Origin of the sequence: Actinorhabdospora filicis (assembly GCF_030269765.1) — a bacterium.
GTDB lineage: Bacteria > Actinomycetota > Actinomycetes > Mycobacteriales > Micromonosporaceae > Actinorhabdospora > Actinorhabdospora filicis.
In genome coordinates this window covers 1-114,020 of record NZ_BSTX01000007.1, presented here as the reverse complement: position 1 = coordinate 114,020, position 114,020 = coordinate 1, and the positions used below count along the sequence as shown (strand labels likewise).

Below are 114,020 nucleotides of genomic sequence, written 5' to 3'. Positions count from 1 at the left end.
TCTCGGCGACGGGCTCGATGCGCTCCCACGGCTCGCGGGCGAGCGGGTAGAGGCGCTTGGCCTCGTCCAGGTCGCCCTTCTTGACGGCGGTGGTGAACTGCTCGGTGAGCTTGACCAGCTCGTCGGCCTGGGTGGCGACGTAGGTCTTGTAGGTGGCCACGGCGGCCGAGAGCTCGGCGTCGTCGGCGGCCACGGCGTCGTCACCGGTGACGGTGATGGGGGTGCGGATGCCGTCGCCGACCATGCCGGGCTTGCAGGTGCCCTGGAAGGTGCCGGACTTCAGGGGAACCGACAGCTTGCGGGTCAGGCCGGGGGCGACGTTCTCGACCTCGCCGACGATGACGTCGTTCTCGCCGTAGATGTAGAACTCGGTGACCTGCGCGCCCTTGTTCTCCACCACGAAGGTGTAGTTCCCGGTCGACAGCTGGGTCTTGTCGAGCTTGCACTCGCTGTCGGTGGCGGTGACCGCGATCTCGTTGGACGCGCCGCCCTTGTCGTCGGCCTTGTCGCCGCAGGCGGCCAGGCCGAGCACGGCGGTGGCCGCGAAGGCTCCGGCGGCGATCATCCGGGTCCGGGGGGTGTTCACACGGTCTCCTTTGCGGGCGTCGCGTCCGATGCGACGGGTTTGGGCGCGGTCTTCTCGGCCGGCCAGAGGAAGAACAGCAGTACGGGCACGATGTAGGCGGCCCACGCGATCGTCTCCAGGACGGTGGGCTGGGGGGTGAAGTTCAGCAGCCCGCGCACCAGCTCGGCGTACCACTCGGTGGGCTTGAACCACGAGGTGATGTCGAAGGCGTGGGTGTGCAGGCCGGGGAGGACACCGGCCTCCTGGAAGTCGTGGACGCCGTACTTGAAGATCCCGCCGGCCACGAAGACCAGGATCGCGCCGGTCCAGGTGAAGAACTTGCCGAGGTTGACCCGGACGGCGCCCAGGTAGAGCAGGACCCCGATGACGATCGAGGTGACCAGGCCGCCGGTGAGCGCCCACAGCGGCCCGAGGCCGCTCTCGTTGGCGGCGGCGGCGTAGAAGATGAGGCTGGTCTCGATGCCCTCGCGGACCACCGACAGGAAGGCCATGAGCAGGACGGCGAAGCCGCCGACGGTGATGGCCTCGGCGAGCTTGGCGGTCAGTTCGCCCTTGAGCTTGCGGGAGACCTTCCGCATCCAGAAGATCATCCAGGTCACGAAGACGACCGCCAGGACCGACGTGATCGCCTCGAACAGCTCCCGGTCGGCGGGGTCCTTCAGGAGGGTGGTCTCGGTGTAGGTGAGCAGCCCGCCGAACAGGACCGACAGGGCCACCGCGGCGCCGACACCGGCCCAGATCAGCGGGAGCCGGTCCCGCCGTCCGGCCTTGACCACGAACGCCACGAGAATGGATACGACGAGGGTCGCCTCCAGGCCCTCGCGCAGGCCGATGAGATAGATGCCGAGGTTCGGCATGGCCGTCTCCGATGAACGTCACGGATGGGTGAGGCGAGGCTACCCATGGGAAGGTAAGCCTTGCCTGGCCACATTAGTGACGGGCGGTGGCCGGTTGTCAAGCCGGGGGGTGACAGCGTCCCGCATCGTTACCGGATGGTGATGCACGGATCGCGCTGCGGTGACGATGGACACCCCGGACCCCGGTTGATCACCGGGAACGGTGAGGAAACCGTCCGGTGCCTCACCCGCCGATGAGGGTCACGCCCGCCCAGAAACGCGGATCCCGCGCCCGGTGTTCGAGCTCCATGAGCGACTCCCGGACGATCGTCAGCGGCACCGGCCCCCGGTCGGCGGCCAGCCGCCGGTGGAACGCCCCGGTGAAGATCTCCCCGGCGGCGGCGTCCATGTCCCACAGGGACGCCGCGACCAGCGGGACGCCCCGCTCGAACAGCGCGTGGGCGACGCTGTGCCCGTCGGCGCTGTAGGCGTCCGGGGTCCGCCCGACACGGCAGGCGGTCAGCAGCGCGACCCGGGGACGCGTGAAGCGCTCCATCGCCAGGTCCTCCCAGCCGATCGCGGAGTCCCGCAGCAGCAGCGAGGGCACGGCGTGCCCGTCCAGGACGTCGCCGTGGCAGTGCAGCTCGATCACATCGTGCCCGTGGCAGCGCCCGATCAGGTCGGCGGCGGCGACGTCCCCGCCGAGCAGGGTGAACTCGCTCCCGGCCACCCGCAGGACCCGCCGCCCGTCGGCCAGCTCGGCGCGCATGTCGCCGAGATCGTCCAGCCCCGGCCGCAGCCGCGTGTTCGGGGCGACCACCGCCAGCACCGCCGGGCGCTCCACCAGCCGCTCGCCCGCCACCCGCGACAACGCCCACGGGTCGGGGATCACGGTGGACACCGAGGACCGCAGCAGCGAACCCGAACCGTCGGCGGCGACCGCGCCGGTCACCGGCAACCGCCGCCACGGCCCGGTGAGGCACCACGCCACGCGCGGGCAGTCCCCCGGCACGAGCGCCAGGACCTTCGCGGCCAGCTCGTGCCACAGGGTGTCCAGCAGCCCGGCCAGATCGCCCGACTCCAGCCGGCCGGCGGCCCGCCGCAGCCACTCCGGGGTGAAGGAGGGCACGGTGATCTCACCGACGCCGTCTCGCGCGACGACCACGGCCAGGCCGCCGGTGGAACCCGAGGACAGCACGACCACCGCGTCCACGCCCGGCGTGAGGCAGTCGGCGAGATCGCGTTCGGCGGCCGCGACCGGGTCACCGCCCAGGGCCGCGCCCGAGCGGGTCACCAGCACCGGCGGTTCGAGATCGCGCCGCCCGAAGTAGGCGATCGCCTCGAAGAAGTGGTCGGCGGAGAGGTCCTGCGGCGGCGCGGCGCGGAAATCGGCCGCCGAGGCGCGGATCTGGCCGCCCATGGCGTCCATGAACCGGCCCAGGTGGTACTCGGGATCGGGCACGTCGGCGACGAAGGAGTCGATGACCCGCAGGTGGTGCCAGGTGACCCCGGACGCGGCCAGCGCGGCGGAGTAGAGCCCGGGGACGCCCGCCGCTCTCGCCCGCGCCATCGTCTCGCCCTGCGCGGCGTCCAGGCGGCGCATCACCCACTCCTTGGTCGCCGCGGCCGTCTCCAGCCACGCCGGGCTCCACAACGCCGACAGCAGCAGGTTCCACGCGTCGTACAGCTGGAGCAGGCCGTGCCCGGCCAGCGCCGTCTCCACCTTGGTCATGGTGTGCTCCAGCGTGAGCCGGAAGTCCTCACGGCGTCTCACGGGCTCCCCCGAGGCTCTCGCGGACCATCTTCAGTGAGTACAAGTAGGAGCGCTCCCACTGCTCCACGCCCTCGATGAGGACGGCCTCCTCCATCCGCCCGGCCAGGGCCAGGCCGAGGGCGTCGGCGAAGGGACAGGTCACCGAGCCGGAATCGACCCGGACGCAGCGGATCGCGGTCTCCACCTGCCGCCGCGCGGGCACGAACCCGGCCCACGCCTGCGCGAAGCGCGGGGCGAGGTCCAGCAGGATCGTCTGCGTCCCCGAGGGCACCGCCGGGCCGGGTTCCTCGCCGTAGGCGGGGTAACGGACGACGAGGGAGTCGCTCAGCCGCAAGCCGGTCCCGGGGTGCAGGCGGTGGAACTCGGCGACCGGGACCACGTCCCGGGAGTACCCGGCGGCGGTGTCCAGGACCACCGACCGCTCGGCGGCGTCACGGGCGGCCAGGCGCGGGTCGGCGACGGCGCGGGCGGCGTAGACGTCCAGGGACATCTCCAGCGGGCGCGTCTCGACGAAGCGGTTGCCGATGGCCGACATCAGGGTGAGGTTCGCGGCCGCCGCCAGGCGCGCGGCCAGCTCGCGTCCCTCCTCGCCGCAGAGGGCCGCGCGCAGCTCGCCGTCCTCGCGGCCCCGGACCAGCTCGCGGGCGCGGGCCCGGTCGGCGAGGTAGTCGATGCGGTTCTGGTCGCTGTCGGTAGTGCGGGTGTGGACGTCGAACTCGCCCTTGTCATCGCTGCCGGTGATGAGGACGTGCTGCGCGCGGGAGCGGATCTCGCGGGCCCGCCAGAGGGTGAAGACCGGGGTGAACACCGCCACGACGGTCACCCACGAGCAGCTGGGCCCCAGGCGTCCGTAGGGCCACAGGATGGCCGTCTGCGCGGCGGCGATCACCAGGATCGCGCCACCGAGCACGGCGGCGACGGGCAGGATCAGCCGCAGGTGCGGACGCCACAGCCGCCCGTCGGGCTCCGACTCGTGCGGGTGCCGCCGGTCGCCGTACCGCTCGGTGAGCCGGACGGTCCACCGGTAGGCGAGGACGCCGACGGCCGCGGCGAACGGCAGGAGCGCCACCGTCCGCCATGGCGCCAGGCCCGGCGCGGCCCAGGTGAGGAACCCGGCCCCGCAGGAGGCGGCGATGATGACGCCGATGAGGGCGTGCAGGCGGTAGGGCGTGGCGAGCACGGCCACCGCCGCCAGCGGGGAGTCACCGCGGATCTCCTCGGTGGCGATGACGTCGGTCCGGACCCGCCAGCCGCGCCTCACGTCCGGCCACCGTCCACAGGGGACTCCGGCGCGGCCGGTTCGGGAGGTTCCACCCGCTGCTCCGCGCCGTCGCCGGGCTCCGGCTCCACCGAGCCGAACTGGAGGACCCAGTTGATCCGGCGCCCGTTCGTCCCGTGCGAGATCCGGACGCCGACCCGCCGGATGACCAGGTAGAGGACCACCATGCCCGTGCCCGGCGCGACGGCGCCGGTCAGCGCCGGCAGCCACGTCTCCGCGCCCGCCTTCGCCTCGCCGAGGCGGCTCTCGGGCTCGAAGAACCTGGCCCGCCTCAGCTCGCCGCCGAAGCGGGACGCCGCCATGCCCGTCCACGCCGCCGCGAGGGCGAGGACGAGCGCGGCCAGGGCGAGCGGGAGACTCTCCAGCCCGAAGGCCAGGACCGCTCCGGCGGCCGCGAGCAGCGTCAGGGCTCCCACGGCCACGTGTGTCCAGCGCATCGCGCGCAGGACGCGGTCACGCGTTAAAGAGCAGGTCCGGCCCATGTCTTCTCCCCCGATCTCACCCGGCCCGGCCGGGGCGGCCGGGCCCGATCCATCCTCCTACAGCGCGGCCAGCGCGCGGTCGATCCGCTCCAGGTTGGCCAGCGCGGCCGCCTCGCGCTCGCGGATCTTGGCGACCACCGCGTCGGGCGCCTTGGCCAGGAAGGCCTCGTTGCCCAGCTTCTTGCGGCACTGGTCGAGTTCCTTCTCGTTGACCGCGCGGTCCTTGGCCAGCCGGGCCCGCTCGGCGGCCACGTCGATGGCGCCGCGGGTGTCGAAGTCGACGCCGACCTCGGTGGTGGCCGCCAGCGAGGCCGTCACCGTGAACTCGGCGCCGGGGGCGTCGAGGCGGGCCAGCGAGCGGATGAGCGCCTCGTCCCCGGCGATGCCGGCGGCGTCCAGGCCGCCGAGGCGGGCCGCGACGCGCTGCGAGGGCTTGAGGCCCTGGTCGGCGCGGAAGCGGCGGATCTCGCCGACCACGCGCTGGATGGCGTCCACGCGGGCCTCGGCGGACGGGTCGCGCAGCTCGGGACGGAACCGCGGCCAGCAGGCCGTCATCACCGTCTCGCCGCCGGTCAGCGCCGTCCACAGCTCCTCGGTGACGAACGGCGTCAGCGGGTGCAGCAGCCGCAGCAGCGTGTCCAGGACCTCGCCCAGCACGCGGCGGGTGCGGTCGGCGGCCTCGCCGCCCTCGAAGAGCACCGGCTTGATGAGCTCCAGGTACCAGTCGCAGACGTCGTCCCAGGCGAAGTGCCGCAGGGTGTCGGAGATCTTGGCGAACTCGTAGCCGGTGTAGTACTCGTCGACGGCGGCCACCGTCTCCTGGAGGCGCGAGAGGATCCAGCGGTCCACCGTGGACAGCTCCGCGGGCAGCGGGCCCGTGGTGGTCGCCCCCGACATCAGCGCGAAGCGGGTGGCGTTCCACAGCTTGTTGCAGAAGTTGCGCGAGGCCTGCACCCAGTCCTCGCCGATCGGCACGTCCACGCCCGGGTTGGCGCCCAGCGCGAGGGTGAACCGCAGCGAGTCGGCGCCGTAGGCGTCCACCCAGTCCAGCGGGTCGACGGTGTTGCCGAAGGACTTCGACATCTTCTTGCCGAACTGGTCGCGGACCATGCCGTGCAGCACGATCTCCTTGAACGGCACCGCGGCCTCGGGGGCGGCGTCCTTGAACGCGTACAGGCCGAACATCATCATCCGGGCGACCCAGAAGAAGAGGATGTCGTAGCCGGTCACCAGCACCGAGTTCGGGTAGAACGCGGCCAGGTCGGGCGTCTCGTCGGGCCAGCCCATCGTGGAGAAGGGCCACAGCGCCGAGGAGAACCAGGTGTCCAGGACGTCGGGGTCCTGCGTGTAACCGGCCGGCGGCTCCTCGCCCTCGGCCAGGCACACCTGCTCGCCGTTCGGGCCGTGCCAGATCGGGATGCGGTGGCCCCACCACAGCTGCCGGGAGATGCACCAGTCGTGCAGGTTGTCCACCCACCCGAAGTAGCGCTTCTCCATCTCCGGCGGGTGGATGGCCACCCGGCCGTCGCGGACGGCGTCACCGGCGGCCTTGGCGAGGGGCTCCACCTTCACGAACCACTGCTTCGACAGGCGCGGCTCGACGGTGGTCTTGCAGCGCGAGCAGTGGCCCACGGCGTGCACGTACGGGCGCTTCTCGGCCACGATCCGGCCCTGCTCGCGCAGCGCGGCCACGATCGCCGGGCGCGCCTCGAAGCGGTCCAGGCCCTGGAACGGGCCGTGCGCGGTGATGACCGCGCGCTCGTCCATGACGGTGATGGACGGCAGGTCGTGGCGGCGGCCGATCTCGAAGTCGTTCGGGTCGTGGGCGGGGGTCACCTTCACCGCGCCGGTGCCGAAAGACGGGTCGACGTGCGCGTCGGCCACGATCGGGATGCGGCGGCCGGTCAGCGGCAGCTCCACCTCGGTGCCGATGAGGTGCTTGTAGCGCTCGTCGTCGGGGTGGACGGCCACCGCGGTGTCGCCCAGCATCGTCTCGGCGCGCGTGGTGGCCACGACGATGGAGTTCTCCCCCTCGCCGTAGCGGATGGAGACCAGCTCGCCCTCGTCGTCGGAGTGCTCGACCTCGATGTCGCTGATCGCGGTCAGGCAGCGCGGGCACCAGTTGATGATGCGCTCGGCGCGGTAGATGAGGCCGTCGTCGAAGAGGCGCTTGAAGATGGTGCGCACCGCGCGGGACAGGCCCTCGTCCATGGTGAAGCGCTCGCGCTCCCAGTCCACCGAGTCGCCCATGCGCTTCATCTGGTCCAGGATGAGCCCGCCGGACTCCTCCTTCCACTGCCACACGCGCTCGATGAACGCCTCGCGGCCCAGGTCGTGCCGCGACACGCCCTCGGCGGCCAGCTTGCGCTCCACCACGTTCTGGGTGGCGATGCCGGCGTGGTCCATGCCCGGCTGCCACAGCGCCTCGAAGCCCTGCATGCGCTTGCGGCGCACCAGGGCGTCGATGATGGTGTGCTCGAAGGCGTGCCCGAGGTGCAGGTTGCCCGTCACGTTCGGCGGCGGGATGACGATCGCGTAGGGCTCGCGCCCGGAATCGGCCACCGCGCGGAACCGGCCGTCCGATACCCACTTCGCGTAGCGCGCCGACTCGACGTCGGCGGGGGTGTACTGGGCCGGCAGTTCGGGGCGTGCCTGGGATGCGTCTGCGCTCGTCACGCCGATGAGTCTACGAAAGGCGGGGTGGCCGCCGTGGCCCGGTTTGGGACCACCGCGCCGGACGCGCCGCGCGCCCGCCGCGATCTGGGCGAATCGGCCCGCTTCCACCCCTATCCTCAGGCGGAGACCCACGTCGGGAGGAACCGTCATGAGCGAGGCCGCAGCCCCTTCCCCGGCGGAGGGGACGGAGTCGGAGTCGGTCGGCACCGTCGTCCTGGCCGGCGCCATGAACCTCGCCATCGCCGCCGCCAAAGGCGTCGCCGGGTTCCTCTCCGGCTCCTCGGCGATGCTGTCGGAGGCCATGCACTCCGTGGCCGACACCACCACCGAGGTCTTCCTCTTCGTCGCGCTGCGCCGCTCGGCCAAACCCGCCGACCGCCGCCACCCCCTCGGGTACGGGCGCGAGGCCTACCTGTGGGCGTTCCTGGCCGCGGCCTTCACGTTCGTCGCCGGTGGCGGCTTCTCCATCGGGCACGGCATCCAGGAGATGGGCGCGACCGAGGAACCCGGCGACTACCTCGTCTCCTACATCGTGCTGGCGATCTCCTTCATCCTGGAGAGCGTCTCGCTGGTCCGGGGCCTGCGGCAGACCAGGGGCGAGGCGAGGCGCTGGGGGACGTCCTCGGCGAAGCTGCTCAAGTACACCCCCGACACCACGCTGAAGGCCGTCGTCCTGGAGGACACCGCCGCGCTGGCCGGGCTCGTCATCGCCGCCGCCGGGCTGGGCCTGAGCGAGATCACCCGCTCGCCGTTCTGGGACGGGCTCGCCTCGGTCCTCATCGGCGTCCTGCTGCTGGCCGTGGCCGGGATCCTGGCGTGGTCGAACGTCTCGCTGCTGATCGGTCAGTCGGTGCCGCAGAAGCTGCGCGAACTGATCATCAATGACCTGGAAGAACTGCCCGAGGTGGTGCAGGTCCGCGAACTGGTGGCCCTCCACATTGGACCTTCCGACGTGCTGGTGGCGGCCAAAGTCGATTTCGTGGACGCCGTCAGCGCCGGGGACATCGAGACCGCCGCCGATGCCGCCGAACGCCGTTTGCGGGCGCTTTACCCGTCGATCGCCTATCTGTTCCTCGACCCGACACCCGGCCCGGCCAAGCCCGCCGATTGAGCGGGCGACCCTATCGATTCCGGGGTGAAAAGTCGACCGGCGAAATCGCGCGTGGATTCTGCTAGGCTCGCGCACGATTCCGGCCGTGATGCCGATCACAGCCGCTCATTCAGCGTTCCCTCCTGATTGGAGAACCGGCGTTGACCGCCCCCGAACGGACTCCTCCCCCTACTGCCGGTCCCACCACATCCGGGCGATCGGACCGCAGCGGGTGGAACTGGCTTCTCATCATTCCGGTGGCCCTTCCCCTCCTGCCGTTCATCTACAACAGCGATGAGCCGCGCCTCTTCGGATTCCCGCTGTTCTATTGGCTCCAGCTGGCCTTCATCGGCGTCGGCGTCGCCGCCACCAGCGTCGTCTACCTCATGACGAAGAAGAAGGGCGGCGAATCATGAAGACCCAGTGGACCGAACTGATCGTCTTCGCCCTCTTGTTCGTCGGCGTCTCGGCCATCGGATTCGTCGCCTCTCGCTGGCGCCGCCCCGGAACCATGGAACACCTCGACGAATGGGGACTGGGCGGCCGCAACTTCGGCGGCTGGATCACCTGGTTCCTGATCGGCGGCGATCTCTACACCGCCTACACCTTCGTCGCGGTTCCCGCACTGGTGTTCGGCGCCGGCGCGCTCGGTTTCTACGCGGTGCCTTACACGATCGTGGTGTACCCGATGCTGTTCCTGGTCCTGATCCGGCTGTGGTCGGTCAGCCACCGGCACGGATTCGTGACCCCGGCCGACTTCGTGCGCGCCCGGTTCGGCTCCCCGATCCTGGCCCTGCTGGTCGCCATCACCGGCATCGTGGCGACCATGCCCTACATCGCCCTCCAGCTCGTCGGCATCGAATCGGTGCTGAAATCGATGGGCGTGACCTGGGACCTCAAGCTCGGCGGCGTCACCCTGAACCTGCCGATCATCATCGCCTTCGCGATCCTGGCCGCCTACACCTACCAGTCCGGCCTGCGCGCCCCGGCGCTGATCGCCTTCGTCAAGGACACCCTCATCTACGTGGTGATCTTCGCGGCGATCCTGATCATCCCCTCCCAGATCGGCGGCTGGGGCGCCATCTTCGACAAGGCGCAGGTCGTCTTCGAGGGGACCAAGAGCCCCGCCGACGGCCTCCTGCTCAACGCCAACAACCAGCTCCAGTACGTCACCCTGGCCTTCGGCTCGGCGCTGGCGCTGTTCCTCTACCCGCACTCGGTGACCGGCCTGCTGGCCTCGAAGAACCGGGGCGTCATCAAGCGGAACATGTCGGCGCTCCCGGCCTACTCGCTGCTGCTCGGCCTCATCGCCCTGCTCGGCCTCATGGCCCTGGCCGCCGGGACCAAGCCGATCGGGACCGACAAGAACACCATCGTCCCGCAGCTGTTCGACTCGATGTTCCCCGACTGGTTCACCGGCGTGGCCTTCGCCGCGATCGGCATCGGCGCCCTCGTGCCCGCCGCCATCATGTCCATCGCCGCGGCGAACCTGTTCACCCGCAACATCTACAAGGAGTACATCCGCAAGGACGCCAGCCCGAAGCAGGAGGCCTCGGTCAGCAAGATCGTGTCCCTGGTCGTCAAGTTCGGCGCCGTCCTGTGCATCCTGCTGCTGGACCCGCAGTTCTCCATCGACCTCCAGCTCATCGGCGGCGTGATCATCCTCCAGACCCTGCCCTCGGTGGGCCTGGGGCTGTACACCCGCTGGTTCCACAAGGGCGGCCTGGTGGCCGGGTGGATCGCGGGGATGGGGCTGGGGATGTGGATGCTGTGGCTGATCGGCAACCCGGTGACGGGGAAGCAGCACTTCGCCGGATCGGCCTTCCCGCTGGAGAAGTGGGGGCTGGACACCAAGATGACGATCTATGTCGGACTGGTGGCGGTGGTGGTGAACCTTGGGGTTGCTGCTCTGGTGACGCTGGTGCTTCGGGTCGGGAAGGTCGCTGATGGGGTGGATGCGACTCGGCCGGACGACTACTTCGCCGACGAGGGTGACGAGAAGAAGCCCGAGGAGGACGAGAAGACCGTCGTGGAGACCGTGAGCTCCACCTGACGGGCGCGGCAACGATGAGGGGCGGGCCCGAAGGCCCGCCCCTTCGCCGTCAGCCCCGGCCGAAGAGGCCCTTCTTCTTCGGGATCTCCATCGGGTCCTCCTCCACGACGGCCTCCAGCCGGGCCACCTCGACGCGCAGGTGATTGTCCGAGTGGAAGATCGTCTTCCCATCCAGGGAGACATAGGGCGTCTGGACCGCGACCAGCCAGCTCGTCTCACCGGTCCGGTAGATCTGGCGGCCGCTGTTCTTGCCGTCCTCTCGGGCGCGGACGCCCTTGGTGCGGCAGAACTCCCGGGCGATCTCGATCGCCGCCGCACGCCCCTCCGGCACATGGATCGGGGGCATGAGGACCCGCTCCTCGCTCTGTGTCCGTTCCACCAGCACGTACCAGTCGTCCGCGTCGCTCATGCGTGGATCATGCATCACGGCCCGCCGGGCGAGACCCCCGCATGACGGGAGACGACGGCGGCCGGTGGGTCCGCTTCAGGGGAAGTGAGAATCGTCGTCCTCGGTGGTGTATCCGGCTCCGGCTCATCGGGGACCGCCTAAGGTCGAAGGCGACACACACCTTTGCTAAGGAGTTCTCGCATGGCCGGAACGGTCCGCACCGCGCACACCAACTGGACGGGCACCCTCCTCGAAGGCTCGGGCGTCGTCCACTTCGACAGCTCGAACCTGGCCTCCACCGATGTCACGTGGGCTTCGCGCGCCACCGAGGCCAATGGCCTGACCTCGCCCGAGGAGCTCATCGCGGCCGCGCACTCGTCCTGCTTCTCGATGGCCTTCTCCGCCGGGCTCACCAAGGCCGGCACGCCGCCCACCGCTCTGGAGACCACCGCCGAGGTGACCTTCGTGCCGGGTACGGGCATCACCGGCATCGCGCTGAGCGTGGTCGCCGAGATCCCCGGCATCTCCGAGGAGGACTTCCAGGCCGCCGCGCAGGCCGCCAAGGAGGGCTGCCCGGTGAGCAAGGCGCTGGCCGCCACGCCGATCACGATCACCGCGACCCTCAAGTAGTCGCGTCCGGGTACGGCCCGGTAGTACCTTCGACGGCCCGGGGACTTCTCCCGGGCCGTCGATCCCTTTTGGAGCAGCTGGCATGAACGCCGCCGACATCGTCACCATCGCCGCCGGCGTCACCGGCGCCCTCATCTCCGGGGTCTTCTTCGGGTTCTCCGTCGCGGTGAACCCGGGGCTGCACGCGTTGTCGGACGCCGACTACCTCAAGGCGATGCACTCCATCAACCGCAAGATCCTCAACCCGGTCTTCCTGCTGACCTTCGTGGGCTCGGCGATCCTCGTCGTCGTCGCCGCGATCATGGCCGCCGGGACCGACGGTTTCTGGCTGCTGGTGGCCGCCGCCGCGCTGTACGTCGTCGGCCTGTTCTTCGTCACCGCGGGCGGGAACGTCCCGCTGAACAACCGCCTGGACGCCTTCGACCCGTACACCGCCGACGAGGCCGCGCTGGCCGAGATGCGCGGGGTGTTCGAGAAGCCGTGGAACCGCCTGCACACCGTGCGCACGCTGGCCGGCATCGCCGCGACGATCCTGGTCTTCTGCGCACTGGCGGTGTGACCCAGGCCATATTCGGTATTCGCCGAAAGGTCACGGCCATAGGTTTCCCGTCATGAGCAGCAATCCCCCGGCCACCGGCCTGGATCGCCGGGCCGTCCTGGCCATCTCCTTCACCGTCCTGTGCTGGGCCTCGGCCTTCGTGGCGATCCGCAGCGCCGGCGAGCACTTCTCCCCCGGCGCGATGGCGCTCGGCCGGCTGCTGGCCGGCTCGGTGGTGCTGCTGGTGATCGCGCTGGTGACGCGCTCGAAATGGCCGCCGAAGCAGGCGTGGCCGGGGATCGTCATCTCCGGCCTCCTGTGGTTCGGCGGGTACATGGTGATGCTGAACTGGGGCGAGCGCGAGGTGGACGCGGGCACCGCGGCGATGGTGGTGAACATCGGCCCGATCCTGATCGCGCTGCTGGGCGGCTGGCTGCTGAAGGAGGGCTTCCCGTCGCGGCTCATGGCGGGCATGGCCGTGTCGTTCGCGGGCGCGATCATCGTGGGCGTGTCGATGTCTTCGGGCGGGTCGTCGTCGGTGCTGGGGGTCGTGCTGTGCCTGCTGGCGGCGGTGGCCTATGCCATCGGGGTGGTCTCGCAGAAGCCCGCTCTCAAGCACGCCTCGGCGGTGCAGGTGACCACGTGGAGCTGCGTGGTGGGGACGGTGGCGACCCTGCCGTTCACGCCGAACCTGATCGACGACGTCCAGACCGCGCCGCTGGGCGCGACGCTGAGCGTGGCCTACCTGGGCGTGTTCCCGACGGCCCTGGCGTTCATCACCTTCAGCTACGCGCTGCGGCGGACCACGGCCGGGAAGCTGGGCGCCACGACCTACGCCGCCCCGGCGCTGGTGGTGCTGATGTCGTGGCTGCTGCTGGGCGAGGTCCCGGCGTGGCTGACCCTCGTGGGCGGCGTGGTGTGCCTGGCGGGCGTGGCGGTCGCGCGGTCCAGGCCGAAGGTGCCCGCGAAGGTGCCCGCCGGGACCTGACCTGGCGAGCGTGGGCGACCTATCGTCTTGAAATGGACTGCGACCTGCCGGATTGCGCCTACCTGCCCGATGATTGCAGCGGCGACTGCTCCACCGCCGGGTGCGGCGGCTCGTCGTCGTCGAAGCGAAAGCGTCCCCCGCATGAGGAACCGCAGCAGGATGAAGGCGCGGTCCACCGGGTGATGCGGGCGATGGCGCTGGACGTCCTCCCCGCCACCGCCCGCCCGCTGCGCCCGTGGTCGCCGCGCCTCCTGGGCGTGTGGGCGATCCGCTTCTACCAGCGGTTCCTCTCGCCACGGCTGCCCTACCGGTGCCGGTTCACCCCGTCGTGCAGCCGGTACGGGATGGCGGCGGTGCGCACATACGGGCTGTGGCGCGGTTCGCGCCTGGCGGCCGGGCGGATCCTGCGCTGCAACGGGACGGTCCGGCGAGGCACCGCCGATCCGCTCCGGGTACCGGGGGAGGCGACGGCGCACTAATCTTGCGCCATGATCACCGAACGGGGACCTCTCACGGTGATCGGTGGCGGTGTGGCGGGCGTCCCGCGCGGGTATTTCACGATGGCGGGCCGACGGCGGCACGGTCCGCGCCCGCGGCTCGCCGACGACTAGGAGCTTTCGTGTACGAGATCATCATCGGCCTCTACGGCACGGCCAAGGACGTGACCCGCATCGGGACGGCCGCCGCCGATCTCCTCGAAGCGCGCGCCCTGGGCGCCTCGCTGTCCATCGTGGACGGCGGTGGCCGCCACGACGACCTGGCCGAGCAGTGGCGGATCACCCATCCCGGCACCGACCCGGGCACCCGCGCGGCCTTCGAGCTGCGGGTGGGCCTGGAGTCGGGGCCGGTGGACGTGGCCGCGCTGACCGAGGCGATCACCCGGGTGGTGTGCCCGGATCCGGAGCACTCGACGCCGTGCCGGGTGCCGTGGGACTCGTACTGGCGAGAGAACTGAGCCGGCCCGCCAGGAAGCGCCGCTCGGCGGCGTTACGGGTGAGCGCGATCGCGCGGCCGTAGGCCTCGGCCGCGCCCTCGGCGTCCCCGAGCCGGGCGAGGAGGTTCGCGCGGACCACGTGGAACGTGTGGTGCCCGTCGAGGGGCAGCGCGTCCACGAGGTCGAGCCCGGCGCGCGGCCCGTGCGTCTCGGCCACCGCCACCGCCCGGTGCAGCGCCACCACCGGACTCGGGCCGATCGCCAGCAGATGGTCGTAGAGGAGCACGATCTGCCGCCAGTCGGTGGCCGGGCCGTCGGTGTGGACGGCGTTGATCGCCGCCTGGAGCTGGTAGGGACCGGGCCGGTCCCGGCGCAGGCAGCCCCGGACCAGGGCGTGCCCCTCGGCGATCGCGGCGGCGTCCCAGCGGCCCCGGTCCTGCTCGGGCAGCGGCACGGGCGTCCCGTCGGCGGCCACGCGCGCGGCGCGGCGGGCGTCGGTGAGCAGCATCAGCGCGAGCAGCCCGGCGACCTCCGGCTCGTCCGGCATGAGCTCCCGCAGGAGCCGCCCCAGCCGCAGCGCCTCGGCGCACAGCTCCGGCCGCACCAGCTCACCGCCTTCGGAGGCGGTGTGGCCCTCGGTGAAGATCAGGTAGACCACCGCGAGGACGCCCGCGAGCCGGTCGGGCAGATCGGCGTCCCGCGGCATCCGGTACGGGATGCCCGCGTCCCGGATCTTCGCCTTGGCGCGGACGAGCCGCTGCGCCATCGTCGTCTCGGCGACCAGGAACAGCCGCGCGATCTCCGGCGTGGCCAGCCCGCCGAGCATCCGCAGCGTCAGCGCCACCCGCGCCTCGGGCGCCAGCGCGGGATGGCAGCAGGTGAAGACCAGGCGCAGCCGGTCGTCGTCCACGGGACCGTCCTCCTCATGGGGCGAGTCGTCGGCGAGCAGGACCGCCTGCCGGTGCTTCCCGTCGCGTTTGGCCTCCCGCCGCAGCCGGTCCAGCGCCCGGTTCCTCGCCGTGGTGATGATCCAGCCCGCCGGACTGGGCGGCGGCCCCTCACGGGGCCACCGCCGCACCGCCTCGGCGAAGGCGTCCTGCACGGCCTCCTCGGCCAGGTCGAGGTCCCCGAACCGCCCGGCGAGCACCGACACCGCGCGCCCGTGCTCGGCCCGGAAGACCTCGGCGACGGCCTCGGCGCCGCTCGCGGGAGTGGAGGTCATCCGAAGAAGGGCCTGACCTCGATGGGCAGGCCGGTGATCTCGGCCTGGCGGCGCGCCCAGTCCAGCGCCACGTCCAGGTCCGGCGCCTCGACGATGCTGAAACCGCCCAGGTGCTCCTTGCCCTCGATGTAGGGCCCGTCGGTCATGACGACCCCGCCGTCACGAGCGCGCAGAACGGTCGCGCTGGACGCGGGATGCAGGCCCGAACCGAAGATCCAGCCGTCCTGGGCGCGGATCTCGTCTTCGAGCTCGCCCAGCCGACGCATGATCACGTCGAGCGCCTCGGGCTCGGGGGTGGGGCCCTCGGGGTGGTACATGGCGAGGAGGTACTTCACGGTGACTCCCTGGGTGGGTCGGTGAGCGGGTCGGTGAGCGGGTCGGAGTGGTTCACCGGCTACACGAAGAGGGTCTACGGGAATCGACAGTGCGGTGGAAGTTTTTTTCCCGGCGGTGGTCGGGCTTCCAAGGGACTCCGTCCCCTGGACCCCGGGACCCGGCCGGTTGGGTGGGTGGGTGGTGACGGCCGTACTCGGCTGTGGCCGGGTTTCATCCCGGCCGCGCTTTTCTCACGCGCTCATCCCCACGCCCGTGGGGAACACCCTTCACGACCTGGCCCTCCACCACGCCGCCCACCCGATTCTCGCCCTCACCCCGTCCCGCCGCCAGCCCGCGTCTCCGCCCGTCTCCTCTCCCGGCCTTCTCCTCACTCTCCTCCCCGCCCTGTGTCCCCCGCCACATCCCCTTGCCATCTTGATACCCCCCTAGGGTATAAATTCCACTCGTGGCCGCCCGCCACGGCCTCCCCTCCGGGAAGCCCACCCCAGGGGGCACTCCATCCACTGGATACCCCCTACCGGTAAGGAGTAAACCATGTCTCAACCCGCCCCCCGGCGCTGGTGGGCCCTCTCGCTCATCGCGCTCGCGCAGTTCGCCGTCATCATGGACACCAGCATCATCGGCGTGGCCCTGCCCGAGATGCGCGAGGTCCTCGGCTTCACCCAGGAGAACCTGTCCTGGGTCTTCAATGCCTACGTCGTCGTCTTCGGCGGCCTCCTCCTGCTCGGCGGGCGGCTGTCGGACCTGTTCGGCGCGCGCCGGGTCTTCGGCCTCGGCTGGGCCGTCCTCGCCGCCGGCTCCTTCGTCGCCGGGTTCGCCGGGAACGTCGCCACCGAGCTCATCGGGCGCGGCGTCCAGGGCGTCGGCGCGGCCCTCATCGCCCCCTCGGCGCTGACGCTGCTGATGATGCTGTTCGGGCACGACCCGAAGGAGCTCACCAAGGCCTTCGCCTTCTACGGCGCGGCCGCGCCCGCCGGTGGCACCGCCGGCGTCTTCCTCGGCGGCCTGATCACCGAGTACGCGTCCTGGCCGTGGGTCTTCTACATCAACATCCCCCTGGCGCTGCTGGTGCTGATCCTGCTGCCGCTGTGGCTGCCCGGCGGCAAGCTCGCCTCCGGCGGCTCCATCGACGTCCTCGGCGCCCTCACCGCCACCCTCGGCCTCGGCGCCGCCGTGTTCGCCGTGGTCCGCGCCCCCGAGGTCGGCTGGGGCCACCTCGCGACCTGGGGACTGCTGCTGGGCGCGGCGGTCCTGCTGGCCCTCTTCGTCCTCATCCAGGCGAAGAAGAAGAGCCCGCTGATGCCCCTGGCGATCTTCCGGGCCCGCAATCTCGGCTCGGCCAACCTCGCGCAGGTCCTGCTCGGCGGGGCGTGGGTCCCGATGTGGTTCTTCCTGAACCTGTACCTCCAGCAGGTCCTCGGCTACACCGCCTTCCCCTCCGGCGCGGCCCTGCTGCCGATGACCGGGCTCATCATGGTCGGCATGATCGCCATCGCGCCGAAGCTCCTGGCCGTCTTCGGGCCGAAGACGATGATCGTCAGCGGCATGATCCTGCTGGCCGGCGGACTGGTGTGGCTGTCCTTCATCCGCCCCGACGGCACCTACGCCGCCGACGTCCTGCCCGCCTCACTGCTGTCGGCCCTCGGCATGGCCCTGGCCTTCATCCCCTCCCTGTCCACCGCGATCTCCGCCGCCCGCCCCGAAGAGGGCGGCCTCGCCTCCGGCATCGTCAACACCGGCTACCAGATCGGCTCCGCCCTCGGCCTCGCCGTGGTCACCGCCGTCTCCGCCGCCTACGGCGCCGGGGAACTGGGGAACAAGGAGGCCCTCACCGACGGTTTCTCGGTGGCCTTCATCGCCGCCGCGATCATCGCCGCCGCCGGAGCCGTGCTGACCCTGGCGACCTTCCGCAAGACGAAGACCACCGTCTAGAGCAAGATCGAGAACGGGACCCGGGCGCACCCGCCCGGGTCCCGCCACCACGAGGAGACCGCCATGAGCGACCTGCCCGCCGCCGTCCACGCCATGCTCGCCGACGCCACCGCCCACGGCCTCACCGTCACCGTCCGCGAACGGCCCGCCGCCAGCTCCCTCCCCGAGGCCGCCGCCATCCTCGGCGTCACCCCCGCCGACATCGCCAAGACCATCGTCGTCAAACGCGGCGAGGGCAGCTACCTCTTCGCCGTCATCCCCGGCGACAAGACCATCGCCTGGCCCAGACTCCGCGCCGCCGTCGGCGTCAACCGCCTCTCCCTCCCCGACGCCGCCGAAGCCCTCACCGCCACCGGCTACGAACGCGGCACCATCACCCCCATCGGCGCCCGCGGCGACTGGCCCCTCTACATCGACGCCTCCCTCACCGGCCGCACCACCGCCATGGGCGCCGGAGCCCACGGCTACAGCGCCTTCGTCCCGATCGACGACCTGGCGAAGGGGTACGGCGCGACGGTGGTGGAGCTGGTCTAGGGGGTGAGGTGACCGGCGTGGAGGAGGCCGTCGTGGTCGGTGACGAAGATCCGCCGGAAGCCGGTGTCGATCAGCCCGTCCTCCCGCAGGCGGATCAGCGCCCGGTAGACCGTCTTCTCCGACACCCCGATGAGCGCGGCCAGCTCGGGCTGGGTGATGTCCAGGCCGATCTCCACGCCCCGCGGGCACGACTCCCCGTAGGACGAGCCCAGCTCGGCCAGCGCCCGCGCCAGCCGCGTCTCCGCCGGGAGGCCCGGCGCGTCCGCCCGCCGCTCGTTGGCCCACCGCAGCCGGTCGGAGACCAGCCCGGCCAGCTCCAGCGCCGCCGCCGGGTAGCGCCGCAGGTAGGTCCGCAGGTCCGTCTGGGTGATCAGCCGGAAGTAGACCTCACCGCAGGCGACCACGCTGGCCCCGCGCGGGCGGTCGTTCAGGACGGCGACGTCGCCCACCAGGTCCCCCGGCGCCCGGATGGCCAGCAGCACGTCGCGCCCGCCCGGTCCCGGCGCGGCGATCTTCACCAGGGCCCGCTGGAGCAGTAAGGCGTGCGCTCCCGGCTCCCCCGCGCGCAGCAAGACCGTCCCCGGCACCGCCCGTCTCGACACCCCCAGAGACTCCAGCGCGACCCGGTCGGGTCGCGGCAGGCGGTGCAAAAAGGTCCCCGTCGGCCAGTCGCCCATGTCCCCTCCGTCAACCGGTCGGCCCACCGTCGACGCGGCGGGTCGCCTCAACGATCGCACGGGGCGGACACGGAGAGCGAGGGTCCTTTCGGGCACCGTGGTCAGTCCGGGTAGATCCGGAACCCCGGTTTCACCCGATGCGTCAGCGACGCGTAGAACCCCACCGAGTCGTCCTCGGCGAGCAGGTCCATTCGCGACAGTCCACATCGGTCGAAAACGGCCGCGACCAGCCGCTTCCCGATACCTTGGCCGCGCCGGTCGGCTGCGGTGACGAGGGTGGCGAGGTAGGCGGTGGTGACGCCGTCGGTGAGGGCGTGGGCGAAGCCGGCCACGGTCTCGCCGTCGAGGGCGACGAGGGCGATGACGCCGGGCGCGGTCAGCGCCCGGGTCACCGTCTCGGGATCCGACCAGCTGGGCCAGTTCTCGGCCGCGCACAGGGCCATCACGCCGGTCAGGTGGGCGGTGGTGAAGGTGTCGATCCGCATGGCCGTCATAGTGCCCAGGCTCGCAGCTTCTCGGGGTTGCGGACCGCCCACATCCGCCGGATGCGGTCGCCGTCGATGTCGAAGGCGATGACGGTGAAGGGCTCGCCGTCGTGTTCGGCGACGAGGCCGGGCCGGCCGTTGACCGTGCGCTCGTGGAATCGCATGGTGGGGATGAGGTCGAGGATGCCGACGGCGTAGCGGGCGACCTTCGCGGCGCCCTCCACCGGGTCCATGACCGAGTTGACGAGTCCGCCGCCGTCGGCGACGGCGACCGCGCCGGGGTCGAGGAGGCCGACGAGGGCGGCGATGTCCTTGGCCTCCCAGGCCTTCTTGAAGTCGCGGACGACGGACGCGCGCCCGGCGAACGGCGTCGCCGCCGGGCGGGCGTCCCGGACGCGGCGGCGTGCGGAGGCGGCGAGCTGGCGGCACGCGGCGGGGCTGCGCCCGATGACCTCGGCGATCTCGGCGAAGGGGTGGCAGAAGACGTCGTGGAGGATGAAGGCGACGCGCTCGGCGGGCGTCATGGACTCCAGGACGACCAGGAAGGCCATGTCGACCGACTCGTCGAGCGTCACCCGGTCGGCGGGGTCGGACTCGCCGTCGCCGGGCAGCGGTTCGGGCACCCAGGAGCCGACGTAGCGTTCGCGGCGGGCGCGCGCCGAGCCGAGCAGGTCCAGGCAGATGCGCCCGGCGACGGTGGTCAGCCACGCGCCGGGCGAGGCGATGCCGGCGCGCTGCTCACCGGACATGGCGTACCAGCGGGCGTAGGTCTCCTGCACGACGTCCTCGGCCTCCGACAGCGAGCCGAGGAGCCGGTAGCCGAGGTTGATGAGCTTGCGCCGCTCGGCCATCACCGCGCCGAGTTCGGGGTCTTCCATGGGCACCTCCTGATCCCGACGACGAAACCACGCGCCCGGCTGTGAGCCGCGCCTCACCGCCTCACATCCGCCACGGCGGCGTCGTCGTACCGGTGACACCGCAGAAAGGGAACCACCATGCGCAAGCTGTACACCGGCCTGACCGTCCTGCTCGGGGTGGCCGTGGGCGCCCAGTTCTACTTCGCCGCCGCCGGAGCCTACGGCGCCTCCTACCGCCCGCACCACACCCTCGGGTACGTGATCTTCAGCCTGCCGGTGCTGATGCTGATCGTGGCGGCAGTCGGACGCCTGGGCGCGCCGCTCGTCATCGGCCCGGCCGTGGTCGCCGGGCTGGTCACCGTCGAGGTGATCGTGGCGGCGGTGTCGCGCAACTTCGACGGGACCGCGCGCGGCCTGGTCTTCGGCCTGCACGCGCTGGCGGCGGTGGGCATCCTGCTGACGGTGTGGCGCATCGCGAACCGGCTGCGGTCCTGAGCCTCAGCGCGTCCCGGCCGGAAGGGGCGCCTTGACGCGGTTGCCGTACTCCATAGTGGACTCCTCGCCGTGCCGTCGGGGACGGAGAAGGCCACCACCGCCGCGCGGGTCGCGCCCGCCTCGATGGGCGTGCCGGAGTACGAGCCGTCCCGCCACGGGAAGGTGTGCCACTCGTCGTACCGGGCGTCCTCGAACGCGGTGACGACGATGGCGTTGTCGTGGCAATGCCGGTCGTCGCCCGGATCGCGGGCGCCGAGCCGGTCGCGTCCGCAGACCTCGCCGGTGCCGAACCGCAGGCCCAGGGCGAGGGTGGGCATGGAGCGAACGGACATCCGGTTTCCTCAATCTCCAGCCGCGCGGTCCGGCGGCTTCGCCGGGATGATGTCGGCGCCCGGCTTCACATCGGCTTCATCGCCCGGGGCTAAGGTGACGGCATGCCGGACCCCGATCGCACCGAGCCCGGCGGGGTCGAGTTCGGGCTGCTCGGGCCGCTGCGGATCGCCTCGGGCGGCGCGGAACTGGCGCTGACCTCACCGCGTTCGCGCGTGTTCCTCGCGCTGCTGGTCCTGAACGCCGGACGGCAGGTGAGCCTCCAGGCCTTCGCCGACGCCATGTGGGGCGAGGCGCTGCCGAAGAACCCGCGTCGCGCGGTCCAGTTGTGCGCGGTGCGGGTGCGGGCCCGGCTGGAGCGGATCGGCGCGGGCGAGGTCATCGTCACGTGCCCGGACGGCTACCGGCTCGACGTCCCGCCCGGCCGCACCGATCTCGGGCGCGTCGAGGAGCTGCTGCGCGGGGGCGGCGACGAGCTGACGGCGGTGACGGCCGCGCTCGGGCTGTGGCGCGGCGAGCCGCTGGTGGACGTGCCGTCGGAATCCCTTCAGCGCGAGGTGGTCCCGGGCCTGGTGGAGCGGCGGCTGCGGCTGATCGAGCGCCGAAACGACATCCTCCTGGACGCCGGGAACGCCGCCGCCCTGGTCGGCGAGCTGGTCCCGCTCACCGCCGCGCACCCGCTGCGGGAGGCCTTCTGCCACCAGCTGATGCGCGCCTTGCACCACTGTGGACGGCGGGCCGAGGCCCTGGACGCCTTCCACCGCTTCCGCACGTCCCTGGGCGAGGAGCTCGGCCTCGACCCGGGCGAGGAGATCCGGGCGCTGCACGCGGCGATCCTGACCGGCGGCCCGGACGGCGGGCCGCCGCGCCTGCCCGTCCCCCGCCAGCTCCCGCCCGGCACGGCCGTCTTCACCGGCCGCGGCACCGAACTGGCCGCGCTCGACGGACTGCTGGACGCCCGGGAGCAGCCGGTCGTCGGCGTCCTCACCGGCACCGCCGGGGTCGGCAAGACCACCCTCGCCGTCCACTGGGCGCGCCGGATCGCCGACGCGTTCCCCGACGGTCAGCTCTTCGCCGACCTGCGCGGCCACCATCCCGGCCGGGCCCTGTCCCCGCAACAGGTCCAGGCCCGCTTCCTGCGCACCCTGGGCGTCCGCGGTGAGGACGTGCCCGCCGACGCCGAGGAACTCACCGCCCTCTACCGCTCCACGATGGACGGCCGGCGCACGCTCATGCTGCTGGACAACGCCGGTAGCGCCGACCAGGTCCGGCCGCTGCTGCCCGGCGCGGCCGGTTCCCTCGTCCTGGTCACCAGCCGCGACGTCCTGCTGAGCCTGATCGCCGGGCACGGCGCCCACCGGGTGAACCTCGACCTGTTCACCCTCGCCGAGGCCCGCGAGCTGCTGGAGCGCCGCATCGGCCCCGAACGGGTGGCCGCCGAGCCGCGCGCCGCCGACGACATCATCGCCGCCAGCGCCCGCCTCCCGCTGGCCCTGGCCATCGCCGCCGCCCGCGCCGTCATCGGCCGCGAGGACCGCCTGGGCGACCTGGCCGCGCAGCTGCGCGGCGGGATCGGCGCCTTCGACACCGACTCGGCGGCCACCGACGTCCGCGCGGTGTTCTCCTGGTCCTACCGCGCCCTGGGCGCCGGAGCGGCCCGCATGCTGCGGCTCCTGAGCCTGCACCCCGGCCCGCACGTCACCGTCCCCGCCGCCGCCAGCCTCGCCGGACTCACCACCCGCGACGCCGCGCGCCTGCTGGCCGAGCTGACCCGGGCGCACCTGGTCACCGAGTCCGCGGGCCGCCACACCCTCCACGACCTGATGCGCGAGTACGCCGCCGAACTGGCCGCCGCCGAGGAGACCCCCGCCGACCGCGAGGCCGCCACCGGCCGCGTCCTCGACCACTACCTGCACACCGCGCACGCCGCGTCCGCCGTCGTCAACCCGCTCCAGACCCGCGAGACCCTCGCCGCACCGCTCCCCGGCGTCCGGCCCGAACCCGTCGCCGGGACCGCGACCGAGTGGCTCACCGCCGAGCAGGACGTCCTGCTCGCCGTCCTGGACCGGGCCTCGGCCACCGGCCACCACCGGCGCGCCTGGCAGCTGGCCCGGGCCCTGTCCGGGCACTTCGAACGCCAAGGGGACTGGGCGCACTGGACCGGCTGCCAGCACGCCGCCCTCGCCGCCGCCGAACGCCTCGCCGACCCCGCCCTGCGCGCCAAGGCCCACCGCGGGCTCGGGCGCGTCCACGTCCGCCTCGCCCGCATCGAGGACGCCGAACACCACTTCACCGCCGCCCTGGAGCTCCACCGGAGCATCGGCGACCTGCCCGGCGAGGCGCACATCGCCGCCGACCTGGCCATCCTCCACGAGCAACAGGGCAGGTACCCCCAAGCGCTCGAACACGCGCTGCGGGCCCTCGCGCTGCACGAACCGCACACCGCCGGGCACGCCTACGCGCTCAACACCGTCGCCTGGTGCTACGCCCGCACCGGGCGATACGAACTCGCCCTCGACCACGGCCACCGCGCGCTGGCCGCCACCCGCGAACTCAACGCCCCCGGCGGCGAGATCGCCGTCCTGGACACCATCGGCTACGCCCACCACCACCTGCGGCGGTACCCCGAGGCGATCGCCAGCTACCGCGAGTCCATCGCGACCGCCGAACGCCTCGGCGACCGCTTCAACCTCGCGATGACCCTCGACAACCTCGGCGACACCTACACGGCCATGGGCGACGACGCCTCCGCGCTGGACGCCTGGCACCGGGCCGAGGCGATCCTGGACGAGCTGCGGCACCCGGCGCTGCGCCGGGTCCGGGAGAAGCTGCGCGGCTAGCCGACGACCTCGTGGCCGGTGCGCGCGCGATGGCACCCGTAGCACTCCCAGCACTCGTAGGACGCGCACTCCACGCAGATCGTCATGTTCTCCAGCCGGTTGGTCTGGCCGCAGGCGCAATACCCGCGTTGATGGAGCATCCCGATCCAGCCGAGCTCACCGCCGATCCCGGCCAGCGACGCGTCGATGAGCCCACGCAGTGCCGCAGCGTCGGTGGTGTGCCGCTGGAACCAGCAGTACAGCAGGAAGAACGCCACCCCGTCGACGAGCACGGGCTCGTCGGCCGCCGAGCCGCAGTGCTCGATGAGGCGCGCGATCCGCCGCTCGAAGGGGACCGTGCGGTCGAGGACGATCCCGTTGCCCGTTAACGCGTCCATGTGGCCTCTCGGGGTATGGAAGACGCCGGCCGGCGCGTGGGCCGACCGGCGTCCGGGCGTCGATCTAGAAGCGCGCGGGCTCCCGGTACTCGCCCCACTCCTCGCGCAGGACGTCGCAGATCTCGCCGAGGGTCGCCTCGGCGCGGACGGCGTCCAGCATCGCCGGGATCATGTTCTCGTCGGTGCGCGACACCTCGATGAGGTGCTTGAGGGCGGCGTCGACGGTGGCCTGATCGCGGGCGCCCTTGCGGTCGGTGAGCAGCGCGACCTGGGCGCGCTCGACCTCGTGGGACACGCGCATGATGTCCAGGTCGCGGGCCACGGTCTCGGTGTGGCAGTTGACGCCGACGATGCGCTTCTCGCCGCGCTCCAGCTTCTGCTGGTACTGGAAGGCGGCCTCGGCGATCTCGCCGGTGAACCAGCCGTCCTCGATGCCGCGCAGGATGCCGGAGGTGACCGGGCCGATCTTGTGGTTGCCGGCCGCGAGGGCCGCGCGGGTGGTGGTCCCGGCGTCCTCGCCCTGCTCGCCGCCCAGGGACAGGATGCGGCGGAAGATCGCCTCGGCCTCGGCCTCGATGCGGTCGGTGAGGGCCTCGACGTACCAGGAGCCGCCGAGCGGGTCGGCGACGTTGACCACGCCGGTCTCCTCCATGAGCACCGTCTGGGTGCGCAGGGCGATCTCGGCGGTCTCGTCGGTGGGCAGCGCGAGGGTCTCGTCCAGCGCGTTGGTGTGCAGCGAGTTCGTGCCTCCGAGGACGGCGGCGAGCGCCTCCACGGCGGTGCGGACCACGTTGTTCACCGGCTGCTGCGCGGTGAGCGACACCCCGGCGGTCTGGGTGTGGAAGCGCATCCACTGCGCCTTCTCGGAGGTGGCGCCGTAGACGTCGCGCAGCCAGCGCGCCCAGATGCGGCGGGCGGCGCGGAACTTGGCGATCTCCTCGAAGAAGTCGATGTGGGAGTCGAAGAAGAAGGACAGGCCCGGCGCGAACACGTTCACGTCCAGCCCGCGCGACAGGCCCAGCTCGACGTAGCCGAAGCCGTCGGCGATGGTGAACGCCAGCTCCTGCGCGGCGGTCGAACCGGCCTCGCGGATGTGGTAGCCGGACACCGACAGCGGCTTGTAGCGCGGGATCGTCCCGGCGCAGTACGCCATCAGGTCGCCGATGAGGCGCAGGTGCGGCTCGGGTTCGAACAGCCACTCCTTCTGCGCGATGTACTCCTTGAAGATGTCGGTCTGGAGCGTGCCGTCCAGCTTCGTGATGTCGGCGCCCTGCCGTTCGGCGGCGACGAGGTACATGCAGAAGGCCGGAACCGCCGGGCCCGAGATCGTCATGGACGTCGTGACGCCCTGCAGGTCGATCCCGTCGAACAGGACCTCCATGTCGGCGGCGGAGTCGATGGCCACCCCGCAGTGCCCGACCTCGCCGAGCGACTTGGCGTCGTCGGAGTCGCGGCCCATCAGCGTCGGCATGTCGAAGGCCACCGACAGGCCACCGCCACCGGCGGCGAGGAGCATCTTGTAGCGCTCGTTCGTCTGCTTGGCGTTGCCGAAACCGGCGAACTGGCGGATCGTCCACGCCCGCCCGCGGTAACCGGTCGGGTAGAGGCCGCGCGTGTAGGGGAACTCGCCGGGCCAGCCGATGCGCTCCATGCGCGGGTCGTCGACGTCCTCGGGCGGGCCGTACGCCGGGTCGAGTTCGAGCCCGGAGAGGGTGGTGAAGTCGACGTCGCGCTTGCGCGCGCCGTCGTAGCGCTCCTGCCAGCGGTCGCGTCCGGCGGAGATGTCGGCGGAGTTCACGTGTGGTCCTTCCGGTGCGGCTGCTTTGCCCCGACCATCCTAGGTCGCGTTCCTTAACGATCGCTAGGGCGTGGCCGGTGAGGCGGAGGTGGGGGCGGTGAACGCGTGGGGAAGGGCACACGACGCGGGAACGAGGGCGGTGGGACGGGCTCGCGTCGGCCGATCCGGGCGCCGTTCATGCGCCATTCGGCCGAATTGTCGCACCCGGCTGATACCCCTGAATGCAAGGGGCCCTCTCGCCGCCGCGGATGCACACACGACGCGCGCCACCCCGAACCCACGCCCGCTCCGGCCCGTCGGCGAACGCCAGAGGCCACGGAACCAGCGGCCTACTCCCGGGCGTCCACCCGGGCTCGAATGGCCGTGGCATGGCACGAGCGATCGGGGCGTGATTAGGGCTCGGCGCGATCCAGGCCGATTCAGCCGAATTGTCGTACCGGCCCGGCACCCCTGACTGCAAGGGGCCAACTTGCCGCCCCGGGCACACACACGACGCGCGCCACCCCGCCACCGCCCCGTGCCCGCTCACCCCACCCGCGCCCCCACCGGCACTGTGCGCCACCGCCAACCCTCCGCCGCCCCGATCACCGCGGCCCCACCCCGCCGCCACCCCACCACGTCGCCATCCGCCGAACCCGCCCCCGGCACCCCGTGCCAAGCCCGTCCGCACCCCCGCCCCCGCGCCGCCCATTCGCCCCTATTCCCTTATTCCTCCGCCCTCAGGCCCTTCGCTCCGGCATCGCCCCGCCATCTCCCCGCTCGTCGGCTGCGGACATGCCGAAGGCGGCACCCCGCCTGTCGGGATGCCGCCTTCGCGGGGGCCGAAGTACGTGGTTACGGCCTCCGAAGGTCCCCACCACTGATCGCGTCGATCAGTCCGGCCCAGTTCGAGGGGGTCGCCACCAGGACCGGCCCACCCCGGTCCTTGGAGTCGCGGACGCCGATCATCGGCTGCTCCACGGCGCGCGCCACCTCGACGCAGTTGCCGTTTCCCTGGCTGCTTCGGGACGCTTTGCGCCAGGTCAGGAACCTATAGCCGCCCACTGAATTACCTCCTGTCAGTCAACCGCTGCGCGGTGCTACTGAGCAGCTTCTCACTGTCCATAGGAGATAGCGAGGCCTCACGGAGACGTTCGAAGTGGGCGACGAGCGGGTTCACGTGTTCGGGGTCGGCGAGGAGTTCGTCCACCGCCGACATCTCCACCGCCGCGACCACTGGATCTTCGGCGTCGGGGTAGGTGAAGATCGAGTAACTCGACCACGGCACGCTGTAACCGGGTACGAGCGCGTCGACGGGGAGAATGCGGATCGTTATGCGGTCCGATTCGCGCTGGACGGCCAGCATGTGCTCCAGCTGCTCGGCCATGACCGGCGCGGAGACCGACAGCCGCCGCAGGGCGATCTCGTCGATGATGACCTCGTAGGTGGTCCCGCCGGGGCGCTGGAGCATCCGCTGGCGGCCGGCGCGGCCCTCCCAGACGAGCGGGTTGGACTCCTGGGATCCGGCGAGGGACGCGGCGGTGCGGTCGCGGGATTCCAGGTACGCCTGGGTTTGCAGCAGCCCGGGGATGAAGTTCTGCTCGTAGGCGCGGATGGTCGCCGCGCCCGCTTCGAGGTCGGCGTACATCGCCTGCCGGATGCCCATCTGCTCGGCGATCCGGTGCCACCAGCCCTGGTCGGCGGCGTCGCGGGCGATGTTCACCAGCTTGTTCCACTCGCCGCCGTCGACGTCGAGCGCGTCCAGCACCTTGATGATGTCGCCGACGTCGGGCCGGATGCGGCCGTTCTCCAGCCGGGAGAACTTCATGCGCGCCTGCCCGACCTTACGGGCGAGCTGCTCATGAGTGAGCCCTGCTTTCTTCCGGAGAGCGCGCAGCTCGTTGCCGAGCCGCATGCGCCGCACCAAAGGACTGATCATCCGCGATCACCGCCACTGATCTGGGTGAACTGTGAGTACTGCCGCCGTTGCCGACCTTACGCCGCAGGTCATTGAGGTCAACATGTGCGCACAGTCGCAAAGACGACAGAAATGGTAAGGGACGTACGCTAACACTCACCGTCCGATGTACTCGGCGGCACCGTCCACAAGGTGCAGTCGCGCATCGCAGGCACCGGCCGCTTCCAGGTCGTGCGTGGCGAAAACCACCGCCGCGCCGCGCCAGGCCTCCGCGTGCAACAGCTCCAGAACTCTTTCCCGGTTCGCGGCGTCCAGTTCGGACGTTATCTCATCGGCGAGCAACACGCTTCCCTTCTGCGCCAGGCCACGCGCGATCGCCACCCGTTGCTGCTGCCCGCCGGACAGCTCCTCGACGAGCTGCTCGACCTGCCCGGCGAGACCGACGCGCTCCAGCGCGTCCACGGCCCGCTCGGCGGCCTCCTCGGACCCGCATCCGGTGCCGATCAAGGGGATCAGCACGTTCTCGTAGGCGGTGAGGCTGGGTGCCACGCCGTTGTCCTGCGGGATGAGGACGATGCCGTGCGCGACGGCCGAGTCGCGGTCGCCCACCGGCTCACCCGCGTAGGTGATGGTCCCGCTCTCCGGGCGCACCAGCCCGGTCAGCGTCCACAGGAGACTGGTCTTGCCCGCGCCGGACGCGCCGGTGACGGCCAGCACGCGGCCGGGCTCGGCGAGCATCGACACGCCGGTGAGGATGTGGTGCCCACCGGCGGAGACGGTGAGGGAGTCGGCGATGAGCGCGCCCCCGGCGTCCACAGTGGTCATGTCTCGCTCCCGGTGCCGATGGTGGGGATGAGCCGGATGGTGCCGTCGGGTTCGGCCTCGGCCCGCATGAGCGTGCCGGGCGGGTGCAGCTCCAGCAGCTCCTGCGGCAGGTGCACCGATCCGTCGCGGCCGACGATGAGGTAGTCCTCGCCGCGGCGGCCCTCGGCGCCCACCCGGCCGTCGCGGATGGTGACCGTGCGGTGCATCCGCTCGCCCACCTCGGGGTCGTGGGTGACCACGATGACGGTGCGGCCGGTGGCGTGGACCGCCTCCAGCGCGGCCAGGACCTCGTCGCGCGCGTGGGTGTCCAATTGGGACGTCGGCTCGTCGGCCAGCAGCAGGCCCGCGCCGCTGGCGGCGCCCACGGCCACCGCCAGGCGCTGCCGCTCACCGGGCGACAGCCGCTTCGGGAGGCTGCTCGCGACGCCGGATCCGGTGAGCCCCACCAGGTCCAGCAGCTCCCGCGCGGCCGGCATGTCGGTGCGGTACTCGCGCGGGACCTCCCGCTGCGCGAAGCGGATGTTGTCCTCGGCGCCCAGGTAAGGCAGCAGGTTGCGCGAGGCGCCCTGGAGGACCACGCCGACATCGTTGGCGCGCATGCGCTGCAGCTCCATCGGCCCGGCCTTGGCCAGGTCGTGGGGCCCGACGCTGAGCCGCCCGGCCGAGGGCCGCAGCAGCCCCGCCATCAGGCCCATGAGCGTGGACTTCCCCGATCCGGACGGCCCGACCAGCGCCAGCGACTCCCCCGGCGCGACGTCGAGGTCCACACCGGACAGCGCGACCACGTCGTAGCCGTCCAGGCGGTAGATGTAGACCAGTCCCCGGCAGGTGACGCCGATGGGGTCGCGGACGATCGCGATGCTCACTGCTCTCCTTCCCGCAGCCGGGAGGCGCGGCCGACGCGGCGCAGGGTGCGCACCGCGACGCCGACCGCCGCGGCGAATCCGAACAGGGTCACCGCGACCGCGGCTGGCGGCCACGGGCCGGTCCACACCAGGTCGGGCGGCAGGCTGTCGCCCTCGGCCGACACCAGCGGTATCAGCGGGATCATCAGCTTCGAGGCGACCGCGCCGGACGCCACGCCGAGCAGCAGCGGCACGCCCACCACGATCACGTACTCGTAGGCGACGCTGCGGCGCAGCACCTTGCGCGGCACACCGGCCACGCGCAGGGCGGCGACCTCGTAGCCGCGCGCCGCCGAGGCCGCCTGCGCGGTGAACAGGACGCTGCCCACCGCCAGCAGCACCGCCGCGCCACCGGCGAGCAGGTACAGCCGCAGCGACAGCGCGGGCGCGCGGCGTCCGACGCGGTCGAGGTAGGCGGTCATCGAGTCGGTGCCGGTGACGTCGATACCGGCCGCCGCCAGCCGCTGGGGCAGGTCGGCGGGGGCGTCGGCGGTGGCCCACACCTGGTAGACCACTGTGGACAGGTTGGACACCGAGCCGAGCGTGGTGGCCTGCGTGGTGAGCAGCCCGAGGTCGGTGAACAGCCCGCGCGTCCCGCCCTGCGGCAGGATCCGCGCCGAACCGGTCACGTGGAAGGGCTGCGGGACGCCGTTGAGGCCCGGGTAGGCGAAGTCGGCCGCGGCCTTGTCGTCGGCGGGCGCCTCACCGGCGATCACCGCCGGCAGGTCGGCCGGGATCGAGGCGTGCTCGGCGATCAGGTCGCGCGTCTCGACGCTGCGAGCCTGCATGCGCAGGCCGGTTCCGTCCGCGCTCACCAGGAAGCCGGAGTCGCCGAGCCCGGCCAGCCGCCGCCAGTTCGCCGGATCGCCGAGCGTCGCGCTCAGATCGGTGTCGCCGGAGGCCATCCCGGAGACGGTGACGGTCGCGCTGATCTCGTCGGAGCTGCCGGGGAAGCGGCTCAGGCCCAGCCCGACCAGGCGGCACGGCCCGGGGCAGACGGTCGAGGTGAAGGTGTTGCGGCCCTCCACCAGGTCGCCGAGGCGGGCGGTGATGGTGCGGTCCCCGTCGGTGAGGACGGTGGCGACCAGCTTGATCGGCCGCTGGCTGGACAGCCCGCTCGCGGTCGCCTCGATGGTCAGCGAACCGTTCAGCCGCACCGGATCGGGCAGGCCCGGCCGCAGTTGCCGCGCGACGTCCTCCAGCGCGGCCCGGTCGTGGTCGCGCCAGCGGCCCACCGCCGCCAGCCGGTCCGACTGCACGCCGATCACGGAGAAGGTCGCGTCGTTGTAGCGGGACAGCGCACGGGCCGCGGCCATCGCGTACGTCCCTTGTGGATCGACGGAGGTCACCGCGTTGATCAGCGCCACCGGATCCTTCGTGGTGACGGTGTAGACGGTGTCGGCGCCCAGGGCGTCCTCGGCGGCCAGCTCGCGATTGTGCTCGCCCATCTGCCAGGCGATCGCGGCGAAGGACAGCAGCGAGACCGCCACCGTCACCAGCACCACCAGCTGCCGCATCGCCGGTCGCCGCGCGATCTGCGTCCAGGTCAGCATCGCGGTGGCCCGGCCCCGGGTCCCGGCCGCGCCGACCCGGCCCTTGGCGAAGATCGCCAGCAGCCGCGCCGTCGCGATGCCCACCAGCAGCGCCAGCATCGGCGGCGCCAGCAGCACCAGCGTCCGCGACTCGCCCGGCTTGGCCTCCACCGCCTGGTAGACGGCGATCGCGGCGACGGCGGCCAGCACGCCGTCCACGATGCCCACCCGCCAGCCCTTGCGCGGCGGGACCCGGCGCAGCAGGTCCGGGACGCCCAGCGAGAGCGTCCGCCACGCGCCGATCGTGGCCGCCACGGCCGCACCGGCGATCGCGGTGAGCGCGTAGACGAAGACGTCGGCGTCGATCCGCACGTGCGTGCCCCCGGCCAGCACCAGCGAGGCGGTGCCCTCGACCAGGCCCAGGCCCAGCAGGAACCCGAAGGGCGCGGCGAGCGCGATGAGCCATAGCGGCTCGCCGAGTCCGAATCGGACGGTTCCGCCGCGCTGGTAGCCGCGCAGTTTCGCCAGCGCGATCTCGGGTCCGCGCCCGGCGGTGAGGTTGGCGACGACGAGGAAGAGGACGAACCAGCACAGCAGGATGAGCGGGATGGAGACCACCGGGACGGCCGCGGCGACGGCGTCGTTGTCGGCGCGGACTCCGCCGAAGACGCCGGGCAGGACGGTGTCGATGTTGCGGCCCTCGGCCAGCAGGGCGGTCTTGAGGTCGGCGAGTGCGTCCTGGATGGTCTCCACGTCGGCCAGGCGCGGCACCTCGCGCAGGACCGGGTACTCCAGGCCGGTGGTGATCGGGATCTTCGGCCCGCCGAAGGCCCGGACGACCTCAGGGCCGGCGACGAAGACGGCGTCGGAGATCATCTTGTCCTGCTCGTCGCGCCCGAAGGAGAAGTACGGGTTGGGGCCCCAGTAGGGGTCCTTGAGGTCGGTGGCCTCGTGCAGCCCGACGAGCGTGAGGCTCCCCTGGTACGGGTGGCCGGGCTGGCCGTTGACGACGGTGACGCTCTGCCCGAGGACGAAGCCGAGGGCCTTGGCCGATCGCGCCGACATCGTCACTTCGCCGGGCCCGGTGGGGCAGTGGCCGGAGGTGAAGGTGAGGTGCGCGCATACCGCGTCCCGGGAGGAGACGAGTACCTGCGCGTTCTCACTGCCGCCGGTGATGGCGGCGCGGCCGCTGTTGTTGAAGTCGGTGTAGCCGACGGGATCGCCGAGCATTTCGGCGATCTTCGGCCGCTTGGCCAGTTCGGCGGTGATGGCCGCGCGGAACTCGGCGGGGTCCCGGTAGGCCTCGCCGGTCTCGTCGCCGACGGTGTAGAGGGTGACGGTGGCGGTCGGCGTGCTCATGGCCCGCATCTCGTCGGTGAGCATCGACTGCTGCGCCGCCGCCGTGTAGGCGGGGGCGAGGACGGCCGCGGCGACGGCCACGATGGCCAGTGTGAAGACCACGGCCGAGCGGCCGGCCCGATGTCTGATGCCGCGGAAGGTCACATTGGACACTCGGGTCCGCCTCTCCCCGTGGGACGTGGATCACAAGCTTCCGACGCGGGGAGGGGAAGTGGGAGGTGTGTATCCGGATCGTTAGCCAACGGAGACGCGCTGGAGATGGGGGGTGGGGAGGTGGCGGATTGGTATTGAGATAGGGGTATTTGTCGATGTTTTCGATCATCTGTACGATCGGTCCGGGAGGAACGCTTTCACCCGGACGGTTCGCCGAGGAAGGGGGCACACTGTGCTTATGGAGATGCGCGCGCGAGCGGACGAGGGCGTCGAGGACGCTCCGGCTGAGGGCACCATCCTCAAGACCTTCTTCGACATCAGCGACATGACGCCGCCGGGTTATCAGGCCGAACTGATCACCGAGAGGATCGTCGTGAACCCGCCCCCGTCAGCCGCCCACGAGTCGAACTATGACGAGATCGACGAGCAGATCCGGCAGCATCATCCACGCGTCTACCGGCTCAGCGGCAACACCGGCCTGATCACTCCACTCGGCAGGTTCATCCCCGACCTCACCGTGAGCCCGAAGGGCACACTGCGCGGCCCGGAGACCTGGTCGCCACCCACCGAGGTCGAACTCGTCGCCGAGATCACCTCACCGAGCGGCCGTAACGAGGACCTCGGTATCAAGCGGCGCGGCTACGCACAGGCGGGCATCCCCATCTACCTGCTCATCGATCGCAAAGAACGCACGGTGATCCTGTACGACCTGCCCAAGGATCACGACTACACCCAGAAACGCACCGTCAAGTTCGGCGACCCGCTACCCCTGCCCGAACCGTTCGCGTTCACGCTGGAAACGGCCGACTTCGTCTAGCGAAAGCGCCCGGTCCCCCGGGCGCTCCCCACGACTCCCGCTACCCCAGCAGCCGGTCGGCCGCCGCGTACGGGTCCATCTCGCCCGCCGCGACCGCCGAGGCCAGCTCGTCGGTGACGTCCAGGCGCGCGCGCAGCAGCCCGAGCGCGATGGCGGTGATCTCCGCCGAGGCGCGGGCGGTGCGGCGGCGCTGAAGCTCGCCGTGCTCGGCCAGCCAGGAGTGGTGCTTGCCGATCGCCTCCAGCAGCTCCTCCAGGCCCTCGGTCTTGTGCGCGACGGTCTTCACGATCGGCTGGCGCCACTCGTTGGGTTCGCGGGTGACCAGGGCCATCATGGAGCGGATGTCGCGGAGGGTGTGGTCGGCGCCGTCCCGGTCGGCCTTGTTGATCACGAAGACGTCGGCGATCTCCAGGATCCCGGCCTTGACCGCCTGGATGCCGTCGCCCATGCCGGGCGCCAGCAGCACCAGCGTCGTGTCGGCGAGGCTGGCGATGTCGACCTCGGCCTGGCCGACACCGACGGTCTCCACCAGGATCACGTCGCAGCCGACACCGTCCAGGACGCGCACGGCCTGCGGGGTCGTGGCCGACAGGCCGCCCAGGTGGCCGCGCGAGGACATCGAGCGGATGTAGACGCCGGGGTCGGTGGCGTGCTCCTGCATGCGGATGCGGTCGCCGAGGATCGCGCCGCCGGAGAACGGCGAGGACGGGTCGATGGCCAGGACCCCGACCTTCTTCCCCTCCCGCCGGTAGGCCGCCACCAGCGCGGTGGTGGTCGTGGACTTGCCGACGCCGGGCGAACCGGTGAGGCCGATGACCTGCGCGTGTCCCGCGTAGGGAGCCAGGGCCGAGGCGACCTCGCGGACGCCGGGGCCACCCGACTCGACCAGTGTGACGAGCCGGGCCACGGCGCGGTGGTCACCGCTCCGGGCCCGGCTCACGAGCTCAGAAATCACGGACGAGCCTCGCTCCGCGAGCCACGTCCGTGATCCAGACAATGCTCTGTTTTCTGGTGAGTTCGCTGGCGCTCACTCACTGCTCGGCACCTTGAGGATGAGCGCGTCGCCCTGACCGCCGCCGCCGCACAGGGCCGCCGCGCCGATGCCGCCGCCGTTACGGCGCAGCTGGAGCGCCAGGGTCAGCGCCAGGCGCGCGCCGGAGGCGCCGATGGGGTGGCCGAGGGCGATGGCGCCGCCCTGCGGGTTGACGATGGCCAGGTCCACGCCCAGCTCCTTGGTCGACTGGAGGCCGACGGAGGCGAAGGCCTCGTTGATCTCGATGACCGTGAGGTCGGCGGCGGTGATGCCCTCCTTCTCCACGGCCTTCTTGATCGCGTTGGCGGGCTGCGAGTGCAGCGAGTTGTCGGGACCGGCGACCGAGCCGTGCGCGCCGATCTCGGCGAGCCAGGTCAGCCCCAGGGCCTCGGCCTTCGCCTTCGGCATGACCACCACGGCGGCGGCGCCGTCGTTGATGGAGGAGGCGTTGCCGGCGGTGATGGTGCCGTCCTTGGTGAAGGACGGGCGCAGCTTGCCCAGGACCTCGGCGGAGGTGTCGGCGCGGATGCCCTCGTCGGCGCGGACGACGATCGGGTCGCCCTTGCGCTGCGGGATCTCCACCGGGACGATCTCCTCGTCCAGGAAACCGTTCTTCTGCGCCTCGGCGGCCAGGCGGTGGCTGCGGGCGGCGAACTCGTCCTGCTCGGCGCGGCCGATGCCCAGGCGCGTGTTGTGGTGCTCGGTCGACTCGCCCATCGGGATCTTGTCGTAGGCGTCGGTCAGGCCGTCGAGGGCCATGTGGTCGGCGAGGGTGACGTCGCCGTACTTGTAGCCCTTGCGCTGCCCCATGAGCAGGTGCGGCGCGCCGGTCATGGACTCCATGCCGCCGGCCACGATGATCTCGGCCTCACCGGCGCGGATCAGCTGGTCGGCCAGCGCGATGGCGTTGAGGCCGGACAGGCAGACCTTGTTGATGCCCAGTGCCGGGACGGTCATCGGGATACCGGCCAGGACCGCGGCCTGACGGGCGGGAATCTGCCCCTGCCCGGCCTGCAGGACCTGCCCCATGATGACGTAGTCGACCTGCTCCGGGGCGACGCCCGCGCGCTCCAGGGCGCCCTTGATCGCCACGCCGCCCAGGGCGGTGGCCGGCAGGTCGGCGAGGGCGCCGAGCAGCTTGCCGATCGGGGTGCGTGCGCCGTGCACGATGACGTTGGTCATTACGCCTCCGGTCTGGGGGTGTTACGGAGAGGGACGTCGCCGGGGTCTCCGGCCCATCCGCCAGACTAGCCCGATGAGCGCTTTGACACCCGTCGGCCTGCTGCGAATCGATCACGTCGGCATCGCGGTCCCGGACCTGGACGCGGCGATCGAGTTCTACACGGGCACGTTCGGCGCGACCTGCGAGCACGTCGAGGAGAACACCGAGCAGGGCGTGCGCGAAGCGATGCTGCGCATCGGCTCCGGCGACTCGATGATCCAGCTGCTGGCGCCCCTTTCGCCCGATTCCACGATCGGCCGGTTCCTGGGCAAAAAGGGTCCGGGGATGCAGCAGCTGGCCTACACGGTCGCCGACATCGACGTCGCGTGCGCGGCCCTGCGCGAGCGTGGCGTTCGTCTCATCTACGACGAGCCGCGCCGGGGCACCTCGAACTCGCGCGTGAACTTCGTGCACCCGGCCGACGCGGGGGGCGTGCTGATCGAGCTCGTCCAGCCGGCGGGGTGAACGTGGCACGGGGGGCTTCGCCGCGAGGCGTGGATCTGGACCGCCGGGCGCGGGCGCGGCTGCTGCTGCGCACCACGCCGGGCGCGGTCGACTACCTGTTCGAAGAGGTCCGGCACCTCGCCGGCGACATCACCCGGCGCCCGGACGGGCTGACGCTGGACTGGGACGGGCCGCTGCGCCCGCTGGCCGACGTCCGCTACTTCAGCGGCGCGGCGGTGGTCCTGGACGACGTGGAGGCCCGCGCGGGCGACCCGGACGGCGTGTTCGCCGCGCTGGACGCCCCGGTGCGCTTCCGGGTCGCCCCGGTCGGCGAGGAGCGCTGGGACCTGCGCGACCTGCTGAGCGAGAAGTTCGGCTGGGTCAACGACGCCGGTGACTGGTCGGTGAACGTCGAGCGCGACGAGCGCGAGGGCCTGATCGCCGAGATCGGCCCGCTGTTCTACCCGCGCCGCTTCGGCGAGCTGACGCGCGCCCCGGCCTCCACGACCCCGGTGGTCGCGGCGGTGATGGTGCGGCTGGCCAAGATCGAGCCGGGCCAGACGGTCGTGGACCCGTGCTGCGGCGCGGGGACGCTGCTGGTCACGGCGGGCCAGATGGCCGAGCCGGGCGAGCTGCTCGGTTTCGACCTGATGGACCGCTGGGTCGAGGCGGCCCGGGAGAACCTGGACGCCCGGCGCGTCCCGTGCGTCGTCGCGCGCGGGGACGCCGCCGCGCTGCCGCTGCCGGACGGCTCGGTCGACCGGCTGGTGGCCAATCTGCCGTTCGGCAAGCGGGTCGGCTCGCACGCGGGCAACACGAGGCTGTACCCGGCGCTGCTGCGGGAGGTCCGGCGGGTGCTGCGGGGCAAGGGCCGCGCGGTGCTGCTGACGGAGGACAAGCGCCTGTTCCGCGAGTCGGTGCAGCGCACCCACGGCCTGCGCGTGGTCAAGGAGATCGAGTTCACCCGGCCGGGCGCGCATCCTTCGGCCTATGTGGTCACTTCCCGGAGATCCTGAGCTTTTGGAGGGTGCTGTGGACGTCCGCTGGTCGGCGGTGACCGATGAGGTCGCCCCTTATGCCTTCACCCCCGCCGAGCTGCGGCGGGCGGAGTCCTTCCGCTTCGCCGCCGACCGGGACGCCTACCTGGCCGCGCACGCCCTCGTCCGCGACTGCGCGGCGGCGCTGCTGGGCGCCGATCCGGCGGTGCTGACGCTGACCCACCTGTGCCCCGACTGCGGCGACACCGAGCACGGCCGCCCGATCATCGAGGGCGTGCACGTGAGCCTGTCGCACACCCGCACCCACGTGGCCGCGGCGGCGGCCGACCGCCTGATCGGCGTCGACATCGAGGAGACCGGCCGCGAGGACGTCCCCGACTCGGTGCTGGCGCCCGGCGAGCGCGGGGACGGCCCGTCGCGGTTGCGCCGCTGGGTGCTGAAGGAGGCGCTGGTGAAGGTGGGCGCGACGTCCCTGGACGGGCTGGCCGGGGTGGATTTGTCGCATGTGGACACCGATGGCCGGTTCCGGTGGCGGGACTGGGATCTCGATGTCTCTCTTGTGGACGGCGGTCGCGCCCGGCTGGGCGTGGCGGTGGCCTGACCTCCGCTTATTCAGTGAGTCTCGGGGCGGTTTCTAGGCGTCACTTTTTTAGGCTAGCCTAACCTCACCTGACCCCCAGGGAGGTTCTGTGAGCATCGCCGTGGTCACCGGCGCCGCCAGCGGTATCGGCGCCGCCGTCGCCGAAGCCCTCGCCGCCGAGGGACACACCGTCGCCGGGATCGACCTGGACGGCCCGTACGCCGCCGACGTCGCCGATCCGCTCGCCGTCACCGGCGTCATCGCGTCCATCGAGGACGGGCTGGGACCGGTGGAGATCCTGGTCAACGCCGCCGGGATCTGCCGCACCGGACCGGCGGTGGACCTGGCCGACGCCGACTGGGACGCGCTGTTCGCGGTCAACGCCACCGGCGTCATGCGCGTCTCGCGCGAGGTCGCCCGCCGGATGGCGCCGCGCGGGCGGGGCACCATCGTCACCGTCGCCTCCAACGCGGGCGGGATCCCCCGCGCGCACATGGCCGCCTACGCCGCCAGCAAGGCCGCCGCCGCGCACTTCACCCGCTGCCTGGGTCTGGAGCTGGCGCCGCGCGGCGTCCGCTGCAACGTCGTCTCGCCCGGCTCCACCGACACCCCGATGCAGCGCGCCCTGTGGGCCGGGACCGGCGGCGCCGCCGCCGTCATCGCCGGTGACCCCGCGCTGTTCAAGACCGGCATCCCGCTGGGCCGCCTGGCCGAGCCCGCCGACGTCGCCGCCGCCGTGGTCTTCCTGGCCTCCCCGGCCGCGCGGCACATCACCATGCAGGACCTCTACGTCGACGGCGGCGCGACCCCGCGCTGACCGCCCCCACCTCTCACAGGGAAACCCCCTTATGACCCTCTTCGACGGCTACCGGCCGCACTCCTCCTTCCTGTACGGCACGAGCGAGAGAGCCCTGCACGCCAAGGGGGCGACCGTCACGCTCCCCGGGCGCGGGCCCGAGGCGCCCGCGCGGGCCGCCGCGGTGCTGCGCGCCCTCGGCGGCGACGCCATCGTCGTGGGCGCCATCCCGTTCGCCGACGACGAACCGGCGCGGCTGGTGGTCCCCGAGCACTACCGGTGGGGACCGCCGATCACGGGCGCCGCCGTGCCCCGGGTCGGGGCGACCGTGCGGGCCGAGCCGACCGAGGAGCACTACCTGTCGGCCGTCCACAAGGCACTGTCGATGATGGACGGCGGTGGGCTGGCCAAGACGGTGCTGGCCCGCTCGCTGGTGCTGCGCCCGAACCGCCCGGTGGACCTGCCCGCGCTGCTGCGCGGCCTGGCCGGGCGCGACCCGCGCGGCCACACCTTCGCCGTGCCGCTCCCCCGCCGCCGGGTGCTGGCCGGGGCGAGCCCGGAGCTACTGGTCCGCCGCCGGGGACGGGTGGTCACCGCCCACCCGCTGGCCGGTTCGCGTCCCCGCACCGGCGACGGGCGCGACACGGCCGCCGTGGCCGAGCTGCGCGCCTCCGACAAGGACCACCGCGAGCACGCCCACGTCGTCGACGCCATCACCGCGGCCCTGGCGCCCTACTGCTCGCGCCTGCGCGTCCCGGAGCCCGAGGTGACCGGCACCGCCGCGATGTGGCACCTGGGCACGCTCATCACCGGCGAGCTGGCCGATCCGGGCACCACCGCCCTCGAACTGGCCTGCGCGCTGCACCCGACCCCGGCGGTCTGCGGCACGCCCACCGGCGCCGCCCGCGAGGCGATCACCGCCCTGGAGGGCTTCCACCGGGGCTTCTACGCCGGGATGGTCGGCTGGACCGACGCCGCCGGCGACGGCGAGTGGGCGGTGGCGATCCGCTGCGCGGAGTTCGCCGAGGGCGAGATCCGGCTGTTCGCCGGGGCCGGAATCGTGCCTGGGTCACATCCGGACCGGGAGCTGGCGGAGACCACCGCGAAGTTCACCACACTGTTGGCGGGACTGGGACTGGAGGACGGCGATGTCCGGCGAGTACACCACGTGGCCTGAGGCGTTCGCCGAGCGCTACCGGGCGGCCGGGTACTGGACCGGGGAGACCTTCCCGATGCTGCTGGACCGGGTCGCCGCCGAGCACGGCGAGCGCACCGCGCTGGTCGGCACCGGCCTGGACGGCGCGCCGCTGCGGCTCAGCTACGCCGGGCTGCGGGAGCGGGCCCTGGCGTGGGCGGGCGCGCTGCGGGAGCTGGGCGTCGGGCACGGCGACCGGGTGGTGCTGCAGTGCGGGAACCGCCCGGAGTTCGCCGTGGCGGTCTTCGCGCTGTTCCGGCTGGGCGCGGTCCCGGTGTTCGCGCTGCCCGCGCACCGAACCGCCGAGATCACCCACTTCGTGGCACAGTCGGGAGCGGTGGCGTTCCTGCACGCGGGCTTCGAGGAGAACGCGGCGGCCGTCGCCGGCCGGGTGCCGACCACGTCGCTGGCCGACCTCAAGCCGGTGGACGGAGACCTGCCGCCCGGCCCGGCCGCCGCCGACATCGCGCTGTTCCAGCTGTCGGGCGGCAGCACGGGCCTGCCGAAACTGATCCCGCGCACCCACGACGACTACGCCTACTCCGTGCGGGCCAGCGCCGAGATCTGCGGGCTGGGCCCGGAGACGGTGTACCTGTGCGTCCTGCCGGCCGCGCACAACTTCGCGCTGTCCTCCCCGGGCGTCCTGGGCGTCCTGCACGCCGGTGGGACGGTGGTCTTCGCCCCCGACGGCAGCCCCGACACCGCGTTCCCGCTGATCGCCGCCGAGGGCGTGACGATGGCGGCGCTGGTGCCGCCGCTGGCGCAGATCTGGGTGAACGCCGTCCACGGGCACGACCTGTCGACGCTGAACCTGGTGCAGGTCGGGGGCGCGCGACTGGCCGAGCCGGTCGCCGCCCGCGTCGACCCGGTGCTGGGCGCGCGGCTCCAGCAGGTCTTCGGGATGGCCGAGGGCCTGGTCTGCTACACCCGCGACGACGACCCGGAGGAGCTGGTCCTGACCACCCAGGGCCGCCCGATCAGCCCCCTGGACGAGATCCGGATCGTCGACGACGCCGACGCCGAGGTCGCCCCCGGCGAGGAGGGGCACCTGCTCACGCGCGGGCCGTACACCATCCGCGGCTACTTCCGGGCCGAGGCGCACAACCGGTCGGCGTTCACCGCCGACGGCTTCTACCGCACCGGAGATCTCGTGCGCCGTTCGCCCACCGGGCACATGATCGTCACCGGGCGGGCCAAAGATCAGATCAACCGGGGCGGGGAGAAGATCGCCGCCGCCGAGGTCGAGCGGGTCCTGCTGGAGCATCCCGCGATCGCCGAGGCGGCCGTGGTCGCGATACCCGACGACCTGCTCGGCGAGCGCTCCTGCGCCTACGTGGTGGCACGCGTGCCGCTCAAGGGCGCGGCGGTGCGGGCGCACGTGCGCGAGGCGGGCCTGGCCGCCTACAAGGTCCCCGACAAGGTCGTCTTCCTCGACGTCCTCCCACGCACCCCCGTGGGGAAGATCGACAAGCTGTCCCTGCGAGCGAAAGGCGCCTGATGCCCCTCCCGAGCATCCCCACCTATCCCCTGCCCCGCGCCGATGAGCTGCCCGCGAGCCGGGTCTCCTGGCGGTTCGACCCGGCGCGCGCGGTGCTGCTCGTGCACGACATGCAGCGGTACTTCCTGGACGCCTACACCGAGGAGTTCACCGCGCTCTACGAGGGGATCGCGGCCCTGCGGGAGCTGGGACTGCCGACCTTCTACACCGCCCAGACCGCGCCGCAGGTCCCCGAGACGCGCGGGCTCCAGTCGGACATGTGGGGTCCGGGCATGCAGGAGCGCGGCGAGATCGTCGCGGCGGTGGCCCCCGCGGACGGCGACGTGGTGCTGACCAAGCACCGCTACAGCGCCTTCGCCCGCAGCGACCTGGCGGAGCGGATGCGCGAGCTGGGCCGCGACCAGATCGTGCTGTGCGGGGTCTACGCCCACATCGGCGTGCTGACGACCGCGCTGGACGCCTTCGTCCGCGACATCAAGCCCTTCTTCGTCGCCGACGCGCTGGCCGACTTCTCCCGGGAGAAGCACCTGACGGCACTGTCCATCGTGGCCTCCTGCGCCGGAGTGGTGACCACGGTCGCCGGGCTGAGCACGATCGGCCTGGACGAGGTCCGCGCGGCCGTCCTGGCACTCCTGGACGAAGAGGCCGGCGACGACGAGAACCTCATCGACGCCGGGCTCGACTCCATCCGGGTGATGACCCTGGTGGAGGACTGGAAGAAGCGCGGCCTGAACGTCGGCTTCGCCGACCTCGCCGAGGAGCCCACCATCGCGGGATTCCACCGCGCACTGACCCGGGGGACCCGATGAACGCCGTACTGCCCTCACCCGAGGAACTCCAGAAGTCCATCCCCGTCACCGCCGCGCTCGCCGAATCGGTCGCCGGGCACCGCGCGGCCATCGCCGCCGTGCTGGACGGTCTCGACGACCGGCTGCTGGTCATCGCCGGGCCCTGCTCGGTGCACGACGCGGCGTCCACACTGGACTACGCCCGGCGCCTGCGCGCGCTGGCCGCCGAACACCGCGCGGACCTGCTCATCGTCCTGCGCGCCTACCTGGAGAAGCCGCGCACCGGCATCGGCTGGCCCGGCCTGCTGCTCGACCCGGGCCTGGACGACTGGTGCTGCGGCCCGGCCGAGCGCGCGCTGCGCCCGGTCGCCGACGCCCGTACCGGCCTGCCCATGGGCCGCCGCCTGCTGGCCGAACTGGCCGAGCTGGACCTGCCGCTGGCCTACGAGTTCGTCGAACCGGCGCTCGCGCCCTACGTCGCCGACCTGGTGTCCTGGGGCGCGATCGGGGCGCGGACGGTGGAGTCGCCCCCGCACCGGCGGCTGGCCTCGGCCCTGCCGATGCCCATCGGCTGCAAAAACCGGCCCGACGGGCACGTCGGGGCGGCCGTGGACGCCGTCGGCGTCGCCACCGGTGGCCACAGCGTCGTCGTCCCCGACGGCAAGGGCCGCCTCGCGGTGTCCCGCACCGGCGGGAATCCCTACGCCCACGTGGTTCTGCGCGGCGGCTCGCACGGGCCCAACTACGGCCCGCACGCCGTGGCCGACGCCCTCGACCGGCTCACCGCCGCCGGGCTGCCCGCCCGCGTGGTCGTCGACGCCTCGCACGGCAACTCCGGCAAGGACCACACCCGCCAGCCCCTGGTCGTGGAGTCCCTCGCCGCGCAGATCGCGGCCGGGCGCACCGGGCTGGCCGGGGTGATGCTGGAGTCCTTCATCCACCCCGGGAACCAGCCCATCACCCCCGATCTCGCCTACGGCATCAGCGTCACCGACGGCTGCATGGGCCTCGACACCACCGCCGGGACCCTCGGCGCGCTGGCCACCGCCGTCCGCGCCCGCCGCGAGGCCCGCGTGGCGGTCCCGACGTGAGGGCCACCGAGGCGCAACTCGGCATCCTCACCGGCCAGCGGCTGGATCCGGAGTCCCCCATCTACTCCACCTGCGAGATCCTGGAGATACCCGGCGCCGACGCGCAGCGGCTGCGGGAATCGGTCGCGGCCGTGGTGTCGGCGGCCGAGACGCTGCACCTGACGTTCCGGGACGCCCAGGCGCATCTCTCCCCACAAGGGACGGTGCCGCCGGTGGCCTCCGCCGACGGCTACGCCGACGTGCTGGCCGCCGCCCGCGAGGCCCTCACCGTCCCGCTCGACCCCGAGCGCGGCCCCCTGTTCGGCTACCGGGTCCTCGCCGGTCCCGGCCGCGTCTGGTGGCTCCAGCTCGTCCACCACGCCGTCCTCGACGGCTACGGCTACGGCCTGCTCACCCGGGCCGTCGCCGCCCACTACACGCGCGGCGAGATGCCCGCCTTCGGCCCGCTGGCGGCGCTGGCCGAGGCCGACGCGGACTACCAGGCCTCCGATCGCCGGGACGCCGACCGCGCGCACTGGACGGGCCTGCTGGCCGGGCGCGGTCCCGCCGCCGGGCTCACCGACGCCACCGCCGCGCCCTCGCGCACGACGATCCGCCACGCCGTGCCGGTCTCCGGGCTGGACGGCGCCTGGCCGCACCGGGTCCTGGCGGCCGTGGCCGCCCACGTCCACCGCGTCACCGGCTCCCGCGAGGTCACCCTCGGCCTGCCGGTCGCGCTGCGGCTGGGCACACCGGCGGCCCGCACCCCGGCGATGGCCATGAACATCGTGCCCCTCGCGCTGGACGTCGACCCCGCCGCCGGAATGGACGCGCTCACCACGGCGGTGGCCGCGCGCCTGAAGGCCGACCGCCCGCACCACGCCTACCGCTACGAGCACCTGCGCCGCGACCTCGGCCTGGTCGGCGGCGGGCGCATGTGGGGACCGGTGGTCAACATCATCCCGTTCGTCGAGGAACCCGACTTCGGCGGCGGACCGGCGATCGCGCACCCGGTCTCGGCCGGCCCGGTCGACGACCTGTCGGTCACCATGCGCGGCCCCGGCGAGCTGCTCCTGGAGGCCAATCCGGCCCTCTACACACCCGCCGACCTGGAACGGCACGCCACCGGGATCCTGGCGTGCCTGGCCGAGACCGGCACCGTCGGGAGGTGGCGGGAGCTCCCGGGCGAGCCCGCGCCGGAGGTCCGGCCCGTGCTGGACCGGATCCGCGAGCACATCGCGGCCACACCCGCGCGAGTGGCCATCGTGGACGGTGAGCACCAGATCAGCTACGGCCGCCTCGGTGAGCTGATGGACCTCTACCGCCACCGCAGCGCCGCTCAGGGCGTGGGCCCGGGTCACCTGCTGGGCATCGCCATGGAGCGCGGCCACGCCGCCGTGGCCACCATGCTCACCGCCCTCGACCTGGGCGCGGGATACCTGCCACTGGACCCGAGCGGGCCGCGCGAACGCAACGCGGCGATCGTCGCCGAGGCCCGGCCCGCCTTCATCGCGGGCGCCGATCACTTCCGCGACGCGATGCCCGCCGTCGAGCCGCGCCACGAGCCCGCCGCGCCCGCCTACGTCATCTACACCTCCGGCTCCACCGGCCGCCCCAAGGGCGTGGTGGTCGGCCGCGCGGCCCTCGACTTCTTCGTCTCGGCCGCTATCCCCCGCTACGGCATCACCGCCGCGGACCGCGTCCTGCAGTTCGCGCCCCTGCACTTCGATGCCGCCGTCGAGGAGATCTTCTGCACGCTGGCGGCCGGGGCGACCCTCGTCATCCGCGACGAGTCGGCCCTGGAGTCACCGGCGGCGTTCCTGTCCTTTGTGGAGGGCCGGGAGATCACCGTCCTGGACCTGCCCACGGCCTACTGGCACGAACTGGTCTACGCGCTGGACGCGGGCACCGCCGTGCTGCCGTCATGCGTCCGCACGGTCATCATCGGCGGTGAGGCGGCGCTGCCCGAGCGGGTCCGGCAGTGGTTCGCCGCCGTCGGCACCGGCGTCCGCCTGATCAACACCTACGGGCCGACCGAGACCACGGTGGTGTGCCTGGCCGCCGACCTGAGCCCCGAGGACGGCGCGACCGTCCCCATCGGACGGCCCCTGCCCGGCGTGCGGGCCTTCCTAGGGCCAGGCGAGGAGCTCCTCATCGGGGGTCCAGGTCTCGCGTCGGGTTACCTTGAGCGGCCAGAGCTGAGTGTCGCTCGGTGGACCGAACTGGGCGGCGTCCTTCTCTACCGCACAGGAGATCGTGTACGTGAACACGTTGGTGACCCCGTCACCGTGGGCTACGTCGGGCGTGTCGACGACGAGCTGAAGATCTCCGGACATCGCATCCATCCCCAAGAGGTCGAAGCGGCGCTGCTGACCCATCCGAGCGTACGTGAGGCGGCGGTGGTTCCGCAGTCCGCGAACGGCCGGATCTCGCTCACCGCACATGTCGTCTCCACTGTGGACGCCGGTGAGCTGCGCGCGCACGCCGCCGCCCGCCTCACCGGCCCGGCCGTTCCGCGCATCCACCTCGTGGCCGCCCTCCCCCGCACCCCGAGCGGGAAGATCGACCGCCGCGCCCTGGCCGCCAGCGAGATCACCGCCGAACCGGTCACCGGCTCGGCGGGCGAGCGCCTGGTCGCCGGGATCTGGGCGGAGGTCCTGGGCGCGCCGGTCACCGACCCCGCCGCCGACTTCTTCGCCCTCGGCGGCGGATCGCTGCAAGCGGTGGCCGTGGCCGCGCGGCTGTCCGCCGCCCTCGGCCGCCCGATCGGCGCCACTCTGCTGTTCGCGCACCCCACCGTCGCCGGGCTCACCATCGCGCTGTCCACACCGGACGTTTCACCGGCCGGGGACACCATGCTCGCCGACTCCGTCCTGCCCGCCCACGATCTGGGCCCGGCCGCCTCCGGCGACCGGATCCTGCTCACCGGCGCCACCGGCTTCGTCGGCGCACACCTGCTCGACGCGCTGTCCACACGCGACGCCGAGATCGTCTGCGCGGTGCGCGGCGGGGCCTCCCGGCTCGCCGAGGCCGCCCGGCGCCACGGCCTGCCCGAGCCGAAGGCGACGGTGGTCGCGGCGGACTTCCCGGCCGCGCCGGAGGGCGCCTTCGCCGAGATCTGGCACTGCGCCGCCGAGGTGAGCCTCACCCGCGGCTATGCCTCGATGCGCGCGGCCAACGTCCTCACCGTCGCCGCGCTGCTGGAGTCGGCGCTGCGGCACCGCTCCCGCTTCCACCAGGTCTCCACCGTCGCCGTGGGCGCGGGCCTGGCCGAGCTGCCCGAGGACTTCGTGCCCGCCCACGACGGGCTGCGCGACGGCTACCAGCGCGGCAAGTGGGCCGCCGAAGAGCTGGTGCGCCAGGCGATCGGGCGCGGCCTGCGCGCCACCGTCCACCGCCTCGGCCGCGTCACCGGCGGCACCGAGCGCCCCTACATCAACCCGGCCGACCTGGTGTGGCGCCTGGTGCGCGCGGGCCTGACCGTGGGCGCGCTGCCGGACCTGGACGTGTCCGAGCCGTGGACGCCCGCCGACTGGGCCACGCGCGAGATGGCCGCCGAGACCCGCACGGGCGTGGTGAACCTCGTCCCGACGGCGCCCGTGCGCCTGCGGGACGTGTGGGCCTGGATCGGCGAGGACCGCGGCCTGCCGGTCGTCCCGCTGCCGCGGTGGCGCGAGCTGCTCGCCGGCAGCACCGATCCGGAGCATCTGGCCACGGCGGCGTTCTTCGATCTGCACGAGGCCCTGCGGCCCCCCAGACTCCACGGTGGACGGGCGGTACCCGCCGTCACGCGGGACCAGGTCTTGATGTGCCTGTCCACCGTGGACTGACATGCCCTGGACCGACGAGGCGAGGAATCGGTACGCCGGGGACCCGGTCGGACGCGTGTCGCCATCCGCGCCCGACCGGGCCCTCGGCGCCCATACCCTGTCACCGGAGTAGGGGCGTCCCGCGACCCCTCTCCGGTCGCGGGACGCCCTGCCGCGCGGACCGGCCCGGCTCCACGCTCCCACAGTTGAGCGAGGTCGCCTCGACCCGCGGAGCGCGGGCCGGTCGCCATTCAGGGAAGGGCGGGTGCTGCTTGGTATCCGAAGAGCGCCCGGGCTCACAGGTCACCGAGCACCCTCCGGAGGTACTAGGGACCGGGTGACTGGCACCCGGTCCGCGCCTCCGCGACCCGCCTGCCCCTGCCATGGTCGCCATAAGTGCCGCGGAGACAGGTATGACGCTATTGCCGCGCGGCACCCCCGGGCTACTGGGGAAAACCCTTGACCCGCTCGGCGAGGGTCGGCTCGGCCAGCCGCGCCGCCAGCTGCGCGCGGGAGCGCAGCCCGAGCTTGCGATAGACCCTGGTCAGGGTCGCCTCCACGGTCTTGACGCTGATGTAGAGCTTCGCGGCCGCCTCGGTGTTGCTGACCCCGGACGCCACCAGCGCCGCCAGCCGCGCCTCGGCCTCGGTGAGCTCGGCGGAGGCGTCGGACTTCGCCCCGTCCAGCCGCTCCAGCTCGGCGTCCACAAGGGATGACCAGGGCCGGGCGGCGCAGCGGGCGAACAGCGCGGCGGCCTCGGCCAGCAGGGCCCGGGCCGCCGCCTTGCGCCGGCGCCTGCGTTCCAGGCGGGCCATGGCCAGCAGCGTCCGGCCCTCTTCGAGCGGCAGGCCCAGCCGCGCGAAGCCCTCGCGGGCGGCGGTGAACCGGCGCGCGGCCGCGCCCGCGTCCCCGCCCTCCAGTAGCCGCACGCCGTCGGCGTGGTCGAGCCCGGCGAGCACATTGGGCTTCCCGGCGGCCTCCACGCGGGTCTTGTCGATGATGCGGGCGGCCTCCTCCAGGTCCCCGGTCATCGCCAGCGCCTCGGCCAGTTCCCGGTGCCACTGGAGGATCGCCGGATCGGCGATGTCGAAGGCGGTCTCGAAGGCGCGGACCTCCCGGAAGGTCTGGGCGGCGGTGGCCACGTCACCGGTGAGCATCTGGACGCGGCCGAGGGCGAACAGGCAGCGCGAGGTGAACAGCACGTCGTGGTCCTCGTGCGCCGAGCGCAGGCCCTGGCGGGCGAAGCTGGCCGCGCGGGCCAGCTCACCCCCGGCGGTCTCGGCCAGCGCCACGACGTACCAGACGGTCGCGGTGGAGGTGTCGGAGTCGGCGAGGCGGTCGGTGGCCTGGCGGATGTGGTCGAGGGCGAGCGCGCACCGCCCGGCGCGGATCTCGACCTCGGCGAGGCTGCGCAGGACGTCGGAGTGGTCCTTGATGTCGCCGTGCCGCTGCGCGATCGGCACGAGCGCGAGGAGGGTGTCGCGGGCGGAGTCGAGCCGGTCGTCGAAGAGGTCGTTGCGGGCGCGGATGAACTTGGCCGAGCCGCGCACGGCGGTGACGGTGACGTCCGGGTCGAGTTCCCCGGCCCGGTCCAGCAGTTCGTCCACATCGGACAGGTCGAGCGCGCGGGCGAGGCGCGCGGCGGTGGTCAGCGCCTCGATCTCGGCCTCCAGGTTGCCGCCCTCCACCGCCAGCCGGTGCGCCTCGCGGGCCTCGTCGTGGGCGCGGCGGGTGTCGCCCTCGCAGATGTAATAGCGCCAGGAGATCCACAGGTGCAGGATCGCCCGCAGGCCCGGCTCGTCGCGGGCGGCCTCGGCCATGTCGGCGAACACGTCATCGACGCTGCCCAGGGCCTGCCCCGCGCATTCGATGACGGCGGTCAGGGCCACCACCCGCATGGACGCCTCGGTGACGCGCCCAAGGATGACGGCCGCGGCCCGCCGTGTGAGCCCCACGTCCCCGGCGAGCCCGGCGTCCCCGGCCGCGGCCACGAACCGGCGCAGCATCGCCGCCTGGTCGGCGGCGGGCGTGCGCTCGGCGGCCAGGAAGGACAGCTCCGCCGACCGGGCCCGCGCACCGCGCTCGCGGGCGGTTAGCGCGGCCGCGTCCAGCTCGGCGGCCAGCGCCTCGTCGGCGGCGGTGGACAGGTGCGCGCGATGCCACACCGCGGCCACGGGATCGTCGGTGACCCCGGCGAGCGCGGCGTGGGCGTCGACCAGGTCGGCCGAGGACGCCTCGTCGCGCACGGTGTCGGCGACCAGCCCGGAGGTGAAGGCGACGCGCCCGTCGCGGTGCGAGACGGTCAGCCCGGCCGCGGCGGTGGCGGCGAGGTCCTCGCGGGCGCTCGCGCGACCGGCGCGCGCCAGCAGCGACGTGCTGGGCCGGTCGGAGAGGGCCGCGTAGAGGAGGGTCGTGCGCACGCTCGCGGAGAGGGAGGCGAGCTGCGCCCGGACCGGTCTTCGCGCGACCTCCGGGAGGGGCAGGGCGGTGTCGGCGCGCGGCCAGCCGCCCATCGCGGCGCCGATGCGGACCGCGAGGCGCGGATTGCCGCCGCAGGCCCGGAACACGCGTCCCGCCAGCCGCTGCGGCAGGCCGTGCCCGGCGAGCAGTTCGGCGATCTCGTCGAGGTCCCAGGGCGGCACCGCGATCTCCACCGCGCCCGGCGGTCCGTCCGTGCGGCGGGCGGCGACGAGGGCGAGCCCGCCGTCCGGGGTGTGCTGCCCGGCGAAGGCGAGGATGTCGGCGCTCTCCTCGTCCACGTCGTCGGCGTTGTCGAGCAGGACGAGCGTCCGTCCCCCCGACAGCAGCTCGGTGACGGCGAGACGCACCGCGAGGTGGTCGACGTCGCCACCGGTCTCCTGCCGCAGCAGGACCCGCACCGCCAGGCGCCGCGGCTCGGGGAGCCGGGCGATGTCCCCGGCGGGCAGTGCGGAGAGTAATTCGGTGACGGTGGCGTAGGAGACGTCCCTGTCGCGCCCGGTCGGCGCGAGCCGCAGGACGCGTTCGCCCGCATCGCCGAGCATCCCCAGCAGGCTCGTCTTCCCGGAGCCCGGCGGGCCGGTGAGCGCCACCGTCCGGGTCCGCGCCAGCGCCCGCCTGATCATCCCGGTGACCTTCGGCCGCGCTACCACCGCGGCGGGAATGACATCGACCATCGCACGCTCCCAACCCGGCGGTTCCACGTAACGCGCGGTTCACGCCCGCCGTGTGGTGTAGACGGTTGCACAGGAGACCGCACATGGGAAGCGGCCGAACGTTTCGCCGGAACACGGTACGGGTGTTCATCGCGATGTAATCCGGTAGCCGCCTACCCGTTCGGTGAGCGCCGACAATACACTCGTGACAATGGTCAGAGATGATTTCCACGAGCGGTTGGCGGCACTCGACGCCAGCCTCGTCGGCATGGCGCAAACGGTGACGGACATGATGGGCCGCGCCAGCCGCGCGCTGCTCACCAGCGATACCGACCTCGCCGAACGGGTCGTGGAGATGGACGCCAGCGTCAACGCGATGCGCAACCGCGTCGACGACCAGGTCGCCGAGCTGATGACGACGCGCCCGCCGATGGCCGGGGACCTGCGCTTCATGCTCTCGGCGATCCGCATCACCGGCGATCTGGAGCGCATGGGCGACCTGTCCAAGCACATCGCGAAGATCGCGATCATGCGCGCGCCGGCCTCGGCCGTCCCCACCGAGGCGATGCCGCTGTTCACCTCGCTCGCCGAGGTCGCCGTCCGCATCGCCACCAAGGCCACCCAGATCCTGGGGACCCGCGACCAGCTCGACGCCACGCAGCTCAGCCTCGACGACGACGAGATGGACGCCCTCCACAAGCGCATGTTCGCGCAGCTCCTGTCGGACTGGCCCTACGGCGTGGAGGCGGCGGTGGACTTCACCCTCCTGGGCCGCTTCTACGAGCGCTACGCCGATCACGCGGTCAACATCGCCCACCAGGTCGTGTACCTGGTGACCGGCGACGTGCGGCTGCGCGATTGAGCGACTACCGGGGAGTCTTCGCCTTCGACGGCCCGCCCTCGGCGGTCTGGCGTTACTTCACCGAGGCCGAGTTCGTCTCGGCCTGGCTGCCCGGTCTGGTGTCCTGCGACGCCGGAGCCTTCGTCTTCGACCTCCCCGGCCACGGCCGCCTCACCTGGCCCGTCGTGGAGTCGGTACCGCACGAGCGGCTCACCTGGACCGAACCGCCCGCCGCCGTGCCGACACCCCGCCGCACCACCGTCCGCCTCACCGCCGACGGACCCGTCACCCGCGTGACCATCGACGAACGCGGCTTCGGCGACCTGCCCTCCGGGCACCTCGACGGCACCGTCCTCGGCTGGCGCCAGTCGCTGGCCGGGCTCTACCTGTACCTGCGCGACGGCGTCCGCCTCGACCGCATGTACACCTGGCGCGCCTCCCTGGAGGCCGACCTCACCGAGACCCCCGCCGGGGTCGAGGTGGAGTCGGTGTCCCCGCACGGCTTCGCCGCCCGCGCCGGACTCCGCCCCGGCGACCTTCTGGTCGGACTGGGCGGCGCGGCGGTGTTCGCGCTGTCCGACGTGTGGTTCTTCACCCGGCTCGGGGTGGAGGGAGCGGTGAAGGTGGAGTACGTGCGCGAGGGACGGGTCTGCGCCTCGGAGGCGGCGGCCTTCTAGCGCGGGTCATCGGGCCCGGGCTCTGGCCGCGCTCGTCGGCCCGAACGAAGCAGCGGCCCCAGGGCAGGCTCCGGTAAATCATCTGGCCCATGCGCCGACCGGCACTCGGCCGCACCTTCGCGCCCACGCTTGCGGACCCGCTCGGCCACGGCACGCGCTTGGGCCGCCCGGTCGCCCTTTCGCCGCCGGGCCCGCATCTTGGCGGTACCCGCCCGCGCTCGCTAGCCGATCGCCACCAGCAGTCCCTCGTGGACGGCGTCGATGTCGGCGATGAGGTCGGCGGCCCCCGGATGCGCGGTGCCCATCAGGTACGACCAGTAGCCGTCGGCGACCTCGACAAGCGTGACCCGCAACCGCAGATCACCGCTGCTGCTGCCCGGGAACGTCGCGACGAGACTCGCGGTGCCGCCGCGGCGTCCGTCGATCTCGATGGCCCGCGACTCCTCGTCGGCGAAGGACGCGCTGACCCGCGCGTCGGACAGCTGCGCCCAGCCGTAGGCGAGCTGAAGGGCGGCGGTGGCCGGATCCCGCCCCGGCGCCTCCTCCAGGACTCCGGCCAGGACGGTGGCCTTGCGGCCCTCCTCGGCCTCGGCGACATCGGCGGGCGCGATGCCGCTGGTGGGCCCCTCGCCGACATCGGCCCGCTCCCAGCCCGTGGGGACGGGGTAGAGGAACTGGGCGGCGACGTCACGGATGAAGGCGGTGGTGGACTTCTCCATGGGGCGGATCCTGCCACAGGGAAGTCAGTGGGGGTAGGGGGTGGTTTGGGTCGCTCTCAGCGCATGGCCGTTTCCGCCCGGGATCCCCCGCCACCCCGGGCCTGCCGGGACCACCCAGAGGCCGACCGCCTCGCCGCCGCCCGGCCCCGGGCCCACGCCCTCCATGGCACTCGCCCGGCTGCGATCACCACGCACGCCACGGCCCATCGCACCATCCGCACGCCTCGCCACCCGCGCCTCATCCACCCGCCACACGGGCTCCACCCACGCCGCGTTCACCGCCCCAGGACCCCGCCCCATGCCCCCTGCGCACACGGATCCCGCCGTCAGGTCACGGCACCGCCGGGGCGCCCAGCGCCACCGGCATCAACACATACTGGCCCCATCACCCTGTGCAGTTGTCAAGGTTCCAGCCGGAGCGCCGGTCATCGCACCGCCACTCCACCAGCCATAACGACCGCCCTGCATCCCAGGTGACGCAACCTTTCACACACGCATCGCCTCCCCCCGTACGCGAAAAACACCGCCCCGACAGCCGTCGGGGCGGTGCTGGACGAGCGCGTTCGCGGCCTAGCCGAAGCGGCCGGTGATGTAGTCCTCGGTGCGCTTCTCGCTGGGGTTGGTGAAGATCTTCTGGGTGTCGTCGTACTCCACGAGGCGGCCGGGCTCGCCGGTCTTCTCCAGCGAGAAGAACGCGGTCTTGTCCGACACGCGGGCGGCCTGCTGCATGTTGTGGGTGACGATGACGATCGTGTAGGAGTCCTTCAGTTCGCCGATCAGGTCCTCGATGGCCAGGGTCGAGATCGGGTCGAGGGCCGAGCAGGGCTCGTCCATGAGGACGACCTGCGGCTCGACGGCGATCGCGCGGGCGATGCAGAGGCGCTGCTGCTGGCCGCCGGAGAGGCCGGCGCCGGGCTTGTCGAGGCGGTCCTTGACCTCTTCCCAGAGGTTGGCGCCGCGGAGGGCCTTCTCGGCGGCGACCTGGAGTTCGCCCTTGCGGCGGACGCCCTGGAGCTTCAGGCCCGCCACCACGTTGTCGAAGATCGACATGGTGGGGAAGGGGTTGGGGCGCTGGAAGACCATCCCGATCATGCGGCGGACGGCGGTGACGTCGACGTCCTTGTCGTAGACGTTGTGTCCGTCCACGTTGATCGATCCTTCGACGCGGGCGCCGGGGATGACCTCGTGCATGCGGTTGATCGAGCGCAGGAAGGTGGACTTGCCGCACCCGGACGGGCCGATCAGGGCGGTCACCGACTTGCGCTCGATGACCATGCTCACGCTGTCGATCGCCCTGAAGTTGCCGTAGTAGGCGGTGACGTTGTCCGCTTCGATCCGCTTGGCCATTGATCTTTCCTCGTTATCGGGTCAGCTTGGAGCGCCGGGCGATGAGCTTGGCGACGACGGTGAACAGGAGCACCAGCGCCACCAGGGTGAGCGCCGCCGTCCAGGCGCGGGCGGGCGCGTACTGGGACGCGGTGCCGGCCTGGTCGTAGATGAACAGGGACAGCGAGGTCTGCTGCCCGGAGAAGGGGTTGCCGTTGATGGCGAAGGCGCCACCGGCGACGAGCATGACCGGCGCGGTCTCGCCGGCCGCGCGGGCGACGGCGAGCATGACACCGGTGACGATGCCGGGCAGCGCGGTGGGGATGACGATCTTCAGGATCGCCCGCCACTTCGGGATGCCGAGGGCGTAGGCGCCCTCGCGCAGCGAGTTCGGCACCAGCCGCAGCATCTCCTCGGCGGAGCGGACGATGGTCGGCAGCATCAGCACCGACAGCGCCAGCGAGGCGGCGAAGCCGGAGTAGGCCGGGCGCCCGTCGTTGAACAGCGGGCTGATGATCATGACCCAGAAGGAGAGCACGAACAGACCGGCCACGATGGACGGGATGCCGGTCATGACGTCGACGAAGAACTGGATCCACTTCGCCAGGCGGCCGCGGCCGTACTCGACGATGTAGATCGCGCCGGACAGCCCCAGCGGCACCGTGATGAGGACGGCGATGCCGACCTGCTCCAGCGTGCCCAGGATCGCGTGGTAGGCGCCGCCACCGGCGTCGAAGGCGGTGATGCCGTTCATCGACCGGTAGAAGAAGTCGCCGTCCAGGCGGGTCAGGCCGCGCGAGATGGTCGTGGCGGCCACCGACAGCAGCGGCAGCAGCGCCAGCACGAACGCCGAGCCGATGAGGGCGGAGGCGGCGCGGTTCTTCGCCGAGCGGGCGCCCTCGACGGCCGTCGAGATCACCACGAGGGCGATGAAGTACAGCAGCGCGGCCACGATGGCGCCGATGACCGGCCCGCCGTCGGCGGCGTAGGTGACCCCGCCGAGCCCGACGGCGATCGCCGCGGCGCCGATGGCCCACGGCGCCCACTTGGGCAGGCGCCGGGCCTTGAGCTGGGCGCCCGTGTCGGTGATGGTGAGGGTGGTCATGCCGCCTTCTCCGTGTTCGCTACGTCGTTGGTAATCGCCGCGGTCATCATCACGTCGCCGCCGCCGCGAGGAACTTCTTGCGCCGCCGCACGATCGCGCGGGCGCTCATGTTCACGATGAGGGTGATCGCGAACAGGACCAGGCCGGAGGCGATGAGCGCGCTGCGGCCCTGCTGGTTGGCCTCGCCGAAGGAGTTGGCGATGTTGGCGGCGATGGTGTTGCCGCCGGGCTCCACGACCGACCAGGAGATCAGGAAGCTGGAGCCGAGGGTCATGGCCAGCGCGATGGTCTCGCCGAGGGCGCGGCCGAGGCCGAGCATGACCGAGGCGACGATGCCGGGGCGGCCGTAGGGCAGGACCGCGGTGCGGATGACCTCCCACTTGGTGGCGCCCAGGGCCATGGCGGCCTCTTCGTGCTCGCGCGGGGTCTGCATGAAGACCTCGCGGGACAGGGAGGTCACGATCGGCAGGATCATGATCGCCAGGACCAGCGAGCCCAGCAGGACGGAGTGGCCGAAGCCGGTCTCGCTGGAGAACAGCGGGATCCAGCCGAGGTACTTGTTCAGCCACACCGAGAAGTCGGTGACCGGCCCGGCGAAGTACTCGCGGCCCCACAGGCCGAAGACGACCGACGGGACGGCCGCCAGCAAGTCGACGGCGAAGCCCAGGATGGTCGCCACGCGCTTGTTGGCGTAGTGCGAGAGGTACAGGGCGATCCCCAGCGCGATCGGGACGGCCACCAGCAGCGCGATCGCCGCCGACAGGACCGTGCCGAAGGCCAGGGACGCGATGCCGAAGTGGGCGTCGTCGAGCGGGTTGGGGTTCCACTTCAGGTAGGAGAAGAAGTTCTCCTTGTTCGCCCGCAGGGAGGGGATCGCCTCGACGATCAGGAAGAGCGCGATCGCGGCGATGATGGCCAGGACGGCGGACCCGCCCACGGTGGTGACGGCCTTGAAGTAGCCCTCGCCGCCGACGCGGCGCTTGCGGGGCAGCGGCTCGCCGGGGGCGTCCGTCACGTCCGGCGCGGGGGCCGGAGCGGTGCGGGTGGGCACCTCGACACTCGGAAGGGCGGTGCGCGGAGAGAACTCGTCGGCCGCGGTGTCCGGAGAGGACACGCCGCCGAGCCCAGCGAACGAGTTCTCACTCGTTCGCTGGGCCGGCAGCACCGACGGTCCCGTGTTCGCGGGGCGATTCATGTCACCGTCAGTCATTGTCTTCAAATCCCGTGGGTGGGTGCGTACTGGGGCGTGTTACGCGATGGACTTGGCGATGGCCTCGACCTTGCCGCGCACCGACTCGGGGAGCGGGGCGTAGCCGATCTTGGTCAGCTCCGCCTGGCCCGCGGTGGAGGCGGTGTAGGTCAGGAAGGACTTCAGCAGCGCGGCCTTGTCGCCGTTGCCCGCGGAGCAGACGATCTCGTAGGTCGCCAGCACGATCGGGTAGGCGCCCTTCTCGGCCGTCTTGTAGTCCAGCTCAAGCTTGATGTCGGTGTCGGTGCCCTTGTTCGTGGCGTTCGCGAAGGTCTTCGAGGCCGCGTCGGGGGTCAGCTCGACGAACTCACCGGCGCCGTTCTGGACGGCGGCCTTCTTCAGGCCGGAGGTCTCGGCGAAGCCCAGCTCGACGTAGGAGATGGAGTTCACGGTGCTCTTCACCGCGGAGGCGACGCCGTCGGAGCCCTTCTGGCCCACGCCACCGTCGATCGGCCACTTCTTGGCGTTCGGCCAGGTCCAGACCTCGGGGGCGGTCTTGCCGAGGTACTTGGTGAAGTTGTCGGTGGTGCCGGAGTCCTCGGAGCGGTGCACGGCCTGGATCGGGGCCGAGGGCAGCTTCGCGGTGGGGTTGTCGGCCTTGATGGCCGCGTCGTCCCACTTGGCGATCTTGCCGGAGAAGATGCCGGCGATCGTGGCGGGCTTCAGCTGGAGCTTGTCCACGCCCTCGACGTTGAACACGACCGCGATCGGGCCGATCACCATGGGCAGGTGGACCGGGGCGCCGCTCTTGCAGCGCGCCTTGGCGCCGGGGAGCTGGTCGTCCTTGAGCGCCGAGTCCGAACCGGCGAAGTCGGCGGTGGAGGCGTTGAACGCCTCGATGCCGGCGCCGGAGCCGTTGGCGTTGTAGGTGATGGTCGAACCCTTGCACTTCGCCTGGTAGGCGGCGATCCACGCCTCGATGGCGATCTTCTGGGCGGAAGATCCCTGGACGTTCAGCGTGCCCGTGGCGCAGTCGCCAGAGGGGGCCTGGGCGCCGGGCTTGTTGTCGCCACCCTGGTTGTCCGAGCCGCACGCCGCCATGGCGAGGGTCGCGGAGACGACGAGGCCGGCGATCACGCCGTGCCGAAGCAGCTTCACGAGAGTCGTTCCTTTCACAGAACCTCTGGTCCGGACGCCCCGTCGATTGGGCCGCTTTCCGGGGTTGACGTCCATCAACCGATGCGAAAGTTAAGCGCGTCAGGTAGCGACCACACCCTGCCTCGGTGAACAAAGAGTGAACAGGGCTCTGTGCTGCTGATTCGTTATAAACGGAGCGGAGTTATCGCGGGTATGATGCCGGTTTTCACCGATTCCGTTTATTGCCCGTTCGCGCAGGGGATACCTGTAGGTCCGTTTCTCGTGATCTAGACGGTCACCGCGGTCACACGCTTCGGGGCCTCTCGTCACCCCGCCCGGTTAACCTTCGCGCATGCCGAAACCGGTCATCGTGGCCCTTCTGCCGCACGCGTCCCTCGACCACCGCGCCGGGCGGGTCACCTGGCGCGCCGATGGCCGCCGTTTCTTCACCTCCACGGCCGCGCTGCTGGCCGGGGACGCCCCCGCGTTCGAGATCGCGCCGCCCTGGCCGGACCGGCACGTCCACGACGTCGCCCTCTCCCCGGCGGGCGATCGCGTGGCGGTGGCCGGGACGCACGCCCTGCGCGTCACTAGCACCTCCGGCGAGCCCCTGTGGGAGCTCCCGCACGCCTGCTGGGCGCGCTGCGGCGAGCGCCACGCGTCCGCCGACTACGCCGACGACTCCCGGCACCGCTACCCCGACGGCGGTTCGGCGGCCTTCTCTCCCGACGGCGCGCTGCTGTGGGCGCACGTCCGCGCCGACGGGGGCGAGGAGTGGCTGGTCCTGGACGCCGCCACCGGCGACGTCCTCGCCCGGCACGCGCTGGACACCTACGCGCACGGCTCGCACCACCTGTCCCTGCCGGACGGGTCGATGCTGCTGTGCGTGGGCGAGGGCCAGGACGGCGTGCCGGTGTACTTCGGCGCGTACCGGGACGGGCTGGTCGCGCGCGAGGTGTCGGTGGACCGGGTCCCGCTGGACGTGAGCCCGTCCGGGACGCTGGTGATGACCGTCGCGCACTACGAGGAGTCGCTGTCGGTGCACCGGCCCGGCGAGGCGGAGCCGCTGATGGAGTGCCTCGCCGAGGACCACTTCCCGTCCGGCGGGGAGGACCGCGCCCAGTGGCGGTACGTGGGCGGTTTCCTGAGCGAGGACACCGTCATCTCCTCGGGCAACGAGGACGACGTCGAGCTCGGCCCCGACCGGCACCGGCTGGTCGACACCGAGTCCGGCGCGGTCACCGAGGTGGCCTACGACCGCGAGGTCACGGGCCGGCCCGTCCCGCTCGGGGACGGGCTGTGGGCGACGGGGGTGGCGGCGGGGACGGCGGTGTGGCGGCTGGACTAGTCCACGGACTTGTCCACGTAGAGACAGAAGGGATGCCCCGCCGGGTCCAGGATGACCCGCACGTCCTCCTGCGGCTGCGACTCGGCGAGCCGACCGCCGAGTTCGATCGCGTGGGCGACGGCGGCGTCCAGGTCGGCGACCTCGAAGTCCAGGTGCGAGGTGATGCGCTGGCGGCCCTCCTCGGCGGGCCACACCGGCGCGACGTCGCCGCGCTGGACGGCGAGATAGGCGACGCCGTCGGGCGGGGCGAGGATGACGTGCTCGGGGTTCTCCTTGACCAGTCCCCAGCCGAGCAGCCCGGCGTAGAAGCGGCCGACCACGAGGGGCTCGGGCGCTTCCAGGACCACGCCCCAGTAGTCATGGCGCTTCTCGCGGGGGGTGCCGTCGGGGTGGTTCGGGCGTCCTCTCATCGCGACAGGTTACCGCACAGGTGTGCGAAAATCGGAGCATGACCTTGCCTCTCCCCCGCGATCGCGCGCATGTCGCGCCGGGGGCGGTGCACGTCCCCGACTGGCTGTCGCCCGAACGGCAGACCGCGCTGCTGGCGGCCTCGCGGGAGTGGGCGCGCCCGCCCGCCGGGATGCACCAGATCGAGCTGCGCGAGGGACGCAAGATGTCGATCCGCACCGTCTGCCTGGGCTGGCGGTGGGAGCCGTACCGCTTCACGCGCGTCGCCCACGACGGGCACCCGGTGAAACCGATGCCGCAGTGGCTGGCCGAGCTGGGCCGCGAGGCGCTCGCCGACGCCTACGGGCGGCCGGAGCTGGCCGCGTCCTACGCCCCGGACATCGCGGTGGTCAACTACTACGACCGTGAGGCGCGCCTGGGCATGCACCAGGACAAGGAGGAGCGCAGTCTCGCGCCGGTGGTGTCGTTCTCCCTCGGCGACACCTGCACCTTCCGCATCGGCGGCACCGAGCACCGCAACCGGCCGTGGACGGACGTGTCGCTCCAGTCGGGTGACCTCTTCGTGTTCGGCGGGCCGTCCCGGATGGCGTTCCACGCGGTCCCGCGCACGTTCCCCGGGACCTGCCCGCGGCACCTGGACCTCGTCGGCCGCGTGAACATCACCCTGCGGATGTCCGGGCTGTGAAAAAGGCGCCCCCACCGAGGTGGAGGCGCCTTTGGCGAAGTCGTGCGGACTACGCGCCCTGCGAGGTGTCGACCGGGGCCGCGCCGGTGGCCTGCACGCCGCCGTTGCACGTGGCGCCGGGCTCGACGGAGGCCTTCAGGCGGAACAGGTTGATGAACTGCGTGATGCGCTCGTCATCGGCCTTGTCGACCTTCAGCTGGTAGCCCCACGCCTGCAGCGAGATCGGCTTGTCCAGGCCCGGGTAGGGGCTCATGAGGGTGTAGTCCTTGCCCTCGACGCGCTTGGACAGCGAGGCGATCTGGTCGGCGGGCAGGTCCGGGCTGTAGGTGATCCAGACCGCGCCGTGCTCCAGGCTGTGCACGGCGTGCTCGTCGGGAACCTGCTGGGTGTAGACCACGCCATTGCAGGTCTCCCACGCCGGATTGTGGTTGCCGCCGACCGGAGGCGACTGCGGGTACGTCTGGTCGCCCTGGACGTGGTTGCGGCCCAGCTCGGCGCCGGTGCGGAAGTTGGACAGGCCCTCGATGTCGGAGGGCGAGCTCGGGTTCGCGTTGTTCTTCTGCGTGACCGTGATGATGCTCCACGCGATCAAGCCCAGAACCACCGCGCCGACCAGCCCGAACAGCGCGATCATGCCCCAGTTCGGTCCCGGCTTGGCCACGACGACGGGAGTGCGCTTCCGGTTGCCGGGCGCTCCCGCGCGCGACCGGGGCGCGCTGGCCTTCTTGCTCATACTGTCCGCCTCCTAAGTACGAAGGCGAATAGTACTAAGCCGGAAGGACGCTCACCAGACCCGGTTGAGAAGAGTTCACGAATGGTGACCGGCGAGGCGGCCGGGCAGGGGGAAGCCTAGGTGCCGATGGGGTGCGACGGGGTGGGGGCGGTGGATGGGATGGGTGGGGCGGGTGGACTCGGGCGTGACGCGCGGGCTTCTGCGGGCACGGGGACATGGGCGGCCCGACGCCACTCGCGCGGATGGCGGAGCGGCCATCGCGGGCGCGGTGAAGGCACCGCCATTGGGTGAGGCGCATGGGCAGGGCGGGACGGGACGTCTCACGGGTTGCGTCGGGCGAGGTGAGGCGTGTGGCGAGAGTGTGACGGTGGTGAATGCAGCGCGCCGAGCACGGCGACCGCATCACCCCCTGGGGGCGCCCGGACCGGTGGCGCGGGAGTGAGGACAGGCGCGCGGGACGCGCCCGACGCCCACAGCGCGGTCGTGGGCCGCACCGACGACGGCCGAGGAGAACCCGGCGGGTGAGCGCGACGACCGCTTCGCCCCATGGTGGGCGCACGGGTGGACGGCCGTCGCGGGCGAGGTGAGCTCCAGTGGCCGAGGTGGAGGCGTCACTCTGGGCGCGGTGAACGCCTCGCCCGACGACGAGGCGCATGGGCCGGGCGGGAACATGCCCGCAGCGGGTGGGTGGGATCGGCGAGGACGGTCATGCCCCGAACCTCCGCACGAAGCCCTTCCGCCAGGCTTCTCCACCGCACCCGGGTGGCATCCGGCGCACACGTGGAGGGCGACTCCCCCGTCACGGCCGGGGAGACCACATCGGCCGCACCGGCTGCGGGACGAAGGAGGCCCGGCGAGCGGGGGCGACGCTGGCGGTGCGGTTGGTGCTGGTGGCGGGAGCCACGCTGGTGGCGCTGGCGGTATGACTGGCGCTGACGGCACAGGCGGCGTGGCTGCCACAGGGCGGCGTGGCACGCGCGGCGCGGCCGGTGCTGGCGGCGTGAGCCGTGCAGGCGGCACGAGCCGTGTGACCGGTGCTGGCGACACAGACGGCGTGGCTGCCACGGGGCGGCGCGGCCAGTGCTGGCGGCGTGAAGCCGTGCGGGTGGCGAGCCGTGTGACCGGTGCTGACGGCACAGACGGCGTGACTGCCACAGGGCGGCCGGTGCTGGCAGCGTTAGCCGTGTGGGTGGCACGGGCCGTGCGGCCGGTGCGCGCGGTGGTAACCGGAGACGGTCCTGCCCGGCCACGCCACCACACCACGCACGGCACGGCACGGCACGGCACGGCACCACACTGCACCCAAGCCGGGGCCGCGGGGCTGAAATCCGCTTCAGCCGGGCCCGGCCAAGCGGCGGCGGGTGACGCCCACCGACACGGCACGGGAACCGATGGCGAGCCCGCCGTCACCGCCTGTGGACAACCCTGTGGAGAACCCGTCCCACACACGGCGAGACGCCCCCGGCCACCGCCTCAAGTGACAGCGGTCGGCCGGTCAGAACTCCCACCGGCCAGAACCGCTAAGCCCCGGTCCAGGCCTTCACGACTCCGGCCAGGACGCCCTTGGTGTCGAGGTCCTTGATCGCCTTGTTCAGGTCGTCGCGGAGGTCGTTCTCGATGTAGATCGAGGTCGCGAAGGCAACGGGGAGGCCGGGCTCGGCGACGCCCTCGACGAGCCGGTAGCGGCCGGGCTGCTGGGTGGCGAGGTAGCGGAGGGAGGCGTCATCGGCCAGGAGGGCGGGCACGTCACCGGCGTCGAGGGCGGCGAGGGCGGCGACCATGTCGGGCTGCTGGGACTGGGTGACGCCCCATTCGCCGGCGTAGGTGGTGAGGACGCCGGTCCAGGGGCGGGCGCCGGGGGTGGCGACCGCTTTGCCCTTGAGGTCGGTGGGCTGCTTGACGGGCGAGTCCGCGCGGACGAGGAGGGACACGTGGGTGCGCAGATAGGGCACCGTGTAGTCGAGGACGTCGCGGGTCGAGGCGTCGATGATGCGGCCGCCGGCGATGACCTCGCAGCGACTCTCGTCGAAGGGCTTGTCGGTGCCGATCCAGTCGGCGGGGATCACCACGTACTGCGGGCTGAGCCCGAGCTTGCCGCTCACCTGGGCGAGGACGTCGGCGTCCAGGCCGGTGACGGTGTCGCCCGCGCCGGTCTGGGCGTACATGGGGGTGGGGACGGGTACGCAGACCGACAGCTTGCCCTCGCGGGACAGGCCGTACTCGGTCGTGTCGCCGCCGCCGGTGCACGCGGTCAGCGCCGCCACCGCCGTGACGACGAGCGCCACGACCTTCCCGTACCGCCTCATCGGGCCGCCTTCCCGCTCCGGTGCCTGCTATTCAGGGCCGCGCGCCGCCACAGCAGCAGCGCTCCGCCGGAGACCACTATGCCGGTAAGCGCGACGGTGGCCGCCGCCGCCCACGCCCTTCGCGCGGGAGAGGCCGCGTAGAGGTCGATGTCGCTGGCACAGGACGCCAGGGCGCGCCCGGGACCGGGGGCCACGCACACCGTCGCGGTCAGCTCACCGGAGACCACGTCGGCGGTCACGGTGAAGACGCGGCGCTCGCCGGGCGCCAGCGGCACCCGCCAGGTGACCTCGCCGCCGTCGACGCCCGCAGCCCCGGCGGCCGAGTGCAGCCGGGCACCGGACGGCAGGACGTGCGCCACGCGCGCGTCGGCGTAGGCGGTGCCGCCGTCATTGGCCACGGTGACGGTGTAGGTCACGCGCTGGCCTTCGGTGACGGACACGGCGCCGTCGTCGAGGGCGACCACGAGACGGGCGACGCCCACGTCGGTGAAGGAGGCCGGGTCCACCGGGGCCGGGCCCGAAGGCGCGGGGAACGGCGGATCGGCGGAGGCTGGAGAAGAAGAGAAGAGAGTGAAGGCGGCGACGGCCGCCAGGACGATCTTTCGCATAGATCCCCCCGAATGGTGCATTCGGGTTAACGATCCGGCCGCTCCCGGGTTACGTGAGCGCCGCCGGGGCGGCCGCGGACGGTCACGGGACGCGGCTCCGGCCGCGCCGGGTCACCCGGCCACCATCGGGGCGGCCGTAGACAGCACGCCCTGGGTCCACATGAGCGCCGCCGGGACGGCCGTGGACGGGTCGCGGGACGCGGCTCCGGCCGCCCCGGGTCCACATGAGCGCCGCCGGGGCGGCCATGACAGGTCGCCCGGCGGTCACGTCGGCTCCGAGGCCAGGTGATCGGCGGTGAACCGCTTCATCGCCTTCCCGGGCCGGATGGCCAGCAGCGGGAAGATCAGCACCGACAGCATCGCCGCCCCCACCAGCGAGGACTCCGTCGCCGCACTGATCCGCCCGGTGTCGGCGCCGATCCCGGCGACCACCACGACCAGCGGCAGCTGCGTCGAGGCCAGCAGCGACAGCGACAGGCGCTCGGCCCGGCCGAAGTCGCGCCGCAGCACGAACCACGTCACCACGCCGCGGACGACGAGGAACAGCAGCAGGAACAGCGGCAGCGCCAGCAGCGCCGACGGGCTGTCCAGGAGGGCCTTGAGGTTGTAGCCGACGCCGGTGGTGACGAAGAAGAACGGCACGAGGAACCCGAAGCCCACCGCGTCCAGCTTCGAGGCGACCCGCTCGGCCTCCTCGCGCTCGATGGTGGAGATCAGCAGCCTGATCACCACGCCCGCCACGAACCCGCCGAGGACGATGTCCAGGCCCAGCTCGTAGGCGATCCAGATCATCATGACCACCATGAGCATCGACAGCCGGACGGCGAACTGGACGCTGGTGCCCAGGGTCGCCGTCAGCAGCCGCCCGACGCGCTCCGAGCGCGGCCGCATCGCCAGGAACGCCGCCGCCACGGCCAGCAGGACGAACGCCGCCCGCACCCACGGTGGATGGTCGCCGCCGCCGGTCGGCCCGAAGAAGACCACGATCGCCGCCATGGGCGCGAACTCCCCGATGGCGCCGACGGCCATGATGTGCGCGCCGACCTTCGTGGGCAGCAGTCCGGCGTCGCGCACCATCGGCAGGATCGTGCCCAGCGCGGTGGTGGTGACCGCGATGCCGATGACGACCCCGGCGCGCCAGCCGCCGCCGACGAGCGTGCCGAGCCCGAGTCCGGCGGCGATGCCGATGATCCAGCCGGCGCTGGCCAGGGTCAGCGGGCGTCCCTTGATGCGCCCGAACTCGATCTCGTAGCCGGCCAGGAAGAACAGCATCGCCAGGCCGAGGTCGTGGAAGTAGCCGGTGACCACGTTCTCGTGGACGAGCAGGAACACCGGTCCCAGCAGGATGCCCAGCACGATCTCCAGGACCGTCGAGGGCACCGGGATCCACCGGTTCAGCCGGTCGGACAGCAGTGGCGCCAGCACGGCGGCGGCGAAGATGAGGGTCAGCCCGAACCAGGCCGAATCGGTGGAAATGCCGTCCATATCCGGTGAGGTTAGGTCCCCGGACGCCCGGCTCGTCGCTTATGCACTTATGGCGATGTCCGCATGTTCGGATTCCGCGTTTCTCGACACTTGCCAACGCACCCGGCCATAAGCCCTGACAGTGGACAATGACCGGGGAGCGAACGGGAGGAACGACCATGGGCGCCGGACACGACCATGGGGCCAAGAGCCTCGGGGACGCGCACAGAACACGGCTGCTGGCCGCCTTCGTGATCACCACGGGATTCATGGTCCTGGAGGTGGCCGGTGGCGTGCTGACCGGTTCGCTGGCGCTCATCTCGGACGCCGCGCACATGTTCACCGACGCCCTCGGCATCGGCATGGCCCTCGCGGCGATCTTCGCCATCCGCCGCGCCGACGGCGCCCGGCACCGCACCTTCGGCCTCTACCGCCTGGAGGTCCTGGCCGCCCTGGCCAACGCCGCGCTGCTGTTCGGCGTGGCGATCTGGGTGCTCGTGGAGGCCGTCCGCCGCTTCGGCGACCCGCCGGAGGTGCTGACCGGCCCGCTGATGATCGTCGCCGTCGCCGGGCTCATCGCCAACATCGCCTCGTTCCTGCTGCTGCGGGACGGCGCGAAGGAGTCGATCAACGTGCGCGGCGCCTACCTGGAGGTCCTGGGCGACATGCTCGGCTCCATCGGCGTCATCGGCGCCGCGCTCATCATCCAGCTCACCGGCTGGTGGTACGCCGACCCGATCATGGCCGTGGCCATCGGCGTGTTCATCCTCCCCCGCACCTGGCGCCTGGGCCGCGACGCGCTGCGCATCCTGCTCCAGTCGGCCCCCGCCGGGATGGACGTGGAGGCCGTGCGCGGCAGCCTGCACGGCGTGCCCGGCGTCGAGGACGTCCACGACCTGCACGTGTGGACCCTCACCTCCGGCATGGACGTGGCCTCCGTCCACCTCTCCATCAACGCCGGCGCCGACCTCGGCGACGTGCTGAACGAGGCCCGCCAGGCCCTCCACGACGGCTACGGCATCCACCACGCCACCCTCCAGGTCGAGCCCGCGGGCAGCGCCCGCGACTGCGAGACCCTGTCTTGGTAGGAGGAGCGCTCTCCTGGTAGCGCGCACGAAGAAGGGCCCCGGCGATCGCCGGGGCCCTTTCTCACACTCGGGTCACACGCGCTGCGCGACCTCGGCCTGCCGTGCCGCGACCGCCTCGCGCAGGTGCTGCTCGGCCTCGCTGTCCAACGAGGTCTGGATGATCGAGCCGCCGTACTGCCCCAGCCGGTCCAGGACCTTGTCCTCGGTCGCCGACTGCACCAGGATCACCAGGGCCGCGCCGCCCGGCTGGAGCTCGTTGCCCAGGTTCTTCATGAAACCGTCGTCGATGCCCGTGTCGGTCATAGCGCCGCCGGCCGCGCCCGCCGCGGCTCCCACGGCCATGCCCAGCAGCGGCGCGAAGAACAGCAGCCCGATCAAACCGCCCCACAGGGCGCCGCCGGTGGCGCCGATGGCGGTGTTCGACGAGGTCTGCCGCAGCTTCACCGAGCCGTCGCCGCGCCGCTCCACGACGACGGCGTCCTCCAGCTTGATGAGCTCTTCCTTCTGCATCTCGACCAGCTTGCCGAGGACGGTCTGGGCGGTCTGCGGGTCCGGGTAGGCCACCGCAACGAGATAACTCATACTCGCTCCCTTCGGGATCGCTGACTGCGACCATCCTGCCCCATTTGCACCGACTCATCCGCATGGATGGCGATTACCGGGGCGTGGACCACGTCACGCGGCCGGGACCACGGCCGGGCGGCGGCATTTCGCGCAATTTCTCCGCGCGAGTACCGATTGCGGCAGCATGAAGGGCATGACCCGACTCGCGCGCGGACTCGTCCTGGCCGCAATGACCGTGCTGGCGCTCACCGGCTGCGGCAGCGGCGACGGCGCCGTGCTCGCCGAGCCCGGCGCGATCGAGGGACCCTAGGACTCCCGGATCGGGATGCGCCCGCCGAGCAGCTGCTCGTTGTCGGCGGCCTTGCGGACCCGGTCGGACAGCGCGCCGGGCGTCAGCACCGCCGAGGAGTCCGGCACCGCGTAGGCGGGCACCAGCCTCCCCTTGCGCGCCACGACCTTCGCCAGCCAGTCGGCCGGGAGCGGGACCGAGCCCTCCCACAGCACGCCGCCCGGACGCCGCACGGCCACCAGGTCGTCCCCGCCGTCGGCCCCCTTGGCCACGACCAGGCCCCACGCGAACAGATCGAGGATCCCGCCACTGGCCGGATCGCTCATGATGCGCCACCCCCACAGGCGCAGAAACTCCCACGCCGACAGCACCCGCTCGTCCCCCGGCCACACCTGGATCACCTCGGGATCCAGCCGCAGCAGCAGGGCCGGGCGAATGTCATCGGCACGGTCGAGGGCGTAAACCGGCTCAGGCGCACCGACCAGCATCAACCGTCCCTCCCGTCACGGGCCCGTGTATCCCACGCCACAGACCCGCATCCATGGTGCACCGTCACGGGGCGTGGCGTACACCCGGGCTCACCGAGGAGGGTTCTTCGCGTCACACCATCGAGGGATCACCCTCCGCAACGATCGACGTAACCGCAGGTCAGACCCACTTTTCGCGCGAGCGTTAATCCACCTTTCGGCCGGATTCCACGGGTCACCGAGCGTGGATCACGCGCTGTAAGCGAGCTCACGACCACGCAGTGGCACCTTCCAGGGGGTGGGCGCGTGATGATGGTGGCGCGGCGTCGAGGCCGTCCCCAAATACCCCCGTTCTTCCACAGTGAAGACCCCATGCCCGAAAGGACCGCAGTGAGCCTCTCGCCGCCCGCCGCCGTATCCCCGCGCGCCGTTTTCCACGGCTGGCGGATGGCCGGATACGCCGCCGTGCTCCTCGCGCTCACCTCGCCCGGACAGACCGTCGGCGTCTCCGTGTTCATCGACCCCGTCATCGAAGACCTCGGCGTCAGCCGCTCGGCGGTGTCGGTCGCCTTCCTCATCGGCACCCTCGCCGGCGCCGCGGCCATGCCCGTCATCGGGCGCCTCGTCGACCGCTACGGCTCCCGCCGCGCCATCACCGTCATCGCCGCCGGGCTCGGCGCGGTCCTGATCGGGATGGCCTTCATCACCGGGATCGCCGGCCTGACCGCCGGGTTCATCGGCATCCGCATGCTCGGGCAGGGCGCCCTCGGCCTGGCCGCGACCACCATCGCCGCGCACTGGTTCGAGCGCCGCCGGGGCATCGCCACCGGCGTGGTCTCCGCCTTCGGGCTCGCCGGGATCTGCCTCCTGCCGATCGCGATGGAGAAGGTCATCGCCGCCTCCTCGTGGCAGACGGCGTGGCTCGTCCAGGGCGTCGGCGTGTGGCTGATCGCCCTCCCGATCGCGGTGTTCGGTGTCCGCAACCGGCCCGCCGACCTCGGCCAGCACGTGGACGGCGAGCCGCCCACCGCCGGGACCCTGCGCGACCAGGCCGGGATGACCCGCGCCGAGGCCCTGCGCACCCCCTACTTCTGGGTGCTGGCCGCCGCCGTCGGCGTCACCGGCCTGCTCACCTCCGCGGTCGCCTTCCACCAGGTCGCCCTCTTCGAGGCGCACGGCATGTCGGTCGCCGACGCGGCCGGGAACTTCCTGCCGCAGACGGTCGCCGGGACGCTCATGGCGCTGGCCGCCGGGGCGGTCCTGGACAAGGCCAGCCCGCGCCTGCTCATCGCGGTCACCGTCGGCTTCCTGGCCGCCGGGCTCGCCTGGGCGGTGGTGATCACGCCGGGCCTGTCGGCGATCGGCTTCGGCCTGGTCCTCGGCTCGGCCGGGTACCTGATCTCCCCCGTCGGCGACGGGCTCGCCCCGCGCCTGTTCGGGGTGCGCCACATCGGCGCCATCCGCGGCACGATCGCCGCGATCGGCGTGGGCGCCAGCGCGTTCGGGCCGCTGCTGTTCACCGTCCTGCACGACGTGGCCGGGACGTACACCCTGCCGCTGCTGCTGTCGGCGACGCTGCCGCTCGCCGTCGGCGTGGCCGCCTGCGCGGTCCGGCTGCCCGGGCCGCAGCGGACGCCCGAGGCGCAGTTCGTCGGCACGCACGGGCTGGGCACGACCTGCTGCGTGGACGGCGATGGCGAGGAGGCCGTCCTGCGCCTGCGCCCGGTGTCGCGGACGCGCCCGGTCAGCGCCCGCATCGGCGTGCGCCCGTGGGCGTCGCGCATGGCGCACGCGGCCGGACGGCGTCACGAGGCCTACGCCAATGGGGAGTCAACCCGGCGAAACGGCGAATAACCGCCCCTTTCGACGGACAGTTTGTGCGACTGCACACCGTACCGTCCCGAATACCGTTCCGCCCCGGCGACTCCGCCGGGGTGGTTCCACATCCGGGCACACTGGACGGTTAATACCGCGCCTGAACTGGGCACTGACCCAAGGACGCGCCCGTCGCCGAAGCCCACGTCAGGTCCACAGTGGACGTCGGCTGATCGGTTCGTCAGTTTGTCAACGATCGGAACTGACCATTTCCCGACAACACGAACCGGTGATTGTCCGTCGAATCTCCGAACAAGGCGGCATAGCCTGACCACGAGTCGACCAACCGTCGGCATCGCGGACCGCGCTACCGCCCCGGACCGACCGGGGCCCGGACCACGAACTGAATAGAGGCCATGATCGATTCAGCGAGATCGTGGAAACGTCGCACACGGTGTCCGTCATGCACACCGGCATTCGCGGTATAAGCGTGTGCGATCCGATCGGAGATGGCATCCGGTCGTCCTCTCGCCGACGGACACGGATATCCGAGAGAACGTACGTGCCGCATGCGCACGCGGCACGCGCCCCAAAGCCCAGAGGTTCTAGAAAGGTGGGAGCAATGCTGACCAGGGAATGGCACAAGAGCTCTTACTCCGGTCATGAAGGCGCCTGCGTGGAGGCGCGACTGCTCGACGCCTCCGTGGAGGTCCGCGACACGAAGGACCGCGGCGGCCCGACGCTGACCGTCGGCCTCGCCGAGTGGCACCGCCTCCTCACGGACGTGGCCGCCGAGTAACGGCGGCACCGCACGGAACGGCCCGGTCGCCTGGGAGCGGCCGGGCCGTTTCACGTCTTCGCGCGGGTCAGGAGTTCTTGACCTCGCGCAGCAGTTCGCGCAGGAACTCCAGGGTGTCCACCGGGCTCAGGGCCGCCGCGCGGAGGCTGTCGAAGATCTGCCAGTACGGGCGGACCTGCTCCTCGCTCTCCTCGTACACGTCCCCGGTCTTGCCCTCGACGTAGACCACGTCGGGGTCGGCTCCGGCGAACCGCAGGATCGTGAATGTGCCGAGCATGCCCGGGTAGGCGCCGCCGTCGAAGGGCAGGACCTGGAGGGTCACGCCGGAGTACCCGGCGATCTCGATGAGGTGCGCCAGCTGCTCCTCCATGATGTCCTTGCCGCCGATCATGCGGCGCAGCGCGGCCTCGTCGATGACCGCCCACAGCTGCAGCGGACGGGGCTCGCCGCCGGTCGGCTCGTCATCGGAGGGCGGGCGCATCTCGGCGCCGCCGGAGATCAGCTTGAGCCGCTCCTGGCGCTCCATCCGCAGCTCGATGCGCTGCGCGATGAGCTTGGGGTCGCCGGCCGGGGCGAACTTGAAGGTGGCCTCGGCGTAGCGGCGGGTCTGGAGCAGCCCGTTGATGATGATCGCGTCGTAGATGTGCAGGTAGGTCGCCTCGGTCTCCAGGCCCACGTAGGTCTGGTAGGGCGGCGAGATCGTCTCCGAGTAACGCGCCCACCAACCGCGCTGGCGTCCCTCGCGGGCCAGCCCCTCCAGCTCGGAGATCTGGTCGCCGGCGATGCCGTAGCGGTCCAGCAGCGTCTTGACGTCCCGCGGCTTGATGCCGACCTTGCCGCGCTCGATGCGGTAGATCGTCGACGAGTGCACGTCCAGCGCGGACGCGGCCTCGTCGGCGGTCACTCCGGCCTTCTCCCGCAGATCCCGCAGTCTCGCCCCGAGACTGCGGCGGCGGACGGTCGGATTGGCGCCGCGCGACTTCGAACTGGTCACCACCTCATCGCCTCCTGGCGAAGTCCCGTCGTCGTCCGGGAGCCCCACCGGATCCCGATCCTTCGATACTCCTGCCATCTCACACCTCCGGGGGTCAGCTGTAGGCGTGACCCGCCCGCTCCCGTCGCGAAAAAAATCTTGTCCCCGAATTGCTGATACGTGTTGCAGAGACAATCTGCATCTGCAATTCTCCACTCTAGAGCAAAAAACGGTGGGAACCCCAACCGCGGGTCGCAAGATGGCCGCGGTGATCACGAGAGGGTGGGGAACGTGAGGAGCCCGTTCGACTTGAACAATCCGCCTCCCGAGGAGGGCCCGGTGGGGGTCATCTGCCCGGGACTGTGGACCGTTCAGGTCCGTTGGTGGAAGCGGCACACGCCGCGCCAGGGTGAGAAGACCTGTTCTGAGTGCGGTCAGTCGTGGCCGTGTCACTCGTGGTTGTGCTGGGACGGTCAGATCGGTGACGCCATCGAGGCGTCGGAACGTTTCAAGCGCGACAACCCCCAGACGCCGAAGACCCCCGTGCGCGGAGCGGCGGTAGCCCGTCGCGCGCCGCGGAGAACCTTGTCGGCCGCCTGAACCGGCGCCGGATCCGGTCGTCTCGCGACTCCCCCAGACGGCGGCCGGTTCCGGCGCCCGGGCGTCACTTCGACGCCCCCACGACCAGCCACATGAACAGCACCCCGAGCACCGTCATCAGCAGCGTCAGCCGCGACGGGTGCTTCGCGTGGGCCTCCGGCAGGATGTCGCACGCGGCCAGGTACAGCAGGAACCCGGCGAAGTAGCCCAGGTACAGCCCGACCGCCACCGGCGGCAGCGAGACCAGGTTCGCCAGCAGCACGCCGACGACCGGCGCGCAGGCGTCCAGCACCAGCAGCGTCAGCGCCTTCTTCCGGGCGTTGCCGTAGACGGTCGTGATGGTGAACGTGTTGAACCCGTCGGCGAAGTCGTGCGCGATCACCGCGATGGCGACGGTGATCCCGACGGTGGCGCTGGCCTGGAAGCCCAGGCCGATCCCGAGGCCGTCGAGGAGGCTGTGGAAGACCAGCCCGCCACCGGCGAGCAGGCCGACCCGCGACAGGTCGTGCGAGTGCTCGTGCCGCCCGAACTCGTCCTCGTGGCCCCGGTGGATCACCAGCGAACGCTCGATGATGTGGATGGTCAGGAACCCCGCCACCGCCGTGAGCATCGCCCCCGGCACCCCGAAGACCTCACCCGGGGCCAGCTCCAGCGCCTCCGGCATCAGGTCGAAGGCGACCACGCCGAGCATGACGCCCGCCGCGAGCCCGAGGATGAGATGCCGGGCGTCCCTGGCCTTGAGCGCGACGAGCCCGCCGATGAGCGTGGAGCAGAAGGCCGCGACGGCCAGCACGATCGCCATCGCGACAGCATGGACGATGGGGTGCGCACCGCGCTGGAGAAACGCGCGTGACGCTCAGTAGAGCAGGTCGCTCCAGACGGGGATCGTCGTGTGCGGCGGCCATGGCTCATCATCGTCCGGCTTGCCGAACTCCCGCCGGATGTAGCCGTCCAGATTCGTTCCGTAGCAGATGATGTCGGTGTCCCACATGGACAGCACGGGATGCGCCGGGTAGTCGGCGCCCGCGGGCAGATAGCGGTGGCTGAAGACGGGCACCATCTGCGGCGCGCCCGCCAGGAAGGCCCGGGCGGCGGCGATCCCGGAGCGGCGGTCGTCGGGGAACGGCCCGAACCGCAGGTCCCAGCCGCCGTCCTCGACCCGCTCCATGATCGAGCGCACCGGACGGTCGAGCCGCCGCCGGAGGTCCTCGGGATCGCCGTCCCGCCAGTCCGGCCAAGGCCGTGGGGCGACGATCACCCCGGGCTCCGCCTGGATCTCGCCGAGCGGCAGCCCCTCTGCGAGGAACGCCCGATGCTCGGGCGCGAAGCTGAAGCCGAACTCGGCCTCGACGCGTGCGAACTCCGCTTCGGTGAGCCCCGGCGTCATCTCGCACAGCCCGGTCGCCGCCAGGTGCCGCGCGGCCCTCCGTCCCATCTCCACGAGATCGCTCATGCCCCGAACCTCCGCACGAAGCCCTTCTGCCACGGCGTCTCCACCGCGCCCGGGTGATATCCGGCGCGCACGAACGCCACCGCCTCCCCGGCCGGGACGCCGTCCAGCACCGCCAGGCACGCCAGCGCGAGCCCCGTCCGCCCCCGCCCGCCGCCGCAGGCGACTTCCACGCGCGATTCGCCGGAACGCTGAAGCGCCTCGGTGAGGGCCGCGCGGGTCTCGTCAGGGTCGGGGGTCCAGAAGTCGCGGCAGCGCAGCCAGCGGGTTTCCCACGCCATCGGCGGTGGTGTGCGGCCGAGGAGGTAGACGCCGTGGTCCGGCGCCTCCCGAGGTGGGCCGTGGCGGCTGTTCGAACGGTGGAGACCCCGGCCGCGAACCAGGCGGCCCGAGGGCAGCCGGAGCAGGCCGGGGGTGGCGTCGTCCCAGGTCGTCATGCGTCCCGATGCTATCGGCTCACGCCCGCAGGATCAGCTCGATGACGGGCACCTCCACCTCCGGCGCGGACGAGGGCACGGCCACGGTGAGGGTGCCCTCGGGCAGTCCCCGCAGGTGGTTCAGGAAGGGGTCGTCGCCGTCGGGTTCGACGAGGGCGACCTCGGAGTGGTCGTGCAGGAAGCGCGCGTAGGCGACCTTCCCGGCGAGGCCGGGCAGGTGCAGGTGCTTCATCGGCCACGACAGGACGTGCAGGTACAGCCGGTCGCCGCGCTGGGTGTAGCGGCAGTCGGGCGGCGGGACGAAGGCGCTGGGCCCGGCGCCGCGGATCGCCGGTTCGTGCAGGGCCGTCCACGCGCCGATGGCGGCGAGGGTCTCGCGGGCGCGCGGATCGAACCGCCCGCGTCCGGTCGGGCCGACATTGAGCAGCATGTTGCCGCCCTTGGACACGGTGTCGACGAGCATCCGCACGAGCAGGGACGGCGGCTTCCAGTCGAGGTTGTCGCGGTCGTAGCCCCAGGACCCGTTCAGGGTCTGGCAGGCCTCCCAGGGGACGGCCGCCGAGGTCTGCTCGTTCTCGTGGCCGGGCGGCTGGACCTGCTCGGGCGTGGTGAAGTCGCCGGTCTCGGGCCCGGGTCCCACGCCCAGTTCGAGGCGGTTGTTGACCAGGATGTGCGGCTGGAGCTCGCGGACGAGGGCGAGCAGCTCCGCCGAGCGCCACTCCGGGGCGCCCTTGGCGTTGAGGCCGCGCCCGGAGTAGGAGAAGTCGAACCACATGAGGTCGATGCGCCCGTAGTTGGTGAGCAGCTCGCGGACCTGGCCGTGCAGGTAGTCGGCGTACTTGTCCACGTCCCGCCCGGCGGTGGCGGCGATGTACTCCCCGTCGTCGCGTCGCGGGTGGTAGAGGTCGACGGGGAACTCGGGGTGGTGCCAGTCGAGGAGGGAGTAGTAGAAGCCGACCTTGAAGCCGCGCGCCCGGAAGGCCTCCACCATCGGGCGCAGCAGGTCGCGTCCGGCTGGGGTGTGCGGGGCGGAGTAGTCGGTGAGCTCGCTGTCGAAGAGGCAGAACCCGTCGTGGTGCTTGGTGGTGATGACGAAGTACCGCATCCCGGCCTGCCAGGCGTCCTCAGCCCATTGGACCGGGTCGTACAGGTCGGGGTCGAAGTGCTCGGCGTACTTCGCGTACTGCCCGTCGGTGAGGCGCTCGCGCGCCATGACCCACTCGTGGCGGGCCGCGGCGGCGTAGACGCCCCAGTGGACGAAGAGGCCGAAGCGGTCGTGGGTGAACCAGGCCGCGCGTTCGGCGAGCGGAGCGATGTCGGTCATGACGTCCTTCCTATCCGGCGGCCATGGCCGACTCGTATTCGCCGCGGATCTTGTCGCCGCCGTTCTTGCGCCAGGTGTCCAGGGCGCCGTCGAGCTCGGCGAGTTCGGCGCGCCCGGCGATGATGGAGGTGACGAGGTCGGTGACGGGCTTGGCGAGCTTGGTGCCCTCCTTGTCGGAGGTCTCCGAGCGGTAGCCGGTGGTGGGGTTGGCGACGGCCATCGGCAGCATCTTCGCCAGGGCCTGGTGGGCGTAGTCGGCGTAGGCCTTGCCGCCGGATGCGTTGTAGACCACCGGCGGGTTGGCCGCGAACTTGTCCCAGGGCACGGTCATCTCCTGCGTGCCGCGCTCGTTGGGGACGGGGTTGCCGGTGGCGTCGCGGGTGAAGTGGACGCCTTCGACGCCGTACTTGAGCAGCTGGTACTCCTCGGAGCCGAAGGGCGCGGCGAGGAAGTCGGCGACGCGCAGGACCTCCTTGACCTTGTCCGGCTCGGCCTTCTTGACGAAGGTGTAGGCGAGGATGACGTTGTCCTGGTAGGTGACGCCGTCGCCGCCGTCGTGCCCGAAGGGGACGTAGGGTCGCGGGTCGTTGTCGGGGTGCTGGGCGCGCAGCCCGGTCCAGAAACCGGGGAAGGCCGGGAAGCCGTCGTAGACCATGGCGGCCTGCCCGGCGGTGAAGGCGTTGCCGCGCTGGACGGTGGTGAAGCCCTCGGAGCCGGGGTAGAAGACGCCGGCCTGGTAGAGCTTGCGGGCGAAGGCGACGGCCTCCTTGAACTCCGGGGTCTCGCGCGCGGAGGTGAGCTTGCCGCCGTCCACCCGCCAGCCGTAGGGGACGCGGAAGATCTGGGTGAACAGGGTGAGGCTGTACATGGACCCGTTCGAGGTGGCCAGGGCGTAGCGGTCCTTGCCGGGGTCGGTGAGCTTCTTGCAGATCTCCAGGAACTCCTCGGCGGAGTTGGCGATGCGCGTGTGGTCCTCGATGCCGAGTTCTTTGAAGAAGCGCATGTTCACGAAGCCGCTGCCGCCGGTGATGTTGCGGCACACCGGGAGCGCGTACAGCTTGCCGCCGACGACGCAGTTCTGCCAGGCGACGGTGGGGATGGCCGCGAGGTTCTTGTACTCGGCGATCTTGTTCCCGGCCAGGTGCTCGCCGAGGTCGGCGCAGGTGGCCTGGGCGAACTGGGGGACGTTGTTGAGGCCCGAGGAGTACAGGATCATGTCGGGCAGTTCGCCACCGGCGATGGTGGTGTTGAACTTGGTCTCGTAGTCGGCGGCCGAGACCACGGAGATGTCGAGTTTGCCGCCCAGGCGCTTCTCGACCTCCTGCCAGGCGGCGTTCTCGTCGCGTCCGGGCGGGAAGGACAGGAACGTCATGGTCATGCCGGTGACCGTCCCGCCGGACAGCGGCGTCCCGGACACGCTGCGGACCAGCTGCTTCGGGTAGGCGTAGTAGCCGGGCGGGACGTCCCCGGCGGCGGGCAGGTCGGGGGTGGGCCCGGCGAAGGGGATGCGGTCGGGGAGGGCGACGCCGGCGTTGGACGAGCCGCCGCCGGAGTCGGCGCCGGTCCCGCAGGCCGACAGGAGGGTGGCGGTGGCGGCCGCGCCGAGTCCGGCGCGCAGGACGTCGCGTCTGGTGGGTGCCATGGGAGGTCTTCTCCTAAAGGGGGTGGGGAGGTCAGCCTTTGATGGCGCCGGTGAGGACGCCCTTGGTGAAGAACCGCTGGAGGAAGGGGTAGACCAGCAGGATCGGGACGAGCGCGATCACCACGACGGCCATCTGGATCGCCTGCTGCGGGGGCGGCGTCTCGCCGAGGAACGCCTCGCCCTTGGCCAGCGGCTGTCCCATGAGGACGAGCTGGCGCAGGATCAGCGGGAGCGTGTACATGTCCCGGTCGTCGAGGTAGAGCATCGCGTTGAAGAAGGAGTTCCAGTAGCCGACGGCGTAGAACAGCGAGACCACCGCGATCGGCGCCTTCGACAGCGGCAGGACGATCTTGAACAGCACCCGCAGGTCCCCGGCTCCGTCCACGGTGGCCGAGTCGATCAGCTCGCGCGGGATGCTCGTGAAGAACGAGCGCAGGACGATGAAGTTGAACGCGCTGATCAGCCCGGGCAGCACCAGCGCGGCGAAGGTGCCCATCAGCCCGAGTTCCTTGACCAGCAGGAAGTTCGGGATCGTCCCGGCGTTGAAGAGCATGGACAGCAGGGCGACCATGAGGATGAAGCGCCCGCCGGTCAGCCCGCGCCGGGACAGGCCGTAGGCCATCATCACCGTGGCCACCAGGCTCGCGGCGGTGCCGACCACGGCCACGCCGAGGCTGTTGACCAGGGCGTGGGTGACCTGGCCGCCGGCGAAGATGACCCGGTAGGCGTCCAATGTGGGCTCGGTCGGCCACAGCACGAGCCCGCCGTTGGCGATGATCTCCTTGTCGGTGGACAGGCTGGTGGCGACCACCGCGACGAACGGATAGGCCACCGCGATGACGATGACGGTCAGCACGATTCCCTTGAGGGTGAGGCCGTGCCAGGTGGGCCGCTCCATCCACACCGGCCGCTTACTTGTCCGCGCCACGGTAGATCCCTTCATGGCCGAAGTAGTGGGCGATCTTGTTGGCGCCCAGCAGGAGCGCCGTCCCGACGACGGCCTTGACGATGCCGATGGCGGCCGAGGGGCCCCACTCGCCGTTCTGGATGCCGTTGAAGAAGATGTAGGTGTCCAGCACCTCACCGGACTCGGCGCCGACGTTGTCGCGTTGCAGCAGGATCTGCTCGAAACCGACCGACAGGATGCTGCCGAGGTTGAGGATGAACAGCAGGATGATGATCGGCGTGATGCCGGGCAGCGTGACGTGCCACAGCCGCCGCCACCGGCCCGCGCCGTCCACCGCCGCCGCCTCGTAGAGCTGCTGGTCGATGGCCAGCAGCGCGGCCAGGAAGATGATGGTGCCCCAGCCCATGTCCTTCCAGACCAGCTGGATCGTCAGCAGCCACGGGAAGGCGCCGGGGTCGGTCATCATGTCGTAGCGCGGCAGGCCGACGGCCTCCAGCACGTTCGGCAGCAGCCCGGCCGCGCCGAGCAGCTGCTGGAAGATCGACACGATCAGCACCCAGCCCACGAAGTGCGGCAGGTAGACCACACTTTGGACGAAGCGGCGGATCTTGTCGCTGATCACCGAGTTCAGCAGCAGCGCCAGCGCGATCGGGGCGGGGAAGAACAGGATCAGCTGCGCCAGCGCGATCAGCAGCGTGTTGCCCAGCGCCGACCAGAACTGCGGATCGGCGAAGGCGTCGGTGAAGTTCTCCAGGCCGACCCACACCGAGTCGAAGAAGCCCAGGTAGGGCTGGTAGTCCTGGAACGCGATCACGTTCCCCAGCAGCGGGACGTAGTGGAAGACCAGGAAGTAGAGCAGCCCCGGCAGCGCGAGCAGCAGCATCACCCGATCCCGCTTGAGGCGCTGGCCGAGGGTGAGTTTGCGGCGGACGGGCTTTCGCGGGGTGGGGGTCCCGGCGCGCTTCGGGGTCTCGGTGGTGGCGCTCATGCGGCGGCGCCCGGGTCCACGACCCTGCCGCACGGCACGGCACGCGAGGCACGCGAAACGCGCGGGTACCCCGTTGGTGGGGGCCCGAAGCCCGCCCCGCTGGGACGGACCGTAGCGGGTGCCCACGCACGGGTGTCAAACGAAGGACCGGAAACCCTGTGGACAACCCACCGGTTGTGGACAACCCGGGGCGCCCGGCGCCCCGGACGGGCGGGTGAGAGCCGCTCGCCCGACGGCGGACGCGGTGGGCTCACCCCGGCCGCCTCCGTCTCCTGCCCGATCTGCCGCACGGCCGTCCTCCTCCATCGCCGGTCACCCCGGCACGCGCTTTCACGACGGTGCCGTGCCACGCAGTTTGGTAAGCGCTTACCCCTCACGTCAAGAGCCGGACCGAAACATTTTCCTTCGATGACATGCGATCCCCGCCGTTGACCATGAACCGCGAGACATCTACGGTGGCAACCGATAGCAAGCGCTTACTGAATTCGGAGTGCCGATGTCGCGTCCACGCGCCCTGCTCGCCATGGCTCCCGGCCTGCCCGGGCAGCTCTTCGACGAGCGGCAGCGAGCCCGCCTGGCGAGCCTGGCCGATCTGGTGCGGCCGGACGCGGTGGGCGAGATCCCGGACGGCGCCGCCGACGTCGAGCTGCTCGTCACCGGCTGGAACGCGCCGCGCCTGGACGCCGCCGCCCTCGACCGGCTGCCGAACCTGCGCCTGGTCGCCCACGCCGCCGGGACCGTCAAGACCTTCGTCACCGGCGAGGTCTTCGCCCGGGGCGTCCGCGTCACCTCCGTCGCCGACGCCAACGCGATCCCGGTCGCCGAGTACACCTTCGCCGCGATCCTGTTCGGCGCCAAGCGCGCGCTGCCGCTGGCCCACTGGTACCGGGAGCACCGCCGGTCCCGGGACGTCGGCGGCGTGGCCTGGCTGGGCACGCACGGCATCACCATCGGCGTCATCGGCGCCTCCCGCACCGGCCGCCGGGTCATCGGGCTGCTGCGGAACCTCGACGCCGAGATCCAGGTCCACGACCCGTACCTGGACGAGGCGGGCGCGCGCGAGCTGGGCGTCCGCCGGGTCGGCCTGGACGAGCTGCTGTCCACCAGCCACGTCGTCTCGGTCAACGCCCCCGCCACCCCCGAGACCCGGCACCTGCTGGACGCCCGCCGCCTGGCGCTGCTGCCGGACGGCTGCGTCCTGGTCAACACCGCGCGCGGCTCGCTCATCGACCACGAGGCCCTGCTGCCGCACCTGGTCTCCGGGCGCATCGACGCCGTCCTGGACGTCGCCTCACCCGAGCCGCCGCCACCCGACTCCCCGCTCTACGACCTGCCGAACGTGCTGCTCACCCCGCACATCGCCGGTGCCCTCGGCAACGAGGTGGGACGCCTGGGGCGGGCGGTGCTGGACGAGATCGAAGCGCACTACGGCGGCCGCCCGATGCCCGGCGAGGTCCGGCCCGGCGAACTGGGCCGCCTAGCATGAGTCGTCCCCGCCCGTTAGGAGCCAGCCGATGCAGCCGCGCCGCGCCACCATCGCCGACGTCGCCGCCCGCGCCAACGTCTCGTCCGCGACGGTCTCCCGCGCCCTGGCCGGGAACTACCCCGTCGCCAAGGACACCCGCGAGCGCATCGAGGCCGCCGTGTCCGCCCTGGGCTACGTGGTCAACGCCCAGGCCCGCGCCCTGGCGGGGCAGGCCACCCGCACGGTCGGGATCATCATCCAGGAGATCGTCGACCCCTTCTACGCCTTCGTGGCCCGCGGCGTGGAACAGGAGGCCGCCGTCACCGGCCGCCTCTGCCTGGTGTGCTGCACCCACGGCGACCCCCGCCAGGAACTGGCCTTCATCGACCTGCTGCACGAGCAGCGCGCCGACGCCGTCATCCTGGTCGGCGGCGCCATCAGCGACAAACGGCACGCCGGTGAGATCATGGCGCGCGGTGCCAGCCTCCGCCAGCACGGCGGCCTGCTGATCCACTGCGGACGCGCCACCCCGAGCGCCGACATCGCCGCCGTGGAGTACGACAACGAGGGCGGCGCCTTCGCCGCCACCGACCACCTCATCACCAACGGGCACACCCGCATCCTCTACCTGGGCGGCCCCCGCCGCATGTCCACCAGCGCCGACCGCCTCGCCGGCTACAAACGCGCCCTGTCCAGCCGCAACCTCCCCTTCGACCCGGACCTGGTGCGCCTCGGCGCCTTCGGGCAGCCCTTCGGCCACACCGGAATGCTGGAAGCACTCGACGCCGGCCTCGACTTCACCGCCGTCTTCGCCGCCAACGACTCCACCGCCATCGGCGCCTACGCGGCCCTCTCATCACGCGGCCTCCGCGTCCCCGAAGACATATCGATGGTCGGCTACGACGACATCCCCGCCGCCCGCCTCCTCAAACCGGAACTGACCACCGTGCACGTCCCACTGGAGGAGATGGGCCGCCAGGCGGTACGGCTGGCGGCCGCGCACGCCGACGGATACGGCGGCGGCGACATCCGCCTCGGCACCCACCTCGTCCTGCGCGACTCGGTGTCGGCACCCCGCCGCAAGAAGCGCTGACGAGACGCGCCAACGGGACACGGCGGTGCTCTTACCGCCGTCACCCACCCGCCCCGGACCCCCGCACAACCCCCACCACCACCCCTCGCGCGACAATGACCGGGACCAGCCCACCGGCGAAGGGACACCCGTGACCAGCATCGTCCTCCCGATCGGCCGCTCCCTCGGCCCGACCTACTCCGCCGAAGGCGAGCTGGAGTACACCGAGGTCTTCCTCGGCGCCGAGACGATCGAACTCGACGACGTCGCCCTCACCGCCTGGACCCTGGCCCGCAGCGACGCCGACGCCCACAACGAACACCGCTTCACCCGCGAACACCTCCGCGACCTGCTCGTAGAAGCAGAAGCCGACGGCGACCCCACCGCCACCATCGAAGAACTGTTCAAGCGAGGCGCCCTCGCCGAAGTCGACCTCGAACTCGACGACCTCCGCCCCCTCCTCGCCCGCCACAAGCTCATCCCCACCGCCAACGCCTTCGGCAACACCCCCGAAACCCCCGCCTGGTACGGCATCGGCAAAGGCACCGACGAAGTCGACATCAACCTCGGCGCCACCACCCACTACCTCTGGGCAACCGGCCACCGCCACACCTCCATGTGGGACGCCGTCGCCGACTTCGTAGCGGGCACTGACCTGGACGCGGACGAGATCGCGGCGGAACTCGCGTCTGCGCTGCCGATCGTGCTGGCGGCGGACTGCGGATACCTGGAGACGGTGTAGCGAACGCGAGCGCGAGACGCACGGCAGAGCCGGGTGGGATGCGCGACTGAAGGCGCGGCGGGGTGGCTTGGGGAGAACTGAGCCGGGTGGGTGACTGGCGGGCAACGGGGTCAAAACCCGGGCACGAACAAAAGCTCGTTGTAGTAGAGCCCCAACGAGACGGTCAGTAAGCCGCAGAACAGACGGCAACCCAAGACAAGCCCGCGCGAAAAGCAGCGACCCGGGATAGGAGAGGTGGATCCTCCGTCGGTCGGCCAGACGTGGTTTCAGAACGAGGGTTCTCGGGGTGTCAAGCCGCGTTCTTTGGCTTGACACCCCGGGGTTCCTCGTTCAGCGTCGTACCAGCCGGCCAGAGGAGGAGACGCCTCCCGAGAGAGGCCCAGGTCCAGGACAGCGTCCTGGTCGGGGACGAGGGCTGAAAGCCCAGGCCAGACGGCGACCGTGTCATAGCGCCGATGCAGGGAATCGAAAGCGGCCGATCCGTGGGGGGAGACGGCGACGGTGTCATAGCCGCAACGCCGTGGATGCATAGCGGGCGGACGATCCGCGGGGCGATAGACAAGAAGCACCGAGGGCCGAGCAGGCGTCGGAAACACACGACCCCCGGCCTGAAGACGACCACGAAGACCGGATGAAACGGCCTCGGGTGACGGGCGACGGCCGCACCGGGAGGATGCCGGGCGGGCCGTGGTAGCCAAACTCGCCGGGCTGGGGCTGGGGCTGGGGCTGGGGCTGGGGCTGGGGCTGGGGCTGGGGCTGGGGCTGGGACTGAGGCTGGGACTGAGGCTGGGACTGAGGCCGGAACTGGGACTGAGGCCGGAACTGAGGCCCCAGCCACCACCAAACACCAAAGCCACCCCACCACCCCCCTACCTAAGCCCCACACCCCTCCCCACCCCTCTGCACCGTCACCCTCACCGTCGACCCCGCCGGAGCGCTCCCCCCACCCCCGGGGCTCTGCTCACTCACCGTGCAGGCCACCCCCTCCCCGAAGTACCCCACCTCCGGCACGAACCCCGCCTCACTCAGCGCCTTCTTCGCGTTCTCCTCGCTCATCCCGATCACCAGCGGCACCGCCTTCCCCTCCGGCGTCGGCGAAGCCGACGGCACCGCCGAGGCCGACCGCGAAGCCGAAGGCGCCGCCGAAGCCGACCGCGAAGCGGACGGCGACGCCGAAACAGACCGCGAAACCGAAGGCGCCCCCACCGGCTCCACCGGCGCCTCCGCGGGCTTCTGCGCGTCCAGGTGCCGCCCGTTCCCCCCGCCCGTGTCCTGCCCGGGCGGCGCGGCCCACGGCTCGGCGGCGACCGCGACGGCCGAGGCGAGCAGCACGGCGAGCCCGAGGACGAGCGCGACGAGGCGCGCGCGGCGTCCACGGTGGAGCCGGTGGACTCCGGGGCGGGGTTCGGGACGGGGTTCGGGCGCGCGCAGTGGCGGCGCCTCGAAGACCGGCCCGGGGGCTCCGGCCATGACGACGGCGCGGTGGGGGGCTTCGGCGAGCCTGCGGGCCGCCTGCGCCATGCGCGCGGCGCTGGGCCAGCGGTCGGCGGGGTCCTTCGACAGGGAGATCGCCACGAACTCGCGGACGGCCTCGGGGATGTCGTCGGGCAGTGGCGGCGGGGGCTGGCGGACGTGCATCGAGGCCACCACGAAGGGCGTGTCGGCGGCGAAGGGCGATTCGCCGGACAGGGCCTGGTGGGCGACCACGCCGAGCGAGTACACGTCGGACGCGGCGGTCACGCGCACGCCCGAGGCCTGCTCCGGCGACATGTACGTCGCGGTGCCCATGACCGCGCCGGTGGCGGTGAGGGTCGCCGCGGACGGGTCGCGGGCGATGCCGAAGTCGACCAGCACGAGGCGCCCGTCGGGGCGCACGAGCATGTTGGCGGGCTTGATGTCGCGGTGGATGATGCCGGCCTCGTGGGCGACCTGGAGCGCGTCGGCGGCCTGCGCGACGAGGCGGAGCGCGTCGCCGACGTGCAAGCGTCCCCAGCTGCCGAGGCGGCGGGACAGCGGCTCGCCCTCGATGAACTGCATGACGAGGTAGGACACCTCCTCGCCATCGGGGAGGACGCATTCGTCGTAGTCGTAGACGTCGACGATGGCCGGGGACTCCAGGCACGCGATCGCGCGGGCCTCGCGCCGGAAGCGCTCGCGGAAGTCCTCGGCGTCGGCGTAGCGCGCCAGCAGGACCTTCACCGCGACCTTGCGCCGCAGCACGATGTCCTCACCGCACCACACGTCGCCCATGCCGCCACCGCCGACCCGGCCGGTCAGGCGGTAGCGGTCACCAAGGACATCGCCAGCGCGCAGCATCACTCCCCCATCCGTCCCCGGTCACCCTTCGTGTTCAACGAGTGGGACGGACAGGGGTTGCGGCGGGGCGTTAGTCGAGGGGCTCCAGGTACCCGCAGTCGACGGAGATGATCACCGGGAGGGCCTCCAGGAACTCGCGGGCGATGTCCTCGGCGGTGACGTCGTCCAGGTCGGCGGCGAACGCCTCGGCGGCGGCCCAGATGGAGCCGTCCAGGTAGGAGCGCGCCCACAGCGAGTACACCCAGCCGCTCATCGACACCACGGGCTCGTCGGCGGGGCCGATGCCGCACTCGTCGGGGGCGTCGGGGCGGTTGCCGAAGCCGTGGCCGCCGGGAATGAACCGGTGCGCGCGCAGGACGTCCTCGACCGGGCCCTCGGGGTCCAGTTCGAGCAGCGCCCCGGCCTCCAGGAGGCGCTCGATCGCGGCGTCGGTCTCCTCGTCGGGAAAGCCCTCGGTGGCGTCGCGGACGGCCTCGCGCAGCTTCGCGCGGTCGAAGGCGAGCTCGCCGTGCGCGTCGGGCTCGTCGTGGGCGCAGGCCCACACCCCCATGTCGTCCTCGTCGAGGGAGGCGGTGCTCGGGCCGAGGTGCAGCTCGTAGCTCTCCAGCTCGCCCTTGTCGTCGAAGAACGGTCCGAGCGAGCGCCCGACCGGAATGATGATCGTCCCCATGGGGCCTTAGCCTAGACCGCCGGTCAGGATGAGGAAGGCGATGATCTCCAGGACGGCGAAGGCCACGCCCAGCCGGGGGCTCTTGTAGATCTTGAAGTCGATGACCTTGCCGTGCTTGTCGAGCGTGGGCACGCGTGGCCTGGAGACCATGCCGACGGCGATGTACCCGGCGAGGACGCCCGCGACGGGCGGGAGGCACGCGATCCACAGGGTGGCGTCGGCCTTGGCGGTGGCGTGCAGGCCGAGCTGGACGGCGAGGACGGCGGCGAGCGCGGCCAGGTAGATGACGGCGTTGCGGACGAGGTGGGGCGCGCGGGGCAGGAACGACGGCTGGCGTCCGGCGGCGACGGCCTCCTGGCGGGCGGTGGTGGCGCGGGCGAGGGCTTCGCGGCCGTCGCGCAGTTCGCCGTCGAGGGTGCCGGGCGGGGTGGTGGGGTCGGCGGGGGCGCGCAGGTCGGGGACGGGCGCCGAGAGCAGGTGCGCGTGGTCGCGGATCTCTCCGGCCTCGTCTTCGAGGGCGTTGCGGAGGGCGAGGACGGCGCGGCGGTCGCGGTCGAGGCCGGCGCGGGCGTCGGCGGCGCCGGTGGCGTCGACCTGGCGGACCTTCGCGAGGCGGGCCAGGAGTGCGGGGTAGTCGTCGGTGGTCACATCCGCTCCTCGTTACAGGGTTTCCTCGTCGAGGCGGCCGGGGGCGACGAACGGGACGCACAGGCGGACGGTGCCCTCGTGGCGGTCGATGGCCAGGGCGCGGTTGGTGCGGGGCCGCCAGTCGAGGCCGATGTCGCCGATGAAGCCGCCGAGGTCGGTGCCGGGGAGGTTCAGCGCGACGAGGCAGGCGACGTCCTCGCGGTGCTGGGAGCCGCCGAGGTCGTCGATGAACCGGCGTAGGCCGCGCCACCAGCCCAGGACGTGCACGCCGCGCGCGGGTCCCTGTTTGAGGACGGCGCGCAGGTCGGCGAGCCCGGCGTTCTCCAGGACGGGCGCGGCGGAGTCGCCGCCGAAGAGGACGAGGTGGGTGGGGCGGTCGGGGTCGGCTTCGGCGAGCAGGCCCGCGACGGTCTCCTTGAGGGCGGCGGCGGTGACGACGGTGTGGTCGTGGCCGGCGGCGGTGAGTTCGGCGACGGCGGCGTCGGCGGCCTCGTCGGCGGCGGCGACCAGGGGGACGAGCAGGAACCTGGCGTGCCCGGGCGCGTGCTGGCGGGACAGGCTCCGCACGACCGCTTCGAGGATGTCGGCGCCGACGGCGCTGGGGCCGAGGATGGCGATGTGCCTGCCGGGTACGGGATCCAGCGGGAAGGACACGGTGGACAGTCCCACGTCGACGGATCGGCCGACGAGGGCGAGCGGGCGGCGTCCGCCGGTGCCGAGGGACGGGTAGAGCGGGTCGTCGTCGAGGTGCTGTTCGGCGTATCCGGCGAAGATGACGGGCGGTGCGTTGCCCGCTTCCCGGCGTTCCCACAGTTCCCGGCGCAGCCCGGCGAGGATCTCGGCTCCGGCGGTGGCGTCGGGGAAGCGGATGAGCCGGTCGGCTCCGGCGACCCCGCCGGAGTGGTTGACGACGGCGCTGCCGAGGGTGATGGTCTCGGCGGAGTTGTTCAGGACGTCCAGGACGCCCTTGGCGCCGGGCAGGGCCACCCGCAGCGGGAACTGCCCGAAGATGGAGTCCTTCTTGTCGTAGAGGGCCTCGACGCCGGAGATGGTCTGGCTGGCCAGGATCAGGTGGACGCCGTAGGAGCGTCCCTTGCGGGCCAGTTCCTCCAGGTGCGCCACGGCCTGCCGCGCGAGGCGGTCGTTGCCCTGGAAGAGCACGTGGAACTCGTCGATGACGGCCAGCACGCGCGGAGTCTCCAGGTCGGGACGGCGTTTGCGCAGCTCCGAAAGCCGCGTCACGCCCGCCCGTTTCATCGCCGTGGCCCGCCGCGACATCTCCCGCCGCAGCTCGGCCAGCACCGCCACCCCGTACTCGCGGTCGGATTCGACGCCGACGGCCCGCACCTGCGGGATCCACGTCGGGTCGTGGTCGCTGGGGGTGAACTCGGTGAAGGAGACGCCTTCCTTGAAGTCGAGGAGGTACAGCGCCAGCTCGCGCGGCCCGTAGCGGGCGGCGAGTCCATAGAGGACGTCGAGGAGGAACACCGTCTTGCCGCCACCGGTGCGCCCGCCGATGAGCCAGTGCGGGGTGGCGTCGTCGAAGGAGAGCGTGACCGGTCCCCGCTCGTCGCGGCCGACGACGGTCGACAGCCCGTCCACACTGGACGCCCACCAGCGCTCGCCGGGCAGCAGCGTCTCCACGTCCAGCGTGGACTCGCGCCGCACGGTCTCGGCGAGCCGTCCGTAGACCGCGCGCGTCAGCCGCGCGGGCGGCGCCGGGTCCAGCACCAGTGGCGCGGCGATCTCCTCCAGCGGATGCTCCGCGGCCAGCCGCAGGTGCGTGGCGTGGTCGACGGCCGGTACCCGGTCGTGCTCACTGCGGTCCCGCCACCCGGCGAGCACCAAGTGCACCCGGTAGCGCGGACCGGCGTGCGCCAGTGCCGCGATCCGCGTCCGCGTGCCCGTACCGAGCTGCGGCGGCAGGCCCGCGATGACGATCAGCCGGTACGGCAGCTCGGCGGCGCCCTCGGCGGCCACCTGCGCGTCCCGCACGTGCTCCTCGGCCTCGGACAGGATCGTGTCGAGTCCGATGTGGTCGGTGGCGGTCCGCGAGACGATGCCCGCCGCCACCAGCGGCGCGCACGCGGTGAACGCCTGCCCGAGCGTGACACCGTCCACAAGGGAGATGCGCACCCGCGGCACCGACGCCAGCACCCGCAACAACACCGACTGAAGAAGCCCCGCCACCACCGGATCGGTGGCGTCCCCGTCGATGACCAGGTGCCCCTGCCCCAGCAACGGCACCAGCGCCGGAAAATGCGCGTCCGGCAACGGCCTCGCCGTCCCCACCCGGACATATAGAGGCCCGACGGGCACATCACGCCGATGCGGCGTGTCCGGGTCCACTTCGGACAGGACCTGCGTTAACCAGCCCGGCGCGGTGTACGCCGCCGCCGACGCCAGCCGGAAGCACAGATCCCGCAACTCGGCCGCCGAAGCGTCCGGTGCCGGCAACGACGCCGACCGCGCGGCGATCACGTCCTCGGCCCGGTCGAGATGCGCGGAGGCCTCCCGGAACGCGCCCACGGCGCGCTCCAGCGCGGAACGCCAGCTCATCGCGCGCTCCCCCCTCTCGCCCCGGACCTCACCGAAACCTTCCTTGCCACGGCCAATACCCTAACGGACCAACGGGCCCACCGCCTCAGCCACAAGTCAGCGCCAGCCGACCCACCCAGTGGACGCCGATGCATTACGCCGAGTTCGACCCCGACCCGAACCACCGCCCACCGAGGCGCCACGTGGCCCTCCGCGAAGCGACCACCGAAGCCGACTACTTCGCGTGCGCCAAGCTGATCTCCGGCCACGAAGACGGCGACGTCCGCCAATGGCTCGACCGCACCAGACGCCACGCCCACGGCCCGCGCAACGCCCTCCTGGTGGCCGAGTCCGCCACGGACGGCATCGTCGCCTACGGCCGCGTCACCTGGTTCCCCCAACCCCGCTACCCCGGCCTCGACGCCGCCCCCGAGGGCTACTACCTCGGCGGCCTCATCGTCGCCGACGACCACCGCCGCATGGGCATCGGACAACGCCTCACCCTGGCGCGAATGCGCTTCATCCAACGCCGCTCCGGCGACGCCTGGTACCTGGTGAACCAGACGAACGCGGCCTCGATCCTCCTCCACGAACGCCTCGGATTCCACGAGGCAACCCGCAAGTTCACGTTCCCGGGAGTGAGCTTCGAAGCCCCGGGAGGCCTGGTCGGACACCGCAGGTTCGACAACCGGGGAGTGATCTGCCCGGGATGCGCGGAGGCGTGAGAAGAAGAGGAAAGTGCAGGTGTGAAGGAGCAGGGGTCGGGCAAGGTGACTGGCCGGCTACGGGGTCAAAACCCGGGTGGGGACAGAAGCTCGTTGTTTTAGACCCGGGCATGGTGACTGGCGGGCTACGGGGTCAAAACCCGGGCACGGACAAAAGCTCGTTGTAGTAGAGCCGGACCGAGACGGCCCGCAAGCCGCAAGACAACACGGGCCCGGGACCAGATCCGCTGGGGTGACTCGGGATAGGAGAGGTGGATCCTCCGTCGGTCGGCCAGACGTGGTTTCAGAACGAGGGTTCTCGGGGTGTCAAGCCGCGTTCTTTGGCTTGACACCCCGGGGTTCCTCGTTCAGCGTCGATATGGCCGGCCAGAGGAGGAGACGCCTCCCGAGAGAGGCCCAGGTCCAGGACAGCGTCCTGGTCGGGGACGAGGGCTGAAAGCCCAGGCCAGACGGCGACCGTCAAATAGCGCCGATGTGGCGAATAGAGGACGGTCGATCCGCGGGGCGAGGCGAGAAGCGCGGGGAGACGGGCTCGGGGTGAGGGCGACGGGAGAGGTGCCGCAACGGGGGCCGTGGTAGCGAGACTGCGACGGCCGGGACTGGGACTGGGACTGGGGCCGCGGCCGGGACTGCGGCCGGGACAGGGTGTGGGCGGGAGGGCTGGCCCCCCAACCCCAATCGAGCCGCCCGATCCCCTCGGGCGGCTCGATCAGCGCCCGCCACGGCGACTAGCGCAAGCGTGGCGGGCGCGATGCTTATGAACTTGTACTACCCAATCCCGCGAAAACTAGCTAGCCGGCGCGGCAGGCTCAGCCGGAGCAGCCGGGTCCCCAGCCGCCGGAGGAGCCGAAGTCACCGAAGCGTCCCCATAAACCACCTGGTCCACCACCCCGTCCCCGTCCGTGTCACTCAGCGTCGCGTCCGCGATCCCGTCCTCATCCGAGTCCAGAACCGTCTCGTCCACGACCCCGTCGAAGTTCGTGTCCGCCGCGTACGAGTCCAGTGCCCCGTCCCCATCGGCGTCCACGGCCACCGCGTCGATCAGCCCGTCGTGGTTGGTGTCGGACGCGACCTGGTCGACCAGCCCGTCCCCGTTGAAGTCGGACACGACCGTGTCGGCGTACCCGTCCCCGTCACCATCGACGAGCGAGGACTCGATCGTCCCGTCCCCATCGGCGTCGACCAGGACCTCGTCGACGACCCCGTCCTTGTCGGCGTCGACGTAGACACCCTCGGCGTCCCCATCGCCGTCGGTGTCGACGAGCGTCTCGGTGTGGTCGGCGTACTCGACGGTGATGGTCTCATCGGCGACTCCGTTGCCGTCGAGGTCGCTCGCCGCGTGGAACTGGGCGTCGTACTCGGTGTCGGTGGTCTCGTCGTGCGGAGTGTCGAAGTCGCTCACTGCGGTTCCTCCCAATGGATCGGCCCCCGGATGCCCCGTGGCTCGTGAAATCCAAGGTACGGCGACCGGAAGACCGCGCGATCCCATCTTCGTGCCACACCCGGAAAGCACTGGGAAGCAGGGGAAAGCACCCGGAAGGCAGCGCCAGAACCAAAAAAGACGGGTGAGGAGCCGAGACAGTGGCTCCCCACCCGCCCGTCCACCCCCTAAACCTCCCGCTGCCCCCGGGCGAAGTAAGCGGCGAGATCGGCCTCCACCGGCGGAACCGTCTGCGGCGCGGCGCCATTCCGCAGCGACAGCGTCGCGTAAACGCCGGCGGCGACGGAGTCGCGAGCGGCCACGGGGGACGTGTCGGTGACGCCACCCTCGCGCACGAAGCGCAGGAACTCGTCGATCAGCAGGGTGTCCGCACCGCCGTGGCCACCGGTCGAGCGGGGGATCTCGACCTGCTTGTCGCCGGTGCCGTCGTAGTTGCGGCGGCCCTTGTTCCAGACGCGGACGACGGCGTCGCCGCCGGTGTCGCCGAAGTTCTCCACGCGTCCCTCGGTGCCGATGACGGTGTAGTTGCGCCAGTAGTCGGGCGTGAAGTGGCACTGCTGGTAGGAGGCGTGCACGCCGTTGTCTAGGCGCATCAGCATCATCGACACGTCCTCGACGTCGACGACGGGGTGCAGGCCCTTCTGGGACAGCGGCGGCCAGTTCGTCTCCGGCCGGTACCAGTCCTCGCGCTTGGTGCCCTCGACCTCCTGGCGGTCGGTGACGCGCCCGTAGACCTTCAGCTCACCCATCGCCGTCACCTCGCGCGTCGCGCCACCGGCCAGCCAGTGGATGACGTCGATGTCGTGGGCGCCCTTCTGGAGCAGCAGGCCGGTGGTGCGGCGGCGATCGGCGTGCCAGTCCTTGTAGTAGAAGTCGCCGCCGTGCCCGACGAAGTGGCGGCACCACACGGCCTGCACCTCGCCGATCTCGCCGTTCTGGATGATGTCGCGCATCGCGCGCACGACCGGCATGTGCCGCATGTTGTGGCCGACGTAGAGCTTCGCGGCGTGCTTGCGGGCCAGCGTCAGGAGGGCGTCGGTGTCCTCCACGGTGATCGCCAGCGGCTTCTCCATGAAGGTGGGGACGCCGGCGGCCAGCGCCAGCTCGCCGAGCGCGCGGTGGGTGTCGTCGGGGGTGAGGATGAGGACGGCGTCGATGCCCGAGGCCAGCAGCTCGGCGAAGTCGGCGGTCACGGCGACCTCGGCGCCGAACTTCTCGCGCGCCCACTCGTGGCGGGCCGGGTCGGTGTCGCAGATGGCGGTGACGCGCGCGCCTTCGCCGGGGCGGTGGGCTTCCAGGGCAATGGAGGCGCGGAGGCCGAGCCCCGCGACGCCGAGTCGCAGATCATCCATCCGCCAGACCCTACCCGCCGTTGATCACCATGGGGCAACAGGTAGCAAGCGCTTACCTAACACACTCCCACATGATGGAAAGCGAAAACCGGGCGGCTCCGGATGAAGCCGCCCGGTTCGTGACATCGCGGATCAGACGTCGTCCCACCGGAAAAGGCGGGTGGCGATGAAGCCGACGACGATCCCGAAGACCACCAGGACGCCCAGGTTCGGCAGGACCGCCGCCGGTCCCTCCCCGCGCACCATGACGTCCAGCATCGCCTCGTTCAGGTACCGCAGCGGCGACACGTAGGAGATCTTCTGCATCCAGTCGGGCATCTGGGACAGTGGGAAGAACGAGCCCGAGGTGAAGGCCAGCGGCAGGATGATGAGGTTGGCCAGGCCCGAGGCCGACTCCGATGTCTTGGACACCGCACCCACCAGCAGGCCGATCGCCAGGAAGGCGAGCGCGCCGATCAGGACGCAGGGTATCGCCATCCACCAGAACGCGGTGAGGGTGAGGCCGAAGAACGGCAGGGACGCCACCAGCAGGAACACCGTCATCTGGATGAGCGCCAGCAGGAGGGTGTTGCCGACGCGCGCGCCGACGACCGCACCGACGCTGACCGGGGCGAGCCGGATGCGGCGGAGGGTCTTCTTCTGCCGCCAGGTCACCAGGGTCATGGCCGCGCCGAAGACGCCGGACATGGAGATCGCCCAGCCGAGGAGGCCGGGGGTGAGGTACTGGATGGGCTTGAGGGCCTTGTCCTCGACCTGGTCGGTGGTGACGGCGATGGTGGGCGTGCCGGGGGCGGCGGCCTTGAGCATCTCCAGGTTGGTGTTCTCCACGATGCCGGACAGGATCCCGGTGACGATGCCGGCCTGGGTCCGGTCGGCGGCGGAGTAGTAGATGGTGACGGTCTGGCCGTCCTGCTTGATGGCCGCGGCGGCGTCGCCGGAGGCGACCTGCTGCTTGGCGTCGGCCTCGTCGCTGGACTTGGTGATCTCCAGGAGGTCCTTGAGGGCGTCGGGGTCGGCCTTGGCCATGTTGTCGAGGACGGCGACGTCGCCGATCTCGATGACCTTGCCGGGCTTGGTGTCGGACCCGCCGCCGAAGATGGCGCCGAAGATGACCAGGAACATCAGGGGGAACAGGAGGGTGAAGAACAGGGTGGTCTTGTCCCGGAAGAGGCCGATGAGCATCGCCCTGCTGAGACTCAGGTAGGACTTCATGCCCGGTACTCCCGTCCGGTGAGTTCGAGGAAGACGTCCTCAAGGGTGGCGCCGCGGACCTGGAGTCCATTGAGGACTCTCGCCTCGGCCAGCGCGGTGAGCACGGTGGACGGGTCGCGGGTGGTGAAGGTCAGGATCGCGCCGTCGTCGGCGACCTCGGCAACGCCGTCGGCGACGCGGGTGACGTCGGCGGCGGAGAGGTTGCCGCTGTCCACGGAGATGCGCGTGGGGGCGTCGAGGCCGCGGACGAGCGCGGCGGGGGTGTCGATCTTGAGGATCTTGCCGTGGTCCATGATCGCGACGCGGTCGCAGAGGAGCTCGGCCTCGTCCATGTAGTGCGTGGTGAGGACGACGGTCCGGCCGGTCTCGTTGATGGCGCGCAGGAGGTCCCAGAGGTTGCGGCGGGCCTGCGGGTCGAGGGCGGCGGTGGGCTCGTCGAGGAAGACCAGCTCGGGGTCGTGGACGAGCGCGCACGCGATGGACAGGCGCTGCGCCTGGCCGCCGGAGAGCTTCTCCACACGGGTGCCGGCCTTCTCGGTGAGGCCGACCAGCTCCAGCATCTCGTCGGCCCTCTTGGGGCCGACGCCGTAGAGGCTGCCGAAGGTGTGCAGCTGCTCGCGGGCGGTCAGCCGCTCGAAGAAGGCCGTGCCCTGGAGCTGGACGCCGATGCGGGGCAGCAGTTTCGGGTTCCGCGGCCACGGCGACTCGCCGAGCAGCTCGACGCCGCCGGTGTCGGACTGGCGCAGGCCCTCCACGATTTCGAGCGTCGTCGTCTTCCCGGCGCCGTTGGGGCCGAGGATGCCGAAGAACTCGCCGCTGTTTACCTCGAAGGACACCCCGTCGACGGCCCGGACGTCGCCGTAGCTCTTCCGAACGTCGGTGACCCGGATGGAGACACTCATGGTGCACACCGTACGGGAGAGATCAATGGGGTCGAGGGCGGTGGCGGAGCGTGCGGGCCGGGGACGGCGGTATCGGATGAGAAGCCCGATACGCGCCTGGCGGGCGGGGCTACTGCGAACGGGCCGCGATCGGGCAAACTCTCCCCATGACCGAGTTCGTCGCCGCCATCGACCAGGGCACCACCTCCACGCGATGCATCGTCTTCGACGCCCACGGCTCGATCGTCGCCACCGCGCAGAAGGAGCTCACCCAGCATTTCCCGCGTCCGGGGTGGGTCGAGCACGACGCGAGCGACATCTGGCGGGACGCGCACGAGGTCACCCGGGCGGCGATCGGCGAGGCGGGGCTGACCGCGCGGGACGTCGCGGCCATCGGCATCACCAACCAGCGCGAGACGGTCGTCGTCTGGGACCGGCGGACCGGTGAGCCGGTGCACCGCGCGGTGGTCTGGCAGGACACGCGCTCCGGCGAGCTCGTGGCGGGTCTGGCCGCCGAGGGCGGGCAGGACCGCTTCCGCGAGGCGACGGGCCTGCCGCTGGCCACCTACTTCTCCGGCCCGAAGGTGCGCTGGCTGCTGGACCAGGGCCTGCGGGAGCGGGCCGAGCGCGGTGAGCTGGCCTGCGGCACGGTCGACTCGTGGCTGATCTACAAGCTGACGGGCCGTCACCTGACCGACGTGACCAACGCGTCGCGGACGATGCTGATGAACCTGTCCACACTGGACTGGGACGACGCGCTGCTGGACGCCATCGGCGTCCCGCGGGCGCTGCTGCCGGAGATCCGGCCGTCGGTGGAGATCTACGGCGAGGCGATCGCCGAGGGCCTGGAGGGGATTCCGGTGGCGGGCGCGCTGGGCGACCAGCAGGCGGCGCTGTTCGGGCAGACCTGCTTCGCGCCCGGCGAGGGCAAGAACACTTACGGCACGGGCAGTTTCCTGCTGCTGAACACCGGGACGGAACCGGTGGCCTCCACGGCGGGGCTGGTGACCACGCTCGCCTACCGGATCGGCGACCGGGACCCGGTCTACGCGCTGGAGGGCTCGATCGCGATCACCGGCGCGCTGGTGCAGTGGCTGCGCGACAACCTCGGGATCATCTGCTCGGCCGATGAGATCGAGGAGCTGGCGGCGAGCGTGGACGACACCGGCGGCTGCTACGTGGTCCCGGCCTTCTCGGGCCTGTACGCGCCGCACTGGCGCTCCGACGCCCGGGGCGTCATCTGCGGCCTGACCCGCTACGTCACCAAGGCGCACCTGGCGCGGGCGGTGCTGGAGGCGACCTGCTGGCAGACCCGCGAGGTCGCCGAGGCGATGCGGCAGGACGCCGGGGTCGAGCTGTCGTCGCTGAAGGTCGACGGCGGCATGACGGTGAACTCGCTGCTGATGCAGCTCCAGGCCGACATCCTGGGTGTCCCCGTCATCCGCCCGGCGGTCGCCGAGACCACCGCGCTGGGCGCGGCCTACGCCGGCGGCCTGGCGGTGGGCCTGTGGCCGGACGTGGACGCGCTGCGCGCGCACTGGCGCGAGGACGCCGCCTGGCGCCCGGAGCGGAGCCGCGACGGCGACTACGGGCAGTGGCTCAAGGCGGTCGAGCGCTCCACCGGCTGGATCGACTGAGCTCAATACACTCGCGGCATGATCCGGCTCGCCCTCGGGACCTTCGGCGCCTTCGCCGCACTCTCCGGCCTGACCATGCTCGCCACCACCGGGAACCTGCTCTACCTCGCGGTGCTCGGCGCGGGCCTGGCGGTGGGCCTGCCTGCCATGTCGTACTGGGAGTTCGGGCCCACCAAGGGCGCCGCGACCCGGCGGCGGCTGGAACGCGGCGAGGGGATGCCCGCCGTGGTCACCGATGCCGACGAGAAGACCGACAATGAGGGCAACGTGTCACTCGACCTGACCGTCGCCGTCCACGGCGACCACACCGACCCCTACCGGATCAAGATCGCCGAGTCGGTGAAGCCGGACCACCGGTGGATGTACACCGTCGGCACCAAGCTCGTGGTCGTCCCCAAACGCCCCGGCCGCCCCGAGGTCGCCATCGCCGAGCACCCGGGCCCGGAGTGGGCCGAGCGGCTGGAGAAGTGGCCGGTCCCGGAGGACCTGCCGCCCAGGGCCGAGACGAAGATCGAGGTCACCCGCCGCCACGCCGCGGTCTTCGTGACCGCGCTGCTGGCCGGGATCGCCGTCTCCGCCGCGATCCGCCCGGCCGCCACCGCCGAAGTCGTCGGCGGCGTCTTCTCCGGCGCGTACAACGACTTCGTCTTCGGCGACCGCCGCGCCCAGGCCGTCGCCCGCCTCACCGAGGACCACCCCGAGGTCGCCGCGATCGAGTTCCGCAGCGACGGCCGCGTCCTCGCCGACGCCCGCGCCGAGCGCAACCCGATGTACCTCGACACCTACGCCTACGAGTACGGCGAGGTCACCCGCGAGGGACCGGCGACCGACCAGCGGCCCTACCCCGACCTGTTCGCGCCGGGCTCACTCGACCTCGACGTCATCGGGGTGATGGCCAACCGCGCCCGCGAGCTCACCGGGATCCACGACCCCGGCGACGCGCAGGCCCGCGTGTGGATCGCCGACGGCGTCCTGACCTGCCAGGTCTTCCTGACCGACGACTACGTCCAGGGCCAGGTCACCTTCAGCGCCACCGGCGAGGTCCTGGGCATGTCCGGCGGAGCACCCGGATCGGCCGCCGCGCGAGCGAACTGAGGGCGTCGACCCGCCTCCATACACTCGCCGCATGATCCGGCTCGCGCTCGCCACCTTCGGCGGCTTCGCCGCCCTCATCGCGCTCATCGTGCTCGGCACCACCGGACAGACCCTCTACCTCCTGGCCGCCTTCGCCGCCGCCCTCATCGGCATTCTCGCCGCCCTCATGTGGGCGGGCGGGCCCGTCGCCCGCGCGGCGGCCCGGCGCAGGCTCCTGCGGGGCGAGGGCATGCCCGCCGTCATCACCGACGTCTTCCGGACCACCGACGGCGACGGGGAGGTCAGCGTGCACGTGACCGTCGGCGTCCACCCCACCGGCGCCGCCGCCTACAACTACACCCTCAGCGAGATCTTCGGCGAGGGCGAGGCGGCGCAGCGCTTCCACCTCGGCCGGAAGTACGTGGTCGTCCCCAAACGCCCCGGCCGCCCCGACGTCGCCCTCGCCCCCGACCCGGGACCGGAGTGGCAGCGGCGGCTGGACGCCTGGACGCCCCCGCCGGGCGTCCCACCGGAGTACGCCGGCGAGCGCCCGGGACGGGCCCTCGACTTCCTGGTGTTCTTCACCGCGGTGGCCGCCGCGGTCGCGGTGGTCGGCGCGATCCGGCCGCCGGTGACCGGGGAGATCGTGGGCGGGATCCTCGACTCCTCGTACAACGACTTCGTCTTCGGGAACCGGCGCGCGGCGGCCGTCGCGGTCCTGGCCGAGGAGCACCCGAACGTCGTGGAGATCGAGTTCCGCTCCGACGGGCGCGTCATCGTCGGCGTCGCCGTCCGGGACACCATCACGTCCTACGTCTACGAGTACGCCGCGATCGCCGACGAGGGCCCCGCCGACGAGCAGTGGTCCGGCCCGGTGTCCTTCGAGCTGCGCTCGCTGGACCTGCGCGGCATCGGCGAGGCGGCCGCCCGGGCCCGCGAGCTCACCGGGATCGGCGACCCGGGCAACTCCCAGGCCCGCGTGCGGGTGGAGAACGGCGTCCTGACCACCCTGGTGCACCTGTCCGACTGGGACTACCAGGGCTGGGTCGCCTTCGGCCCGGGCGGCGAGGTCCTCAGCATGACCGGTGGCGCGCCGGGCTCGCCCTCGGCCGGGAAATAGACTCCCCGCCCTTCGGAAAGTGGAGTGGGACGGGTGGTGGAAGGTCGCCCATTACCTTCCACCACCCGTCCTCGGGGAGGAGAACAAAGGCTTTGACGAACCGGCCCGCGAGCCGGTTCCAGGTCTTATGAACCCGAACCGGCGAAGCCGGTCAGGAACCCTGCGCGATCAGCTTTTCGGCGACCTGCTTGGCGGTGTTCGACGGGATCGCGAAGCCGACGCCGATGGAGCCCGAGGAGCTGCCGTCGGTGGCGATGGCGGTGTTGATGCCGATCAGCTCGCCGCGCCCGTTGACCAGGGCACCGCCGGAGTTGCCGGAGTTGATGGCGGCGTCGGTCTGGATGAGGCCGTTCAGTTTGGTGGCCTCGGAGCGGCTGAAGGGGCTCTCCTGTTCGGAGCCCACCGAGATGGTGCGGTCGAGGGCCGAGACGATGCCGGAGCTGACCGAGCCCTCCAGGCCCAGCGGGGAGCCCAGGGCGAGGACGGTGTCGCCCACGCGCAGCGAGGAGGAGTCGCCGATGGCGATCGGGGTGAGCTTCTCGGAGGCGCCGACGTTGATCACCGCGAGGTCGTTGGCGGGGTCGGTGCCCACGATGCGCGCGTTGGCGGTGGTGCCGTCGGCGAACTTCACCGTGACGGTGTTGCCGCGGGCGGTGGACACGACGTGGTTGTTGGTGAGGATGTTCCCGTTCTTGTCCAGGACCACCCCGGAGCCCTCGGCCTGGCCGGTGGTGATGACCACGACGCTGGGCTGGACGGCGGCGGCCACGTCGGCGATGGTCGCGCCGTTGGCCACCGGCGCCGACGGGGAGGAGATGTGGCTGCCGGAACCGGAGGCGTTGGCGTCACCGGCGAGGTAGCCGGCCACGCCACCGGCGGTGGCGGATCCGACGACGAGGGCCGCGATCAGCGCGACGGCCGCCAGAGGCTTGCGCCACGCGGGGGTCTTCGGCGCCGGCGCCGGGTATCCGGTGACCGGCGAGTTCGGGTAGTAGCCGGGGGTCGGCGGCGGCGCGTAGGAGACGCCCGGGCGGGGCTGCGCGTGCTGCGGCGCGGCCGGCCACACCGGCGGGAGCTGGCTCGTCAGCGGGTGGCTGGCGGGTCCGGTGACCGGCGGCGGGACGGGACGCTGCGGCGCGGCCCAGGCCGGGGGCTGCGGGCTCGCGGGCCACTCCACGGCGGGAGCGGCGGCCACGGGCGGAACGGCGGTGGGGGTGGGGGTGGGAGAAGGAGCCTCCGGCGGCACCGCGGTCCCGGCCGTCTCCGGCTTCCAGGACGGCACCTCGGCGGCGGCCTTGGCGACCTCGGCGTGGTTGGCCGCGATCTCGGCGGCGGTCAGGTCGTTGGCGGGGGTCTCAGAAGAGTGGGTCTCGTTGAGAGGAGTCACGCCCTCGGCCGACGCCGGGGGGTTCGATCCGTCCCGGGGGTCCGGGGCGGCGGATGCGTTCGGCTCGTTCATGAGCAGAACTATGGCCGGTCAAACTCAGGCATCCCTGGACTCATCCTGCGAATTGGCTGAAAGCGGGGCGACGGGAGCGTCGGCGGGCACGTCGGCGGAGACCTCAAGGGCCTCCTCCGCGGGCTCTTCGGGTTCCGGTGCCAGCAGGTCGGGGTCGAGGTCGAGGCGCACCCGGAAGACGGTGCCCACGCCGACCTCGGTGTGCACGGTGACGCGCCCGTTGTGCGCGGCGACCAGCGCCGACACGATCGCCAGGCCGAGCCCGGAGCCGCCGGACTGCCGTCCGCGCGCCGGGTCGACGCGGTAGAAGCGCTCGAAGACGCGCTCGGCCTGGTCGGGGGTCATGCCGGGGCCCTCGTCGGCGACCTCCAGGTAGGCGTGGACGCCTTCGGCGTACACGCGGACCTCGATGGGCGTCTCCGGCGGGGTGTGCGCCAGCGCGTTGGCCAGCAGGTTCGACAGGATCTGCCGCAGCCGCAGCTCGTCGCCGAGCACGATCAGCGGCCCGCGCCCGACCTTCAGGTCGAGCGGGCGCTCGGGGTGGGTGACCTTGGCGCCGGTGACGCCGTCGGCGGCCAGCGACAGCAGGTCCACCGGGTCGGCCTGGACCGGGCGCTCCCGGTCGAGGCGGGCCAGCAGCAGCAGGTCCTCCACGAGCAGGCCCATGCGCTTGGCCTCGTCCTCGATGCGGCGCATGCTGGCGGCGACCTCTTCGGGCCCGGCCGAGTCGCCGCGCTGGCGGTAGAGCTCGGCGAAGCCGCGGACGGTGGTCAGCGGGGTGCGCAGCTCGTGGCTGGCGTCGGCGATGAACCGGCGCATCTTCTCCTCCGAGCGCAGCGCCTGCGCCTCGGAGGCCGTGGCGGCGGCGAAGGCGGTCTCGATCTGCCCGAGCATGGTGTTCAGGGCCGCGCCCAGTTGCCCGACCTCGGTGCGCACGTCGTGCTGCGGGACGCGCCGGGACAGGTCGCCGGCGGCGATGGCGACGGCGGTGGCCTCCATCTGGCGCAGCGGGTTGAGGCTGGCGCGGATCATCGCCACGCCGATGCTGGCCAGGGCGATGAGGACGGCGGTGCCGACCAGCAGGTCGATGGTGGTCAGCTCGGCGACGGTGGCGGTGACGTCCTTGAGGTCGACGCCGACGCCGACGATGTGCTGCTCGCCGGAGGAGTTCACGGTGGCGACGCGGGTGACGAAGCGCCAGCGGGTCTTGCCGTCGGCGGAGGCGATGGTGTACGCCTCGCCGCCCAGGTGGCTCTCCAGCTGGACCTGGATGTCCTCGGCGGCCACGCCCGAGAACGGCAGTGACGACGGCAGCTCACCGCTGTGCAGGTACAGGTAGTACAGGCCGCCATCGGCGTTCACGTCGGGCCACATGATGATGGTGTCCGACGGCGTCGACAGCAGCTGCTTGGTCTTGGGGTCGAAGGCGATCTGCAGCTGCCCGCTGTAGCGGCTGGCGAGCTCCTCGTCGACGCGGTCGGTGAGGACGCTGTCGAGGCGGGTCACGCTGACCACGCTCATGAGCACGAGGGCTCCGGCGACCAGCAACAGCATGGACGCCATGAGTTTGACCCTCAGGGGGGTGCGCTGCCAGCCTCCGCGGACCGCGCTGACTCTCGGAACGCTCATCTCTACTGCGGGGACCTCAGGACGTAGCCGATGCCGCGCAGGGTCTGGATGAGGCGCGGCTCCATGTTGTCTATCTTGCGGCGCAGGTAGGACACGTAGGACTCCACGATGCCGTCGTCGCCGCGGAAGTCGTAGCGCCAGACGTGGTCGAGGATCTGCGCCTTGGACAGCACGCGCCCGGCGTTGACCATGAAGTAGCGCAGGAGCTTGAACTCGGTCGGCGAGAGCTGGACGGTGCGCCCGGCGCGCCAGACCTCGTGGGTCTCCTCGTCGAGCTCCAGGTCGGCGTACTTCAGGCGCGGGGGCGGGGTCACGTCGCCCTGGGTGCGGCGCAGCACGGCGCGCAGGCGGGCGATGACCTCCTCCAGGCTGAAGGGCTTGGTGACGTAGTCGTCGCCGCCCAGGGTCAGCCCGCGGACCTTGTCCTCGGTGGCGTCGCGCGCGGTGAGGTACACGATGGGGGTCCGGTCGGAGCCGGAGCGCACCCGGCGGGCGACCTCGAAGCCGTCGAAGTCGGGGAGCATGACGTCGAGGACGATCAGGTCGGGCCGGTGCCTGGACACCGCCCGCACGGCCTCTTCGCCACCGCTGGCCGTGTGCACGGCGAAGCCCGCGTAGCGCAGGCTGGTGGCCAGCAACTCGCAGATGTTCGGGTCGTCCTCGACCACGAGCAGCGTCGCCTCCGCCTCGGTGGCGGCGCGGTTCTTCTCCCCTACCGGCATGAGTCCATCTTGCGCCCCCTGTCCCCGACGAGGCTGGACATCGGCTGAGAGCTTCCTGGCAATGGGGTGGGCGGCGCCTCCGGGGCCGCCGACTGCCAGACTGCCCACGTCAGTGACGTCCCCGAGGGAGCCGAGATGACCGCGACCGTGACCGTCCCCGCCCGCTTCTGCGGCCCGCCCGACTCCGGCAACGGCGGCTACACCAGCGGCCTGATCGCGGGGGCGGCGCCGTGGGACGCGGTGACGGTGACCCTGCGCGTCCCGCCGCCCCTGGACGTCGCCATGACCGTCGAGCCCGGTGAGACGGTCCGCGTGCGGCACGGCGAGGTCCTGGTGGCCGAGGCCACCGAGGCGGCACCGGACGCGTTCGCCGCGCCCGTCGAGCCCGGCGATCCGGCCCTGGCCGGTCCATATCCCGGACTGGCGCACCACCCGTTCCCGACCTGCTTCACGTGCGGTCCGCGCTCGGCCACCGGCCTCCACCTGGCCCCGGGCCGCCTCCCGGACGGCCGCACGATCGCGACATGGCGGGTTCCCGCCGAGGTCGGCGCTCCCACGATGTGGGCGGCTCTGGACTGTCCGGGCGGATGGGTCAACGATCTGGAGCAGAACCCGCGACTCCTCGGGCGCCTCACCGGACAAGTGAGGCATATCCCACAGCCGGGAGAGAACTGCCTGGTCATGGGACGACTGGACGGGTTGTCGGGACGCAAGGCGGCGGTCACGACGACGCTGTACGGCGAGAACGGGCGCGTTCTCGCGCAGGCCCAGGCCGTGTGGATCTCCATCGCGCGCTGACCTGCGCGTTTACCGTCCACATTGGAAAAGAAACCGTCCGGTTCAGCCCGAAAAAACACTCCGGCCGCACGTCGACAGACCGGCGAGGCGCTAGTACCGTTGCCAGCTCAAGGCAAGCCGACCGCTGGTCCCAATCGGCTAACAAATCGGTTACGCTGGTCTCTCCGCCGAGCCCGCACGCGTGATCGAGCTGTGCGCGGACCGGGCCGCCGGTGGCGGACCGCCTCGGTTTCGAGAGAGATCTGCGAGCGCGCCGGCTCATCCGCCGCGCGCCCCGGTACGACCTGCACGAGACGATGACGAGTCGACGACGATGAGGGTGCGATGACGCTGTCAATCGAGACCCACACGGCCCCTGACGGCCGAGTGACTCTGGCACTACGCGGCGAGGTCGATTACGCGACCGCTCCGAGGATCCGGGAGTCGATCACCGAGATCCTCGCCACCGACAAGGCCAAATCGATCCACGTGGACGTGGCGGGCGTGACCGTCCTCGACTCCACCGGCATCGGCACGCTCGTGGTCGGATACCGCATCGCCCGGGACGTGGGCGTCACGGTCACCGTCACCAACCCCAGCCGTTTCATCACCCGCCTCTTCACGGTGGTCGGCGCCCAGGAGCTCCTGGAAGAGCAGACGGACGCCTTCGCGGTCGCTCCCACGAGAGCGACCTGAGTCACGGCGAGTATGAATTAGTACACCCGTACCGGTGGATGACCTGCGCTTGGGCTCCGGGCGGGTGCGCTTCGCCCTGCCCGCCGACGTAGCCTGTAGCGCAGGACTACCCATGCCATTCATAAAGCTGTAGAAGAGGCGATGACGGCCGTGTCGACCGACAGCAGTTCGACAAGCAAAGAACAGACGCTCGCGGAGTTCGGACCCAACGAGTGGATCGTCGAGGAGATGTACCAGCGGTACCTCGAAGATCCCTCCAGTGTCGAGCCGACGTGGCACGAGTTCTTCGGTGACTACAAGAAGGCGCAGCCCGAGCCCGCCGCCCCCGCGGCACCCGTGGCCACCCCCCAGACCCCCGCGGCACCCGCCGTGAGCGCTCCGGCGCCCGCGAAGCCCGCACCGGCCGCCGCCAAGCCCGCGGCCGCCCCGGCCAAGGCCACCGTCCCGGTCGCCGAGGACGACAAGGTCGTCCCGCTCAAGGGCGTGGCGGCCAAGGTCGCGCAGAACATGGACGCCTCGCTGGAGGTGCCGACCGCGACGAGCGTGCGCGCCGTCCCGGCGAAGCTGCTGTCCGACAACCGCATCGTGATCAACAACCACCTCAAGCGTGGCCGCGGCGGCAAGGTCAGCTTCACGCACCTCATCGGCTACGCCCTGATCAAGGCCCTGTCCACGCATCCGGAGATGAACAACCATTTCCGGACCGCCGAGGGCAAGCCCGAGCTGGTCCAGCCCGCCCACGTGAACCTGGGTCTGGCGATCGACCTCCAGAAGCCCGACGGCAGCCGCACTCTCGTGGTCCCCTCCATCAAGGGCTGCGAGACGATGGACTTCCGCCAGTTCTGGCAGGCCTACGAGGACATCGTCCGCAAGGCCCGCAACAACAAGCTCGGCATGGACGACTACGCCGGCACCACCGTGACCCTGACCAACCCCGGCGGCATCGGCACCGTGCACTCGGTTCCGCGCCTCATGCTGGGCCAGGGCACGATCATCGGCGTCGGCGCGATGGAGTACCCGGCGCAGTTCGCCGGGGCGTCCGAGGAGACCATCACCGACCTGGGCGTCTCCAAGACGATCACGGTGACCTCGACCTACGACCACCGCATCATCCAGGGCGCGCAGTCGGGCGAGTTCCTCAAGCGCATGCACGAGCTGCTGCTGGGCGCCGACGGCTTCTACGACGAGATCTTCACGTCGCTGCGGCTGCCGTACGAGCCGGTGCGCTGGGTCCGCGACGTCGCGGGCACCTCCGAGGGCACCATCGACAAGACCGCCCGCGTGATCGAGCTGATCCGCTCCTACCGGGTCCGCGGCCACCTGATGGCCGACACCGACCCGCTGGAGTTCGAGATCCGCCGCCACCCGGACCTCGACATCCTCCAGCACGGCCTGACCCTGTGGGACCTGGACCGGGTCTTCCCGGTCGGCGGTTTCGCCGGTCAGCGCACGATGAAGCTGCGCGACATCCTGGGCGTCCTGCGCGAGTCGTACTGCCGCCGCGTGGGCATCGAGTACATGCACATCCAGGACCCCGAGGAGCGCGCCTGGATCCAGGAGCGCGTCGAGAAGCCCTACGAGAAGCCCTCGACCGACGAGCAGAAGCACATCCTGGGCCGCCTGAACGCCGCCGAGGCCTTCGAGACGTTCCTGGGCACCAAGTACGTCGGGCAGAAGCGCTTCTCCCTTGAGGGCGGCGAGTCGCTGATCCCGCTGCTGGACGAGGTCCTGTCGAACGCGGCCCGCGAGGGCCTCGACGAGGTCGTCGTCGGCATGGCCCACCGCGGCCGCCTGAACGTGCTGGCGAACATCGTCGGCAAGCCCGTGGAGAAGATCTTCAACGAGTTCGAGGGTCAGATGGACCCGAAGAGCACGCAGGGCTCCGGGGACGTCAAGTACCACCTCGGCATGACGGGCAAGTTCACCACCGCCGACGGCAAGCACGTCACCACGTCCTCGATCGTGGCCAACCCCTCGCACCTGGAGGCGGTCGACCCGGTCCTGGAGGGCATCGTCCGCGCCAAGCAGGACCGCATCAACCTCGGCCTGGCCGGGTTCACCGTCCTGCCGGTGCTGATCCACGGTGACGCGGCCTTCGCCGGTCAGGGCGTGGTCGCCGAGACCCTGAACCTGTCGCAGCTGCGCGGCTACCGCACCGGCGGCACCGTGCACGTCGTGATCAACAACCAGGTCGGTTTCACCACCGCCCCGGAGTTCTCCCGTTCCTCGCTGTACTCCACCGACGTGGCGCGCATGATCCAGGCGCCGATCTTCCACGTCAACGGCGACGACCCGGAGGCCGTGGTCCGCGTGGCCGCGCTGGCCTTCGAGTACCGCCAGGCGTTCAACAAGGACGTCGTCATCGACATGCTCTGCTACCGCCGCCGCGGTCACAACGAGGGCGACGACCCGTCGATGACCAACCCGCTGATGTACCAGATCATCGACCAGAAGCGCTCGGTGCGAAAGCTCTACACCGAGGCCCTGATCGGGCGCGGCGACATCACGCTGGAAGAGGCCGAGGAGGCCCTGCGCGACTACTCGTCGAAGCTGGAGGAGGTGTTCCGGCTGACCAAGCAGGCCAACGGGAACGTCCAGCCGACGCCGCGCCGCCACGTCGCCGAGCCCGAGATCGAGGTCGAGACCGCGATCCCGGCCGAGCTCGTCAAGCGCATCGGCGACGCGCAGGTCTCCTACCCGGAGGGCTTCACGCCGCACAAGCGCGTCAAGCAGGTCCTGGAGCGGCGCGCCAAGGCCGCCGTCGAGGGCGGCATCGACTGGTCCTTCGGTGAGATCCTCGCCTTCGGCTCGCTGGTCAACCAGGGCGTGAACGTGCGCCTGGCCGGTCAGGACTCCCGCCGCGGCACCTTCGTGCAGCGCCACTCGGTGGTCGTGGACAACAACAACGAGGCCGACTACACCCCCATCGCGACCGTCGCGGCGGAGAACACCCGCTTCTGGGTGCACGACTCGCTGCTGTCGGAGTACGCCGCGATGGGCTTCGAGTACGGCTACTCGGTGGAGCGTCCCGACGCGCTGGTGCTGTGGGAGGCGCAGTTCGGCGACTTCGCCAATGGCGCGCAGTCGGTCGTCGACGAGTTCATCTCCTCCGGCGAGGCCAAGTGGGGACAGCGCTCCGGCGTGACCCTGCTGCTCCCGCACGGCCAGGAGGGCCAGGGCCCGGACCACACGTCCGGCCGCCCCGAGCGCTACCTGCAGCTGTGCGCCGAGGACAACATGCGCATCGCCAACTGCACCACCCCGGCCAACTACTTCCACCTGCTGCGCCGCCAGGCGCTGTCGCCGAAGAAGAAGCCGCTGGTGGTGTTCACGCCGAAGTCGCTGCTGCGGCACAAGGCGGCGGTCTCGTCGGTGGAGGACTTCACCAACGGGAAGTTCCAGCCGGTGCTGGCCGACCCGGCCGTCCTCGACGCGTCGAAGGTGACCCGGGTCCTCATGTGCTCCGGCAAGGTCTACTACGACCTCGCCGCCGCCCGTGAGCAGCGCGGCATCACCGACACCGCGATCATCCGCCTGGAGCAGCTCTACCCGCTCCCGGTGGAGGAGGTCCGCGCGGCGCTGGCGCAGTACCCGAACGCCACCGAGTACGCCTGGGTCCAAGAGGAGCCGGCCAACCAGGGCGCCTGGAGCCACATCGCCCTGAACCTGCTGGAGCACCTCGACGGGGTCCGCCTGCAGCGCCTGTCCCGCCCCGCGGCCGCCGCGCCGTCGGTGGGCTCGGCGAAGATCCACGACGTGGAGCAGCAGGCCCTCATCGACGTCGCGATGCCGAAGGGCGCCTGACACCGATGTACTACACCGACCGAGGCATCGAGGAGCTGGAGAACCGGCGCGGCGAAGAGGAGGTCACCCTCGAATGGGTGGCCGCCCGGCTGCGCGAGTTCGTCGATGACAACCCCGAGTTCGAGGTCCCCATCGAGCGGCTGGCGACCTGGCTGGCACGGCTCGATGACGAGGACGACGACGAGTAGGACGGTTCGACACGGAGGCCGCGCCCGGTGGGCGCGGCCTCCGTCCGTTTCAAGGGGGGACATGGGCAACACCTTCACCGCGCGCGGCACGACCGCCGTCCCCGACGCGCTGAGCCTCAGCAACGGCGGCACCGACGCCTTCTTCGACGTGCTCATGCCCGCCGCCTGCGACCTGGCCGCCACGCCCTGGGAGCTGCGCCTGGCGGTCCTGCTGGTCGACTCCGGGCACCGCCACCTCGGCGTGTGGGAGGGCTTCGACCTGGCCGAGCTGCCCTGGACCGGCGGGTGGCCGCACGAGAAGGCGTTCCTGCTGCGCGTCATCGACCTCGCCGCCACCGGCCACGGCCGGGACCGGCTCGGCTACGAGCCGCCGTTCGCGGCGGGCTACCTGGCCGACTACCGCGCGATGGCCGCCGGGTTCACCCCCGTCCCCGCCGTGGGAACCGGCTGGGACGCGCCGCCCGATCCGCGCCATGTCGAGCGCTGCCGGGAGCACGGGCTGTTCCACGGCTCGTACGGCTGCCCGTGGGACGGCCGACCGGCCTGGCGCGTCCCCACGCCCCCCCTGTGCTGAAATCTCTTCATGACCAAGATCCGCTGGGGAATCCTCGCCACCGGGGGCATCGCCTCCGCCTTCACCGCCGACCTGAAGCTCATCCCCGACGCCGAGGTCGCCGCCGTCGGCTCGCGCACCCTCGACTCCGCGCGCGCCTTCGCCGGGAAGCACGGCGTCCCCCGCGCCCACGGATCCTGGGCCGAGCTCGCCGCCGACCCCGGCGTCGACATCATCTACATCGCCACCACCCACAACGCGCACTACGACGCCGCCGAGCTGTGCCTGCGCGCGGGCAAGCCGGTCCTGGTCGAGAAGCCCGTCACGGTCAACCTCGCCCAGGCCGAGCGGCTCATCGCGCTCGCCCGGGAGCGGGGCCTCTTCTTCATGGAGGCCATGTGGATGCGCTGCAACCCCGGCATCCGGCGGATGCTCGACCTGATCGCGGCGGGCGCGATCGGCGAGGTGAAGTCCGTGCACGCCGACTTCTCCCTCGGCGGGCCCTTCCCGCCCGAGCACCGGCTGCGCGATCCCGAGCTCGCCGGCGGCGGCCTGCTCGACCTGGGCGTGTACCCGGTCGCGTTCGCGCAGATGGTCCTCGGCGCGCCCGCGAGCGTCGCCGTCTCCGGCTGGCGGACCCCGGAGGGCGTGGACGCCATGGCGGGCCTGCTCCTGGGCTACGAGCGGGCCGTCGCCGCGCTCACCTGCGGCATCGAGTCGGCCTCGCCGTGCGTCGCGCAGGTCACCGGCTCCGAGGGCTTCTTCGAGCTGGCCGCGCCCTTCTTCCGGCCCTCGGCGATCCGCCTCACGCGCGGCACCACCGAGGAGGAGTACGCCGTGGAGGAGCTGGACGTCGCCTACACCGGGACGGGCCTGTTCCACGAGGCCGTGGAGGCCATGCGCTGCCTGCGGGCGGGCCTCACCGAGAGCCCGATGGTCCCGTGGCGGGCGACCCTCGACGTGATGGCGACCCTGGACGAGGCCAGGCGCCGGCTGGGCGTGGCCTACCCGGGGGAGTGAGGGCGGCGCCACTCGCGCGGGGTCGTTAACCTACCTGGTATGCACCCCTGGCACGAGTCCGGCGGCGGCGAACCGGTCATCGATCTGGGCGCCGTCGACGGCGAGTCCACCTGGGAGCCCGCCGACACCCCGGCTCCGCGCGACCGTCCCCCCGCCCAGCCCTCCACGCGCTGGGTGCTGGTGACGGTGACGATCGTGCTCACCGCCGTGGCCACGCTCGCCTCGGCGGTGCTGTTCCAGCGGTGCACGGCACCCGAGACGCCGCCCGCGGCGGCGCCCCCGCCGAACAACGCCGCCGAGCTGACCCGGTGGGTCCTGAGCGAGGCCCCGGCCGAGTTCGAGGGCGAGGTCATGCTGCTCTCCCAGCTGGGCGGCCCGCCCACCGGCGAGGTGGCGCGTGTGGTGGCCCCGGGGTCCTACCGCCTGCACATGCGCTGCGGGATGCTCGGCGCGCAGGCGCGGCGGCTGACCACCAGCTTCGACCTCCAGGTGTCCACCACGGCCGGGGCGTACATGGTGAGCATGCCGTGCCCGTCGACGGTGGTGCGCATGGAGCACGTGCTGACCTTCACCGAGCTGGGCGGACTGTCCCTCGGCGGATACCTGAGCGCGCCGGAGGACGCCGCGCCCTACGTGGTCGCGGTGTGGCTCGTCCCCGAGGAGGGCGACTGACATGGGCCGTTTCACGTTCCCGCGCCGGCCCTGGCCGACCTCGGTGGTGGTGCTGCTGACCGCGATCATCGCCGCGGGCGCCGGTTACGCGCTGGCCGCCTCGCGTCCGGCGCCGCATGCCCCGAAGGACGCGCCGATGGCCCTGCAGAGCTGGGTCGCCGAGACGGCCCTGCCCGATCCCCTCGGCTCGGCCAAGGCGCCCGCGAAGGCCCTCGCCGAGCCGCCGGACGGTGCCCAGGTCGTGCACTCGATGGCGATGGCCTCGCTCAGCGAGTTCGGCACCGGCGGCATCCAGGCGCTCCCGGCGGGCCGCTACCTCGTCTACGCCGGCTGCAAGGCCGTCAACGCGCCGGCGGACTTCAAGAACGTCTCGGTCAACCTGAACATCGCCTACTCCGGGCGCACCGACTACACCTCCGTGCCCTGCCCGTCGAAGGCGACCGCGCCGGTGTTGCGGGTCAACGCGCCGCAGGACGTGGTCGTGCACGCCGGGTTCGAGGTGAACGTGCCCGACCCGGAGCGCGCCGGTGACACGATCTGGTCGACCGACGTCGGCGTCGCGCTGTTCTTCGTCCTTGAGTAGTCAGCCGAGCACCGAGTGCGTCGGGGTGAGCTCCGGCGTCGCCGAGCGCGTGACCACCCACGCGCCCAGCAGGTTCGGCAGCAGCGCGGCCACCGTCCCCGGCAGCCGGAACGCCAGGTAGCCGTCGGGCCGCACCAGGGCGAGGTCGCCGTCGCCGATGCGCATGCGCCGCCGCAGGTCGCCGCGCGAGTCCTCGATCGCGGGGACCGACGCGTCGCCCCCACCGAGAAGGTAGGGGCGCACGAGTCCGGTGTAGACCTCACCGACCTGCCGCAGCAGCCCCACCGCCGTCGCCCCCGCGCCGACGAGGAGGTAGCCGGGACTGCGCAGGAGCCGGTACAGCCCGCCCGCGTCCGGAACGCGGTCACCGGCCGCGCGGGCGCCGTGCTCGCGGTGCGAGCGGGAGAACGCGGTGTGCCGGTAGTGCGTGCCCAGCTGCGAGAACAGCCCGCCCACCCGGTCGCGGACGCCGCCGAGCCGCAGCACCCGCCGCAGCGGGCCGCGCAGGAGCCGCTCGCCGCGCAGGGCCTCGGCGGCCACCACCCGCCGCTCGGCGTGGTAGGTGTGCAGGAGGCTGTCGGAGGCCAGGCCCCGGCAGACGTAGGCGAGCTTCCAGGAGAGGTTCATCGCGTCCTGGACGGCCAGGTTCAGCCCCAGCCCGCCGGTGTCGGGGCTGCGGTGGGCGGCGTCCCCGGCGAAGAAGACGCGCCCGGCGCGGTAGTGGCCGAGCACGCCGCTCTCCTCGCTGCGGACGCCGAAACGCGCGGCCAGCCACGTCCCGGCGGTGTCGATGACGTAGCGGGCCAGGAACTCCTCGCCCCCGGCGCGCACGACCGCGCCGAGCGGCCCGTCGGACAGCGATTCCACCGGGGCGTCGACGATGGGGACGTTCAGGCGCGCGCCGAACTCGGCATCGGGCACCACCAGCATGTACGGGTAGGGCGTCTCGCCGCGGTCGAGGCCGACGGCGTAGTCGCCGACGCGGACCTCGCCGTACTGGCGTCCGGTGTGCCGCAGGTCGAGCCCGGCGGCGTCGAGCAGTTCGAGGGTGCGGGAGTGGAGGCGCACCTCGTGCGCGGCCCCCGGCGGCCCGCCGACCACCGCCGCCCGCACTCCGTGCCGGGCGAGTTCGGCGGCGGCCACCAGGCCCGCCGGTCCCGCGCCGATGACCAGTACGTCCACCGTGGTCGGCATCGCACGCTCCCCTCATCTGAGGAACCCGGGCCTGAATTATCCGTCCGGGTTCGCCGGTCGTGTACCCGATTCGGCGAAGGTCATAGCCCGGAGCTATGACCTCATCCCCGCGCGGGGTCTGCCGGTGGGCGGCGCGGAGGCGGAGGCTGGAGTCATGATCGACAGGTTCACCCACCACATCGGACCCAACTGGTTCGCCTCCGTCATGGGCACCGGCATCGTGGCCAACGCGGCGGCGGGACTGCCGGGCGCGCCGGGCTGGCTGCGCCCGGTCGCGGCGGTGGTGTGGGCCGCGGCGGCGGTGTGGCTGCTGGTGCTGTCGGTGGCCTTCGCCGCGCAGTGGCTCTCGGGGCGGGCGGGACGGCACCACGCCGACCCGGTGGCGGTGCAGTTCTACGGCGCTCCCCCGATGGCGCTGCTGACGGTGGGCGCGGGCGCGCTGACCTTCACCGGCAACGTCCCGGTGGCCTTCGGGCTGTGGCTGGCGGGGACGGTGGCGGGCCTGGTGAGCGCGGTGGCCGTCCCGTATCTGATGTTCACGCGCCCGGCCCTGTCGGGGGCGGCGCCCTTCGCGGGCTGGCTGATGCCGCTGGTGCCGCCGATGGTGTCGGCGGCCACCGGCGCGGCCCTGATCCCGCACGTGCCCGACGGGCAGCCGCGCCTGACGATGCTGCTGGCCTGCTACGCGATGTTCGGGCTGTCGCTGATGGCGACGCTGGTGCTGCTGCCGCAGATCTGGGGACGCCTGGCCGCGCACAAGCTCACCGCGCCGGTCCCGACCCTGTGGATCGTGCTAGGCCCGCTGGGGCAGTCGGCGACGGCCGCGGGCAACCTCGGCGGCGTCTCGGGACACCCGGGCCTGGCGGCACTGGGCACCGGCTACGGCGTCCTGGTGATGGGCTTCGCGCTGCTGTGGCTGGCGCTGGCCCTGGCGGTGACGCTGCGGAGCCTGCGGGAGGGCCTGCCGTTCACGCTGACCTGGTGGAGCTTCACGTTCCCGGTGGGGACGTGCGTGACGGGAGCGTCGGTGCTGTCGGCGCACACCGGCGCGGTGGTCTACGGCTGGCTCGCCTGGGCCCTGTACGCGGGCCTGCTCGGCGCGTGGGCGGTCACCGCCGCGCGCACCGCGCACGGACTGGTGACCGGCGCGCTCACGCCAGCAACCGCCGCAGTGCCGTCGGCGTCCCACCGGTGAGCGCCCGGACGGTGCGGGTCAGGTGGGCCTGGTCGGCGAAGCCGAGCTCGGCGGCCAGCCGCGCCAGGCCCGTCTCCCCCGCTTCGAGGCGGGCCAAGACGGCCGTCACCCGCAGCGTGTTGCGGTAGCGGGTGAGGGTCATGCCGGTCACGGCGGGAAAGGCCCGGCTGAGCCGGTAGGGCGAGACGCCCAGGTGCGCGGCGAGGGTGAACAGGCCGGCGGCCGACGGGTGTCCCGACGCCAGGGCCTCCCGCGCGGCGGCGACGGCGCGCCGGTCGGCGGGTGGCGCCGAGGCGGGCGTGGCGGCGTCCACGGCCTGGCTCAGGGCCCCGGTGAACAGCTCCAGGAGCTGCTCGGCCATCGCGTAACCCGGGTCGGCGGTGGCCCGCAGGAGACGCCGGTGGACCAGGTCGAGGCGAGCGTCGACGTAGAGCGCCGAACGGTCCACGCGCTCACCGGCGAGGGCCTCCCAGCGCTCGCCGGTCATGTGCACCGCCGTGCACTCGTCCCCGCCGCCGTCGGGATGCGCGAAGCGCTCCTCCTCGCCGAGGCGGGCGATGTAGGCGACGTCGGGGGCCAGCTCCAGGAGCCCGTCCCGGCCGCGCCGGCTGAAGCGTCCCGCGCGGACCAGGACCAGCGTGTAGGCGTCCCGCACCCCGGGCCGCCCCCACCCGCGCATCTCGTCGGCGCACACGACGGACTCCACGGTCAGTCCCGGCGCGGAGGCGATCGTCGTCTCGGACAGCACCCGGGCACGGTACCGGGCCGGTACGACAAGCCGTCCCCGCAAGAATCTTCAAGCCACCGGAGGCGGTCGCGGGCGAGTCTTGGCCGCGATCACCGATGAAGGGAAACACCATGAGCATCGCGACCGTGTCCGGCGTCGTCATCGACTGCCGCCGACCGCAGGCGCTGGCCGAGTTCTACGCGAAGGCCCTGGGGGGCACGGTCACCTCGGCCGACGACACCTGGGCCACCGTCGAGGCCGCCCCGCTGAACCTCTCGTTCCAGTTCGTCGCCGACTACGAGCACCCGGTCTGGCCGGGCGCCAAGTACCTGCACCTCGACCTCACCGTCGCCGATCGCGCAGCCGCCGTGAAGGCCCTCCTTGAGCTGGGTGCGACCCTCCCTCCGCACCAGCCGGGCGGGGAAGACTGGACGGTCCTGCTGGACCCCGCGGGTCATCCCTTCTGCGTGCTGTGACCGGACGCCCGGCGGAGCGGCGGGCCCGCTCCGCCGGGCGTTCCCCAACGGGCTCACGGTAGTTGGACGGTCGGGTGAAGATCGTTTCCGCCGCTCATGAACCACGGCGCCGGGCCAGCGCGAGCAGGTCCGCCGCCGGGCCCGCCGGGCGCGTGCCCGTACGCCACACCGCGCGCAGCCCGCGTCCCAGATCGACCTCGGCCACCGGGACCCTGACCAGCCGTCCCGAGGCCAGCTCGTCGGCGACGGCGAGGGAACTCAGGACCGCCGCGCCGTCCCCCGCCAGGACCGCGGCCTTCACCGCGGTCGTCGAGGCCAGCTCCAGCAGTGGCGCGACCGGCTCGGACCCGAGGGCGGCGGCGAGGGCCGCGCGCGTACCCGAACCCTCCTCACGGCAGATGAGCGCCGTCTCCCGCAGCTCACCCGGCGAAAGCGTCTGCCGCCTCGCCCAGCGGTGCTTCGGGGCCACGACCAGGACCAGCTCGTCACGGGCCACAACGGCCGAACGCAGGCCCTTCACCGGACCCGGGCCCTCGACGAAACCCAGATCGGCCTGCTCATCGCGGATCAGCTCGTGCACCACCGCGGAATTCGCCACCGCCAGCGAGACCGCGGTGTCCCGATTGGTCTCCTTCAGCGCCACCAGCCAGCCCGGCATCAGGTACTCGGCGATCGTGAGACTCGCGGCGATCTTCAGCCGCCGGTCACGCGTCTCGCGCAGGGCGTCGATACCCGAGTCCAGGACCCGCGCGGCGTCCACGACGGCGCTCGCCCACTCGACCATGAGGGTGCCGTCCTGGGTGAGGCGGGAACCCCGTGGGGTGCGGGTGATCAGGGGGACGCCGACCAGTCGCTCCATCGTGCGGATCCGGCGGCTCGCCGAGGGCTGGGAGATGCCGTGGGCGGAGGCGGCGCGGCCGATGCTGCCGAGCCTCGCGACGCTGACCAGGAGGTCGAGGGTGGGGAGGTCGGGGACGCGGGGGGAGAGGGGGGGCGTGCTGCTGGCGGTCGTGCTGATCATGGGGTTAGTGTGCCGGGTTTTGTGTTTTTTTGCGGGGCGCACGAGTGCCGTGCTGGTGCGCCCCGCCCCCGTTCGGGGCCGGAACCGACCCGCCCGCCGGTTCCGGACCCGGGGGAAGTCTGGCGCGGGGGGAGGGGTGGGGGCGATGGTTTCGGGGTGGGGCGAAATGAGGGGGGCGGCGTCTTCCCCTCGCCCTCTTCCCCCGCCCTCTTCCCCCACCCTCTTCCCCCACCCTCTTCCCCCGCCCTCTTCCCCCGCCCTCTTCCCCCGCCCTCTTCCCCCGCCCTCTTCCCCCGCCCTCTTTCGGCTTGCGGGCCGTGGGCCTCACCC

General features: G+C 71.9%; 102 protein-coding genes (1 of these 102 running past the window's edge). 46 read left to right on the top strand and 56 right to left on the bottom strand.

Going from position 1 to position 114,020, the window contains the following annotated elements; translation table 11 throughout:
- The 6 genes from efeO to QSK10_RS32340 form a co-directional block, all read right to left on the bottom strand.
- A protein-coding gene (gene efeO, locus QSK10_RS32365; RefSeq protein WP_285667329.1) for an iron uptake system protein EfeO crosses the window boundary here: on the bottom strand, positions 1–586 show its 5' portion. Its footprint begins 557 nt before the window's first position; the window shows 586 of its 1,143 coding nt (coding positions 1–586); its start codon is at positions 584–586; its stop codon lies beyond the left edge, outside the window.
- Entirely contained in the window at positions 583–1,443 is an 861-nt protein-coding gene (efeU, locus tag QSK10_RS32360) for an iron uptake transporter permease EfeU (RefSeq protein WP_285667328.1), read from the bottom strand. The genes efeO and efeU overlap by 4 nt, the downstream gene beginning before the upstream one ends.
- Before the next feature lie 223 nt (positions 1,444–1,666).
- The gene (locus QSK10_RS32355; protein ID WP_285667327.1) at positions 1,667–3,196 is read right to left on the bottom strand and encodes a CHAT domain-containing protein; all 1,530 of its coding nucleotides are present in this window, start codon (positions 3,194–3,196) and stop codon (positions 1,667–1,669) included.
- Complete coding sequence (locus tag QSK10_RS32350; protein WP_285667326.1) at positions 3,183–4,457, bottom strand: hypothetical protein; 1,275 nt, start codon at positions 4,455–4,457, stop codon at positions 3,183–3,185. Before QSK10_RS32350 ends, QSK10_RS32355 begins: the two co-directional genes overlap by 14 nt.
- Positions 4,454–4,957: a hypothetical protein gene (locus QSK10_RS32345; protein ID WP_285667325.1), complete on the bottom strand. Its 504-nt coding sequence runs from the start codon at positions 4,955–4,957 to the stop codon at positions 4,454–4,456. The genes QSK10_RS32350 and QSK10_RS32345 overlap by 4 nt, the downstream gene beginning before the upstream one ends.
- Before the next feature lie 57 nt (positions 4,958–5,014).
- Positions 5,015–7,633, bottom strand: a complete 2,619-nt coding sequence (locus tag QSK10_RS32340) for a valine--tRNA ligase (protein ID WP_285667324.1) — start codon at positions 7,631–7,633, stop codon at positions 5,015–5,017.
- A gap of 148 nt (positions 7,634–7,781) precedes the next feature.
- On the opposite strand from QSK10_RS32340, the gene QSK10_RS32335 reads away from it, so the two are divergent.
- The 3 genes from QSK10_RS32335 to mctP all read left to right on the top strand — a co-directional run bounded on the left by QSK10_RS32335 (position 7,782) and on the right by mctP (position 10,776).
- Positions 7,782–8,744: a cation diffusion facilitator family transporter gene (locus QSK10_RS32335; RefSeq protein ID WP_285667323.1), complete on the top strand. Its 963-nt coding sequence runs from the start codon at positions 7,782–7,784 to the stop codon at positions 8,742–8,744.
- A gap of 140 nt (positions 8,745–8,884) precedes the next feature.
- Positions 8,885–9,139, top strand: coding sequence for a DUF3311 domain-containing protein (locus QSK10_RS32330; RefSeq protein WP_285667322.1), 255 nt, complete (start codon positions 8,885–8,887; stop codon positions 9,137–9,139).
- Positions 9,136–10,776, top strand: a complete 1,641-nt coding sequence (mctP, locus tag QSK10_RS32325; protein ID WP_285667321.1) for a monocarboxylate uptake permease MctP — start codon at positions 9,136–9,138, stop codon at positions 10,774–10,776. The genes QSK10_RS32330 and mctP overlap by 4 nt, the downstream gene beginning before the upstream one ends.
- A 49-nt stretch (positions 10,777–10,825) precedes the next feature.
- On the opposite strand, the gene QSK10_RS32320 is transcribed toward mctP, so the two are convergent.
- Positions 10,826–11,185 (bottom strand): hypothetical protein, encoded by a 360-nt coding sequence (locus QSK10_RS32320; RefSeq protein ID WP_285667320.1) that lies wholly within the window; start codon positions 11,183–11,185, stop codon positions 10,826–10,828.
- A 180-nt stretch (positions 11,186–11,365) separates the two neighbouring features.
- Here QSK10_RS32320 and QSK10_RS32315 point away from each other — a divergent pair, with 180 nt between their 5' ends.
- The 5 genes from QSK10_RS32315 to QSK10_RS32295 all read left to right on the top strand — a co-directional run bounded on the left by QSK10_RS32315 (position 11,366) and on the right by QSK10_RS32295 (position 14,275).
- Entirely contained in the window at positions 11,366–11,794 is a 429-nt protein-coding gene (locus tag QSK10_RS32315) for an OsmC family peroxiredoxin (RefSeq protein WP_285667319.1), read from the top strand.
- 82 nt (positions 11,795–11,876) lie between these two features.
- Positions 11,877–12,353, top strand: coding sequence for an anthrone oxygenase family protein (locus tag QSK10_RS32310; RefSeq protein WP_285667318.1), 477 nt, complete (start codon positions 11,877–11,879; stop codon positions 12,351–12,353).
- 52 nt (positions 12,354–12,405) lie between these two features.
- Positions 12,406–13,320 (top strand): DMT family transporter, encoded by a 915-nt coding sequence (locus tag QSK10_RS32305; RefSeq protein WP_285667317.1) that lies wholly within the window; start codon positions 12,406–12,408, stop codon positions 13,318–13,320.
- 32 nt (positions 13,321–13,352) lie between these two features.
- Positions 13,353–13,799, top strand: a complete 447-nt coding sequence (gene yidD / locus QSK10_RS32300; protein WP_285667316.1) for a membrane protein insertion efficiency factor YidD — start codon at positions 13,353–13,355, stop codon at positions 13,797–13,799.
- Between the two features lie 140 nt (positions 13,800–13,939).
- Positions 13,940–14,275: a hypothetical protein gene (locus QSK10_RS32295; RefSeq protein WP_285667315.1), complete on the top strand. Its 336-nt coding sequence runs from the start codon at positions 13,940–13,942 to the stop codon at positions 14,273–14,275.
- Here QSK10_RS32295 and QSK10_RS32290 read toward each other — a convergent pair.
- Together QSK10_RS32290 and QSK10_RS32285 are read right to left on the bottom strand one after the other, a co-directional pair.
- Positions 14,196–15,476 (bottom strand): RNA polymerase sigma factor, encoded by a 1,281-nt coding sequence (locus tag QSK10_RS32290; RefSeq protein WP_285667314.1) that lies wholly within the window; start codon positions 15,474–15,476, stop codon positions 14,196–14,198. The genes QSK10_RS32295 and QSK10_RS32290 overlap by 80 nt on opposite strands.
- On the bottom strand, positions 15,473–15,811 hold the full coding sequence (locus tag QSK10_RS32285; protein ID WP_285667313.1) for a YciI family protein: 339 nt from the start codon (positions 15,809–15,811) through the stop codon (positions 15,473–15,475). Before QSK10_RS32285 ends, QSK10_RS32290 begins: the two co-directional genes overlap by 4 nt.
- Before the next feature lie 535 nt (positions 15,812–16,346).
- On the opposite strand from QSK10_RS32285, the gene QSK10_RS32280 reads away from it, so the two are divergent.
- Both QSK10_RS32280 and QSK10_RS32275 read left to right on the top strand, forming a co-directional pair.
- Positions 16,347–17,744: an MFS transporter gene (locus tag QSK10_RS32280; RefSeq protein WP_285667311.1), complete on the top strand. Its 1,398-nt coding sequence runs from the start codon at positions 16,347–16,349 to the stop codon at positions 17,742–17,744.
- Positions 17,745–17,807: 63 nt separating this feature from the next.
- Positions 17,808–18,278 (top strand): aminoacyl-tRNA deacylase, encoded by a 471-nt coding sequence (locus QSK10_RS32275; protein ID WP_285667310.1) that lies wholly within the window; start codon positions 17,808–17,810, stop codon positions 18,276–18,278.
- On the opposite strand, the gene QSK10_RS32270 is transcribed toward QSK10_RS32275, so the two are convergent.
- The 3 genes from QSK10_RS32270 to sigJ all read right to left on the bottom strand — a co-directional run bounded on the left by QSK10_RS32270 (position 18,275) and on the right by sigJ (position 20,318).
- Positions 18,275–18,955: a Crp/Fnr family transcriptional regulator gene (locus tag QSK10_RS32270; protein ID WP_285667308.1), complete on the bottom strand. Its 681-nt coding sequence runs from the start codon at positions 18,953–18,955 to the stop codon at positions 18,275–18,277. The two genes, QSK10_RS32275 and QSK10_RS32270, sit on opposite strands and share 4 nt — an antisense overlap.
- A gap of 101 nt (positions 18,956–19,056) precedes the next feature.
- The gene (locus QSK10_RS32265; protein ID WP_285667306.1) at positions 19,057–19,440 is read right to left on the bottom strand and encodes a GNAT family N-acetyltransferase; all 384 of its coding nucleotides are present in this window, start codon (positions 19,438–19,440) and stop codon (positions 19,057–19,059) included.
- A 5-nt stretch (positions 19,441–19,445) separates the two neighbouring features.
- The gene (gene sigJ, locus QSK10_RS32260; protein WP_285667304.1) at positions 19,446–20,318 is read right to left on the bottom strand and encodes an RNA polymerase sigma factor SigJ; all 873 of its coding nucleotides are present in this window, start codon (positions 20,316–20,318) and stop codon (positions 19,446–19,448) included.
- A 117-nt stretch (positions 20,319–20,435) separates the two neighbouring features.
- Between sigJ and QSK10_RS32255 the strand changes: the two genes are divergently transcribed.
- Together QSK10_RS32255 and QSK10_RS32250 are read left to right on the top strand one after the other, a co-directional pair.
- Complete coding sequence (locus QSK10_RS32255; RefSeq protein WP_285667303.1) at positions 20,436–20,792, top strand: DUF6220 domain-containing protein; 357 nt, start codon at positions 20,436–20,438, stop codon at positions 20,790–20,792.
- A 434-nt stretch (positions 20,793–21,226) separates the two neighbouring features.
- Positions 21,227–23,962 (top strand): AfsR/SARP family transcriptional regulator, encoded by a 2,736-nt coding sequence (locus QSK10_RS32250; RefSeq protein WP_285667302.1) that lies wholly within the window; start codon positions 21,227–21,229, stop codon positions 23,960–23,962.
- Here the strand turns inward: QSK10_RS32250 and QSK10_RS32245 are convergent.
- The 7 genes from QSK10_RS32245 to QSK10_RS32215 form a co-directional block, all read right to left on the bottom strand.
- Positions 23,959–24,339 (bottom strand): hypothetical protein, encoded by a 381-nt coding sequence (locus QSK10_RS32245; protein WP_285667301.1) that lies wholly within the window; start codon positions 24,337–24,339, stop codon positions 23,959–23,961. The two genes, QSK10_RS32250 and QSK10_RS32245, sit on opposite strands and share 4 nt — an antisense overlap.
- 64 nt (positions 24,340–24,403) lie before the next feature.
- Positions 24,404–26,137 (bottom strand): coenzyme B12-dependent isobutyryl-CoA mutase large subunit, encoded by a 1,734-nt coding sequence (icmA, locus tag QSK10_RS32240; protein ID WP_285667300.1) that lies wholly within the window; start codon positions 26,135–26,137, stop codon positions 24,404–24,406.
- A gap of 834 nt (positions 26,138–26,971) precedes the next feature.
- Entirely contained in the window at positions 26,972–27,181 is a 210-nt protein-coding gene (locus QSK10_RS32235; RefSeq protein ID WP_285667299.1) for a DUF397 domain-containing protein, read from the bottom strand.
- Positions 27,182–27,185: 4 nt separating this feature from the next.
- Positions 27,186–28,055 (bottom strand): helix-turn-helix domain-containing protein, encoded by an 870-nt coding sequence (locus tag QSK10_RS32230; RefSeq protein ID WP_285667298.1) that lies wholly within the window; start codon positions 28,053–28,055, stop codon positions 27,186–27,188.
- Between the two features lie 135 nt (positions 28,056–28,190).
- Complete coding sequence (locus tag QSK10_RS32225) at positions 28,191–28,859, bottom strand: ATP-binding cassette domain-containing protein (protein WP_285667297.1); 669 nt, start codon at positions 28,857–28,859, stop codon at positions 28,191–28,193.
- A complete protein-coding gene (locus QSK10_RS32220) occupies positions 28,856–29,725 on the bottom strand; it encodes an ABC transporter ATP-binding protein (RefSeq protein ID WP_285667296.1) in 870 nt (289 codons plus the stop codon). Before QSK10_RS32220 ends, QSK10_RS32225 begins: the two co-directional genes overlap by 4 nt.
- Positions 29,722–32,808: an FtsX-like permease family protein gene (locus tag QSK10_RS32215; protein WP_285667295.1), complete on the bottom strand. Its 3,087-nt coding sequence runs from the start codon at positions 32,806–32,808 to the stop codon at positions 29,722–29,724. The genes QSK10_RS32220 and QSK10_RS32215 overlap by 4 nt, the downstream gene beginning before the upstream one ends.
- A 238-nt stretch (positions 32,809–33,046) precedes the next feature.
- Here QSK10_RS32215 and QSK10_RS32210 point away from each other — a divergent pair, with 238 nt between their 5' ends.
- Positions 33,047–33,625 (top strand): Uma2 family endonuclease, encoded by a 579-nt coding sequence (locus tag QSK10_RS32210; protein ID WP_285667294.1) that lies wholly within the window; start codon positions 33,047–33,049, stop codon positions 33,623–33,625.
- 40 nt (positions 33,626–33,665) lie between these two features.
- Here QSK10_RS32210 and meaB read toward each other — a convergent pair whose 3' ends face one another.
- A complete protein-coding gene (meaB, locus tag QSK10_RS32205; protein ID WP_285667293.1) occupies positions 33,666–34,622 on the bottom strand; it encodes a methylmalonyl Co-A mutase-associated GTPase MeaB in 957 nt (318 codons plus the stop codon).
- 30 nt (positions 34,623–34,652) lie between these two features.
- Positions 34,653–35,840 (bottom strand): acetyl-CoA C-acetyltransferase, encoded by a 1,188-nt coding sequence (locus tag QSK10_RS32200; protein ID WP_285667292.1) that lies wholly within the window; start codon positions 35,838–35,840, stop codon positions 34,653–34,655.
- A 73-nt stretch (positions 35,841–35,913) separates the two neighbouring features.
- Between QSK10_RS32200 and mce the strand changes: the two genes are divergently transcribed.
- The 9 genes from mce (at position 35,914) to QSK10_RS32155 (ending at position 47,079) form a co-directional block, all read left to right on the top strand.
- Positions 35,914–36,345, top strand: coding sequence for a methylmalonyl-CoA epimerase (gene mce / locus QSK10_RS32195; protein WP_285667291.1), 432 nt, complete (start codon positions 35,914–35,916; stop codon positions 36,343–36,345).
- A 29-nt stretch (positions 36,346–36,374) separates the two neighbouring features.
- Positions 36,375–37,340, top strand: coding sequence for a TRM11 family SAM-dependent methyltransferase (locus tag QSK10_RS32190; RefSeq protein ID WP_285667290.1), 966 nt, complete (start codon positions 36,375–36,377; stop codon positions 37,338–37,340).
- Between the two features lie 16 nt (positions 37,341–37,356).
- Positions 37,357–37,923, top strand: coding sequence for a 4'-phosphopantetheinyl transferase family protein (locus QSK10_RS32185; protein WP_285667289.1), 567 nt, complete (start codon positions 37,357–37,359; stop codon positions 37,921–37,923).
- 88 nt (positions 37,924–38,011) lie between these two features.
- Complete coding sequence (locus QSK10_RS32180; RefSeq protein ID WP_285667288.1) at positions 38,012–38,719, top strand: SDR family oxidoreductase; 708 nt, start codon at positions 38,012–38,014, stop codon at positions 38,717–38,719.
- Positions 38,720–38,750: 31 nt separating this feature from the next.
- Entirely contained in the window at positions 38,751–39,875 is a 1,125-nt protein-coding gene (locus QSK10_RS32175; RefSeq protein ID WP_285667287.1) for an isochorismate synthase, read from the top strand.
- Positions 39,847–41,391 (top strand): (2,3-dihydroxybenzoyl)adenylate synthase, encoded by a 1,545-nt coding sequence (locus QSK10_RS32170; protein WP_285667286.1) that lies wholly within the window; start codon positions 39,847–39,849, stop codon positions 41,389–41,391. Before QSK10_RS32175 ends, QSK10_RS32170 begins: the two co-directional genes overlap by 29 nt.
- Positions 41,391–42,200 (top strand): isochorismatase family protein, encoded by an 810-nt coding sequence (locus tag QSK10_RS32165; protein ID WP_285667285.1) that lies wholly within the window; start codon positions 41,391–41,393, stop codon positions 42,198–42,200. Before QSK10_RS32170 ends, QSK10_RS32165 begins: the two co-directional genes overlap by 1 nt.
- Complete coding sequence (locus tag QSK10_RS32160) at positions 42,197–43,270, top strand: 3-deoxy-7-phosphoheptulonate synthase (RefSeq protein WP_285667284.1); 1,074 nt, start codon at positions 42,197–42,199, stop codon at positions 43,268–43,270. Before QSK10_RS32165 ends, QSK10_RS32160 begins: the two co-directional genes overlap by 4 nt.
- On the top strand, positions 43,267–47,079 hold the full coding sequence (locus QSK10_RS32155; protein WP_285667283.1) for an AMP-binding protein: 3,813 nt from the start codon (positions 43,267–43,269) through the stop codon (positions 47,077–47,079). Before QSK10_RS32160 ends, QSK10_RS32155 begins: the two co-directional genes overlap by 4 nt.
- Positions 47,080–47,501: 422 nt before the next feature.
- On the opposite strand, the gene QSK10_RS32150 is transcribed toward QSK10_RS32155, so the two are convergent.
- Complete coding sequence (locus QSK10_RS32150; protein WP_285667282.1) at positions 47,502–50,213, bottom strand: helix-turn-helix transcriptional regulator; 2,712 nt, start codon at positions 50,211–50,213, stop codon at positions 47,502–47,504.
- A gap of 190 nt (positions 50,214–50,403) precedes the next feature.
- Between QSK10_RS32150 and phoU the strand changes: the two genes are divergently transcribed.
- Together phoU and QSK10_RS32140 are read left to right on the top strand one after the other, a co-directional pair.
- Positions 50,404–51,054 (top strand): phosphate signaling complex protein PhoU, encoded by a 651-nt coding sequence (phoU, locus tag QSK10_RS32145; protein ID WP_285667281.1) that lies wholly within the window; start codon positions 50,404–50,406, stop codon positions 51,052–51,054.
- Positions 51,051–51,710, top strand: a complete 660-nt coding sequence (locus QSK10_RS32140; RefSeq protein WP_285667280.1) for an SRPBCC domain-containing protein — start codon at positions 51,051–51,053, stop codon at positions 51,708–51,710. Before phoU ends, QSK10_RS32140 begins: the two co-directional genes overlap by 4 nt.
- 221 nt (positions 51,711–51,931) lie before the next feature.
- Here QSK10_RS32140 and QSK10_RS32135 read toward each other — a convergent pair whose 3' ends face one another.
- From QSK10_RS32135 to pstS, 5 genes are all read right to left on the bottom strand, one after another.
- A complete protein-coding gene (locus tag QSK10_RS32135; RefSeq protein WP_285667279.1) occupies positions 51,932–52,429 on the bottom strand; it encodes a hypothetical protein in 498 nt (165 codons plus the stop codon).
- Between the two features lie 570 nt (positions 52,430–52,999).
- Positions 53,000–53,776: a phosphate ABC transporter ATP-binding protein PstB gene (gene pstB / locus QSK10_RS32130; RefSeq protein WP_285667278.1), complete on the bottom strand. Its 777-nt coding sequence runs from the start codon at positions 53,774–53,776 to the stop codon at positions 53,000–53,002.
- Positions 53,777–53,789: 13 nt separating this feature from the next.
- Entirely contained in the window at positions 53,790–54,860 is a 1,071-nt protein-coding gene (gene pstA, locus QSK10_RS32125) for a phosphate ABC transporter permease PstA (RefSeq protein ID WP_285667277.1), read from the bottom strand.
- A gap of 49 nt (positions 54,861–54,909) precedes the next feature.
- Complete coding sequence (pstC, locus tag QSK10_RS32120) at positions 54,910–55,974, bottom strand: phosphate ABC transporter permease subunit PstC (RefSeq protein WP_285667276.1); 1,065 nt, start codon at positions 55,972–55,974, stop codon at positions 54,910–54,912.
- A 135-nt stretch (positions 55,975–56,109) separates the two neighbouring features.
- Positions 56,110–57,207: a phosphate ABC transporter substrate-binding protein PstS gene (gene pstS / locus QSK10_RS32115; protein ID WP_285667275.1), complete on the bottom strand. Its 1,098-nt coding sequence runs from the start codon at positions 57,205–57,207 to the stop codon at positions 56,110–56,112.
- A 331-nt stretch (positions 57,208–57,538) separates the two neighbouring features.
- Here pstS and QSK10_RS32110 point away from each other — a divergent pair, with 331 nt between their 5' ends.
- Positions 57,539–58,534 (top strand): hypothetical protein, encoded by a 996-nt coding sequence (locus tag QSK10_RS32110; RefSeq protein WP_285667274.1) that lies wholly within the window; start codon positions 57,539–57,541, stop codon positions 58,532–58,534.
- Here QSK10_RS32110 and QSK10_RS32105 read toward each other — a convergent pair.
- Positions 58,531–58,944, bottom strand: a complete 414-nt coding sequence (locus QSK10_RS32105; protein ID WP_285667273.1) for a VOC family protein — start codon at positions 58,942–58,944, stop codon at positions 58,531–58,533. The two genes, QSK10_RS32110 and QSK10_RS32105, sit on opposite strands and share 4 nt — an antisense overlap.
- A 38-nt stretch (positions 58,945–58,982) precedes the next feature.
- On the opposite strand from QSK10_RS32105, the gene QSK10_RS32100 reads away from it, so the two are divergent.
- Positions 58,983–59,627 carry an alpha-ketoglutarate-dependent dioxygenase AlkB family protein gene (locus tag QSK10_RS32100; RefSeq protein WP_285667272.1) on the top strand — a complete coding sequence of 215 codons (645 nt, stop codon included), beginning with the start codon at positions 58,983–58,985 and terminating at the stop codon, positions 59,625–59,627.
- 49 nt (positions 59,628–59,676) lie between these two features.
- Here QSK10_RS32100 and QSK10_RS32095 read toward each other — a convergent pair whose 3' ends face one another.
- From QSK10_RS32095 to QSK10_RS32080, 4 genes are all read right to left on the bottom strand, one after another.
- Positions 59,677–60,360, bottom strand: a complete 684-nt coding sequence (locus tag QSK10_RS32095) for a thioredoxin-like domain-containing protein (RefSeq protein ID WP_285667271.1) — start codon at positions 60,358–60,360, stop codon at positions 59,677–59,679.
- 1,520 nt (positions 60,361–61,880) lie between these two features.
- Positions 61,881–62,666: a substrate-binding periplasmic protein gene (locus QSK10_RS32090; protein ID WP_285667270.1), complete on the bottom strand. Its 786-nt coding sequence runs from the start codon at positions 62,664–62,666 to the stop codon at positions 61,881–61,883.
- Positions 62,663–63,274, bottom strand: coding sequence for a hypothetical protein (locus QSK10_RS32085; RefSeq protein ID WP_285667269.1), 612 nt, complete (start codon positions 63,272–63,274; stop codon positions 62,663–62,665). The genes QSK10_RS32090 and QSK10_RS32085 overlap by 4 nt, the downstream gene beginning before the upstream one ends.
- Positions 63,275–63,538: 264 nt before the next feature.
- A complete protein-coding gene (locus QSK10_RS32080; protein ID WP_285667268.1) occupies positions 63,539–64,759 on the bottom strand; it encodes a cation:proton antiporter in 1,221 nt (406 codons plus the stop codon).
- Positions 64,760–64,917: 158 nt separating this feature from the next.
- Between QSK10_RS32080 and QSK10_RS32075 the strand changes: the two genes are divergently transcribed.
- Positions 64,918–65,826 (top strand): cation diffusion facilitator family transporter, encoded by a 909-nt coding sequence (locus QSK10_RS32075; RefSeq protein WP_285667267.1) that lies wholly within the window; start codon positions 64,918–64,920, stop codon positions 65,824–65,826.
- A gap of 72 nt (positions 65,827–65,898) precedes the next feature.
- Here the strand turns inward: QSK10_RS32075 and QSK10_RS32070 are convergent, their stop codons facing one another.
- Together QSK10_RS32070 and QSK10_RS32065 are read right to left on the bottom strand one after the other, a co-directional pair.
- Positions 65,899–66,408, bottom strand: coding sequence for a DUF1269 domain-containing protein (locus QSK10_RS32070; RefSeq protein WP_285667266.1), 510 nt, complete (start codon positions 66,406–66,408; stop codon positions 65,899–65,901).
- A gap of 288 nt (positions 66,409–66,696) precedes the next feature.
- Positions 66,697–67,167, bottom strand: a complete 471-nt coding sequence (locus QSK10_RS32065; RefSeq protein ID WP_285667265.1) for a hypothetical protein — start codon at positions 67,165–67,167, stop codon at positions 66,697–66,699.
- A 351-nt stretch (positions 67,168–67,518) separates the two neighbouring features.
- On the opposite strand from QSK10_RS32065, the gene QSK10_RS32060 reads away from it, so the two are divergent.
- Positions 67,519–69,000, top strand: a complete 1,482-nt coding sequence (locus QSK10_RS32060; protein WP_285667264.1) for an MFS transporter — start codon at positions 67,519–67,521, stop codon at positions 68,998–69,000.
- 583 nt (positions 69,001–69,583) lie between these two features.
- Positions 69,584–69,760, top strand: coding sequence for a DUF397 domain-containing protein (locus tag QSK10_RS32055; RefSeq protein ID WP_285667263.1), 177 nt, complete (start codon positions 69,584–69,586; stop codon positions 69,758–69,760).
- Positions 69,761–69,827: 67 nt separating this feature from the next.
- Here the strand turns inward: QSK10_RS32055 and QSK10_RS32050 are convergent, their stop codons facing one another.
- The 8 genes from QSK10_RS32050 to QSK10_RS32015 all read right to left on the bottom strand — a co-directional run bounded on the left by QSK10_RS32050 (position 69,828) and on the right by QSK10_RS32015 (position 78,081).
- Positions 69,828–70,754: a helix-turn-helix domain-containing protein gene (locus tag QSK10_RS32050; RefSeq protein ID WP_285667262.1), complete on the bottom strand. Its 927-nt coding sequence runs from the start codon at positions 70,752–70,754 to the stop codon at positions 69,828–69,830.
- A gap of 643 nt (positions 70,755–71,397) precedes the next feature.
- Positions 71,398–72,135 (bottom strand): ZIP family metal transporter, encoded by a 738-nt coding sequence (locus tag QSK10_RS32045; protein ID WP_285667261.1) that lies wholly within the window; start codon positions 72,133–72,135, stop codon positions 71,398–71,400.
- A gap of 54 nt (positions 72,136–72,189) precedes the next feature.
- Positions 72,190–72,786, bottom strand: a complete 597-nt coding sequence (locus QSK10_RS32040) for a hypothetical protein (RefSeq protein WP_285667260.1) — start codon at positions 72,784–72,786, stop codon at positions 72,190–72,192.
- Entirely contained in the window at positions 72,783–73,220 is a 438-nt protein-coding gene (locus tag QSK10_RS32035) for a protein-tyrosine phosphatase family protein (protein WP_285667259.1), read from the bottom strand. The genes QSK10_RS32040 and QSK10_RS32035 overlap by 4 nt, the downstream gene beginning before the upstream one ends.
- A 19-nt stretch (positions 73,221–73,239) precedes the next feature.
- Entirely contained in the window at positions 73,240–74,544 is a 1,305-nt protein-coding gene (locus QSK10_RS32030; RefSeq protein ID WP_285667258.1) for an alpha-L-fucosidase, read from the bottom strand.
- 10 nt (positions 74,545–74,554) lie between these two features.
- On the bottom strand, positions 74,555–76,186 hold the full coding sequence (locus QSK10_RS32025; protein ID WP_285667257.1) for an extracellular solute-binding protein: 1,632 nt from the start codon (positions 76,184–76,186) through the stop codon (positions 74,555–74,557).
- Positions 76,187–76,217: 31 nt separating this feature from the next.
- On the bottom strand, positions 76,218–77,114 hold the full coding sequence (locus QSK10_RS32020; RefSeq protein ID WP_285667255.1) for a carbohydrate ABC transporter permease: 897 nt from the start codon (positions 77,112–77,114) through the stop codon (positions 76,218–76,220).
- Positions 77,098–78,081, bottom strand: coding sequence for an ABC transporter permease (locus tag QSK10_RS32015; RefSeq protein ID WP_285667254.1), 984 nt, complete (start codon positions 78,079–78,081; stop codon positions 77,098–77,100). The genes QSK10_RS32020 and QSK10_RS32015 overlap by 17 nt, the downstream gene beginning before the upstream one ends.
- A 496-nt stretch (positions 78,082–78,577) precedes the next feature.
- On the opposite strand from QSK10_RS32015, the gene QSK10_RS32010 reads away from it, so the two are divergent.
- From QSK10_RS32010 to QSK10_RS32000, 3 genes are all read left to right on the top strand, one after another.
- Positions 78,578–79,567, top strand: a complete 990-nt coding sequence (locus tag QSK10_RS32010; protein WP_285667253.1) for a hydroxyacid dehydrogenase — start codon at positions 78,578–78,580, stop codon at positions 79,565–79,567.
- Between the two features lie 28 nt (positions 79,568–79,595).
- A complete protein-coding gene (locus QSK10_RS32005; RefSeq protein WP_285667252.1) occupies positions 79,596–80,639 on the top strand; it encodes a LacI family DNA-binding transcriptional regulator in 1,044 nt (347 codons plus the stop codon).
- A gap of 130 nt (positions 80,640–80,769) precedes the next feature.
- Positions 80,770–81,360, top strand: a complete 591-nt coding sequence (locus tag QSK10_RS32000) for a hypothetical protein (RefSeq protein ID WP_285667250.1) — start codon at positions 80,770–80,772, stop codon at positions 81,358–81,360.
- Between the two features lie 873 nt (positions 81,361–82,233).
- Here QSK10_RS32000 and QSK10_RS31995 read toward each other — a convergent pair.
- The 4 genes from QSK10_RS31995 to QSK10_RS31980 all read right to left on the bottom strand — a co-directional run bounded on the left by QSK10_RS31995 (position 82,234) and on the right by QSK10_RS31980 (position 87,553).
- Positions 82,234–83,676 (bottom strand): serine/threonine-protein kinase, encoded by a 1,443-nt coding sequence (locus QSK10_RS31995; protein ID WP_285667415.1) that lies wholly within the window; start codon positions 83,674–83,676, stop codon positions 82,234–82,236.
- A 70-nt stretch (positions 83,677–83,746) separates the two neighbouring features.
- Entirely contained in the window at positions 83,747–84,346 is a 600-nt protein-coding gene (locus QSK10_RS31990; RefSeq protein ID WP_285667249.1) for a hypothetical protein, read from the bottom strand.
- 6 nt (positions 84,347–84,352) lie between these two features.
- Positions 84,353–84,994: a hypothetical protein gene (locus tag QSK10_RS31985; protein ID WP_285667247.1), complete on the bottom strand. Its 642-nt coding sequence runs from the start codon at positions 84,992–84,994 to the stop codon at positions 84,353–84,355.
- Positions 84,995–85,006: 12 nt separating this feature from the next.
- A complete protein-coding gene (locus tag QSK10_RS31980; RefSeq protein ID WP_285667245.1) occupies positions 85,007–87,553 on the bottom strand; it encodes an FtsK/SpoIIIE domain-containing protein in 2,547 nt (848 codons plus the stop codon).
- 128 nt (positions 87,554–87,681) lie between these two features.
- Between QSK10_RS31980 and QSK10_RS31975 the strand changes: the two genes are divergently transcribed.
- Positions 87,682–88,257 (top strand): GNAT family N-acetyltransferase, encoded by a 576-nt coding sequence (locus QSK10_RS31975; protein ID WP_285667243.1) that lies wholly within the window; start codon positions 87,682–87,684, stop codon positions 88,255–88,257.
- 787 nt (positions 88,258–89,044) lie between these two features.
- Here QSK10_RS31975 and QSK10_RS31970 read toward each other — a convergent pair.
- The 4 genes from QSK10_RS31970 to QSK10_RS31955 form a co-directional block, all read right to left on the bottom strand.
- A complete protein-coding gene (locus QSK10_RS31970; RefSeq protein ID WP_285667241.1) occupies positions 89,045–89,659 on the bottom strand; it encodes a hypothetical protein in 615 nt (204 codons plus the stop codon).
- Between the two features lie 206 nt (positions 89,660–89,865).
- The gene (locus QSK10_RS31965) at positions 89,866–91,050 is read right to left on the bottom strand and encodes a Gfo/Idh/MocA family protein (protein ID WP_285667239.1); all 1,185 of its coding nucleotides are present in this window, start codon (positions 91,048–91,050) and stop codon (positions 89,866–89,868) included.
- Between the two features lie 132 nt (positions 91,051–91,182).
- On the bottom strand, positions 91,183–92,262 hold the full coding sequence (locus tag QSK10_RS31960; RefSeq protein WP_285667237.1) for an ABC transporter permease: 1,080 nt from the start codon (positions 92,260–92,262) through the stop codon (positions 91,183–91,185).
- Positions 92,259–93,164 carry an ABC transporter ATP-binding protein gene (locus QSK10_RS31955; protein WP_285667236.1) on the bottom strand — a complete coding sequence of 302 codons (906 nt, stop codon included), beginning with the start codon at positions 93,162–93,164 and terminating at the stop codon, positions 92,259–92,261. Before QSK10_RS31955 ends, QSK10_RS31960 begins: the two co-directional genes overlap by 4 nt.
- A 146-nt stretch (positions 93,165–93,310) precedes the next feature.
- Between QSK10_RS31955 and glpK the strand changes: the two genes are divergently transcribed.
- Genes glpK through QSK10_RS31940 form a run of 3 tightly spaced genes read left to right on the top strand, consistent with a single transcriptional unit; the run spans position 93,311 to position 96,974 of the window.
- Positions 93,311–94,780 carry a glycerol kinase GlpK gene (glpK, locus tag QSK10_RS31950; RefSeq protein WP_285667235.1) on the top strand — a complete coding sequence of 490 codons (1,470 nt, stop codon included), beginning with the start codon at positions 93,311–93,313 and terminating at the stop codon, positions 94,778–94,780.
- An 18-nt stretch (positions 94,781–94,798) separates the two neighbouring features.
- Positions 94,799–95,875 (top strand): hypothetical protein, encoded by a 1,077-nt coding sequence (locus tag QSK10_RS31945; protein WP_285667234.1) that lies wholly within the window; start codon positions 94,799–94,801, stop codon positions 95,873–95,875.
- Between the two features lie 31 nt (positions 95,876–95,906).
- Positions 95,907–96,974, top strand: a complete 1,068-nt coding sequence (locus tag QSK10_RS31940; RefSeq protein WP_285667233.1) for a hypothetical protein — start codon at positions 95,907–95,909, stop codon at positions 96,972–96,974.
- A gap of 151 nt (positions 96,975–97,125) precedes the next feature.
- Here the strand turns inward: QSK10_RS31940 and QSK10_RS31935 are convergent, their stop codons facing one another.
- The 3 genes from QSK10_RS31935 to QSK10_RS31925 all read right to left on the bottom strand — a co-directional run bounded on the left by QSK10_RS31935 (position 97,126) and on the right by QSK10_RS31925 (position 100,784).
- Entirely contained in the window at positions 97,126–98,433 is a 1,308-nt protein-coding gene (locus QSK10_RS31935; protein ID WP_285667232.1) for a S1C family serine protease, read from the bottom strand.
- A gap of 24 nt (positions 98,434–98,457) precedes the next feature.
- Positions 98,458–99,996, bottom strand: coding sequence for a sensor histidine kinase (locus tag QSK10_RS31930; RefSeq protein WP_432705388.1), 1,539 nt, complete (start codon positions 99,994–99,996; stop codon positions 98,458–98,460).
- 68 nt (positions 99,997–100,064) lie between these two features.
- On the bottom strand, positions 100,065–100,784 hold the full coding sequence (locus QSK10_RS31925; protein ID WP_285667230.1) for a response regulator transcription factor: 720 nt from the start codon (positions 100,782–100,784) through the stop codon (positions 100,065–100,067).
- 135 nt (positions 100,785–100,919) lie between these two features.
- Between QSK10_RS31925 and QSK10_RS31920 the strand changes: the two genes are divergently transcribed.
- The 8 genes from QSK10_RS31920 (at position 100,920) to QSK10_RS31885 (ending at position 109,077) form a co-directional block, all read left to right on the top strand.
- The gene (locus tag QSK10_RS31920) at positions 100,920–101,582 is read left to right on the top strand and encodes a hypothetical protein (RefSeq protein WP_285667229.1); all 663 of its coding nucleotides are present in this window, start codon (positions 100,920–100,922) and stop codon (positions 101,580–101,582) included.
- Positions 101,583–101,906: 324 nt separating this feature from the next.
- Positions 101,907–102,257, top strand: a complete 351-nt coding sequence (locus QSK10_RS31915; protein WP_285667228.1) for an STAS domain-containing protein — start codon at positions 101,907–101,909, stop codon at positions 102,255–102,257.
- Between the two features lie 141 nt (positions 102,258–102,398).
- Positions 102,399–106,061, top strand: coding sequence for a multifunctional oxoglutarate decarboxylase/oxoglutarate dehydrogenase thiamine pyrophosphate-binding subunit/dihydrolipoyllysine-residue succinyltransferase subunit (locus tag QSK10_RS31910; protein WP_285667227.1), 3,663 nt, complete (start codon positions 102,399–102,401; stop codon positions 106,059–106,061).
- A 5-nt stretch (positions 106,062–106,066) separates the two neighbouring features.
- The gene (locus QSK10_RS31905) at positions 106,067–106,249 is read left to right on the top strand and encodes a DUF6104 family protein (protein ID WP_285667226.1); all 183 of its coding nucleotides are present in this window, start codon (positions 106,067–106,069) and stop codon (positions 106,247–106,249) included.
- Between the two features lie 61 nt (positions 106,250–106,310).
- Complete coding sequence (locus QSK10_RS31900) at positions 106,311–106,823, top strand: hypothetical protein (protein ID WP_285667225.1); 513 nt, start codon at positions 106,311–106,313, stop codon at positions 106,821–106,823.
- Between the two features lie 9 nt (positions 106,824–106,832).
- A complete protein-coding gene (locus QSK10_RS31895) occupies positions 106,833–107,822 on the top strand; it encodes a Gfo/Idh/MocA family protein (RefSeq protein ID WP_285667224.1) in 990 nt (329 codons plus the stop codon).
- 39 nt (positions 107,823–107,861) lie between these two features.
- Positions 107,862–108,494, top strand: coding sequence for a hypothetical protein (locus QSK10_RS31890; protein WP_285667223.1), 633 nt, complete (start codon positions 107,862–107,864; stop codon positions 108,492–108,494).
- A gap of 1 nt (position 108,495) precedes the next feature.
- Positions 108,496–109,077: a hypothetical protein gene (locus tag QSK10_RS31885; protein ID WP_285667222.1), complete on the top strand. Its 582-nt coding sequence runs from the start codon at positions 108,496–108,498 to the stop codon at positions 109,075–109,077.
- Here QSK10_RS31885 and QSK10_RS31880 read toward each other — a convergent pair whose 3' ends face one another.
- Positions 109,078–110,271, bottom strand: a complete 1,194-nt coding sequence (locus QSK10_RS31880; protein WP_285667221.1) for an FAD-dependent monooxygenase — start codon at positions 110,269–110,271, stop codon at positions 109,078–109,080.
- A 154-nt stretch (positions 110,272–110,425) separates the two neighbouring features.
- Here QSK10_RS31880 and QSK10_RS31875 point away from each other — a divergent pair, with 154 nt between their 5' ends.
- Complete coding sequence (locus QSK10_RS31875; RefSeq protein ID WP_285667220.1) at positions 110,426–111,466, top strand: TDT family transporter; 1,041 nt, start codon at positions 110,426–110,428, stop codon at positions 111,464–111,466.
- On the opposite strand, the gene QSK10_RS31870 is transcribed toward QSK10_RS31875, so the two are convergent.
- Positions 111,423–112,214: a helix-turn-helix domain-containing protein gene (locus QSK10_RS31870; protein ID WP_285667219.1), complete on the bottom strand. Its 792-nt coding sequence runs from the start codon at positions 112,212–112,214 to the stop codon at positions 111,423–111,425. The two genes, QSK10_RS31875 and QSK10_RS31870, sit on opposite strands and share 44 nt — an antisense overlap.
- Before the next feature lie 110 nt (positions 112,215–112,324).
- Between QSK10_RS31870 and QSK10_RS31865 the strand changes: the two genes are divergently transcribed.
- Positions 112,325–112,669: a VOC family protein gene (locus QSK10_RS31865; RefSeq protein ID WP_285667218.1), complete on the top strand. Its 345-nt coding sequence runs from the start codon at positions 112,325–112,327 to the stop codon at positions 112,667–112,669.
- A 94-nt stretch (positions 112,670–112,763) separates the two neighbouring features.
- On the opposite strand, the gene QSK10_RS31860 is transcribed toward QSK10_RS31865, so the two are convergent.
- Positions 112,764–113,690: a LysR family transcriptional regulator gene (locus QSK10_RS31860; protein ID WP_285667216.1), complete on the bottom strand. Its 927-nt coding sequence runs from the start codon at positions 113,688–113,690 to the stop codon at positions 112,764–112,766.
- Positions 113,691–114,020: the final 330 nt, after the last annotated feature.

Excerpts from the sequence above, each read along its gene's own strand:
- QSK10_RS32030 (WP_285667258.1), bottom strand. The coding sequence starts at position 74,544 with ATGACCGACATCGCTCCGCTCGCCGAACGCGCGGCCTGGTTCACCCAC.
- QSK10_RS31890 (WP_285667223.1), top strand. The coding sequence starts at position 107,862 with ATGCACCCCTGGCACGAGTCCGGCGGCGGCGAACCGGTCATCGATCTG.
- QSK10_RS32065 (WP_285667265.1), bottom strand. The coding sequence starts at position 67,167 with ATGCTGGTCGGTGCGCCTGAGCCGGTTTACGCCCTCGACCGTGCCGAT.
- QSK10_RS32255 (WP_285667303.1), top strand. The coding sequence starts at position 20,436 with ATGCGCAAGCTGTACACCGGCCTGACCGTCCTGCTCGGGGTGGCCGTG.
- QSK10_RS32225 (WP_285667297.1), bottom strand. The coding sequence starts at position 28,859 with ATGACCACTGTGGACGCCGGGGGCGCGCTCATCGCCGACTCCCTCACC.
- QSK10_RS32265 (WP_285667306.1), bottom strand. The coding sequence starts at position 19,440 with ATGCGGATCGACACCTTCACCACCGCCCACCTGACCGGCGTGATGGCC.
- QSK10_RS32085 (WP_285667269.1), bottom strand. The coding sequence starts at position 63,274 with ATGCGAAAGATCGTCCTGGCGGCCGTCGCCGCCTTCACTCTCTTCTCT.
- QSK10_RS32100 (WP_285667272.1), top strand. The coding sequence starts at position 58,983 with ATGACCTTGCCTCTCCCCCGCGATCGCGCGCATGTCGCGCCGGGGGCG.
- QSK10_RS32320 (WP_285667320.1), bottom strand. The coding sequence starts at position 11,185 with ATGAGCGACGCGGACGACTGGTACGTGCTGGTGGAACGGACACAGAGC.
- QSK10_RS31955 (WP_285667236.1), bottom strand. The coding sequence starts at position 93,164 with ATGAGTGTCTCCATCCGGGTCACCGACGTTCGGAAGAGCTACGGCGAC.
- glpK (WP_285667235.1), top strand. The coding sequence starts at position 93,311 with ATGACCGAGTTCGTCGCCGCCATCGACCAGGGCACCACCTCCACGCGA.
- QSK10_RS31975 (WP_285667243.1), top strand. The coding sequence starts at position 87,682 with ATGCATTACGCCGAGTTCGACCCCGACCCGAACCACCGCCCACCGAGG.
- QSK10_RS32270 (WP_285667308.1), bottom strand. The coding sequence starts at position 18,955 with ATGGGCGACTGGCCGACGGGGACCTTTTTGCACCGCCTGCCGCGACCC.
- mce (WP_285667291.1), top strand. The coding sequence starts at position 35,914 with ATGAGCGCTTTGACACCCGTCGGCCTGCTGCGAATCGATCACGTCGGC.
- QSK10_RS32055 (WP_285667263.1), top strand. The coding sequence starts at position 69,584 with ATGCTGACCAGGGAATGGCACAAGAGCTCTTACTCCGGTCATGAAGGC.
- QSK10_RS32345 (WP_285667325.1), bottom strand. The coding sequence starts at position 4,957 with ATGGGCCGGACCTGCTCTTTAACGCGTGACCGCGTCCTGCGCGCGATG.
- QSK10_RS32150 (WP_285667282.1), bottom strand. The coding sequence starts at position 50,213 with ATGGTCGATGTCATTCCCGCCGCGGTGGTAGCGCGGCCGAAGGTCACC.
- pstA (WP_285667277.1), bottom strand. The coding sequence starts at position 54,860 with ATGACCACCCTCACCATCACCGACACGGGCGCCCAGCTCAAGGCCCGG.
- QSK10_RS31930 (WP_432705388.1), bottom strand. The coding sequence starts at position 99,996 with ATGGCGTCCATGCTGTTGCTGGTCGCCGGAGCCCTCGTGCTCATGAGC.
- QSK10_RS32290 (WP_285667314.1), bottom strand. The coding sequence starts at position 15,476 with ATGACCTCCACTCCCGCGAGCGGCGCCGAGGCCGTCGCCGAGGTCTTC.
- QSK10_RS31945 (WP_285667234.1), top strand. The coding sequence starts at position 94,799 with ATGATCCGGCTCGCCCTCGGGACCTTCGGCGCCTTCGCCGCACTCTCC.
- QSK10_RS32175 (WP_285667287.1), top strand. The coding sequence starts at position 38,751 with ATGACCCTCTTCGACGGCTACCGGCCGCACTCCTCCTTCCTGTACGGC.
- QSK10_RS32200 (WP_285667292.1), bottom strand. The coding sequence starts at position 35,840 with ATGACCAACGTCATCGTGCACGGCGCACGCACCCCGATCGGCAAGCTG.
- QSK10_RS31910 (WP_285667227.1), top strand. The coding sequence starts at position 102,399 with ATGACGGCCGTGTCGACCGACAGCAGTTCGACAAGCAAAGAACAGACG.
- QSK10_RS31895 (WP_285667224.1), top strand. The coding sequence starts at position 106,833 with ATGACCAAGATCCGCTGGGGAATCCTCGCCACCGGGGGCATCGCCTCC.
- QSK10_RS32060 (WP_285667264.1), top strand. The coding sequence starts at position 67,519 with ATGCCCGAAAGGACCGCAGTGAGCCTCTCGCCGCCCGCCGCCGTATCC.
- yidD (WP_285667316.1), top strand. The coding sequence starts at position 13,353 with ATGGACTGCGACCTGCCGGATTGCGCCTACCTGCCCGATGATTGCAGC.
- QSK10_RS32275 (WP_285667310.1), top strand. The coding sequence starts at position 17,808 with ATGAGCGACCTGCCCGCCGCCGTCCACGCCATGCTCGCCGACGCCACC.
- QSK10_RS31925 (WP_285667230.1), bottom strand. The coding sequence starts at position 100,784 with ATGCCGGTAGGGGAGAAGAACCGCGCCGCCACCGAGGCGGAGGCGACG.
- QSK10_RS32335 (WP_285667323.1), top strand. The coding sequence starts at position 7,782 with ATGAGCGAGGCCGCAGCCCCTTCCCCGGCGGAGGGGACGGAGTCGGAG.
- QSK10_RS32250 (WP_285667302.1), top strand. The coding sequence starts at position 21,227 with ATGCCGGACCCCGATCGCACCGAGCCCGGCGGGGTCGAGTTCGGGCTG.
- QSK10_RS31935 (WP_285667232.1), bottom strand. The coding sequence starts at position 98,433 with ATGAACGAGCCGAACGCATCCGCCGCCCCGGACCCCCGGGACGGATCG.
- QSK10_RS32165 (WP_285667285.1), top strand. The coding sequence starts at position 41,391 with ATGCCCCTCCCGAGCATCCCCACCTATCCCCTGCCCCGCGCCGATGAG.
- QSK10_RS31920 (WP_285667229.1), top strand. The coding sequence starts at position 100,920 with ATGACCGCGACCGTGACCGTCCCCGCCCGCTTCTGCGGCCCGCCCGAC.
- mctP (WP_285667321.1), top strand. The coding sequence starts at position 9,136 with ATGAAGACCCAGTGGACCGAACTGATCGTCTTCGCCCTCTTGTTCGTC.
- QSK10_RS32315 (WP_285667319.1), top strand. The coding sequence starts at position 11,366 with ATGGCCGGAACGGTCCGCACCGCGCACACCAACTGGACGGGCACCCTC.
- QSK10_RS31865 (WP_285667218.1), top strand. The coding sequence starts at position 112,325 with ATGAGCATCGCGACCGTGTCCGGCGTCGTCATCGACTGCCGCCGACCG.
- QSK10_RS32095 (WP_285667271.1), bottom strand. The coding sequence starts at position 60,360 with ATGAGCAAGAAGGCCAGCGCGCCCCGGTCGCGCGCGGGAGCGCCCGGC.
- QSK10_RS32090 (WP_285667270.1), bottom strand. The coding sequence starts at position 62,666 with ATGAGGCGGTACGGGAAGGTCGTGGCGCTCGTCGTCACGGCGGTGGCG.
- QSK10_RS31960 (WP_285667237.1), bottom strand. The coding sequence starts at position 92,262 with ATGAAGTCCTACCTGAGTCTCAGCAGGGCGATGCTCATCGGCCTCTTC.
- QSK10_RS32105 (WP_285667273.1), bottom strand. The coding sequence starts at position 58,944 with ATGAGAGGACGCCCGAACCACCCCGACGGCACCCCCCGCGAGAAGCGC.
- QSK10_RS31880 (WP_285667221.1), bottom strand. The coding sequence starts at position 110,271 with ATGCCGACCACGGTGGACGTACTGGTCATCGGCGCGGGACCGGCGGGC.
- QSK10_RS32080 (WP_285667268.1), bottom strand. The coding sequence starts at position 64,759 with ATGGACGGCATTTCCACCGATTCGGCCTGGTTCGGGCTGACCCTCATC.
- QSK10_RS32160 (WP_285667284.1), top strand. The coding sequence starts at position 42,197 with ATGAACGCCGTACTGCCCTCACCCGAGGAACTCCAGAAGTCCATCCCC.
- QSK10_RS32230 (WP_285667298.1), bottom strand. The coding sequence starts at position 28,055 with ATGATCAGTCCTTTGGTGCGGCGCATGCGGCTCGGCAACGAGCTGCGC.
- QSK10_RS32015 (WP_285667254.1), bottom strand. The coding sequence starts at position 78,081 with ATGAGCGCCACCACCGAGACCCCGAAGCGCGCCGGGACCCCCACCCCG.
- efeU (WP_285667328.1), bottom strand. The coding sequence starts at position 1,443 with ATGCCGAACCTCGGCATCTATCTCATCGGCCTGCGCGAGGGCCTGGAG.
- QSK10_RS32210 (WP_285667294.1), top strand. The coding sequence starts at position 33,047 with ATGGAGATGCGCGCGCGAGCGGACGAGGGCGTCGAGGACGCTCCGGCT.
- QSK10_RS32005 (WP_285667252.1), top strand. The coding sequence starts at position 79,596 with ATGCAGCCGCGCCGCGCCACCATCGCCGACGTCGCCGCCCGCGCCAAC.
- QSK10_RS32035 (WP_285667259.1), bottom strand. The coding sequence starts at position 73,220 with ATGACGACCTGGGACGACGCCACCCCCGGCCTGCTCCGGCTGCCCTCG.
- QSK10_RS32010 (WP_285667253.1), top strand. The coding sequence starts at position 78,578 with ATGTCGCGTCCACGCGCCCTGCTCGCCATGGCTCCCGGCCTGCCCGGG.
- pstB (WP_285667278.1), bottom strand. The coding sequence starts at position 53,776 with ATGGCCAAGCGGATCGAAGCGGACAACGTCACCGCCTACTACGGCAAC.
- QSK10_RS31965 (WP_285667239.1), bottom strand. The coding sequence starts at position 91,050 with ATGGATGATCTGCGACTCGGCGTCGCGGGGCTCGGCCTCCGCGCCTCC.
- phoU (WP_285667281.1), top strand. The coding sequence starts at position 50,404 with ATGGTCAGAGATGATTTCCACGAGCGGTTGGCGGCACTCGACGCCAGC.
- QSK10_RS31875 (WP_285667220.1), top strand. The coding sequence starts at position 110,426 with ATGATCGACAGGTTCACCCACCACATCGGACCCAACTGGTTCGCCTCC.
- QSK10_RS32070 (WP_285667266.1), bottom strand. The coding sequence starts at position 66,408 with ATGAGTTATCTCGTTGCGGTGGCCTACCCGGACCCGCAGACCGCCCAG.
- QSK10_RS31860 (WP_285667216.1), bottom strand. The coding sequence starts at position 113,690 with ATGATCAGCACGACCGCCAGCAGCACGCCCCCCCTCTCCCCCCGCGTC.
- QSK10_RS31885 (WP_285667222.1), top strand. The coding sequence starts at position 108,496 with ATGGGCCGTTTCACGTTCCCGCGCCGGCCCTGGCCGACCTCGGTGGTG.
- QSK10_RS32310 (WP_285667318.1), top strand. The coding sequence starts at position 11,877 with ATGAACGCCGCCGACATCGTCACCATCGCCGCCGGCGTCACCGGCGCC.
- QSK10_RS31900 (WP_285667225.1), top strand. The coding sequence starts at position 106,311 with ATGGGCAACACCTTCACCGCGCGCGGCACGACCGCCGTCCCCGACGCG.
- QSK10_RS31980 (WP_285667245.1), bottom strand. The coding sequence starts at position 87,553 with ATGAGCTGGCGTTCCGCGCTGGAGCGCGCCGTGGGCGCGTTCCGGGAG.
- QSK10_RS31990 (WP_285667249.1), bottom strand. The coding sequence starts at position 84,346 with ATGGGGACGATCATCATTCCGGTCGGGCGCTCGCTCGGACCGTTCTTC.
- QSK10_RS32110 (WP_285667274.1), top strand. The coding sequence starts at position 57,539 with ATGCCGAAACCGGTCATCGTGGCCCTTCTGCCGCACGCGTCCCTCGAC.
- sigJ (WP_285667304.1), bottom strand. The coding sequence starts at position 20,318 with ATGGAAGACCCCGAACTCGGCGCGGTGATGGCCGAGCGGCGCAAGCTC.
- QSK10_RS31995 (WP_285667415.1), bottom strand. The coding sequence starts at position 83,676 with ATGCTGCGCGCTGGCGATGTCCTTGGTGACCGCTACCGCCTGACCGGC.
- QSK10_RS32245 (WP_285667301.1), bottom strand. The coding sequence starts at position 24,339 with ATGGACGCGTTAACGGGCAACGGGATCGTCCTCGACCGCACGGTCCCC.
- QSK10_RS32280 (WP_285667311.1), top strand. The coding sequence starts at position 16,347 with ATGTCTCAACCCGCCCCCCGGCGCTGGTGGGCCCTCTCGCTCATCGCG.
- QSK10_RS31905 (WP_285667226.1), top strand. The coding sequence starts at position 106,067 with ATGTACTACACCGACCGAGGCATCGAGGAGCTGGAGAACCGGCGCGGC.
- QSK10_RS32305 (WP_285667317.1), top strand. The coding sequence starts at position 12,406 with ATGAGCAGCAATCCCCCGGCCACCGGCCTGGATCGCCGGGCCGTCCTG.
- QSK10_RS32075 (WP_285667267.1), top strand. The coding sequence starts at position 64,918 with ATGGGCGCCGGACACGACCATGGGGCCAAGAGCCTCGGGGACGCGCAC.
- QSK10_RS32135 (WP_285667279.1), bottom strand. The coding sequence starts at position 52,429 with ATGGAGAAGTCCACCACCGCCTTCATCCGTGACGTCGCCGCCCAGTTC.
- QSK10_RS31940 (WP_285667233.1), top strand. The coding sequence starts at position 95,907 with ATGATCCGGCTCGCGCTCGCCACCTTCGGCGGCTTCGCCGCCCTCATC.
- QSK10_RS32045 (WP_285667261.1), bottom strand. The coding sequence starts at position 72,135 with ATGGCGATCGTGCTGGCCGTCGCGGCCTTCTGCTCCACGCTCATCGGC.
- QSK10_RS32025 (WP_285667257.1), bottom strand. The coding sequence starts at position 76,186 with ATGGCACCCACCAGACGCGACGTCCTGCGCGCCGGACTCGGCGCGGCC.
- QSK10_RS32170 (WP_285667286.1), top strand. The coding sequence starts at position 39,847 with ATGTCCGGCGAGTACACCACGTGGCCTGAGGCGTTCGCCGAGCGCTAC.
- QSK10_RS31915 (WP_285667228.1), top strand. The coding sequence starts at position 101,907 with ATGACGCTGTCAATCGAGACCCACACGGCCCCTGACGGCCGAGTGACT.
- QSK10_RS32040 (WP_285667260.1), bottom strand. The coding sequence starts at position 72,786 with ATGAGCGATCTCGTGGAGATGGGACGGAGGGCCGCGCGGCACCTGGCG.